115 protein-coding genes and 1 riboswitch (2 of these 116 running past the window's edge) are annotated in these 115,343 nt (G+C 44.5%); of the genes, 78 read left to right on the top strand and 37 right to left on the bottom strand.

Features of this window, described 5'->3' with window-relative positions; all coding sequences use genetic code 11:
* The 3 genes from dapA to SporoP37_RS17585 form a co-directional block, all read left to right on the top strand.
* On the top strand, positions 1 to 593 hold the 3' portion of the coding sequence (gene dapA, locus SporoP37_RS09285; protein WP_085430794.1) for a 4-hydroxy-tetrahydrodipicolinate synthase. Its footprint begins 337 nt before the window's first position; 593 of the gene's 930 nt are visible here — the last part of the coding sequence; its start codon lies off the left edge, out of view; the stop codon is at positions 591 to 593.
* Positions 574 to 2,064, top strand: a complete 1,491-nt coding sequence (locus SporoP37_RS09280; protein WP_081243396.1) for an aldehyde dehydrogenase family protein — start codon at positions 574 to 576, stop codon at positions 2,062 to 2,064. Before dapA ends, SporoP37_RS09280 begins: the two co-directional genes overlap by 20 nt.
* Positions 2,065 to 2,199: 135 nt before the next feature.
* Complete coding sequence (locus tag SporoP37_RS17585) at positions 2,200 to 2,325, top strand: hypothetical protein (protein ID WP_255414201.1); 126 nt, start codon at positions 2,200 to 2,202, stop codon at positions 2,323 to 2,325.
* A 408-nt stretch (positions 2,326 to 2,733) separates the two neighbouring features.
* Here the strand turns inward: SporoP37_RS17585 and SporoP37_RS09270 are convergent, their stop codons facing one another.
* Positions 2,734 to 3,270 (bottom strand): ECF transporter S component, encoded by a 537-nt coding sequence (locus SporoP37_RS09270; protein ID WP_085430793.1) that lies wholly within the window; start codon positions 3,268 to 3,270, stop codon positions 2,734 to 2,736.
* A gap of 629 nt (positions 3,271 to 3,899) precedes the next feature.
* Here SporoP37_RS09270 and SporoP37_RS09265 point away from each other — a divergent pair.
* Positions 3,900 to 4,769 (top strand): phytoene/squalene synthase family protein, encoded by an 870-nt coding sequence (locus tag SporoP37_RS09265; RefSeq protein ID WP_081244811.1) that lies wholly within the window; start codon positions 3,900 to 3,902, stop codon positions 4,767 to 4,769.
* 240 nt (positions 4,770 to 5,009) lie between these two features.
* Here SporoP37_RS09265 and SporoP37_RS09260 read toward each other — a convergent pair whose 3' ends face one another.
* Entirely contained in the window at positions 5,010 to 5,798 is a 789-nt protein-coding gene (locus tag SporoP37_RS09260; protein WP_085430792.1) for a tryptophan-rich sensory protein, read from the bottom strand.
* A 179-nt stretch (positions 5,799 to 5,977) separates the two neighbouring features.
* On the opposite strand from SporoP37_RS09260, the gene SporoP37_RS09255 reads away from it, so the two are divergent.
* Entirely contained in the window at positions 5,978 to 6,367 is a 390-nt protein-coding gene (locus SporoP37_RS09255) for a (deoxy)nucleoside triphosphate pyrophosphohydrolase (protein WP_081243392.1), read from the top strand.
* A gap of 28 nt (positions 6,368 to 6,395) precedes the next feature.
* Entirely contained in the window at positions 6,396 to 9,293 is a 2,898-nt protein-coding gene (locus tag SporoP37_RS09250) for a DEAD/DEAH box helicase (RefSeq protein ID WP_085430791.1), read from the top strand.
* A 32-nt stretch (positions 9,294 to 9,325) separates the two neighbouring features.
* Here SporoP37_RS09250 and SporoP37_RS09245 read toward each other — a convergent pair whose 3' ends face one another.
* Positions 9,326 to 11,113: a multicopper oxidase family protein gene (locus SporoP37_RS09245; protein WP_081243390.1), complete on the bottom strand. Its 1,788-nt coding sequence runs from the start codon at positions 11,111 to 11,113 to the stop codon at positions 9,326 to 9,328.
* A gap of 184 nt (positions 11,114 to 11,297) precedes the next feature.
* On the opposite strand from SporoP37_RS09245, the gene SporoP37_RS09240 reads away from it, so the two are divergent.
* The 3 genes from SporoP37_RS09240 (at position 11,298) to SporoP37_RS09230 (ending at position 14,637) form a co-directional block, all read left to right on the top strand.
* Positions 11,298 to 12,152 carry a YitT family protein gene (locus SporoP37_RS09240; RefSeq protein WP_231293224.1) on the top strand — a complete coding sequence of 285 codons (855 nt, stop codon included), beginning with the start codon at positions 11,298 to 11,300 and terminating at the stop codon, positions 12,150 to 12,152.
* A 281-nt stretch (positions 12,153 to 12,433) separates the two neighbouring features.
* On the top strand, positions 12,434 to 13,888 hold the full coding sequence (locus tag SporoP37_RS09235; RefSeq protein WP_085430789.1) for a protein adenylyltransferase SelO: 1,455 nt from the start codon (positions 12,434 to 12,436) through the stop codon (positions 13,886 to 13,888).
* Positions 13,889 to 14,220: 332 nt separating this feature from the next.
* Positions 14,221 to 14,637, top strand: coding sequence for a hypothetical protein (locus SporoP37_RS09230; protein ID WP_081243386.1), 417 nt, complete (start codon positions 14,221 to 14,223; stop codon positions 14,635 to 14,637).
* A gap of 200 nt (positions 14,638 to 14,837) precedes the next feature.
* Here the strand turns inward: SporoP37_RS09230 and SporoP37_RS09225 are convergent, their stop codons facing one another.
* The 4 genes from SporoP37_RS09225 to SporoP37_RS09210 all read right to left on the bottom strand — a co-directional run bounded on the left by SporoP37_RS09225 (position 14,838) and on the right by SporoP37_RS09210 (position 18,184).
* Positions 14,838 to 15,509 carry an ABC-2 transporter permease gene (locus SporoP37_RS09225; protein WP_081243385.1) on the bottom strand — a complete coding sequence of 224 codons (672 nt, stop codon included), beginning with the start codon at positions 15,507 to 15,509 and terminating at the stop codon, positions 14,838 to 14,840.
* Positions 15,506 to 16,366, bottom strand: a complete 861-nt coding sequence (locus SporoP37_RS09220; RefSeq protein WP_085430788.1) for an ABC transporter ATP-binding protein — start codon at positions 16,364 to 16,366, stop codon at positions 15,506 to 15,508. The genes SporoP37_RS09225 and SporoP37_RS09220 overlap by 4 nt, the downstream gene beginning before the upstream one ends.
* Before the next feature lie 5 nt (positions 16,367 to 16,371).
* Positions 16,372 to 16,743, bottom strand: a complete 372-nt coding sequence (locus SporoP37_RS09215) for a GntR family transcriptional regulator (protein WP_081243383.1) — start codon at positions 16,741 to 16,743, stop codon at positions 16,372 to 16,374.
* 112 nt (positions 16,744 to 16,855) lie between these two features.
* Positions 16,856 to 18,184, bottom strand: coding sequence for a TrkH family potassium uptake protein (locus tag SporoP37_RS09210; protein ID WP_085430787.1), 1,329 nt, complete (start codon positions 18,182 to 18,184; stop codon positions 16,856 to 16,858).
* Positions 18,185 to 18,379: 195 nt separating this feature from the next.
* On the opposite strand from SporoP37_RS09210, the gene SporoP37_RS09205 reads away from it, so the two are divergent.
* Entirely contained in the window at positions 18,380 to 18,607 is a 228-nt protein-coding gene (locus SporoP37_RS09205; RefSeq protein ID WP_085430786.1) for a group-specific protein, read from the top strand.
* 21 nt (positions 18,608 to 18,628) lie between these two features.
* On the opposite strand, the gene SporoP37_RS16935 is transcribed toward SporoP37_RS09205, so the two are convergent.
* Together SporoP37_RS16935 and SporoP37_RS09200 are read right to left on the bottom strand one after the other, a co-directional pair.
* The gene (locus tag SporoP37_RS16935) at positions 18,629 to 18,784 is read right to left on the bottom strand and encodes a hypothetical protein (protein WP_155961327.1); all 156 of its coding nucleotides are present in this window, start codon (positions 18,782 to 18,784) and stop codon (positions 18,629 to 18,631) included.
* A 75-nt stretch (positions 18,785 to 18,859) separates the two neighbouring features.
* A complete protein-coding gene (locus tag SporoP37_RS09200; protein ID WP_085430785.1) occupies positions 18,860 to 19,774 on the bottom strand; it encodes a patatin-like phospholipase family protein in 915 nt (304 codons plus the stop codon).
* A gap of 167 nt (positions 19,775 to 19,941) precedes the next feature.
* On the opposite strand from SporoP37_RS09200, the gene SporoP37_RS09195 reads away from it, so the two are divergent.
* Complete coding sequence (locus tag SporoP37_RS09195) at positions 19,942 to 20,289, top strand: DUF378 domain-containing protein (RefSeq protein WP_081243379.1); 348 nt, start codon at positions 19,942 to 19,944, stop codon at positions 20,287 to 20,289.
* Positions 20,290 to 20,396: 107 nt separating this feature from the next.
* Here SporoP37_RS09195 and pgeF read toward each other — a convergent pair whose 3' ends face one another.
* Both pgeF and SporoP37_RS09185 read right to left on the bottom strand, forming a co-directional pair.
* Positions 20,397 to 21,170 (bottom strand): peptidoglycan editing factor PgeF, encoded by a 774-nt coding sequence (pgeF, locus tag SporoP37_RS09190; RefSeq protein WP_081243378.1) that lies wholly within the window; start codon positions 21,168 to 21,170, stop codon positions 20,397 to 20,399.
* Entirely contained in the window at positions 21,167 to 22,300 is a 1,134-nt protein-coding gene (locus SporoP37_RS09185; RefSeq protein ID WP_085430784.1) for an amidohydrolase, read from the bottom strand. The genes pgeF and SporoP37_RS09185 overlap by 4 nt, the downstream gene beginning before the upstream one ends.
* A 188-nt stretch (positions 22,301 to 22,488) precedes the next feature.
* Between SporoP37_RS09185 and SporoP37_RS09180 the strand changes: the two genes are divergently transcribed.
* The 5 genes from SporoP37_RS09180 to SporoP37_RS09160 all read left to right on the top strand — a co-directional run bounded on the left by SporoP37_RS09180 (position 22,489) and on the right by SporoP37_RS09160 (position 29,369).
* The gene (locus SporoP37_RS09180) at positions 22,489 to 24,087 is read left to right on the top strand and encodes an ABC transporter substrate-binding protein (RefSeq protein ID WP_081244810.1); all 1,599 of its coding nucleotides are present in this window, start codon (positions 22,489 to 22,491) and stop codon (positions 24,085 to 24,087) included.
* Positions 24,088 to 24,349: 262 nt separating this feature from the next.
* On the top strand, positions 24,350 to 25,831 hold the full coding sequence (locus SporoP37_RS09175) for a BCCT family transporter (RefSeq protein ID WP_081243376.1): 1,482 nt from the start codon (positions 24,350 to 24,352) through the stop codon (positions 25,829 to 25,831).
* A gap of 207 nt (positions 25,832 to 26,038) precedes the next feature.
* Positions 26,039 to 27,595 carry an ABC-F family ATP-binding cassette domain-containing protein gene (locus SporoP37_RS09170; RefSeq protein ID WP_081243375.1) on the top strand — a complete coding sequence of 519 codons (1,557 nt, stop codon included), beginning with the start codon at positions 26,039 to 26,041 and terminating at the stop codon, positions 27,593 to 27,595.
* Positions 27,596 to 27,992: 397 nt separating this feature from the next.
* On the top strand, positions 27,993 to 28,688 hold the full coding sequence (locus tag SporoP37_RS09165; protein ID WP_085430783.1) for a CoA transferase subunit A: 696 nt from the start codon (positions 27,993 to 27,995) through the stop codon (positions 28,686 to 28,688).
* 15 nt (positions 28,689 to 28,703) lie between these two features.
* The gene (locus tag SporoP37_RS09160; RefSeq protein WP_081243373.1) at positions 28,704 to 29,369 is read left to right on the top strand and encodes a CoA transferase subunit B; all 666 of its coding nucleotides are present in this window, start codon (positions 28,704 to 28,706) and stop codon (positions 29,367 to 29,369) included.
* Positions 29,370 to 29,389: 20 nt separating this feature from the next.
* On the opposite strand, the gene SporoP37_RS09155 is transcribed toward SporoP37_RS09160, so the two are convergent.
* The 4 genes from SporoP37_RS09155 to SporoP37_RS09140 all read right to left on the bottom strand — a co-directional run bounded on the left by SporoP37_RS09155 (position 29,390) and on the right by SporoP37_RS09140 (position 33,237).
* On the bottom strand, positions 29,390 to 30,397 hold the full coding sequence (locus SporoP37_RS09155) for a FecCD family ABC transporter permease (RefSeq protein WP_085430782.1): 1,008 nt from the start codon (positions 30,395 to 30,397) through the stop codon (positions 29,390 to 29,392).
* Positions 30,394 to 31,404 (bottom strand): FecCD family ABC transporter permease, encoded by a 1,011-nt coding sequence (locus SporoP37_RS09150; protein WP_099662698.1) that lies wholly within the window; start codon positions 31,402 to 31,404, stop codon positions 30,394 to 30,396. Before SporoP37_RS09150 ends, SporoP37_RS09155 begins: the two co-directional genes overlap by 4 nt.
* 108 nt (positions 31,405 to 31,512) lie before the next feature.
* Positions 31,513 to 32,439 (bottom strand): iron-hydroxamate ABC transporter substrate-binding protein, encoded by a 927-nt coding sequence (locus tag SporoP37_RS09145; RefSeq protein WP_081243370.1) that lies wholly within the window; start codon positions 32,437 to 32,439, stop codon positions 31,513 to 31,515.
* A gap of 3 nt (positions 32,440 to 32,442) precedes the next feature.
* A complete protein-coding gene (locus SporoP37_RS09140) occupies positions 32,443 to 33,237 on the bottom strand; it encodes an ABC transporter ATP-binding protein (RefSeq protein WP_081243369.1) in 795 nt (264 codons plus the stop codon).
* A gap of 121 nt (positions 33,238 to 33,358) precedes the next feature.
* On the opposite strand from SporoP37_RS09140, the gene SporoP37_RS09135 reads away from it, so the two are divergent.
* The 10 genes from SporoP37_RS09135 to SporoP37_RS09090 all read left to right on the top strand — a co-directional run bounded on the left by SporoP37_RS09135 (position 33,359) and on the right by SporoP37_RS09090 (position 44,154).
* Positions 33,359 to 34,405: an NAD(P)/FAD-dependent oxidoreductase gene (locus tag SporoP37_RS09135; RefSeq protein ID WP_081243368.1), complete on the top strand. Its 1,047-nt coding sequence runs from the start codon at positions 33,359 to 33,361 to the stop codon at positions 34,403 to 34,405.
* 260 nt (positions 34,406 to 34,665) lie between these two features.
* Positions 34,666 to 35,316 carry a helix-turn-helix transcriptional regulator gene (locus tag SporoP37_RS09130; RefSeq protein ID WP_081243367.1) on the top strand — a complete coding sequence of 217 codons (651 nt, stop codon included), beginning with the start codon at positions 34,666 to 34,668 and terminating at the stop codon, positions 35,314 to 35,316.
* Positions 35,317 to 35,328: 12 nt separating this feature from the next.
* Positions 35,329 to 35,703 carry a Rid family detoxifying hydrolase gene (locus SporoP37_RS09125; protein WP_081243366.1) on the top strand — a complete coding sequence of 125 codons (375 nt, stop codon included), beginning with the start codon at positions 35,329 to 35,331 and terminating at the stop codon, positions 35,701 to 35,703.
* Between the two features lie 24 nt (positions 35,704 to 35,727).
* A complete protein-coding gene (locus SporoP37_RS09120) occupies positions 35,728 to 36,942 on the top strand; it encodes a threonine synthase (RefSeq protein WP_081243365.1) in 1,215 nt (404 codons plus the stop codon).
* A gap of 127 nt (positions 36,943 to 37,069) precedes the next feature.
* Positions 37,070 to 38,563 carry an APC family permease gene (locus SporoP37_RS09115; protein ID WP_081243364.1) on the top strand — a complete coding sequence of 498 codons (1,494 nt, stop codon included), beginning with the start codon at positions 37,070 to 37,072 and terminating at the stop codon, positions 38,561 to 38,563.
* Positions 38,564 to 38,587: 24 nt separating this feature from the next.
* On the top strand, positions 38,588 to 39,856 hold the full coding sequence (gene hisD / locus SporoP37_RS09110; protein WP_081243363.1) for a histidinol dehydrogenase: 1,269 nt from the start codon (positions 38,588 to 38,590) through the stop codon (positions 39,854 to 39,856).
* 27 nt (positions 39,857 to 39,883) lie between these two features.
* Positions 39,884 to 41,092, top strand: coding sequence for a DegT/DnrJ/EryC1/StrS family aminotransferase (locus SporoP37_RS09105; protein WP_085430780.1), 1,209 nt, complete (start codon positions 39,884 to 39,886; stop codon positions 41,090 to 41,092).
* A gap of 23 nt (positions 41,093 to 41,115) precedes the next feature.
* A complete protein-coding gene (locus tag SporoP37_RS09100; protein WP_081243361.1) occupies positions 41,116 to 42,141 on the top strand; it encodes a TRAP transporter substrate-binding protein in 1,026 nt (341 codons plus the stop codon).
* Positions 42,142 to 42,431: 290 nt separating this feature from the next.
* Positions 42,432 to 42,872, top strand: a complete 441-nt coding sequence (locus SporoP37_RS17745; RefSeq protein ID WP_081243360.1) for a TRAP transporter small permease — start codon at positions 42,432 to 42,434, stop codon at positions 42,870 to 42,872.
* Complete coding sequence (locus SporoP37_RS09090) at positions 42,862 to 44,154, top strand: TRAP transporter large permease (protein WP_081243359.1); 1,293 nt, start codon at positions 42,862 to 42,864, stop codon at positions 44,152 to 44,154. Before SporoP37_RS17745 ends, SporoP37_RS09090 begins: the two co-directional genes overlap by 11 nt.
* Positions 44,155 to 44,211: 57 nt before the next feature.
* Here SporoP37_RS09090 and SporoP37_RS09085 read toward each other — a convergent pair whose 3' ends face one another.
* Positions 44,212 to 44,547: a DUF5658 family protein gene (locus SporoP37_RS09085; protein WP_085430779.1), complete on the bottom strand. Its 336-nt coding sequence runs from the start codon at positions 44,545 to 44,547 to the stop codon at positions 44,212 to 44,214.
* A gap of 265 nt (positions 44,548 to 44,812) precedes the next feature.
* Here SporoP37_RS09085 and SporoP37_RS09080 point away from each other — a divergent pair, with 265 nt between their 5' ends.
* From SporoP37_RS09080 to SporoP37_RS09065, 4 genes are read left to right on the top strand one after another with little or no spacing between them, the layout of a single operon-like run.
* Positions 44,813 to 45,175 (top strand): GntR family transcriptional regulator, encoded by a 363-nt coding sequence (locus tag SporoP37_RS09080; RefSeq protein ID WP_231293342.1) that lies wholly within the window; start codon positions 44,813 to 44,815, stop codon positions 45,173 to 45,175.
* Positions 45,175 to 46,080 (top strand): ATP-binding cassette domain-containing protein, encoded by a 906-nt coding sequence (locus SporoP37_RS09075; RefSeq protein WP_231293222.1) that lies wholly within the window; start codon positions 45,175 to 45,177, stop codon positions 46,078 to 46,080. The genes SporoP37_RS09080 and SporoP37_RS09075 overlap by 1 nt, the downstream gene beginning before the upstream one ends.
* Entirely contained in the window at positions 46,055 to 46,804 is a 750-nt protein-coding gene (locus SporoP37_RS09070) for a hypothetical protein (protein ID WP_085430778.1), read from the top strand. Before SporoP37_RS09075 ends, SporoP37_RS09070 begins: the two co-directional genes overlap by 26 nt.
* Positions 46,801 to 47,511, top strand: coding sequence for a hypothetical protein (locus SporoP37_RS09065; RefSeq protein WP_085430777.1), 711 nt, complete (start codon positions 46,801 to 46,803; stop codon positions 47,509 to 47,511). The genes SporoP37_RS09070 and SporoP37_RS09065 overlap by 4 nt, the downstream gene beginning before the upstream one ends.
* Before the next feature lie 59 nt (positions 47,512 to 47,570).
* Here the strand turns inward: SporoP37_RS09065 and SporoP37_RS09060 are convergent, their stop codons facing one another.
* Entirely contained in the window at positions 47,571 to 48,422 is an 852-nt protein-coding gene (locus tag SporoP37_RS09060) for a dimethylarginine dimethylaminohydrolase family protein (RefSeq protein WP_231293221.1), read from the bottom strand.
* Positions 48,423 to 48,698: 276 nt separating this feature from the next.
* On the opposite strand from SporoP37_RS09060, the gene nhaC (SporoP37_RS09055) reads away from it, so the two are divergent.
* The 4 genes from nhaC (SporoP37_RS09055) to yghU all read left to right on the top strand — a co-directional run bounded on the left by nhaC (SporoP37_RS09055) (position 48,699) and on the right by yghU (position 52,093).
* Positions 48,699 to 50,147, top strand: coding sequence for a Na+/H+ antiporter NhaC (nhaC, locus tag SporoP37_RS09055; protein WP_085430776.1), 1,449 nt, complete (start codon positions 48,699 to 48,701; stop codon positions 50,145 to 50,147).
* A 215-nt stretch (positions 50,148 to 50,362) separates the two neighbouring features.
* Positions 50,363 to 50,563 (top strand): hypothetical protein, encoded by a 201-nt coding sequence (locus SporoP37_RS09050; protein WP_085430775.1) that lies wholly within the window; start codon positions 50,363 to 50,365, stop codon positions 50,561 to 50,563.
* Positions 50,564 to 50,703: 140 nt separating this feature from the next.
* Positions 50,704 to 51,096, top strand: coding sequence for a hypothetical protein (locus SporoP37_RS09045; RefSeq protein ID WP_085430774.1), 393 nt, complete (start codon positions 50,704 to 50,706; stop codon positions 51,094 to 51,096).
* Positions 51,097 to 51,304: 208 nt separating this feature from the next.
* Positions 51,305 to 52,093 carry a glutathione-dependent disulfide-bond oxidoreductase gene (gene yghU / locus SporoP37_RS09040; RefSeq protein WP_085430773.1) on the top strand — a complete coding sequence of 263 codons (789 nt, stop codon included), beginning with the start codon at positions 51,305 to 51,307 and terminating at the stop codon, positions 52,091 to 52,093.
* A gap of 524 nt (positions 52,094 to 52,617) precedes the next feature.
* Here the strand turns inward: yghU and SporoP37_RS09030 are convergent.
* Positions 52,618 to 53,883, bottom strand: a complete 1,266-nt coding sequence (locus SporoP37_RS09030) for an HTH domain-containing protein (protein WP_085430772.1) — start codon at positions 53,881 to 53,883, stop codon at positions 52,618 to 52,620.
* 86 nt (positions 53,884 to 53,969) lie between these two features.
* Between SporoP37_RS09030 and SporoP37_RS09025 the strand changes: the two genes are divergently transcribed.
* The 8 genes from SporoP37_RS09025 to SporoP37_RS08990 all read left to right on the top strand — a co-directional run bounded on the left by SporoP37_RS09025 (position 53,970) and on the right by SporoP37_RS08990 (position 61,133).
* Positions 53,970 to 55,082 carry a mandelate racemase/muconate lactonizing enzyme family protein gene (locus tag SporoP37_RS09025; RefSeq protein ID WP_081243346.1) on the top strand — a complete coding sequence of 371 codons (1,113 nt, stop codon included), beginning with the start codon at positions 53,970 to 53,972 and terminating at the stop codon, positions 55,080 to 55,082.
* Positions 55,079 to 55,735 carry an N-acetyltransferase gene (locus SporoP37_RS09020; RefSeq protein WP_081243345.1) on the top strand — a complete coding sequence of 219 codons (657 nt, stop codon included), beginning with the start codon at positions 55,079 to 55,081 and terminating at the stop codon, positions 55,733 to 55,735. The genes SporoP37_RS09025 and SporoP37_RS09020 overlap by 4 nt, the downstream gene beginning before the upstream one ends.
* Positions 55,736 to 55,875: 140 nt before the next feature.
* The gene (gene selD / locus SporoP37_RS09015) at positions 55,876 to 56,922 is read left to right on the top strand and encodes a selenide, water dikinase SelD (protein WP_081243344.1); all 1,047 of its coding nucleotides are present in this window, start codon (positions 55,876 to 55,878) and stop codon (positions 56,920 to 56,922) included.
* Between the two features lie 21 nt (positions 56,923 to 56,943).
* Entirely contained in the window at positions 56,944 to 57,972 is a 1,029-nt protein-coding gene (gene mnmH, locus SporoP37_RS09010) for a tRNA 2-selenouridine(34) synthase MnmH (protein ID WP_081243343.1), read from the top strand.
* A gap of 314 nt (positions 57,973 to 58,286) precedes the next feature.
* A complete protein-coding gene (locus tag SporoP37_RS09005) occupies positions 58,287 to 58,715 on the top strand; it encodes a YugN family protein (protein ID WP_081243342.1) in 429 nt (142 codons plus the stop codon).
* Positions 58,716 to 58,895: 180 nt separating this feature from the next.
* A complete protein-coding gene (locus SporoP37_RS09000; RefSeq protein WP_085430771.1) occupies positions 58,896 to 60,188 on the top strand; it encodes an MFS transporter in 1,293 nt (430 codons plus the stop codon).
* A 125-nt stretch (positions 60,189 to 60,313) separates the two neighbouring features.
* The gene (locus tag SporoP37_RS08995) at positions 60,314 to 60,568 is read left to right on the top strand and encodes a PepSY domain-containing protein (RefSeq protein WP_198160005.1); all 255 of its coding nucleotides are present in this window, start codon (positions 60,314 to 60,316) and stop codon (positions 60,566 to 60,568) included.
* An 85-nt stretch (positions 60,569 to 60,653) separates the two neighbouring features.
* Complete coding sequence (locus SporoP37_RS08990) at positions 60,654 to 61,133, top strand: GAF domain-containing protein (protein ID WP_085431742.1); 480 nt, start codon at positions 60,654 to 60,656, stop codon at positions 61,131 to 61,133.
* A gap of 78 nt (positions 61,134 to 61,211) precedes the next feature.
* On the opposite strand, the gene SporoP37_RS08985 is transcribed toward SporoP37_RS08990, so the two are convergent.
* Complete coding sequence (locus SporoP37_RS08985) at positions 61,212 to 62,534, bottom strand: sodium-dependent transporter (RefSeq protein WP_085430770.1); 1,323 nt, start codon at positions 62,532 to 62,534, stop codon at positions 61,212 to 61,214.
* A gap of 173 nt (positions 62,535 to 62,707) precedes the next feature.
* On the opposite strand from SporoP37_RS08985, the gene SporoP37_RS08980 reads away from it, so the two are divergent.
* Genes SporoP37_RS08980 through SporoP37_RS08970 form a run of 3 tightly spaced genes read left to right on the top strand, consistent with a single transcriptional unit; the run spans position 62,708 to position 64,711 of the window.
* Positions 62,708 to 63,160 carry a helix-turn-helix transcriptional regulator gene (locus SporoP37_RS08980; RefSeq protein WP_085430769.1) on the top strand — a complete coding sequence of 151 codons (453 nt, stop codon included), beginning with the start codon at positions 62,708 to 62,710 and terminating at the stop codon, positions 63,158 to 63,160.
* A 14-nt stretch (positions 63,161 to 63,174) separates the two neighbouring features.
* Complete coding sequence (locus SporoP37_RS08975) at positions 63,175 to 64,341, top strand: PstS family phosphate ABC transporter substrate-binding protein (protein ID WP_085430768.1); 1,167 nt, start codon at positions 63,175 to 63,177, stop codon at positions 64,339 to 64,341.
* Positions 64,342 to 64,345: 4 nt separating this feature from the next.
* Complete coding sequence (locus SporoP37_RS08970; RefSeq protein WP_085430767.1) at positions 64,346 to 64,711, top strand: hypothetical protein; 366 nt, start codon at positions 64,346 to 64,348, stop codon at positions 64,709 to 64,711.
* Positions 64,712 to 64,752: 41 nt separating this feature from the next.
* Here SporoP37_RS08970 and SporoP37_RS08965 read toward each other — a convergent pair whose 3' ends face one another.
* Both SporoP37_RS08965 and SporoP37_RS08960 read right to left on the bottom strand, forming a co-directional pair.
* Entirely contained in the window at positions 64,753 to 66,108 is a 1,356-nt protein-coding gene (locus tag SporoP37_RS08965) for an S-layer homology domain-containing protein (protein WP_085430766.1), read from the bottom strand.
* Positions 66,109 to 66,223: 115 nt separating this feature from the next.
* Positions 66,224 to 66,613 (bottom strand): OsmC family protein, encoded by a 390-nt coding sequence (locus SporoP37_RS08960; RefSeq protein ID WP_085430765.1) that lies wholly within the window; start codon positions 66,611 to 66,613, stop codon positions 66,224 to 66,226.
* Between the two features lie 130 nt (positions 66,614 to 66,743).
* Here SporoP37_RS08960 and SporoP37_RS08955 point away from each other — a divergent pair, with 130 nt between their 5' ends.
* From SporoP37_RS08955 to SporoP37_RS08860, 21 genes are all read left to right on the top strand, one after another.
* Positions 66,744 to 66,887: a YfhE family protein gene (locus SporoP37_RS08955; protein ID WP_085430764.1), complete on the top strand. Its 144-nt coding sequence runs from the start codon at positions 66,744 to 66,746 to the stop codon at positions 66,885 to 66,887.
* Between the two features lie 109 nt (positions 66,888 to 66,996).
* Positions 66,997 to 67,356 (top strand): alpha/beta hydrolase family protein, encoded by a 360-nt coding sequence (locus SporoP37_RS08950; protein ID WP_198160003.1) that lies wholly within the window; start codon positions 66,997 to 66,999, stop codon positions 67,354 to 67,356.
* Positions 67,357 to 67,433: 77 nt separating this feature from the next.
* Positions 67,434 to 68,864 (top strand): sensor histidine kinase, encoded by a 1,431-nt coding sequence (locus SporoP37_RS08945; protein WP_085430763.1) that lies wholly within the window; start codon positions 67,434 to 67,436, stop codon positions 68,862 to 68,864.
* A complete protein-coding gene (locus tag SporoP37_RS08940; protein WP_081243321.1) occupies positions 68,857 to 69,426 on the top strand; it encodes an ANTAR domain-containing response regulator in 570 nt (189 codons plus the stop codon). Before SporoP37_RS08945 ends, SporoP37_RS08940 begins: the two co-directional genes overlap by 8 nt.
* Positions 69,427 to 69,582: 156 nt before the next feature.
* Positions 69,583 to 70,845: an ethanolamine utilization protein EutH gene (gene eutH / locus SporoP37_RS08935; protein ID WP_085430762.1), complete on the top strand. Its 1,263-nt coding sequence runs from the start codon at positions 69,583 to 69,585 to the stop codon at positions 70,843 to 70,845.
* A 25-nt stretch (positions 70,846 to 70,870) separates the two neighbouring features.
* The gene (eutS, locus tag SporoP37_RS08930; protein ID WP_081243319.1) at positions 70,871 to 71,212 is read left to right on the top strand and encodes an ethanolamine utilization microcompartment protein EutS; all 342 of its coding nucleotides are present in this window, start codon (positions 70,871 to 70,873) and stop codon (positions 71,210 to 71,212) included.
* 12 nt (positions 71,213 to 71,224) lie between these two features.
* Entirely contained in the window at positions 71,225 to 71,722 is a 498-nt protein-coding gene (locus SporoP37_RS08925; RefSeq protein ID WP_081243318.1) for a EutP/PduV family microcompartment system protein, read from the top strand.
* A 159-nt stretch (positions 71,723 to 71,881) separates the two neighbouring features.
* Complete coding sequence (locus tag SporoP37_RS08920) at positions 71,882 to 73,351, top strand: ethanolamine ammonia-lyase reactivating factor EutA (protein WP_232329738.1); 1,470 nt, start codon at positions 71,882 to 71,884, stop codon at positions 73,349 to 73,351.
* 14 nt (positions 73,352 to 73,365) lie between these two features.
* A complete protein-coding gene (locus SporoP37_RS08915) occupies positions 73,366 to 74,730 on the top strand; it encodes an ethanolamine ammonia-lyase subunit EutB (protein WP_085430760.1) in 1,365 nt (454 codons plus the stop codon).
* A gap of 7 nt (positions 74,731 to 74,737) precedes the next feature.
* Positions 74,738 to 75,721, top strand: coding sequence for an ethanolamine ammonia-lyase subunit EutC (eutC, locus tag SporoP37_RS08910; RefSeq protein ID WP_369922163.1), 984 nt, complete (start codon positions 74,738 to 74,740; stop codon positions 75,719 to 75,721).
* Between the two features lie 16 nt (positions 75,722 to 75,737).
* Positions 75,738 to 76,382 (top strand): ethanolamine utilization microcompartment protein EutL, encoded by a 645-nt coding sequence (gene eutL, locus SporoP37_RS08905; protein ID WP_081243315.1) that lies wholly within the window; start codon positions 75,738 to 75,740, stop codon positions 76,380 to 76,382.
* A 73-nt stretch (positions 76,383 to 76,455) separates the two neighbouring features.
* Positions 76,456 to 77,925 (top strand): aldehyde dehydrogenase family protein, encoded by a 1,470-nt coding sequence (locus SporoP37_RS08900; RefSeq protein WP_231293341.1) that lies wholly within the window; start codon positions 76,456 to 76,458, stop codon positions 77,923 to 77,925.
* A gap of 23 nt (positions 77,926 to 77,948) precedes the next feature.
* Positions 77,949 to 78,233, top strand: a complete 285-nt coding sequence (locus SporoP37_RS08895; protein ID WP_081243313.1) for a BMC domain-containing protein — start codon at positions 77,949 to 77,951, stop codon at positions 78,231 to 78,233.
* A gap of 33 nt (positions 78,234 to 78,266) precedes the next feature.
* Positions 78,267 to 79,139 carry a phosphate propanoyltransferase gene (gene pduL / locus SporoP37_RS08890; RefSeq protein WP_081243312.1) on the top strand — a complete coding sequence of 291 codons (873 nt, stop codon included), beginning with the start codon at positions 78,267 to 78,269 and terminating at the stop codon, positions 79,137 to 79,139.
* Positions 79,140 to 79,154: 15 nt separating this feature from the next.
* Positions 79,155 to 79,460 carry a EutN/CcmL family microcompartment protein gene (locus SporoP37_RS08885; protein WP_081243311.1) on the top strand — a complete coding sequence of 102 codons (306 nt, stop codon included), beginning with the start codon at positions 79,155 to 79,157 and terminating at the stop codon, positions 79,458 to 79,460.
* The gene (locus SporoP37_RS08880) at positions 79,435 to 79,773 is read left to right on the top strand and encodes a BMC domain-containing protein (protein ID WP_081243310.1); all 339 of its coding nucleotides are present in this window, start codon (positions 79,435 to 79,437) and stop codon (positions 79,771 to 79,773) included. The genes SporoP37_RS08885 and SporoP37_RS08880 overlap by 26 nt, the downstream gene beginning before the upstream one ends.
* Positions 79,774 to 79,979: 206 nt before the next feature.
* The gene (gene mdh, locus SporoP37_RS08875) at positions 79,980 to 80,921 is read left to right on the top strand and encodes a malate dehydrogenase (RefSeq protein WP_085430758.1); all 942 of its coding nucleotides are present in this window, start codon (positions 79,980 to 79,982) and stop codon (positions 80,919 to 80,921) included.
* Positions 80,922 to 81,288: 367 nt separating this feature from the next.
* Positions 81,289 to 81,459, top strand: coding sequence for a hypothetical protein (locus SporoP37_RS16930; protein WP_155961324.1), 171 nt, complete (start codon positions 81,289 to 81,291; stop codon positions 81,457 to 81,459).
* A gap of 165 nt (positions 81,460 to 81,624) precedes the next feature.
* Positions 81,625 to 81,800, top strand: a riboswitch (cobalamin riboswitch).
* A 173-nt stretch (positions 81,801 to 81,973) separates the two neighbouring features.
* Positions 81,974 to 83,248, top strand: coding sequence for a ribonucleotide reductase N-terminal alpha domain-containing protein (locus tag SporoP37_RS08870; protein WP_085430757.1), 1,275 nt, complete (start codon positions 81,974 to 81,976; stop codon positions 83,246 to 83,248).
* A gap of 80 nt (positions 83,249 to 83,328) precedes the next feature.
* Complete coding sequence (locus SporoP37_RS08865; RefSeq protein ID WP_369922160.1) at positions 83,329 to 84,462, top strand: YibE/F family protein; 1,134 nt, start codon at positions 83,329 to 83,331, stop codon at positions 84,460 to 84,462.
* Entirely contained in the window at positions 84,459 to 85,232 is a 774-nt protein-coding gene (locus tag SporoP37_RS08860) for a YibE/F family protein (protein WP_081243307.1), read from the top strand. Before SporoP37_RS08865 ends, SporoP37_RS08860 begins: the two co-directional genes overlap by 4 nt.
* 152 nt (positions 85,233 to 85,384) lie before the next feature.
* Here the strand turns inward: SporoP37_RS08860 and guaC are convergent, their stop codons facing one another.
* From guaC to SporoP37_RS08830, 6 genes are all read right to left on the bottom strand, one after another.
* On the bottom strand, positions 85,385 to 86,368 hold the full coding sequence (gene guaC, locus SporoP37_RS08855; protein WP_085430756.1) for a GMP reductase: 984 nt from the start codon (positions 86,366 to 86,368) through the stop codon (positions 85,385 to 85,387).
* Between the two features lie 95 nt (positions 86,369 to 86,463).
* Positions 86,464 to 87,228 (bottom strand): ABC transporter permease subunit, encoded by a 765-nt coding sequence (locus tag SporoP37_RS08850; RefSeq protein WP_085430755.1) that lies wholly within the window; start codon positions 87,226 to 87,228, stop codon positions 86,464 to 86,466.
* Positions 87,225 to 88,121, bottom strand: a complete 897-nt coding sequence (locus tag SporoP37_RS08845; RefSeq protein WP_085430754.1) for an ABC transporter ATP-binding protein — start codon at positions 88,119 to 88,121, stop codon at positions 87,225 to 87,227. The genes SporoP37_RS08850 and SporoP37_RS08845 overlap by 4 nt, the downstream gene beginning before the upstream one ends.
* Complete coding sequence (locus SporoP37_RS08840; protein WP_099662697.1) at positions 88,105 to 88,332, bottom strand: PLDc N-terminal domain-containing protein; 228 nt, start codon at positions 88,330 to 88,332, stop codon at positions 88,105 to 88,107. The genes SporoP37_RS08845 and SporoP37_RS08840 overlap by 17 nt, the downstream gene beginning before the upstream one ends.
* Positions 88,333 to 88,533: 201 nt before the next feature.
* Complete coding sequence (locus SporoP37_RS08835; protein ID WP_081243303.1) at positions 88,534 to 89,130, bottom strand: N-acetyltransferase; 597 nt, start codon at positions 89,128 to 89,130, stop codon at positions 88,534 to 88,536.
* A gap of 408 nt (positions 89,131 to 89,538) precedes the next feature.
* A complete protein-coding gene (locus SporoP37_RS08830) occupies positions 89,539 to 90,150 on the bottom strand; it encodes a DUF421 domain-containing protein (protein WP_081243302.1) in 612 nt (203 codons plus the stop codon).
* A gap of 120 nt (positions 90,151 to 90,270) precedes the next feature.
* Here SporoP37_RS08830 and SporoP37_RS08825 point away from each other — a divergent pair, with 120 nt between their 5' ends.
* Positions 90,271 to 91,221, top strand: coding sequence for a hypothetical protein (locus tag SporoP37_RS08825; RefSeq protein ID WP_085430753.1), 951 nt, complete (start codon positions 90,271 to 90,273; stop codon positions 91,219 to 91,221).
* Between the two features lie 6 nt (positions 91,222 to 91,227).
* Here SporoP37_RS08825 and nhaC (SporoP37_RS08820) read toward each other — a convergent pair whose 3' ends face one another.
* On the bottom strand, positions 91,228 to 92,607 hold the full coding sequence (nhaC, locus tag SporoP37_RS08820; RefSeq protein WP_081243300.1) for a Na+/H+ antiporter NhaC: 1,380 nt from the start codon (positions 92,605 to 92,607) through the stop codon (positions 91,228 to 91,230).
* 526 nt (positions 92,608 to 93,133) lie between these two features.
* On the opposite strand from nhaC (SporoP37_RS08820), the gene SporoP37_RS08815 reads away from it, so the two are divergent.
* Positions 93,134 to 94,579, top strand: a complete 1,446-nt coding sequence (locus SporoP37_RS08815; protein WP_369821973.1) for a DASS family sodium-coupled anion symporter — start codon at positions 93,134 to 93,136, stop codon at positions 94,577 to 94,579.
* 105 nt (positions 94,580 to 94,684) lie between these two features.
* Here the strand turns inward: SporoP37_RS08815 and SporoP37_RS08810 are convergent, their stop codons facing one another.
* Positions 94,685 to 96,196: an APC family permease gene (locus SporoP37_RS08810; RefSeq protein WP_085430752.1), complete on the bottom strand. Its 1,512-nt coding sequence runs from the start codon at positions 96,194 to 96,196 to the stop codon at positions 94,685 to 94,687.
* 235 nt (positions 96,197 to 96,431) lie between these two features.
* Here SporoP37_RS08810 and SporoP37_RS08805 point away from each other — a divergent pair, with 235 nt between their 5' ends.
* Genes SporoP37_RS08805 through SporoP37_RS08795 form a run of 3 tightly spaced genes read left to right on the top strand, consistent with a single transcriptional unit; the run spans position 96,432 to position 98,690 of the window.
* Positions 96,432 to 97,253: an amino acid ABC transporter substrate-binding protein gene (locus SporoP37_RS08805; RefSeq protein WP_085430751.1), complete on the top strand. Its 822-nt coding sequence runs from the start codon at positions 96,432 to 96,434 to the stop codon at positions 97,251 to 97,253.
* Positions 97,243 to 97,959 (top strand): amino acid ABC transporter permease, encoded by a 717-nt coding sequence (locus SporoP37_RS08800; RefSeq protein WP_081243296.1) that lies wholly within the window; start codon positions 97,243 to 97,245, stop codon positions 97,957 to 97,959. Before SporoP37_RS08805 ends, SporoP37_RS08800 begins: the two co-directional genes overlap by 11 nt.
* Positions 97,956 to 98,690, top strand: a complete 735-nt coding sequence (locus SporoP37_RS08795) for an amino acid ABC transporter ATP-binding protein (protein ID WP_085430750.1) — start codon at positions 97,956 to 97,958, stop codon at positions 98,688 to 98,690. The genes SporoP37_RS08800 and SporoP37_RS08795 overlap by 4 nt, the downstream gene beginning before the upstream one ends.
* A gap of 52 nt (positions 98,691 to 98,742) precedes the next feature.
* Here the strand turns inward: SporoP37_RS08795 and SporoP37_RS08790 are convergent, their stop codons facing one another.
* A complete protein-coding gene (locus SporoP37_RS08790) occupies positions 98,743 to 99,057 on the bottom strand; it encodes an MGMT family protein (RefSeq protein WP_081243294.1) in 315 nt (104 codons plus the stop codon).
* Positions 99,058 to 99,177: 120 nt separating this feature from the next.
* Here SporoP37_RS08790 and kynU point away from each other — a divergent pair, with 120 nt between their 5' ends.
* The 4 genes from kynU to SporoP37_RS08770 all read left to right on the top strand — a co-directional run bounded on the left by kynU (position 99,178) and on the right by SporoP37_RS08770 (position 103,599).
* Positions 99,178 to 100,449: a kynureninase gene (gene kynU, locus SporoP37_RS08785; protein ID WP_085430749.1), complete on the top strand. Its 1,272-nt coding sequence runs from the start codon at positions 99,178 to 99,180 to the stop codon at positions 100,447 to 100,449.
* On the top strand, positions 100,446 to 101,078 hold the full coding sequence (gene kynB, locus SporoP37_RS08780; RefSeq protein ID WP_081243292.1) for an arylformamidase: 633 nt from the start codon (positions 100,446 to 100,448) through the stop codon (positions 101,076 to 101,078). The genes kynU and kynB overlap by 4 nt, the downstream gene beginning before the upstream one ends.
* Positions 101,075 to 101,893 carry a tryptophan 2,3-dioxygenase gene (kynA, locus tag SporoP37_RS08775; protein ID WP_085430748.1) on the top strand — a complete coding sequence of 273 codons (819 nt, stop codon included), beginning with the start codon at positions 101,075 to 101,077 and terminating at the stop codon, positions 101,891 to 101,893. Before kynB ends, kynA begins: the two co-directional genes overlap by 4 nt.
* 65 nt (positions 101,894 to 101,958) lie before the next feature.
* Positions 101,959 to 103,599 carry an S-layer homology domain-containing protein gene (locus SporoP37_RS08770; RefSeq protein WP_158233558.1) on the top strand — a complete coding sequence of 547 codons (1,641 nt, stop codon included), beginning with the start codon at positions 101,959 to 101,961 and terminating at the stop codon, positions 103,597 to 103,599.
* 37 nt (positions 103,600 to 103,636) lie between these two features.
* Here the strand turns inward: SporoP37_RS08770 and SporoP37_RS08765 are convergent, their stop codons facing one another.
* Positions 103,637 to 104,869, bottom strand: coding sequence for a dicarboxylate/amino acid:cation symporter (locus SporoP37_RS08765; protein WP_081243289.1), 1,233 nt, complete (start codon positions 104,867 to 104,869; stop codon positions 103,637 to 103,639).
* A gap of 183 nt (positions 104,870 to 105,052) precedes the next feature.
* Between SporoP37_RS08765 and SporoP37_RS08760 the strand changes: the two genes are divergently transcribed.
* Positions 105,053 to 105,472 (top strand): MarR family winged helix-turn-helix transcriptional regulator, encoded by a 420-nt coding sequence (locus SporoP37_RS08760; protein WP_085430746.1) that lies wholly within the window; start codon positions 105,053 to 105,055, stop codon positions 105,470 to 105,472.
* Between the two features lie 12 nt (positions 105,473 to 105,484).
* A complete protein-coding gene (locus SporoP37_RS08755) occupies positions 105,485 to 106,669 on the top strand; it encodes an MFS transporter (protein ID WP_085431738.1) in 1,185 nt (394 codons plus the stop codon).
* A 41-nt stretch (positions 106,670 to 106,710) separates the two neighbouring features.
* Here the strand turns inward: SporoP37_RS08755 and SporoP37_RS08750 are convergent, their stop codons facing one another.
* From SporoP37_RS08750 to SporoP37_RS08740, 3 genes are all read right to left on the bottom strand, one after another.
* On the bottom strand, positions 106,711 to 107,655 hold the full coding sequence (locus SporoP37_RS08750; protein ID WP_081243286.1) for a GGDEF domain-containing protein: 945 nt from the start codon (positions 107,653 to 107,655) through the stop codon (positions 106,711 to 106,713).
* Positions 107,656 to 107,658: 3 nt separating this feature from the next.
* The gene (locus SporoP37_RS08745) at positions 107,659 to 108,468 is read right to left on the bottom strand and encodes an alpha/beta fold hydrolase (protein ID WP_081243285.1); all 810 of its coding nucleotides are present in this window, start codon (positions 108,466 to 108,468) and stop codon (positions 107,659 to 107,661) included.
* Between the two features lie 126 nt (positions 108,469 to 108,594).
* Complete coding sequence (locus SporoP37_RS08740; RefSeq protein ID WP_081243284.1) at positions 108,595 to 109,785, bottom strand: coenzyme F420-0:L-glutamate ligase; 1,191 nt, start codon at positions 109,783 to 109,785, stop codon at positions 108,595 to 108,597.
* A 112-nt stretch (positions 109,786 to 109,897) separates the two neighbouring features.
* On the opposite strand from SporoP37_RS08740, the gene SporoP37_RS08735 reads away from it, so the two are divergent.
* Entirely contained in the window at positions 109,898 to 110,788 is an 891-nt protein-coding gene (locus tag SporoP37_RS08735) for a LysR family transcriptional regulator (protein WP_081243283.1), read from the top strand.
* 83 nt (positions 110,789 to 110,871) lie between these two features.
* Here the strand turns inward: SporoP37_RS08735 and SporoP37_RS08730 are convergent, their stop codons facing one another.
* The 3 genes from SporoP37_RS08730 to SporoP37_RS08720 form a co-directional block, all read right to left on the bottom strand.
* Positions 110,872 to 112,929: a catalase gene (locus SporoP37_RS08730; RefSeq protein ID WP_081243282.1), complete on the bottom strand. Its 2,058-nt coding sequence runs from the start codon at positions 112,927 to 112,929 to the stop codon at positions 110,872 to 110,874.
* Positions 112,930 to 112,999: 70 nt separating this feature from the next.
* Complete coding sequence (locus SporoP37_RS08725; RefSeq protein ID WP_231293217.1) at positions 113,000 to 114,676, bottom strand: ABC1 kinase family protein; 1,677 nt, start codon at positions 114,674 to 114,676, stop codon at positions 113,000 to 113,002.
* 107 nt (positions 114,677 to 114,783) lie between these two features.
* Positions 114,784 to 115,343: the 3' portion of a manganese catalase family protein gene (locus tag SporoP37_RS08720; protein WP_081243280.1), read on the bottom strand. Its footprint extends 10 nt past the window's final position; 560 of the gene's 570 nt are visible here — the last part of the coding sequence; its start codon lies off the right edge, out of view; the stop codon is at positions 114,784 to 114,786.

Genomic DNA, 115,343 nt, shown 5'->3' with positions numbered 1-115,343 from the left:
AAGAAGATGAAATCTACGAGCATTTCAAAGCAGTCGCTGAATCTGTAAAAATCCCGGTTATGATCTACAACAACCCATTCACGTCAGGTGTAGACATCAGCACAGAAACGATTCTGCGCGTAGGACGTGATGTGGAAAACATTACGCATATTAAAGAATCCAGCGGCGGAATCGGCAAAGCACGTGACATCGCACGTCAGGGGGAAGGGTTCCTGAAAGTATTCTGCGGTTCAGAGGACTTGGCGATTGAATCATTCCTGGTCGGCGCAACAGGGTGGATTTCTGTTTCAGGAAACATCGTGCCGGGCCATGTTATGAAATTGTATAATGCGTTGCAAGAAGGAAATATGGAAGAAGCGTGGAAGCTGTACGATGAACTATTGCCTCTGTGCGAGTTCTTGGAAGGTTCAGGAAAATATGTACAGATCGCAAAACGCGCAATGGAGCTTAAGGGCTGTGCAGGAGGACCTTGCCGTCTGCCGCGTCTGCCTTTGACCGAAGAAGAGGATCAGAAACTAAAAGAATTGATGGATGGACTCGGTGTACTGAAAACAAAATTGGAGGTAACATCTGATGCTGAAGTTAAATTATAATCTAAAACCTAAAGTGCAGGAATTTCTGCAAGATACAAAAGGTCTCTATATCAATGGCGAGTATGTAGAAGCGAAAAGCGGGAAAACGTTTAACGTAGTTGATCCGGCAACAGAAGAGGTCATCGCAACCGTCAGCGAAGCGCAGCCTGAAGATGTCGACGCTGCAGTGGAAGCTGCCCGTAAAGCATTCGATGAAGGTGAATGGACGAAGATGGATGCGGCGACACGTTCTCACTTGATCTATAAATTTGCGGACCTGCTTGACGAGAACCGCGAAGAACTGGCGCAGCTTGAAGCATTGGACAACGGTAAGCCTTACGAAGTGGCTCTGGCTGATGATGTGGACGGCACAGTACAGCACTTCCGTTACTACGCAGGATGGGCAACGAAGATTACTGGACAAACGGTTCAAGTGTCACCTGATTACCTTAACTATATCGTGCATGAGCCGGTAGGAGTGGTAGGCCAGGTAATCCCTTGGAACTTCCCGCTTGCGATGGCTGCATGGAAACTTGGGTCTGCACTTGCGGTTGGCTGTACAGTAGTCATTAAACCGGCAAGTGAAACGCCGCTGTCATTGCTGTATGCAGCGCGCCTGTTCAAAGAAGCCGGCTTCCCTGACGGCGTTGTTAACGTATTGCCGGGTGCCGGAAGCGTCGCGGGCAATGCTTTGATCACACACGAAAAAGTAGACAAGGTGGCATTCACAGGATCTACTGCAGTAGGCAAGCAAGTCATGAAATCTGCAGCGGATCAGATGAAAGGAATTACACTGGAGCTTGGCGGGAAATCACCGTCCATCGTATTGGAAGATGCCGACGTAGAAGAAGCAATTGAAGGCGTATTTGCAGGAACTATGTATAACCATGGACAAAACTGCAGTGCGTGTACACGTGCGTATATCCACCGAAGCCTGTACGATCAGTTTGTCGAAGCATTAGCTGATAAGGCAAAAGCGCTAAAAATCGGACCGGGAATGGATCCATCAACGGAGATGGGCCCGCTTGTATCTGCGAAGCAGCAGAAAACGGTATTGGATTATATTGCAAAAGGTAAAGAAGAAGGTGCGCGTCTTGTAGCTGGCGGTGAAAAAGGGCATGACAAAGGATTCTTTGTACAGCCGACAGTATTTGCGGATGTGGAAGATGATATGACAATTGCGCGAGAAGAAATTTTCGGCCCTGTCTTGTCTCTATTCGTCTTCGATACAGTAGAAGAAGCAATTCAGCGCGCTAACGACAGCGAGTATGGATTGGCTGCGAGCGTATGGACAGAAAATGTCAAAAAAGCGCATTATATCGCAAGCAAGTTACAGTCCGGTACTGTCTGGATCAACGACTTTGGCCTTGAGTGGGAAACTATGCCGTTCGGCGGTTATAAGCAATCCGGTATTGGCCGCGAAATGGGCGGAGAATACGGCTTGGCGAACTACACAGAAGTAAAAAGTGTATTTGTAAATATGAAGCAATAACATGCAGAACCTGTCCGGAAGATCAGCACGATCTTCCGGGCGGGTTATTTTTTGTGTTGCATGATTTGTTTTCATAAGTATGCCGTTTGTTGGTATATACTATAGGAAACAACTGCAGAAGGGGATTTGAGGAAGTTGGAGTTACTTGTAACGTTCGGGATTCTTGGAATCACAGTCCTATTATTTATGATCAATAAATTACGTACGGATTTGGTCGCCATTTTGGCATTGCTGGCATTATTGCGTCACCGGCTAACTTAATTGTCTCTCAGCTGCTCGTGGATCATGATTTTGAGAAGCTCAGCTTATTTCAGATATCACGGATAGGAATCATTGGCGTAATGGTGGGGTCATCTACCTTTGTTTCATACGAAATCAAATCGTGCCGAAAGGGATGCGGGCCGCGAAAGGCAAGGCATCTCATCCGCTTTTGCCAGTTCATCAGTAATACATGCAACCGCGGTGTTATTTGTGCCCATTGCGATGACGGCTGCGCTCAGTATTGACGTAAATAAGCATGCGTTTTTGATCGCAGTTGCAGTAGAGGGGCGGGTATGTCATTTGCAACGCCTGTGGCTTCCCTTGCAAACGCGCTGCTCATGACGGCAACCGTGCGTGAATAAAAATAAAACAACCCCTCTGCCAAATTGGCGCAGAGGGGGTAGCAGTTTATTTAAACATAGAAACTTTCTTCAGCATTGCGCAAACCGGAATGGCAATTGCGATTCCCACTGCACATTGGACCAAGTCTCCCGGAATGGAAGCGAGGGGAATAATTAAGCTGTGGTAAAGAATACTTTCTCCAATATAGTAGCCTGCAATGGTCAATGGAATAGAAACTAGCATTGCCAGCAGGTTGAACGTAAAGCTTGTTCCTTTGTGGCCATTCGACCAGGCAATTTTTCCGACGATGTAGCCTTGCAATCCGCGGGTTATGATGGTGATCGGAGCCCATAACGCCCAGCCGCTGACTAAATCGAACAAGCCCATGCCAACAGCCCCTGCAATCATACCTTTCTTAGGACCGAATAAAATAGATACGATAAATAACATGGAAGTGCCAAGGTGGATCAGTCCGCCATTTCCCAGCGGAAGCTTAATATTAAGTAAGAGCGTCGCAACGAACACGAGTGATGCAAGCATGGAAGTCAGTATTAAGTCGAACGTCTTTGTCCGTTGAGCCGTATATTGATGTGTATTTTGCATTGTCTAAACCTTCCTAACATTGTGGGATTTATATGTTTAGAATATAGCGAATCTGATACTTTAAAAAGAGTCAATATACGATAAAGTTTAGGGGTCAGATTATCTCCCATTCATCGCAGCGATTAAAAATTAACCCAGTATGCCCTTTATACTCAGATAAGAAGAAAATTAGCCCCTCAATATTATGAAAAACCCTCTGACTTCCTGCAAAATCAGAGGGTTTTCTGCATGGTTTTCGATACGCCATCGTCAGTATTATGAGATATGTACGATTAGACACGATAGCACTTCGCTGGAAGGTTTACTTTCTTCGTTTGAGGGGAATGTACTTCATTAGTATATCGATCAAGAAATTGTCATTGAAAATAGAACAGCAATAATAGATGTACAGCACGACGGCAAATTCATCATAGCTGAAGACGTTATGTGCGGTGCAGACCGCTTTTAGCCAAGAACTCACTTGCGGCTGCAGAGGATCGCGGCGGATTATGAAAGTGTGTATTTCGTCGGGAGCGAAGCATGTTTTTACAGAAGTACTGATCATTCTCCTTTCCACACGCATCGCGAAAGAAGAATTATTGCATAATGACAAAGTATTTAATTTTTGGCAACGTGAAAGGAGAATCTGTATGCAAAAAAATCAACAATCGACGATCGCTTCCGATTATACCTATTGCGAAGACATCATTAAAAATCATTCGAAAAATATATATTACGCACTGTCCAATCTGCCGAAAGACAAAGCGCAGGCGGTCTATGCCATTTACGCGTTTTGCCGCATTGCAGAAGATTGTGTGCTTAAAAATAGAACAAGCAGTTTACAATTTGCGGCCCTGGATCAGCTGGCAAATGAATTGGACCGTTTTGCAGCAGGTCAAGAAGCCGATCGTCCGCTATGGCGGGCTTTGCGTGAAGTATTCAATCGCTTTACTATGGATATACAGCCATTTTATGAACAGCTGACAGGACAGCGTATGAGTATCTATTTTAAAACACCGTCCAATCTCCGGTCTTTGGAAGTTTACAGTAAATACGCAGCGGGTTCTGTCGGGAAGATGATGCTGCCGATTATTGCGGGCAGCGCAACGTCCGATTTGAACGATGCGGCAGAAGATCTTGGAATCGCGATGCAATTGACGCATATTCTTCGTAATGTTGGAAAAGACTACCGCGAAAAGGGCCGCATTTATTTACCGAAAGAAGAGATGGAAAGGTACGGATACAGCGAGCTTTCCCTATCGGAAGGGCAGATTACGAAAAGCTTTGTGGAGATGTGGGAGCATTTGGCGCAGCATGCGGAGTTTCTGTACGACAACGTTGCTCAGCGTATAGGAGAAATTGATGAAGACAGCCGTTTTGCTGTTCTTTTATCAGTGCATGTTTGTCAGGGAATCTTGAACAGCGTGAGAAAAAGAGGGTATGATTGTATTAACCACAAGAATTATGTGTCAACAGTTGAAATTGCGAAGTTAGTTTCCGAAAGGGGCTATCAGTTATGACTTTGCTTTTGATATGACGCTCCCATTTCAAAGAAGATGCATATCGTCCGATGGTGATCCATGAACTTCAGGATGCGCATATCAAATTACGTACATATTCCTCGTTTAAAAAGGCTATTCAATTCATCACGATAAGTTTTTGTAGTAAGATGTATATAGTGGGTACTGTATGATAACACAGCCTGATAGATCGACCATTTGACGCAAAGGAACCGGAGGCTGCCGGGTTCTTTGCGCTTTTTATCGTTGACGCAGTTTTTTCACGGCTATAAATCCAATGGAGACTGCAATGAGAAGCAAGCAAATGATGACGGATGTGATAATAGCAGGATATTCCCCATTAAATCCATTTGCCGAAATGTGTTTCGAATAAATTCCGTAATATGCCCAAACAAGCACTAGAGCGTAGGCGATATCCTGTCTGCGGACAGCAGTGATGATTCCGATAGCGGCTCCTAAGAATACAATAATGATAGTCCACGTGACGTCAGATATACCAAAGCCTGACCAGTCAATCGAGACGAGAAATGCCGTGATATTTGCGATAGTTGCAATTGTGATCCATCCAAAGTAGATACTGAAAGGAAGTTTAATGAAAAACACTTCTCTGCTAGTGAGGGAAGCATTACTCGTAATGGCAGTGATTTTGATCAATGTCAGCAGCAGAAGTAACATAACGATAACGGAGAATAAAAGGTATTCATAATGCCACAGGAAAATCCAGGAAGCATTTAATACTGAAGAAATAATGAAGAAAATCCCCACTTGGCGCAGAAGTTCGGGATTCTTTCTCTTTTGGAACAGCCCCAGCTGATAGATCACGTGGCCTAGCAATAAGAGATAAATCAGGCTCCAAATAGAAAACGTAAATCCCGCAGGCGCAAATAAATTTCTGTACTTATCCGACAGTTCACCCGTTGTTTGGCCGTTAAGCGGCAGAATATTGGCTAATGTATTGGCAGTGATCATAATTGCGTAGGTGATGAAGATGGCTGCACGTAAAAATACAGAAGTTTTGTCTGACCTCATGTTTTCACCTCATTTATTAGTAGAGTGTATTGCGTTCATTAGGTAACTATTCCTGATTTACAGGCTGATGAAACATTTACCGTCGGCGGCACAAAATAGCAAGAAGCGTCATTCGTGCCATTGTAATTGGTGGTATAATGGATCCAAAATGGACAGGTAACAGAGTGGAGATGAAGTAAGTGAAGAAAATTGTACATGTTGTAGGAGCGGTAATTGAAAATAAGCAAGGTGAAGTTCTGGCTGCACTTCGCAGTCCTGTAATGACTTTGCCGAACTACTGGGAGTTCCCGGGCGGAAAAATAGAAGAAGGTGAAACGCGTCAGGAAGCACTTCAGCGGGAGATACAGGAAGAGCTTGGCTGCAGAATTCAAGTGGGGGAAGCTGTGGAAGATACGACATATGAGTATGAGAAGGTAATAGTCCGTTTAGAGACATTTATGGCGGCCATTGTCGAAGGTACGCCAGCAGCAGCAGAACATGCAGAATTGCGCTGGGTTGCAAGAGATCAGTTGGCTGCACTGGACTGGGCACCTGCTGATATCCCGGCAATTGAAAAGCTGACAAACTGATGGCATTAGAAAAAGGGGTGGCTGTTTATTGGGAAACTTTATTCGTCAACTGGAAGCTTCTTTGCAAAAAGGTTTTGTGAATAAGGAAACTAAACAGAGTGGAAGTTATAAACCGGAACTGCTGGTGAACAGTTCCCGAGAAAATAAAACGGTGCTGTCTTCCATACAGGACGAGCTTCGTCATTGCGAGGAATTTCTATTCTCTGTGGCATTTATCACGGAAAGTGGACTGGCTGCGCTAAAGTCTTTATTTTACGATCTGCATAAACGCGGCGTAACAGGCAGAATCATTACATCTACTTATTTGTATTTTAATCAGCCGAAAGTATTCCGCGAGCTTTTGAATATTCCCAATGTGCAGGTCCGGCTTACGGAAAAAGAGGGTTTTCATTCAAAAGGTTATATTTTCCGGCAGGGGGACCAGTACTCATTAATTGTGGGGAGTTCCAATTTGACAGCCCATGCGCTGCAAGTGAACTATGAATGGAATGTAAAGCTGACAACCCATCGCGATGGTGAAATCATCCATCACTTCAAAGATCAATTTGAAGAAGTATGGACAGATGCGAATATGCTGACCCATGAATGGATTTCCCATTATGAAGTTCTTTATCATCAGAATGCGGAGCGCGAAAGAGCTGTACAAGTCCGGGAGCATCCGTCTGCTTATCAAACGAATGCGATTGAAGAGGCTCTTGAAATTACGCCAAATAAGATGCAGCGAGCCGCGCTTGCTAACATTCAAGCGGTTCGAGACAACGGCGAGAACAAAGGATTGGTCATATCAGCAACAGGTACAGGGAAGACATATCTTTCTGCTTTCGATGTGCGGAAATTCGCACCGAAACGCATGCTGTTCATTGTCCACCGCGAACAAATTCTGAAGAAAGCCATGCAGGATTTCAAGCGTGTCCTAGGCGGGATTGACGAAGACTTCGGTCTGTATGTAGGCGCCAATCGCCAGACGGATAAAAAATATGTCTTTGCCAGTATTCAAACGTTATCTAAACCCGAAAATCTAAAGGACTTTGAACCGTCAGATTTTGACTATATTTTAATAGATGAAGTACATAAAGCAGGTGCTGCCAGCTATTTGCGTGTTATTGATTTTTTCACGCCGAAATTCCTTATGGGAATGACTGCCACGCCTGAGCGGACAGATGACTTTAATATATATGAGCTTTTCGACTACAATATCGCGTATGAAATCAGGCTTCAGGAAGCGCTTGAAGAAGACATGTTATGTCCATTCCATTACTTTGGAGTGTCTGACTTTGAATGGGATGGCGAGCTGGTTGGAGACCATACGCTTCTCTCAAAATTAGTAACCAATGAACGTGTTGACCATATTATCGACAAGCTTACCTACTATAGTCACGCTGGCGAAAAAGTGAGAGGCTTGATGTTTTGCAGCCGCAAAGAAGAAGCGCATGAATTATCAAAAGAGATGAATATACGCGGTTACAGAACAGCTGCTTTGACGGGCGATGATTCCTACGTTGAACGGATGCGAAGGGTCAGCCAGCTGGAAGACGGCGAACTCGATTACATTCTAACCGTAGATATTTTTAATGAAGGAATTGATATACCAAGCATTAACCAGGTCGTAATGCTGAGACAAACACAATCCAGCATCATTTTCATCCAACAGTTAGGGCGGGGGCTGCGTAAGGATCAAGATAAACCTTTCGTGACTGTCATAGACTTCATCGGCAACTATACAAATAACTACTTGATTCCCATCGCATTGTCCGGCGACCGGTCAATGAATAAAGATAATGTGCGCCGCAGCATGAAAGATACCAGTTATATTAAAGGAGTCTCAACGATCAATTTTGAGGAAGTCGCACAAAAACGTATTTTTTCAGCTATTAACAGCAGTAATCTGACATCCTTAAAAATTTTGAGAGATGCTTATCAGAATTTGAAGAACAAGGTGGGAAGAGTTCCGTACCTCTACGATTTCATCGAGCAGAACTCGATTGATCCGGTTGTCATTATAGATAAGCACAACAGTTATTTTAACTTCCTTCAGCGGATGAAGGAAGAAGACATTCCACTGATCTCCCCCTACGAGAATCAAGTGCTGACGATGTTTTCAATGGAACTGGTTAATGGCAAGCGGATACATGAAGTCGTATTGGCAGAGCTTCTGATTGCTAAAGGAAGCGTTCATCTGGATGAGTTTGTCAGCGAGCTGGAAACGGCAGGGTGCCAAGTGGATCCGGATACCATTGAGTCTGTTATGCGGGTTTATGATTTATCGTTTTTCACTCAAAATGCGCAGAAGAAATATGGAGGCCAAGCGATTATCACGCTGGATCAACATCAAGTCTTCACATTCAATGAAAAGATTCAGCAAAGTGTAAACAGCAATTCGTATGCACTTTTTCTGTTGACTGACGTGCTGCGCAGTGCGAAGGAGAAATCTAAAGCTTACGACTGTTCCAGTAAATTGACGCTGCATGCCAAGTATTCACGTAAAGATGTATGTAAGCTGTTGAATTGGAAAGCGGATGAAAGTTCGACTATGTACGGTTATAAAACGAAGCATGGGACTTGCCCGGTATTCGTTACGTATCATAAGCACGGCGAAGTAGAAGCGAGTGTGGATTACGGAGATGAATTCATAAGTCCGGAAGTATTTAAATGGTATACACGCAGTAACCGCACACTGCGGTCAAATGAAGTTCAAACGATTATCCAGTCAAAAGAAAAAGACATTGACATTCACTTGTTTGTGAAGAAGGATGATGACGAAGGTACAGACTTTTATTATTTAGGCAAAGGAATACCAGATCAACAAAGCGTGGCAGAAGACTGCATGTCGGATGATAAAGGCAAACGTCTGCCTGTCGTCCATATGAATATGATAATGGAACATCCGGTAGAAACTAAACTCTATGACTATTTGATAGAAGCATAAAACCCCCGCGAGTAAGATCTCGCGGGGTTCGTTCATTCACATTCGCATCGGTATGTCTCTGAACAAGGAGAACATGAAGGGCATCTTTTATCATTATTTTCCTCATGGGATGGAGGAGATGGCTTTCTTTTACGGCATGTGCAAGATTTTTTGCATGTACACTTGCCGCGGCAAGTACAGCCTTTCCTGCATTCACATTTCCGTTTTGCTTTGCGGCTTGTGCAAGTGCAAATGGTTTTGCATTCACACTTCCGGCCAACTACTTCAAATGAACGCATCATATCATGATCTTCATGCTCTAAAATATGACAATGGAGCATATAACGGCCAGTGAACGGGGCAAAGCGCATAATAACGCGAGTTACATACCCCGGCGGAGACTGGACTACATCTTTCCAGCCGCGTTCATTTTCAGCGGGCGGTTCAGCCGGTCCGGTGAATTCAAGTAAACCATTCGCCGTAAAGCCTTGGGCGTCAAACGGAATGCGGTCGAGAATTTGGAACTGTATGAGATGAATATGCAGCGGATGTGTGGCGCCTGCCGTATTGATGAATCGCCAAATCTCTGTATCATTCAGTTTAGGTTTGAAATCGATTCGTTCCATGAATCCTCTATTGCCGAGAAGGAACTTAAGACGGCCATACTCATCGATGTCCGCGTCCAACGTAATATCCCTTGTCACGGTAGCATCACATTCACGCAGTTTCGGTATTTTACTGAGTGTGGCCGGTACTTTGCTCGTATCAGGCCCTATCGATTCAATCACGCGGAACTGCATGATCTGTCCGTCCGTTTCTGGGTCAGGTACATTGCCTATCGGCGGCGGAAAATCAAATGGCGTGGCTGCCGTGTTTTCCATTACAATCGTATCGCCCGGATTCATTTTGGAGAAATCGACGACGACATCCATCCGCTCAGCAGGTCCAATCGTTAATTCATTCATAAATACCGGCTTTTCCATTAATCCGCCGTCTGAACCAATTTGAATAAATTTCGTGCCGTTAGATAAATGGATTCGATAAAAACGTTCATTAGAGGCATTTAATATGCGGAATCGATATTTACGCGGCTCTACTTCGAAATACGGCCAGACTTTACCGTTTACTGTGATGTTTTCAAACGCCTCGCCAGGCGTGACAGATGGATGCGGGAAAGTCAGTCCGGGCTGCACAGGACCAGGCCTGACGTTTGTTGTATCAGAATAGAAAAGAGAGCCGTCATCATTAAATCCGCGGTCTGCGATAATCAGCGGAACTTCATACGCGCCGGACGGAAGGTTTAATCTGCGCTCTTCCTCGTCTCGAATAATATACATTCCAACGAGTCCTGCGTAGACATTCAAACGTGTAATACCGACCGCATGATCATGATACCAAAGTGTGGCGGCCCGCTGATTATTATTATATTTATAGACCGGCGAATCAAATAAAGCTCCGACTGTATGATAATTATTTGTAAACCATGCTTCCGGGTGGCCATCGCTTTCAGGCTCTACTTCTGCACCGTGTAAATGCACGACAGTCCGAACGTCAGGCATATGCTCGCTTGAACCATGCAGCGTACGGTCGATTGGCAAGAAGTGTTTGTCGGGCAGCTCATTCTTCCATTTGATGTGCGCACATTCCCCGCTGTTGACACTGACCAAAGGTCCCGGAAACTGTCCTTCGTAGCCCCATATCTTCGTAGGGGGTAATTCGGAGTGGAAGCTATGTTCAAATTCCTTCATTCCGATTTCATAATAGGTGTAACACTTATGCCTCTCCATGGCTTTCAGGTATTGAGGAATAGGTAACGCATCCATAAATGGTGTTAACTTCAATTCATCGCGTCCTTCCGTTAATTTTTACCACCTGGACCAGTAGATGCATGAATCGGGGTAATTATGACCACAAATAAATTCTGAACCGCCATGCTTCTTAGAAATATCACAGATGACTATTTTTGCGTTATGATATAACATGACAATAGTGCTTTTAGAACATCGGGAGAGGAAGGTTTTACATGTGAAGACCTATACAGCAAAGAGAAAGCTATTAATCGAATACATATGGGTTATCGCCGGCTCGGTTCTGGTTGGACTGGCTTTTAATATATTTTTCCTTCCTGCAAGACTTGCTGCAGGCGGTGTATCAGGAATCAGTACGATTCTTTATGGACTGTATGGATTTGAACCAGCCTTTGTTCAGTGGCTCATCAATATTCCGATTTTTTTCATTGGATTGGTGCTTCTCGGTAAGGATTTTAGTCTGAAAACTTTGGTTGGTACATTTTTCGTGCCGCTTACGATCTGGCTGTCTGCAGACATTCCATCAACCATCGACAATCCGTTATTGGCCGCTATCTATGGAGGGATTATGCTGGGAGTCGGACTGGGTATAGTCTATCGGGGGAATGGGTCGACAGGCGGTCTTGCCACAGTCGCGCAGATCGTTAAGAAGTATACGGGTCTGTCGAGCGGCTATGCGCAAATGCTTGTGGACGGACTGGTCGTCATTGCTTCTGCTTTGGTCTTCAGCTTAGAATTAGCGCTGTTTGCGATGATGGCGATTTTTGTCACAAGTAAAGTGATCGACTTCGTTCAGCTCCAGACATCCCCTTCTAAGTTAGTATTGATTATTACAGATAATGAAGAACGTATTCAGACGATTATTAAAGAAGAAATTGACAGGGGATTGACCAAAGTGCGATCAGTCGGCGGGTTCTCCAATCAGGAGAAGACCATGATTTTATGTGTAGTAGAGCAGCCGGAAGCCATTTACTTAAAAAGAGTGCTGCAAGAGGAAGAGCCGCATTCATTTGTCGTGTTCCTGAATGCATCGGAAATTTTGGGAAGAGGATTTTCTCTGTCGAAAGTTTAATGAAAGGGCTATCCTCGATATTACATAAGAGTAATGTTTCGGATAGCTTTTTCAGGTTTATACTGACAGTAATGCCGTACATGTATGCCTTGCCGTAATGAACGGATAATTGGGGAGGTTGGTGAGATTTAAGAAATTCAAATGATTTTGTTGCCGATAGCTGTAATGCTACAATATATGAGTCTGGATATAAGAGGAAATCACTTGGAAAGAGCGATGGATTCTTTCGCCCTAATCTATTTTTTATAGCGTGAAAAATATGGAAGCGGAAAGAGGAACTTATGAAAAATAATCATTCGTTAGGATGGAATATAGAATGCAGTTTTCGCCAGTTGCCGGACGCATTTTACTCGATCGCAGAACCTAATACCGTCAGTGCGCCACAGCTTGTTATTTCCAATGACAGGCTGGCTGTTTCATTGGGACTTGACGCGTCGCTATTGCAGGCAGAAGATGCCGTGGAGATCTTTTCGGGAAATTCAAAAATAGAAGATATTGAACCGATTGCCCAAGCATATGCAGGTCATCAATTTGGTAATTTTACGATGCTGGGTGACGGGCGTGCGATGCTTCTCGGTGAGCAAGTGACACCACAGGGGCAACGGGTGGACATTCAGCTGAAAGGATCAGGGAGAACACCTTATTCGCGCGGCGGAGACGGACGTGCGGCGCTGGGGCCGATGCTGCGTGAGTATCTGATCAGTGAGGCGATGCATGGACTTGGTATTCCGACAACACGCAGTTTAGCTGTGACAGTGACGGGAGAGCCTGTCTACCGGGAGACCGTCTTGACCGGGGCCGTGCTGACCAGAGTCGCCTCGAGTCACTTGCGTGTCGGTACTTTTCAATTCGCTGCTGCAAGACAAGTAACAGAAGATTTGCAGGCGCTTGCGGACTACGCAATTACGCGCCATGTACCGGAAGCTGCTGATGCCCGGCAGCCCTATTTGTCATTGCTTGAGCACGTTATTAAACGCCAGGCTTCCTTGGTGGCCAAGTGGCAGCTTGCAGGTTTCATTCACGGTGTGATGAATACTGATAATATGACAATCAGCGGTGAGACGATTGACTACGGTCCGTGCGCATTCATGGATACGTATAACTCGCAAACCGTTTTCAGTTCCATTGATGTGCAGGGACGTTATTCATATCGCAATCAGCCGGGTATCGCGGAATGGAATCTGACCCGTTTTGCCGAAACACTCCTGCCTCTCCTTCATGAAGAGAAAGAGGAAGCGGTGAAGCTGGCTGAGAGCAGGCTGGCTGAATTCGCGAAGCTGTATGTCATGGAATGGATGGGCGGAATGCGGTCGAAACTGGGCTTGTTCAATGAAGAAGAGGGCGACGAAACACTTGTAACAGATTTGCTCTCGATCATGGAAAGTCAACAGATGGATTATACGAATACTTTTCGTTCATTAACGCTTGGACAGCAAGAAGCAATGTCTGATGACCCGGAGTTTATGAAGTGGAAAGAGCGATGGACAGCCAGACTGCAGCGTCAGCCTGAAGATTCGCAGGCGGCAGAAGCATTGATGAAACAGTATAATCCTTCAGTAATTCCTAGAAATCACCGGGTGGAAGAAGCGCTGCAGGCAGCGGAAGACGGAGATATGCGGTCTTTTGTAAAGCTGCTGAACGTCCTCGAAAATCCTTACGCATATACAGCAGAACAAGAAGAATATACAGCCCCGCCTTCTGACGGCAGTTCATATCAGACGTATTGTGGAACATAAAAAAAGGTCTTCTGCTGCAGTAAAGGCCAATACTTGGGGAGAAACGTTAAAAAGCATGATACATGGGGACGCAATTCGCAGATGAATTGCTGTCCCCATTTTCGTTGTATCAGTATGCTAGGCGACTATCAATAGTACACCGCCTAAAAAATCACGAGTCAGCCAGTTTCTTTCATTAGGACTCTAAAAATAATTGGAAACGCGGAAAGGCACAAGAAATTCTCAAGCTAAAATACATTATAAGTGAGCAGTTTACTTAATAGATAGGCGATGTAACGCAGCGAACTGCGGATTGTAATTTACTTAAATTAGAGAAGCCGGGGGATAGTACTATGAAAGTAAAAGTGAGCCTTAGTGTATTGGCGATATTATGCAGTATTATGGCGTTTGTATTTTATAATAAAATGATTGTTTATGAAGCAGGGATGGATCATGGTATTCAAGATACGCTAAGAGATAGTGCGCTCTTTTTTGAAAATGAAGAGTACGACTCAGATTATGCAGAGGCGTTATATACACTGTATGGACATGCGGAAATGCAGTATAACTATATGCGTATGACAACAGAATCTAAAATTTACACAGTAGCTCGTATTATGAAGAAGTTTGCTGATCCTGAATTATACGCGCAATTATCGGCTGAACAAAAGTCCAAGGCTGCACACTATTTACGACAGCTGGCCAATGATGAATCGGCCGATTTTGAAAAAGTTTTGCTGCCGTTTTTAAACGAGTTATCAGCCTTGTAGTCTGCCAATTGCGTTTTGAGAACTGAAATTTATCAACTGCCAAGAATGTCTTACGAATTCAACTGTTATTGTTCTGCAATGGAGTGCGATTAGAGAGTAAGTGAAAAGTTGTCACTTAGTTGACTGGAGTGTAAGGCGGCAACACCTGCATGAATGCATAGACACAAGCTATGCCCGCGGAAAGCGTCCGCCTTCAAACATCATACATGATCAAAATCGGTCTTGCGGATAATTCGTACCGATAACAGAATCGACAGCCATGTCACCAAGGCGCTGACGAGAAGGACGGAGAATGCAATAGTCCACTGATTGGCAGTAACAAGTTCTGCGGTCTGACGAAAGAATTGTTGTTCCGTTACCATTCGTGGATTTTCCATGATGTTCAGTATGATTCTGAACGACATCAGGCTCAGTAATGGCAAGATAATTGTCAAAGAAATCGCCAGTACGTAGCCCGCTTTGAATTGCAGGGGATAAAATAGAGAGATAATGATGAAAAAGCATCCCAGTGCGATAAGTAATTCAGGTACCGTCATCATCCGGGCAGGAAATGGCGCAAACGTAGCAAATAAGAAGATATAAACGAGCACCGCGGCTGCGGAAAGGCCGAACCATATGAAACCGGCCGCATACTTAGCCACGACGAATTGTTTTCTGGTGACCGGAAGGCTATTTAATAGTACTGACTCTTTCTCAAAAGCTTTGTTGCTCGTTGAAGTTGCTATGATGTAAGCGGTGAATACCAGCAGTAAGACATGGCGCACCGGCTGACCATCTGTAAAAAAGTTTGTAAAGATGACGAACCACAAGGCCGCTTGGAAATACGTACTCGCTTTTTGCGTATATAAATCTTTTCTGATTAAAGCATTCATTCGGATCCGCTCCTTCCTGTGTAGTACATAATATCTTCAAGTGTCGGTTCTTCAATAAGCAATTCTTGCAGGCGTTCTGCAGAAATCTCCTCGGTATCCGCCAAACAATCAAAGCCGACGTCTGTTGCACGTAATCCGATTACAGGTAAACCAGTCAGCAGACAGCGCTGATCTGCGGTGCCTTTTACTAAGACGTAGCGCTTTGTGAATTCCTCTTTCTCTCCCTGAAAAACAATTCGGCCGTCATGAATGAAAACAATGAAGTCTGCTATTTTCTCCAGATCGGTTGTGATGTGAGTCGAGAAGAAGATGGCTTTTTCCTCATTTTGTATGAGATCTTGCATCATATCGAGCAGTTCCCGCCGTACGATCGGATCCAGCCCGGCTGTGGGTTCATCCATAATAATAAAGTCAGGATGGTGGGAAAGAGCCATCGCCAGTGAAAACTTCATGCGCATTCCTTTCGACAGATGCTTTACACGTTTTGCGGTATTCAGCTGAAACTTCCGCAAATAGTAATAAAATAATTCATCATCCCAATCTGTATAAAAAGGAGCAATTATTCGTTTGTTTTTTTCAATAGTAAGATCCTCATAATAGAAATTTGCATCATAGACGAAACCGATGCGCTGCTTGATCTCCGCTGTATCATGTTCGTGGGACTCGCCGAAAACCCGTATATCTCCTTTTTCAAATCGAATCAAGTCCATCAGACAGCGAATCGTCGTCGTTTTTCCTGCGCCATTTGCCCCGATGAATCCGGTAATGAACCCTTTTTTAATGTCGAAGCTGAGATCATTCAATGCAAAACCCTTGAACTGCTTCGTCAGATTCCGTACTTCAGCTATATTTTCCATTCTCTTCACTCCTCGTATAGTAAAGTCAGCATATGAATGAGTTCTTCAAGGCCTACGTCAAATGCCCGTCCGTCTTCAATCACATTCACCAGCTGTTCCTCGATTTTCTTTAAACGTTCTTCTTTCAAAAGCTCGCGGTTCTGTGCGGCGACGAATGATCCTTTACCCGGAAATGTTTCAATCAGCCCATCCCGTTCTAGTTCTTCATATGCTTTTTTTGTTGTAATTACGCTGATTTGCAAGTCTTTCGCCAGTTTGCGTATAGATGGCAGCGCTTCTTTCTCTTTCAGTGCGCCTAGTAGAATTTGCTCTTTCAGCTGATTCTTAATTTGTAAATAAATCGGCTGGTTCGCTGAATTGGAGATGACAATATTCAATACATCACCTTCTTCCGTTATATACTGTATATGAACAGTATATACAGTGATAACAGTGAAGTCAACAATAAAAAAGCCTCCAGAATGATCTCTGGAAGCTTGCCGCTATCTATTAACCTGTCTGAACCTGGTCGTATGGATAACGATAGGATTCTTTTTTGTTATGAATGAGCAGGAAGAAGAGCGTCAGTGGACCGATACGGCCTAAAAACATTACGAAGCTGAGAATTACTTCACCGGCAGAACTTAGATTACCTGTAATACCTAAAGAAAGCCCCACTGTTCCAAACGCTGATACTGTTTCAAACAGCAAAGGAAAAATAGGCATTCTCTCGGTAATCGTCAGTAAAAATAAAGCGACAAAAACAACACCGGAACTGACTGCACCTATTGCCATGGAACGAAAAACAATCTCAGTTTTAATTGTTCGACGAAAAATATGCGGTTCTTTAATTCCCCTAAAATAGGCTAGAGTCGCTAATACTATAACCAGGAAAGTAGTTAATTTAATACCGGAGGCGGTGGACGCGCTGCCTCCTCCGATGAACATCAGGATAAGAGTAAGCAGAAGTGAAGGTTCTTCCATATCTCCGATAGCCACCATATTAAATCCCGCCGTACGCGGTGTTACGGCCTGAAAATAGGAAGTCCACAATTTTTCAATGAAATGTAAGCTGCCGATTGTTTTCTCATTATGGAACTCCAGGATCAGCAAGAAAAGCGCAGCAACGGTATTCACTGTCAATGTGCCGAAAACCATCATTTTCGTATGCAGCGACCAGTGCTGAACCGATCTCTTTTGGATGATATCCTTCACAACGATAAATCCAATTCCGCCAATAATAAATAATGAGGAAAGAATGAGGGTGACTGCCGGATTTCCTGCGAACGAAGTCAAGTTATCAGGAAATAGAGAAAAACCCGCATTATTGAAGGCGGAGACTGTATGGAAGATGCTGTAGTATAAACCATGTTTCCAGCCGAATTCAGGCACCCACACGATAGATAAAGTGATGAATGCGATGGCTTCAATTACAATGACAAACGTAAGAATCTCACCGACAAATCGTACAGTATCGCCGATAGACTGGTAACTGAATGTTTCCTGGATAAATATCCGATTTTTCATCCCGACTTTCCGCCCCAAAATGATGAGCACTGCAACGGCAAATGCCATTAATCCTACTCCGCCGACTTGAATCAGCAGCAATAATACAACTTTACCGAAAACTGTGAGTGTAGAAGCAATGTCAAACACGCTTAAACCTGTCACTGTCGTAGCCGAAGTGGCGGTAAATAGCGCATCTGTCCAGCTGATCGGCCGCTGTGTGGCGATAGGCAATTTCAAAAGCAATGTGCCGTTTATAATAGTGAACAAAAAGGACAATGCAATGAGAGCAGGGGGAGAAATGCTTTTTCTGCGTTTTGCACTAGTCGTCATGGTCTGCTCAACTCCCCGTCTGTCGAATGAAATACAGCTGCAGGTGCATATCTGGCATAAATTACATTTACAGAAAAGCAATAAAAGAAAACGTAGAGCAAAAAAGACTCGCAGCTCCTATTAATTAAGCAACAAGTCTTCATTTTAAAATTATTGAATATTGTGATATGGTGGTAGACAAAGGAGTGAATGTACATGAGCAAATGCCCAATTGATCACACGGTTCAGGATGTGGCGCAAAAGCTAACAGAGCAGCAGGCATTCATGCCCGAAGAACTGGTGAAAAGCTGTACGTCGTTTTTGGATAAGCCATTGGATCAAGAGACATTAAATGAGATTTTTCATCTGTTAAAAAAATATGACTTGGCAACGGGAGAGGAACGTGCAGAACGGGACTATAAAATGCTGCAATTATTTCGTTGAGGCCAAAATCTATATAGTAAGTCACTGTACGTCACTTTGTAACAGGGAGATCGCAGATTCAAGTAACTGAATATCTTGTAAGATAATCGTTTTGATATCGGCGGGTGCAGTTTGATACTCATCACTAAGCAGCTCAAGTTCTCTGATGAAGATAGAACTTTCATTTACATTATTCATAATTGCAGCCCTCCTTATAAGTCAATTTACCCGCCGTAACGTTGTTTTAAACTGCTTCAGATTCAAATATTTCATTTACATGACATTTTGCTTACTGGCTAACTTGAGGTTTACAGGCTGCCATGTTAACAGAAACTCTTTGGTGCGGCTGCGTCCAATAGACAATAACTCTTCCATTTGCTCTTCGTTTAGGTCAAATTGTGTGGCACTGTAATCTTCCACCGGAATGAAGACGACGTTGTTTTCATGCTGACGTGAGATGTATTTCTCATCATGTGCATTTTTCATTGTGGAAAATAATGCTTCAAATAATTGCAGCGCATTGTGAATGGAACGCCCCGGCACGTCTTTTTGATTTCGGCTTAACTTCAATCCGATGGTCGGCCGCTTTTTGGCCGATGCACCATCAAAAATCCACATAGGGAAATTACTGAGCACACCTCCATCTACAACGATTGTTCCGTTTGGTCCGTCGAGACGCACAGGCTCAAAGAAGTATGGAATACCGCAGCTCATTCTCAGCGCTTTCGCGATCGAAAACTTTTCAGGATTATAACCGTATTGCTCCAGATCATCAGGCAGCACCAGCATCTTGCCGTTCGTTAAATCAGATGCCACTAATTTCAGCGAACCTTCCGGAAGATCGCCAAATGAATAGCAGCCTTTACGGGCAAGCTTATCAAAAAACCAATTCTCCAATTCTTTTCCCTGATACAAACCCATTCTCCAATAAAGCGAGATCCATTTCATAAATGGAAACGGCAACAGCGTTTTTCTAGGATCCAGCAAGGACTGGAAATCTTCTTCAGCCAGCATGATTTCGATTTCATCGGCAGTATAGCCTGCAGCCAAGAAGCTCGCCAAAATTGCCCCCGCACTCGTTCCTGCTACGTTTTCAAATCGATAACCTTGATCATTCAGCTCCTGTACAGCACCGACCAGTGCAAAACCTTTTAATCCGCCGCCTGAAAAAACACCATTTATTCTCACTTCATCCCTGCTTTCGTAGATAATGTTCTTCTACTGTAGAGTCTGAAAGATAAAAATAGAACTGTCTTGTATGAAAATGTATGAAAAGTCTCTTTCAGTGAACTATAATAAAGAATCTATACAAAATCGTACTGGATTCAATCGTATATATTGAGGAGGTGTACAACATGAGCGTTTTAATGCGTATTGCGCTGACATTGGTCATTATTGGCGCGCTTAACTGGGGATTGATTGGATTTTTTAACTTTGATTTAGTTGCCAGTGTGTTTGGAGGCCAAACGACTATTCTTGCAAAGCTTGTCTATGCCATTGTGGGTCTGAGCGGCCTGGTAACGATTGGACTTCTATTTAAATCAAATGAGGAAATCGTAACGGATGTCGAAAGGGAAGTGGAGCCTAACGACCGTTTTGACCGGATTAGAAATGTGAACTACAACACAGAGTTCGGTGAAGAGCTTGATTTAAAAACAAAGCGCAGGAAAGTGGATCGGACACTGGAAGATCCTAAGGATTAATTGAGCAAAGGCTCAAGTAAATGCGCAGTCCGAGTCCGCAGTAGGACAGACAGTTCCTTTTCCAAAAATAAATTTGAAATGAGAAAACACAGTGAAGGATCATTCCTTCACTGTGTTTTTTTCGCGGATCTGCGGATAAAGCTGACATGACGGCCTGCTTGTCTGTCTTCACGATAAGAAAAGCCGTTAGGACTCTGGAAAGTGCAAGTACGGTCGATCGTAATGTGGGCTTCAGGAATTCCTGCCAGTTCACATTGTCTTTTTACTGCCAGCTGATTATCGATATGATACTTTTTGGTTGCTGAATTATAGAAAATGAATTCGTCTGCGTAGCCAAGCTTATGGAACTTCATACAGACATCTTCATCCACCTCGAACTTATCTTGACTGAGCGCAGCGCCAATCTGAACATGGACATGGCTCAGATCACAATGCTCCTCGTGCTGCAGGTGACGAAACAGATTCAACGTAATTTCCTTTACGGTCCCTTGCCATCCGGAATGAATTGCCCCAGTCAGCGTGCTGTGATCGCTGTAAAATAATACAGGCACACAGTCCGCCGTCAAACTGCACAAGACGAGGTTCGGCTCAAATGTATACAGTGCATCTGTATTGGGGATGGCGGTTTCCTGTTTCCATGCACCTTTACCGCGATCACTCTCTGTTACTTTGTGGAAGTTCGCGCTGTGTGTTTGATTGGCAAATACGAAATCCTGTACATCGCACTGTAAGAAATGTGCCAGCTGCCTTCGGTTGCTCATCACATCATCCGCAGATTGGCATGCGTGCAATGCGATGTTATGACATTCCGGTTCTCTGCGGTCTTTCATAGTCATACCCATCAGCAAATTGTCTTGATCTTTATAGATGATTGTTTTCATAGTTTTTGATCCGCATTCAGTAAAAGTTGTGTCAGGATTTTAGTCCCGTAAATTAGCGCGTCTGTGTTGAACGACATTTGCGGGTGATGCAGTCCCGGTTTCAAATCACAGCCCAGACCAATCATTGTTGCTGGAATATGCGGTGTCTTCCATGTATAAAAATGAAAGTCTTCCGCGCCTTGCGAGATGCAGGGGTTCTCTGCGTTTTCTTCTCCCAGCACGGAGGCTATGGCCTGCCGTGCCAGCCTGATGGCATCTGTATTTTCCGTCGCGGCAGGGGAGTAGCCTTCTTCCTTATAGGTGATCTTTGTCTCTGTCAGCGAAGCGGTATTTTGAATGATGTGGCGTGCTTTTTCAAGCAGAGCATCCATCGTGTCATTCGTCTCGGCCCGGACATCCAATGTAAAGCGGGCGCTTGCCGGAACCGAGTTGCTCGTTTCGCCTCCATGCAGTTCCGTCATTTTGATAGAGAATTTTTTATTACCCGTCAAACGGATCTGCATCAGAGCCTGAATGAGGAAACTTGCCGCTTCAATTGGATTATTTCCTTCTTCCGGTCTTGCTGCATGCGCAGGTGTTCCCGTGATCGTGCCTGTAATCGTTGCAGACGAGCCATGCAGAATTGCAGGAGCAGATTTCCCGAACGCAACTTCTGAATGAGGCCGGACATGAATACCGCCTAAGAACAATACATCCTCAAGAACACCTTCCTCCATCATTTGCAGTGCACCTTCCGCCAGTTCCTCTGCAGGCTGGAAAATAAAACGAATCGTATGGCGCAAGTTTGCCTCACTGTTTTTCAATGCCAGCGCAGTATATAACGCCATCGTGCTGTGTGCGTCATGTCCGCATGAATGATTGGCTTTCACTTCTCCGTCGATTTCCTGCACCAGTGCATCCATGTCCGCGCGCAATGCAATAACACCCTCCTTTTTTCCAGCCATTTCTGCAATGAATCCATAGTGGCCCTGATAGGCAGTGATGGTCAATCCGGCAGCTGAGAGTTTATCCTGCAAGTAGCGAGAAGTGTTCCGCTCCTGCCAACTGGGTTCAGCGATGGCGTGCAGCTCCTGATAGGTTTGCAGAATTTGGTCTTTATTCCGTTCAATATAGTGTATCGCATCATTCATGAAAGACTTCCCCCGTTTCCCAAAGTTGATTATTCTCAAAGTAAACCATATTAATTGGAAAACAGCAAAAGTGAAGAAGATTCCTTCAAAATTTATTGACTTTTCAAAACGTTTAATCGAGAATAGTTAAGTAGCAACTTAGACCATCAACGTAAGGAGGAAATGCAGTGAAGAAATTTGTAATTGTGATGAGCATGTTAGCAGGTTTACTCCTCTTAGGCGCATGTTCAAATGACAATGAAAAAGAGACGGGTGCGCCTAAGGAGGAAGGGAACAAAAAAGGTGGCTCGATGATCTATGCAAGAGGAGCGGATTCGGTAGGTTTGGACCCGATCAATATTACAGATGGAGAGTCTATCCGAGTCACTCATGCAATTTTTGAAACATTATTTGAATATGATAAAGATTTGCAGTTACAGCCGAAATTGGCGGAGTCCTATGAAACGAGTGAAGATGGTCTGACATGGACACTTTCACTGAAGACAGGTGTGAAATTTCATGACGGGACGGACTTTAATGCAGACGCAGTAGTATTCAACTTTGAGCGCTGGATGGATCCGGACAATGAATACCATATCGGTGATTTCCCGTACTATCCGTTTTTATACGGCGGATTTAAAGGGGAAGAGAATCATAAGATTGAACATGTGAAAGCAGTCGATGAACAAACAGTCGAGATTAAATTGAAAGAGAAGATTGCGCCGTTCGTCAGCTACTTGGCGATTCCCATGTTCGGCATAGCCAGTCCAGCGGCGATTGAACAATATAATGAGAGATTCTTTGAGAATCCTGTCGGTACAGGTCCATTTGTATTCGATAGTTGGACACGCAATGACAAAATTGTCGTCAAAGCAAATGAAAACTATTATATAGATAATCAGCCGATGCTCGATCAGATAATCTTCACCGTCGTTCCGGATAACTCTACCCGATTGAATGTGCTGTTGAGCGGGGAAGCGGATTTCATTGATGGAATGAATCCGGAAGATGCAAAAACAATTGAAGACAATGAAAATCTGGAACTGGTCAAACGCCCGAGTTTCAATGAAGGATTCATGGTCATGAATACACAGAAAAAACCGTTTGATGATGTGAAAGTCCGACAGGCAATCAATATGGCAATTGATAAACAATCGCTAGTGGACGGGTTTTACAGCGGTTTTGCAGATGTAGCCAAAAATCCGATCCCGCCTTCGCTGTGGGGCTATAATGACGAGATCGAGGATTATGCATTCGACGCGGAGGCTGCGAAAGAATTGCTGGCAGAGGCCGGGTATCCTGATGGCTTTGAGACCGAAATTTGGACGATGAATAATCCGCGTCCTTACTTGCCGCAGCCAATGAAAACAGCGGAAGCGATACAAGCAAACTTGCAGGAAATTGGAGTTAAAGCAAAAATCGTAACGTATGAATGGGCAACGTATTTGGAAAAGACCGGGGAAGGGCAGCATCCGATGGCATTGTTTGGATGGACGGGTGTTATGGCAGATCCGGACAATTTCCTGTACCCGAACCTAAGTAACACCAATATGAAGCCGCCTGCAAATAATCTGGCGTTTTACGACAACAAAGAATTTCAGAACCTCATCGAACAGGCGCGTGTGACATTTGAGGAAAATGAACGAATCGACCTCTACAAAAAAGCGCAGGAAGTATTCCATGAAGATGCTCCATGGGTACCGCTGGCTCACACAACGCCGCCTATCGGCTTTGCTGACTATGTAAAAGGTTTTGAACCGCATCCGATGGAAAATGATAATTATGCGGTTATGTATTTGGATAAGTAGAAACTAGCCGGCAGGGGGTAAAGCCGGCTATTCTTCTATCAGCATAAATAGCCAGTGTGCCAAAAGAGAGTACTTGAGAAGAATGCGTATTGATATTTTTTTATTAAAAAGTTATAGGAATGCAGGGAGGACTGTCGCAATGGGCTTTCCATTGTACCACGTTCTAATTTAATCAAATAACGATTTAAATTGGTTTGATTTCTGAGCACTTTTACAGTATAGTGTAAACTTGCTTGTGCAATTCAGGTCAAGAGGGGGAACTATGAAGAGAATATCAAAAGTCTTTTATATAACCATTGTTTTAATTGTTATAGCGGTAGGTTATGGAGTAATAAATCCAGTTCATTTTGAGAGTATCACGAATGCCGGAAAAGCGCTTGTGGCATCAACTTTCGGATGGTACTACATGTTACTTATGACTGCGCTGTTACTGATCAGTATTTTTATGATATTCAGCCCATACGGTAAAATCCGTTTAGGGAAAGATACAGACCGGCCGCAATTCGCTACAGTTACGTGGATTGCTATGCTATTCTCTGCAGGTATGGGGATTGGTTTGGTGTTCTATGGCGCTGCAGAACCATTATCTCACTATGCCGTACCGGCAACAGAAGACCCGCAAACGCCTGCTGCTTATAAAGAGGCCATGCGGAAAACATTTTTACACTACGGTCTTCACATCTGGTCGCTGTATGGAATGGTCGCATTGGCTCTGGCATACTTCCAGTTTAGAAAAGGCCAGCCCGGCTTGATTTCTGCAACGCTGCAGCCGATTTTTGGAGATAAAACGAAAGGTCCTTTGGGCACTATAATTGACGTACTAGCAGTTTTTGCAACCGCTTTCGGTGTGGCAACATCACTCGGCTTAGGTGCTGTTCAAATTAACGCAGGCTTGAACTACTTATTTGGTTTCTCGATAGGCATGCAATCACAAATTGTCATTGTAACAGTCGTGACGATACTGTTTATTGGATCAGCTTGGTCAGGGTTAAGTAGAGGAATTCGCTATTTGTCCAATACCAACTTGATTTTGGCGGTAGCTCTATTAGGTTTAGTACTTATCCTTGGACCTACATTGCTGATTATGAATATGTTCACTGATTCAGTGGGCGGCTATTTTACAAAACTTATCGATATGAGTATGGGTACAGCTCCGCTCAATGGTGAGAATCGCGGATGGTTAGATGGATGGACGATATTCTATTGGGCTTGGTGGATCTCTTGGTCACCATTCGTCAGTATGTTTATCGCCCGAGTTTCAAAAGGGCGCACAATTCGTGAATTTATGGCAGGTGTACTCCTTGTTCCTTCATTCTTCGCGTTCCTATGGTTCTCTACATTCGGTACAACAGCCATTGAAATGCAAAGTAATGGGACAGCAGATTTAGCTTCATTGAATATTGAAGTAGTTGCATTTGAGATGTTTAACTCAATGCCGTTTTCATTAGTTCTGTCATTGTTTGCGATTCTGCTTGTGACATCGTTCTTCATCACATCGGCTGACTCAGCAACATACGTGTTAGGTATGCAGTCAACATATGGTTCTTTGACGCCGCCGAACTCGGTGAAGGTGATATGGGGTATTATTGTGTCGACGATCGCATTGGTCCTGCTTTCTGCAGGCGGGCTTCTTGCATTGCAGAACACGATTATTATAGCGGCGCTGCCGTTCTCGTTTATCATCGTACTGATGCTGTTTGCATTGTTTAAGTCAATGAATGAAGAGTTAAGTAAAATGAAATAATAAAAAAGGACATGCGATTTTTACACGCATGTCCTTTTTTCATTGGCCATCCGTCATCTGCTGCAGGATTTATACCCACAACGCCTTGTCAGTTTGCTGAATAGAAATTACCGGCTGTTTTTTCATTTCGGAAGTAATTATATGTAGAGGATGGTAAAATAACATATACAGTTTTATTGAGATAACGGAAAAGGAATAGGTGTATACATGAGTTTATTAACAGTAAAAAATATTAGTCACGGTTTTGGTGACCGTGCAATTTTTGATGACGTTTCATTTCGTCTATTAGCAGGTGAACATATAGGATTAGTTGGTGCGAACGGGGAAGGTAAATCTACGTTTATGAATATCATAACGCATCAGCTGGAGCCCGATGCCGGAACTGTTACGTGGTCAAAACGTGTACGTGTCGGTTATTTGGATCAGCATGCGGTACTTAAGCAAGGGATGTCCATTCGTGATGTATTGCGTACGGCCTTTCAATATTTATACGATATGGAAACCGAAATGAATGAGCTCTTTGCGAAGATGGGTGAAGTGGAGCCGGATGAATTGGAAGGCCTGCTGGAAGAGACAGGACAAATACAAGATTCGCTGGAGCAAAGCGGGTTTTATATGATTGATGCAAAAGTGGAAGAAGTGGCAAATGGTCTCGGACTGAATGAGTTTGGACTGGACACAGACGTTAATGATCTGAGCGGCGGCCAGCGTACGAAAGTATTACTTGCAAAACTGCTGCTTGAAAAACCCGATATTTTATTGCTGGATGAGCCGACTAACTATTTGGACGTTGAACATATTGAATGGCTGCGCACGTATTTGCAGGAATATCCCGGTGCGTTTATATTAATCTCCCACGATATTCCGTTTTTGAACAGTGTCATTAACTTGATTTATCATATGGAAAACCAGCAAGTCAATCGTTATCCTGGCGACTACGATGAGTTTTTGCGTGTGCATGAAATGAAGAAGCAGCAAGTGGAAGCAGCGTACAAAAAGCAGCAGAAGGAAATATCCAACCTGAAGGACTTTGTAGCCCGTAATAAAGCAAATGCTGCGACGAGCCGAATGGCCATGTCCCGCCAGAAGAAGCTGGATAAGATGGATGTCATCGAATTGGATTCGGAAAAACCTAAACCGCATTTTGATTTTAAGACCGCAAGAACTCCCGGGAAATATTTATTCGAGACGACGGACTTGGTGATTGGTTATGAAGAACCGTTGTCCAAGCCGTTAAATCTTTCAATGGAACGGGGCCAAAAAATTGCGCTTGCCGGTGCGAATGGCATCGGGAAAACAACACTTCTGAAAAGTATTCTCGGGGAAATACCTGCACTTTCAGGTAAAGTTGAACAAGGCGAGCATTTGTCAATCGGCTACTTTGAGCAAGAAATCAAAACAGATACAGATCGCACATGTCTGGAAGAGATATGGAGTGAATTCCCGCACTTCGCACAATACGAAGTGCGTGCCGCATTGGCTCGTGTCGGATTAACAACGAAGCATATCGAGAGTAAGGTAAAAGTGTTAAGTGGGGGAGAGCGTGCGAAAGTACGTCTATGTAAACTAGTCAATCAAGAAACGAATTTGCTGGTACTGGATGAACCGACTAATCATTTGGATTATGATGCAAAAGAAGAACTGAAACGTGCATTGAAGGAATACAAGGGAAGCATATTGCTTATTTCACACGAACCGGATTTTTATGAAGGTGTTGTATCGACTGTATGGAACGGAGAGTCATGGACGACAAAAATGTTTTAAAAAGTTAATTTGTTCCACGTGAAACAAACGAATCCAGCTAGGCATCAGCCCGGCTGGGTTCGTTTTCTATTTGGCTTGCTATTTCTAAGCAGGAAAGAGTGTATGTTATATTCACTTTTCACTGATTCGTATAGTTTATGTGGCTCACTTTAAAAAATACAGTGTTAGTAAGACGGGCAGTAACATATACTCACAGGGGATGTTTCTGCCGCCGCTTTAGTTATTGTCTAATGATAGACTTTTTTCCAGCTTGCAATGTACGCCCGTTTCATTAGAAAGCGATAGAAAGTATAGAATAGCCGCAAGCCTGACTGTAAACGGAAGATTAAGTCTATTCATTTACTTATACAGCAGAAATACGTAAACTGGTAGTAACAAGTCGGAGGAGGGGAATGGTATGAGTAAACTGGTTCAATCATTTATGGAAGCGGTTTCAGACGTGAAAGACGGTGATACGATTATTGCAGGGGGATTCGGTTTATGCGGGATTCCGGAGAAATCTATTGAAGCGTTACGCGACAGCGGGGTGAAGGATTTGACTGTCGTCAGTAATAACTGCGGAACAGATCATGATGGACTCGGTATGCTGCTTGCCAATAAACAAATTAAAAAGATGATTTCCTCTTATGTGGGAGAGAACAAAATATTTGAAACACAATTTCTAAACGGGGAGCTGGAAGTGGAATTATGCCCTCAAGGAACGCTGGCTGAACGAATCAGGGCAGGCGGCGCAGGAATTCCCGGGTTCTATACGGCAACCGGCGTCGGAACACCTATTGCAGAAGGTAAAGAGACAAGAGACTTCAACGGAAAAACGTATTTATTAGAAGAAGGCATTATAGGGGACTTTGCACTTGTAAAGGCATGGAAAGCGGATACGTTCGGCAATTTGGTTTATCGCAAAACTGCCCGTAATTTTAACCCGCTAGCTGCAATGGCCGGTAAAATTACGATCGCGGAAGCAGAGGAAATCGTGGAAGCGGGAGAGCTGAGTCCGGAAGAAATTCATACACCCGGCATTTACGTGCAGCGATTGCTGCTTGGTAAAGATTATGAAAAACGTATTGAACGCTTAACGGTCAGAAAAGCGTAAAAAGGAGAGGTGACTATGAGTAATACTAGAGAGCTTATCGTCAATCGCGCTGTGCAGGAAATTAAAGACGGCATGAACGTCAATCTTGGCATCGGAATGCCGACACTTGTTGCGAACGTAATCCCTGAAGATATTCATGTGCTGCTGCAGTCTGAAAACGGTCTCCTTGGAATCGGTCCATATCCTGTGGAAGGTCAGGAAGACGCGGACCTGATTAACGCAGGGAAAGAAACTGTTACGACAGTACCAGGTTCATCGTTCTTTGACAGTGCTGAATCATTTGCGATGATCCGCGGAGGCCATATTGATCTGGCAATTTTGGGCGGAATGGAAGTATCCGAAAACGGGGACTTGGCGAACTGGATGATTCCAGGCAAGGTAGTCAAAGGCATGGGCGGTGCGATGGATCTGGTCGCAGGTGCCAAGCGTGTCGTCATCATCATGGATCATGTAAATAAGCATGGTAAATCAAAAGTGAAAAGGAGATGTTCTTTACCATTGACTGGTCAGCGTGTAGTGGACAGACTGATCACGGATTTGGCAGTATTCGATTTTACAGAAGAAGGCATGGTGCTAATTGAAACGTCGCCAGGTGTCACGCTGGAAGAAGTGAGAGACCGAACGGAAGCATCGTATACGGTATCTCCAGACTTTACGATAAAAAGGACCGGAACTCCCTAATCGGGGGGTTCCAGTCCTATTTATTTTTTCAGTAATAAGTAACAAAAATACGGCGCACCAATCAATGACACGATGACGCCTGCCGGAATCCCGTTCGGCTCCAATATATTACGGCCAATTGTATCCGCCAGCAATAACAGAAAACTGCCGAGCAGGATGGCGATAGGCAGGTTCAGCCGATGGCGCGGACCGATTAGAGATTTGGCGATGTGAGGCGCCATCAAACCGATGAATGCGATGCCGCCTGTAACAGATACAGCGGAAGCGGCCAAGGCGACTGCCGTCAGCAATAATATGGCTCTTTCGCGTTCAATCGACACACCGATTCCTGTCGCAACAGCTTCATTCAAACCGAGCATGTCAAGCCGGTGTGCCTTAAATAATGTGAAAGGAATCAAAATCAGCAGCCAAGGCAGCAATGCCCAAATATATAGCCAATCGTCCCCCCATATATTACCGGCCAGCCAACGGGCAATGAAATCGACTTTTTCATTATCTGCTGAAGAAACGAGGACAATCATGACACCGGAGAGTGCCATGGAAAAACCGATCCCGACCAGAACGAGCCGCATTGGCTGAAGTCCAGTTTTGCGATTGTATGCAAAGAGATAAATCAGGATGGATGTCGCGACGGCGCCGGCAAATCCGACCAGCGGTAACAATACAGAGAAAATTCCTGCGTCTATCGGGAAAAACAGAAAGAAAACGGCGATGGCAGCTCCGGCCCCTGAATTAATTCCGATGATTCCAGGGTCAGCCAGGTCGTTTCGTGTGATTCCCTGCAGAATAGCACCGGATAAAGCGAGTGCAGCACCTGCAAGTATGGTCAAAATAATGCGGGGGAGCCGGATGGAATACAGCACGAATTCTTCTTTGAACGTCCCTTGTCCAAGTAGCGCGGGAACTATCCTCTTCCATTCAAGTGATGCGTATCCAAGACCCATTGCGATCGTGCTTAACAGCAGGATTAATAAAACAAATACACCAATCAAGAAGCGTTGTTTTTTTCGTATATGCGGAAGAATCATGAGAATGCTCGGCCTCCTCTGCGTACGATTAAAAGAAAGAACGGCAGTCCAATAATTGCAACTAGCGCGGCAACAGGCGTTTCAAAAGGTGCCTGCAATGTCCGGCCCAGTATGTCTGCCAGCAGCATGAACGTTCCGCCGGCCGCAGCAGAGAACGGAATAATGAACCGATAGTCCGTCCCGACGATAGCACGAACAATATGAGGAATCATTAAACCGACGAATGCCAGATTCCCCGCAAGAGCCACAGCTGCCCCGGCCAGTAAAATAATAATGATAAATAGCATGACTTTTACTTTGAATGTGTTTTGTCCAAGCCCGATCGCCACTTCTTCATTCAAACTTAACAGAGTTAGCTGACGGGAGAGAAGAATTGCCATGAAAATACCTGCCAGAATCACAGGAGCGATGGTCTGAAGCTGAGTCCATGTTGTTCCGATCAAGCCACCTGCAGTCCACATCGAAGTATTTTTGGAAATCTTGAAATACAACCCAACGCCTTCTGCTATAGCAAATAAGAAGGTTGATACTGCGGCGCCGGCCAAAATCAGACGAATTGGAGAAAAACCGCCGCGCTTGGCGGAAGCAATCCCGAATACGAAAAGGGCGCCTGCGGCAGATCCGATAAAGCAGGCTGTCATGATACCAAAGTAATTAATAGACGGGATGAATGCCAGTGCAATTGCCAACGCCGCATTAGCCCCTGCAGTCAGTCCAAGTAAACCGGGATCGGCCAGTGGATTACGCGTCATGCCCTGCATGATTGCACCGGAAATGGCCAATGCAGCTCCGACCAGCACAGCACCGACTTCCCGGGGCATTCGAATTTCTTTCAGCAGCAGAGCATTTTTATCACTGCTGTCTGTAAACGACAGCCAAATATCATGCCAAGAAGTTTGGGCGGCACCCAGCTTCATCGAACAGACGAACACTATCAACAGAAGCAGTATACATGCCAGCAATTTACTGCCAAAAGAAAAAAGTTTTTTGTTTGGCTGTTCGGTCATATCGATCTGCTCCTTTCCTTTCATAAGAAAAGAGGCACTTCAGAAGTCGAAGGCCCCTTCACTTTATAGAGAACGCCATGCTGTAATGCATTCTCCTGACATCAGCGTTTACTTAGTTTCTAAAAAGTGCTCCTTGAAGAACTCTAATTGATAATCAAGTGTAAGCGGATCGTTAAAATAGAATTCCTCGCCATTTACTTCAAATACTTGATGGTTTTTCACAGCGGGGATGTTTTTGTATGTTTCTGTTTCCATGAAGGAATTATCTGCAGCATTAAATTTGCTCAAAATCATATAATCACCGGCAAACTCGGGCAGCACTTCGGTAGATAAAGCATAATAACCAGCTTCTAGCGCCATCTCTTTTACTTTCTCCGGCATGGCCAGTTTCATTTCCTGATATAGGATCTCCGTTCCTCTGCCCCAGTTATCGCCGTATACATATAACTGTTTGTCGAAATTTTCGACAACTGAAACGGTAGTGTCTTCACCAATTTTAGCTTTGATCTCTTCTCCGGCAGCCTGTGCACGTTGTTTAAAATCCTCTACCCATTTCGTTGCTTCTTCTTCTTTATTCAACAGCTTTCCAATCTCGATATGCTGCGTCAGATAATCGACTTTTCCGTAAGTAAACGTAACGGTTGGGGCAATTTCTTTTAATTTATCAATATTTTTAGCGGTATTGTATCCAATAATTAAATCCGGATCCAGTTCAATAATCTTTTCGATATTTTCATCCGACACTTCTTCTATTTCACCAAGAACAGAGTCAAAGCGCGGATTCATCTTTGACCATGAATCTACTCCGACTATATCCACATCGAGCGCCATAATATTTCCGGCAAAGCTTAATGCGATAACGCGCTTCGGGTCAGCCGGAACTTCTACCGGCCCGTCTTCAGATTCATAAGTAATCGTGCCGCTTGCTTCTTCTTTCGCGGGTGCTTCTTCTTTTGCAGGCTCATCCTGCTTATTGCCGCATGCTCCTAAAGCTACTATGAGCAGGAAAAGGACGGGCAGTAAAAATCTCTTCATCTGTTATTCGTCTCCTTTGAGTAAATCATATGTGATGCACAACGGTTTTCCCGTTCTTGGATCCATCCCAATTTCTGCGTCGATTCTAAATACTTTCCGCAAGATATCTGGCCGTATGACTTCTTCGCACATGCCGGCCTGTACAATTTCTCCGTCTTTCATCGCGATGATGAAATCGGCAAAACGTGCTGCCTGATTTAAGTCGTGAAGCACCATGATGATTGTGCGCTGCTGTTCGGCATTGAGTTTTTGCAGCAGCTCCAGTACTTCCAGCTGATGGGCCATATCCAGATAGGTGGTCGGCTCATCCAGGAAGATGATATCTGTTTCCTGAGCAAGTGCCATCGCAATCCAGACACGCTGACGCTGGCCGCCCGATAGTGCGTCGACTTGCCGATGTTTGAAATCAGCTGTATTGGTGACATCCAGCGCCCAATTAATCACATCCATATCGCGGGCAGTCAGACGGCCCATCGCATTTTGATAGGGGAACCTGCCGTAGGACACCAATTCTCCAACCGTTAATCCGCTGGCGGCCTCTTGCGTTTGGGGAAGGATTGCGAGTTTTTGTGCAAGCTGTTTTGTTTTTTGTTTTACGATAGTTCCGCCATCCAAAATAATCTCTCCAGATTGGTGAGGAATCAGGCGGGTAACAGCTTTTAGGAAAGTCGACTTGCCGCATCCATTCGCCCCGATGATCGCGGTTACTTTCTTGTCGGGTATTTTAACCGACAGTCCTTTCACAATCAGCCGGTCATCATATGAAACTTGAAGATTATCTGTATACAAGCGAACCATTTCCTGAACTCCAACCTTTCCTACTAAATAATCATTGATAATGATTATCAGTATCAGTACAATGAAAACTATAGATTGAAAGACTGCCGATGTCAATAACTTTTTAAAGGGAGAAGATGAAATGAAGCAAAATGAGCTACTGGATGTAACGATTATTGGCGGCGGACCTGCGGGGTTATATGCTGCATTTTATAGTGGATTGCGTGAAATGAAGGCAAAAATTATTGAATATCAGCCGCAGCTTGGCGGAAAGATTCATGTCTACCCAGAAAAAATGATATGGGACATAGGCGGCATTACACCGGCACCTGGAGCACAGATCATTGAACAGCTTGTGACGCAAGGACTCACATTTAATCCGGAGGTTGTGCTCAATGAAAAAATCGTAAAGATCGAAAAGACTTCGGACAATTATTTTGCCTTGCACGGCACTGCTGGAACGGTTCACTACAGCAAGACAGTCATTTTGGCTACAGGGACCGGCATATTAAATCCTCAGAAGATTGAAGTGGAAGGTGCAGAACGCTTTGAAGTGACAAATTTGAACTATACGGTAAAGTCATTGGGGAGATTTAAAGACAAGACTGTTCTAATTTCTGGCGGCGGCAACGCAGCAATCGACTGGGCGAATGAACTGCAGCCTATTGCAAAGAAAGTGTATCTTACCTATCGTAAAGACCAATTGAACGGTCACGAAGCGCAAGTTCGGCAATTGCTTGAGAGCGGTGTCGTCTGTCATTTCAATACGAATATTGTCCGGTTTATCGCATCTGACGATCACACGGCAATAGAAAAAGTGGAATTGCAGCACAACAAGGGTGGCACAGCAGCAATGATTGCTGTGGATGAAGTAATCATTAATCACGGATATGAGCGAGATACTTCGCTGATTGGCAATCAGCAGCTCGGCATGGAACTGACAGAGCATCAGCAAATTGCGGGATCCTGCACAAGTGCTACATCCGTAGAAGGTTTATATGCGGCGGGAGATGTACTGAGTCATGATGGCAAGCTGCATTTAATCGCGGGAGCTTTCCAAGATGCTGCAAATGCTGTGAACTGCGCCAAGACTTATATTGATCCGGAAGCGAATCAAAACGGTATGGTTTCATCCCATAATGAGCTGTTCAAAGAACGAAACCGTGAATTAGTGAAACAGCTGATATAATTAAAAAAATAACTGACCGACGAAATGTAAAATTGTCGGTCAGTTATTTTTTTTATGCAATATAAAAACTTTCAATCGGACCTGATGAGCGAAGAATACGAATGGAAAGCAATTTTGCAGTCAATTAAAGAATTTTTTGAGTTACAAAAATATTGTAAGTGTTAAAAAAGTGTTGCAATCTAAAAAATGTCTGGTAATATGAACTTAAGTTATTTGAATTGATTAATAATTTAAATAGCTACGGAAGAGGAGAGTTTACTATGAACAATGAAAGCGCTTTAGTTTTTGACCATGCGATTAGGACAGCAGATATTTTAGTAGAAATGTTTGGAGCGAAGTGTGAAGTCGCTGTACATGATTTTAGTAACCTGGAAAGTTCTTTAATTCATCTGGCGGGGACATTGACCGGGCGAAATATTGGTTCCCCAATAACAGATCTGGTTCTTGAACAGCTGCAGAAAAAAGTAGTAACAGATTATGCGAACTATAAAACAGTGTCTCAAAAAGGGTCGGTTATGAAATCTTCTACTGTCTTCTTAAAGAATCAAAAGAATGAAGTCATTGGGGCATTATGCATCAACTTTGATATAAGCGATATGATTCAGATGGAAGGCGCAATGAGAGACTTTATCACATTTCCGGAAGATGAAGAAAAGAAAGAAACCTTCTATACAGATGTGCATGAAGTCATTCAGTCGATGACACAGCAGGCGTTGGAGAAATATTATAAACCCCCTGCGTTACTGGAAACAGAAGAGAAAGTGGAAGTGGTGCGCGAGCTGGAATCCAAAGGGGCGTTTCTAATCAAAGGTGCCACTGAATATGCAGCGAGTGTTTTAGGTGTTTCTAAATTCACTATCTACAATTATCTGCAGAAGGTACGCACCGAACATAGTTTTAATTCTAAATAGGAGTTGATTTATTTGTTCAATAAAATTCACAGTGACCATGCACCTGCAGCAGTGGGGGCTTACTCACAGGCAGCAGAAAAAGAAAATATTGTCTATGTCTCAGGGCAGCTGCCAATTAATGCAGAAACAAATGAAATGAGTTCTTCGGTTGTAGAACAGGCGGAACAGTCTTTAAAAAATATTGAAGCCATTCTGAAAGCCGCGGATTTAACGTTAGAGAATGTAGTGAAAAACACAATTTTCATGACATCCCTTGAAAAAGCAGCAGAAGTTAATGAAGTATACGCGAAATTCTTTGGAGACAGCAAGCCTGCAAGAGCGATGGTAGGTGTAAAAGAACTGCCCAAAGGTGCTCAGATTGAAATAGAATCTATTGCAATTAGATAATATACATTATTAGGAGGAAATGAAATGACTTATAGTTATGTATCCCACTTACACTGCCCAAAATGTGAAAAGACGTATGACGTAGATGCAATTGTTCAACTGTGTGAATGCGGAGCACCTTTACTGGTGTCCTACAAGATGGATGAGCTGAAGAAGAATTTTACGAAAGAGAAGCTCGCAGACCGTAAACCGGATCTTTGGCGCTACCATGAATTGCTGCCGGTCAAAAATGAAGAGAATATTGTGACGCTGGGCGAAGGTATGACGCCAATGCTCCACTTGAAAAAAGCAGGAAAAGATATGGGCATTGCAAATCTTTACATGAAAGATGAAGGAATGATTCCATCCGGCTCATTTAAATCAAGAGGGGCGGCAGTAGGTGTTTCTAAAGCAAAGGAAGTAGGCGTTACAGAATTAGCGATGCCTACCAACGGAAACGCGGGTGCGGCTTGGTCATTATACAGCGCGCAGGCGGATATTACGGCAACTATTGTAATGCCGATCGATGCACCGGAAATTACACGTAAAGAATGTGTGGCGGCAGGCGCTGAGCTTTATCTCGTCAACGGTCTGATTGGTGATGCAGGGAAGATTGTAGGCCAGGCAGTACAAGATTATGACTTATTTGATGCATCTACATTGAAAGAGCCTTACCGTATTGAAGGCAAGAAAACAATGGGCCTTGAAATTGCAGAGCAGTTTGGCTGGAAGGTTCCTGATGTAATCCTTTATCCGACAGGCGGCGGTGTCGGCCTGATCGGTATTTATAAAGCACTTCGCGAATTGCAGGAGCTCGGCTGGATTCCGGAAGACAAAATGCCCCGACTTGTTGCGGTACAATCATCCGGCTGTGCCCCAATTGTGAAAGCATGGGAAGAAGGGAAAACACATGCTGAACCTTGGGAAAATGCTTCGACTGTCGCATTCGGTATTAACGTGGCAAAAGCGCTGGGTGACTTCCTGATTCTTGACGGCATTAAGCAGACAAATGGCTGTGCAGTAGCAATTGATGATGAAGAACTTCTGGAAGAATTAAAGCTGGTTGCATCCAGTGAAGGAGCATTTGTTTGTCCGGAAGGTGCAGCGGCATTTGCAGCTGCGAGAAAACTTCGCAAGGACGGCTGGATCAAAGAAAATGAAGAAGTGGTTGTATTGAATACAGGTGCGGGTATTAAGTATCCGGATACGATTACAGTTGATGTGCCAGTTCTGGAAAAAGACGAAAAAATTATTCGATAAACGAAGTAAATAGTACGCAATAAGTTCGATAATCAGCTCTATTGCGTACTATTTTACAACTTATGAAAGACCGTATGAAAGCGCTGTCAAGTCTTAAGGGAAAATCTGCAGCACGGGAGTGAGATAGATGGAGAAAAGGACAGAGTTATCTAAAGCTCTAAAACCACACTGGGTTGTCGCCATTGCATTTGGTTCTGCCATAGGCTGGGGAGCATTCGTACTGCCGACCGACTGGATGGCGGCAGCGGGACCAATAGGCGTGATATTAGGGATTTTAATTGGTGCCCTGTTGGTTATGGTCATCGCAGTCAGCTATGGATATATGGTAGAGAAGTTTCCTGTCTCTGGTGGCGAGTTCGTATTTACATATCTGGGATTCGGCAGAATTAATGCCTTTATATGTGGCTGGTTCGTTACATTATCATACGTAACCTCGGTCGCTTTGAACGCTTCAGCGATTATAGTGCTGTTTAAATTTTTGTATCCGCAAATCGTGGAAATCGGCTATATGTATACGATCGCAGGCTGGGACGTTTATGTCAGTCAAATTATCATAGCGGCAATCGCCCTAATTGTCTTTGGTATAGCGAATATTCGTGGTATTAGCCTGACAGGACGTATGCAATTCATTTTCAGTGCCATTCTGTTCAGCGGAGCAATGATTGTAGGGCTAGGTATGACGTTCCACCCTGATACGGCATTTTCCAACTTGCGCCCCGCATTCAATATGGAAATCGGCAGCTTATCTTCCATTTTGATAATTGTGGCAACAGCTCCGTTCTTATATTCAGGCTTCAATAATATTGCACAAGCATCTGAAGAGTTTAGTTTTTCTTCTAAGCGTGCATTTAAGTTAATGATTCTGGCGCTGGGTGCAGGCGGGCTTGTATACTCCATAATGGTTTACGCAACAGCAATGGCCACGCCTTGGCAAGGTTTAGTTGCAGGACAGCCTGTATGGGGTACCGGCGATGTAGTAAAAAGCTTATTCGGTAATGTAGGTATGACATTATTGACGGCAGCATTGTGTATGGGAATTTTCACGGGTATTAACGGGTTCCTCGTTTCTTCGAGCCGAATGCTTCTGGCGATGGGCCGCGCACGTATTTTACCGCAAGCCTTCACGAAGATTCATCCGAAGTACCATACACCTTATATAGGGATCATTACGGCGGTGGTCGTATGCTTTATCACCCCTTGGTTTGGTCGTCCTGCATTGCTGTGGATTGTAGATATGACAGCAACAGGCGTGGCAATCGCCTATCTGTATACTTGTGCTTCTGCTTACCGTTTCTTCGATTGGAAAGACAGTGCAGCGCGCAAGTTGACTTCATTGGCTGGTGCACTTATCAGTCTGGTATTCCTTGGTCTGTTGTTTATCCCAGGATCGCCTGCATTCCTGGCAATGCCTTCTCTGATCGCAATGGTTGTCTGGGTGCTGATCGGTGTAATATTTTACGCAATGTACGGCAAAAGATATAATGCGATTCCGAAAGAAGAGCTGGATGTATTCATTTTAGGAGATGAGCTCTCTAAGACGCTTACAAATGACAGCTTCCACCGGATGAAACAGGAAAATGAGCGTCTGGGTTTACAAAAATCAGTACAAAATAATATATAAAAGAGAATGATAGGAGTGGTTATGATGGCAGAATACCTAAAGAAAAGCTCACATAAATTAGAAGAGGATAACAGTGGCATTTCAGACATTGTAAAAGGCAGCCTGAAAGAAATCCGTGAAAGAGGAGAAGCGGCTGTTCGTGAACTGTCACGAAAGTTCGATAACTGGGATCCGCAAAGCTTCCTAGTTTCGCAGGAAGAGATTGAAAACGCTATCAAAAAGGTTCCTGAAACTGTGAAGATGGATACGCAATATTGTCAAAAGCAAGTACGAGCATTTGCAGAGGCCCAGTTGGCAAGTGTGTCTGAATTTGAAAAAGAAATACAGCCAGGTGTAATTCTTGGGCAGAAGCTAATTCCCATCTCCAATGTCGGCGCATATGTTCCGGGAGGACGTTATCCAATCGTTTCCTCCGTGCAAATGAGTGTGATTCCGCCTAAAGTTGCTGGAGTGGAGCGGGTGATTGCTTGTTCACCGACTACAAAGAACGGCGAGGGCATTCATCCGGGCGTCTTGTATGCGATGCATTTGGCAGGAGCGGATGAAATCTATTCACTGGGCGGCATTCAGGCAATTGGAACAATGGCATATGGAATGGAAGGTGTGAAGCCCGTCGATTTCATCGTGGGACCGGGGAATGCATTCGTAGCAGAAGCGAAGCGTCAAGTGTTTGGGAAAGTAGGAATTGATCAGATTGCAGGTCCAAGTGAGAACTTGATTATTGCAGATGAAACAGCTGATCCCGTTTTGATTGCCGCCGACGTATGGGGACAGTGCGAGCATGATTACCGTGCTGTGACAATTTTAATTACGACTTCCCGTAAACTGGCGGAGGATGTTCAGGAAGAAATGGAAAAGCAAATCGCCGTGTTAGATACAGCAGAAGTAGCTTCAGCATCTTGGGAGCAAAACGGCGAAATTATACTAGTGGCGGATAAAGAGGAAGCAGTGAAAGTTGCGGACGAATATGCTATTGAGCATGTACAAATCCAGACGGCAGACTTGGATTATTATTTGGAGAATCTGAAAAACTACGGCTCCTTGTTCTTGGGTGAAGAGACAACTGTTACTTACGGAGATAAAGGAATCGGCACGAATCATATTTTACCGACAGAACAGGCGGCGCGCTATACGGGCGGTCTCTGGGTAGGGAAGTTCCTGAAGACTGTCACATATCAGAAGTGTACACCTGAGGCGAGTAAGAAAATTGCCCCTATCATTGCAGGTCAGTGCCGTTATGAAGGTATGATCGGTCATGCGGTAACAGCGGAATTGCGTGAAAAAAAGTTCTAATGATGTAAGAAGTGAGGAGGGCACGGGATGAGTAAATTACCTGAAGGGGTACTGACTTTCGATAAAACATTCACACGCCAGGAACCAATTCCGGCTTCAGGCATAGAACGCGCGACAGAACTTATGCTGACAGGGAAGCTTCATCGCTATAACACTGAAGGAGATGAAGTTGCAGAAACCAGTATTCTGGAGGAAGAATTTGCAGCATATATCGGAACTGCCTATTGCGCTGCATTCAATTCATGCGGCAGTTCTATCTATGTTGCGCTAAAAAGTATAGGCGTTCAGCCCGGCGACAAGGTTTTATGTAATGCATTTACGTTGGCGCCTGTTCCGGGCGCCATCAAAAATGCAGAAGCGCAGCCGGTGTTTGTAGAGATAACAAAGGATTACGTAACAGATTTGGATGATCTTGAACAAAAAGCAAAAGACTCAGGCGCTAAATATTTTCTCTTATCTCATATGCGCGGTCATATAGCAGACATGGACCGCGTAGTAGAAATCTGCGAGCGTCATCATATTACACTGATTGAGGATTGTGCCCACACCATGGGTGCGAAGTGGAACGGTAGACATACCGGAACTTTCGGTGCGGCTGGATGTTTCTCGACTCAGACATACAAGCACCTCAATTCAGGCGAAGGCGGTTTGCTTGTTACCGATGACGAAGACGTCGCTGCGAAGGCTATTCTATATTCAGGTTCTTATATGCTGTATGAAAAACATACAGCCAGGCCCTCAATGGAAGTATTTGAACGTTATAAAAAGGTAATACCGAATTTTAGTTTGCGTATGTCCAATTTAGTGGCAGTTTTGATCCGTTCGCAGCTGCCTCAGCTTGATAAGCAATGCGAGCGCTGGAATGAACGCTATTATGCTATCGAAGAGATATTACGCGGTACGCCAAATATTTATATTCCGCTTCGTGATGAAAAAGAACAATTTGTCGCCTCTTCATTCCAGTTCACTTTGCTTAATGCCACGACAGCAAAAATGGAGCAATTTATTGCTGCGTGCGCCGAGCGGGGTGTTGAGATTAAATGGTTCGGCAACTTTGAACCCAAGGGATTCACTAGCCGCCACGAGAGCTGGCAGTACTTGTCGGGTGGCGGAAATCTGCCGAATACCGCAAAAGTGCTCGATTTCCTTTGCGACTTCCGGCTGCCCCTCACTTTCACAGTGGATGATTGCCGTCTGATTGCAAAAATTATTCGTGAAGTATGTAATGAAATCTAAAAAGAACAAAAGGGGTGTGCGGTATGGGCAGAAGGAATAAGTATATATTGTTTCTATTATTGGCTATGACAGTATCAATACTGGCTGCTTGCGGCAGTGACCAAGAAGGAGCAAAGAACGATCAAGTGGTTATGAAATTCACCCATGGAACGGGAACAGATGGAATTTGGCAGAAGACTGCCGAAAAGTTCTCTGATTTAGTGAGTGAGTATTCTGATGGAAAAGTGAAGGTCGAAATTTATCCCGGTGGTCAAATAGGCAGCGGAGAGAAATCAATGGAAGACATTCAAAATGGATTGATCGAAGCTACTTCCGAGTCTGTAAACAACTTGACCCCATTTGCACCGTCGCTTGGAATGTTTGATCTTCCTTATCTTTTTGAAAGCGGTGAGGAATATGAGCAAGTTGTGGATCAATTGGGCGATGAAATCAACGAGAGAGTTATTAATGAGTCCGGCTTGCGCGTTATTACATGGCTTGATAAAGGGATCCGTGCAGTAGGTACGATTGATAAAGAAATCAATACGATTGATGATCTTAAAGGGTCAAAAATCCGAGTTCCTAAAAATCCGATTCAGCTGGCCAGCTTTGAATCGTGGGGAGTTAATGCTACACCGATTGCATGGGATGAAACAATTACCTCTTTACAGCAAAGTGTAATCGATGGATTGGAATTGCCATATGACGACTTTGAAAGTACGAAGATTTACGAAAATATTAATTATATCTCAGACGTCGGCTATAAATATGATGTTGCTATGGTTGTCATAGGCGATGAATGGTTCCAAAGTCAGACCCCCGAGATTCAGGATGCGATTGTAAAGGCAGGCAATGAGACTACTGAATGGACGAGAGAAAATGTACAGGGCTTCCTTGATGAGAGCAAGGAAAAGATGAAAGATCATGTAACATTTACTGGACCGCCAAAAGATGAAGCACTTTGGAAAGAAAAAGCGATTGCAACTTGGCCGAAGCATTACGATAGAATCAAAGGCACAGAATTATTAACTGAGGTAATGGATATTGTAGGAAGAGATTTACCGAAGTAAGGGACGTAACATATATCCATTTATGCAGATATATGTCTGACTATTCAGTATACGGCAGTTGATGACAGTTATAATTATTATTCTATTATAACTGTCATTGTTTATTGCACGTTCAATATGTTCCAAGGTGTGTCAGAAAGATGTCTAAGAAGTGTATGACTTATATCCGAATAAAAGAATATTGATGGGCAGGTCCTATCAATTAGAAGGTAGGGATTATTATTAAGTCTAGAGTCTCTTGGTTTATCAAAAACTTTGAAGAAGTGTTTAGCGTCATATCGCTTTTGGTCATGATCATGAGTCTGCTGCTTCAAATATATTTTAGATATGTGGTAGGAAAGTCACTTCCTTGGACTGAAGAGTTATCCAGATTTGCGTTCTTGTATCTAGTATTTATGGTTATTAGTATTTCCGTTAAAAGACACTCGCACATTCGTGTCACAGTTCAGTTTAGAATGTTTCCTCCCGCAGCAGAGAAAGTTCTTTTAATAATAAGTGACTTCATTTGGTTTTTATTTAACTGTATAGTTATCTATACAGGATTTTACCTATTTATGGACATGGGTGCATCAAACAGAATGCAAATTTCGCCTGTACTGGGCTGGAACTTAAAATATGTTTATGTCATCTTGCCAATAGGTTTTCTTCTTATGAATATCAGAATGATACAAAACTACTATATAAGCTACATCGACAATAAAAAACAGAGGGGTAATGTGGATGTCAGTTGAATTAATCATTTGCCTAGTTTTGTTTGGCAGTTTATTGCTTGGTATTCCTATTTTTGCCTCGCTAGGAATAGCCTCTGTTGCCGCAATTATGGTATCGGGTATTTCATTTTCTATCATCCCTCTGGACTTACTGAAGATGGGATCTATGTTCCCGCTTCTTGCAATACCGGCTTTTATATTGGCAGGGGTTTTAATGGAAAAAGCGGATATGGCAGGACAAATCATTGAGACCATTCAAATCATTTTCGGCAGAATTACAGGCGGCCTTGGAATAATTACAATTGTGGCAAGTATGTTTTTTGCTTCGCTTATAGGTTCAGGACCTGCGACAGCTGCAGCAATGGGTGCCATCCTGATACCCGCAATGCACAAGGCTGGTTATGGAAAAGCCTATACGGCAGGTGTCTGTGCGGTAGGTGGAACAATGGGAATCCTTATTCCGCCAAGTAACCCTATGATTGTTTACGGCGTAATTGGTAATGTCTCGGTCACTTCTTTATTTATTGCGGGAATTATGCCGGGAATTATGCTTGGCTTGATGCTAATTGGTACCGCTTACATAATAGCCCGCAAAAAGGGTTACAAAGGTACCGGAGAACCTTTTAACATGAAACACTTCTTAAAGACTGCTTACAAAAATAAGTGGTCATTATTCGCCCCAATTGTTATTATCGGTGGAATATACGGAGGAATCTTTACGCCGGTAGAAGCTTCTGTGGTGGCTGTTTTATATGCCTTTTTAGTTGGATTCTTTGTCACAAAGAAATTGCGCAATAAAAAGCTTCTATGGGAAACGCTGGTGTTTACTGTTGAAACATCCGGTATGGTTTTAATCGTTGTGGCAGTTACACAGCTATTCGCACGTATACTGGTAATGCAGCAAGTCCCTCAGCGTCTTGCAGAGTGGAGTGTATCAGTCAGTGATAATCCTAAAATCATATTACTGATGATTGTCGGCTTCCTGATGATCTTAGGAATGTTTATCGAGGAATTAGCAACAATGGCTGCTGTCACACCTATTTTAGTGCCGCTGGCGAATCAAGTAGGGATTGACACGGTACATTTGGGTGTCGTCATGGTTATGACTAATGAAGTTGCTATGTTAACTCCGCCACTTGGTGTTGTGCTCTTTGTATTAATGAAGATGAGTAATTTAAGTTTGGGACAAGTAGCCAGGGCAGTGTTGCCATTCCTTCTTACACTGATTCTTGCCACTTTAATCGTCGTCTTCTTCGAAGATATTGCATTATTTTTACCTAGACTGATGGGGTATTCAGGCTAATCGAATAACGTAATCAAAAGGGCTGTCTTTGACGGTCCTTTTAATTTGTCTGGAAAATTAAATGGTAACAATAATCAGCCAAAAAATATGAAAGAACATTACCGCAATATAAAGAAACAAGGCGGTGGTCAGGGAGATGCGCACAATATTTCCTGAAAATCGGGCGGTTACTACAATATATAAAAGCAATAAAGGTAAGCCTAATTTAACTGCGTAGAACAATGGAATACTTTTTTCATATATATAGGAAACAAGCGGATTAGCTTCTTCGATATGCCCAAGCCGCAGCCCGTAGTCGGTGAACAGCGCATCTAATAAACAAAGGAAAGCTAAGAGAAAGCCCGCATTTAATAATCTGTTTTGCTGAATAGGAAAGTCCCGTACAGTATTCATTTCCATCCGCTCCTCACTTGCAGTGTAAATAGACAGGATGAGCAGGAAATGCGTGTTTTATTCATCAAAATGCAATATAGGATACTGTTTTTTCTCACGGGACAACTGCATACGTTGTTTATTGTAATATCTGCCCGATTATCAAAAGATGTATGGCACGGTGCCGCGCATCTTTTTTCGTTTGCATTATTTTCTAAATAAAGGTATAGTACATTACAACAGTAATGCACTAGGTATCCTAAAGGTGGTGGAGTTCTTGCTTGAGATGGATGGAGAAAAGCCGATTTATATACAAATTGCCGAGTGGCTGGAGAAGGAAATCATTGATGGCACATTGCAGGCAGATGACAAAGTTCACTCGCAATATCAGCTGGCAGAGCTATTCAATATCAATCCTGCAACTGCGGGGAAGGGGCTGACGATTTTGCTGGATGCTGAACTTATTTACAAAAAGCGGGGCCTCGGCACATTTGTCTCTGCTGATGCACGGGAAAAACTGCTGACGAAGCGCAAAGAAGGCACGTTACGCCGTCTTGTGCAGGAACTGCTTAATGAAGCTGCGTTACTTGGCGTGAAAGAGGAACAGCTTATTGAATTAATACAGGCGGAGCGAAAGGAGAGGTTATGATGTCGGCAATTACTTTAAAACACGTGACGAAAAGCTATCGTTCTGTCACAGTGCTGGATCAGTTAAATTTAGCAATCCGTGAGAATGTGATTACAGGATTGGCAGGGCGAAATGGTGCTGGGAAAACGACACTTATGAAGATGATTGCGGGATTCATAAAAGAATCCGGCGGTGAGCTGCGTGTGTTTGGCGAGCATCCTTTCAACAGTCTCAAGGTTTCCGCCAACATGATTTTTATTGACGATATGATGGGTTTTCCAGATGCGCTGACGCTGGGTGATTTACTCTTGGAATGTGATGGCTTCTATGAAAATTGGGATCAGGATCTGGCTGTGCGTCTGCTCGAATATTTCAAATTACCTCTGTCACTTAACCACCGCGTATTGTCGAAAGGAAAACGCAGTACGTTCAATGCGGTGGTGGGCATTGCTGCACGCTGTCCGCTGACAATGTTTGATGAGCCCATTACAGGAATGGATGCAGCCGCACGCAGGGATTTTTACAGAGCGCTGCTGAAAGATTATATTGCCTATCCCCGCACCATTCTGTTATCCAGTCACCATGTGGAAGAAATGGAAGATTTACTGGAGGATATGTTAGTGATTGACGGCAAGAGCATTGCTTTCCATGGTCCAATTACTGAACTGCAGGAAAAATTCCTGTCACTTCAAGCGCGGGAGAGTGTGCTGAAATCCCATGCGACCCGCTATGCTGTCATTCATCGGTCAAATGCGGGGCCGGTGACGGAATGGATTGTTGATCACGAGCACACGGAAGCAGAAGTGGAGGAGCTGAAGCAGGCAGGTATCCGCGTATCGTCGGTTTCTGCAAGCGAAGCATATTTGGCGATGACAGGCCAGGCGACAGGAGGAGTAGACGATGTTTTCAACGCAATGGAGCGTTAATGAACTGGCAAAACGTCAGTATGTATTTAAATTAAGTGCCAACGGGGCCGTATTTACGACACTGATTGTGCTGCAGATTATTGGAACTGTTTTCATAAGCGGTGCCAGTTCCACTTCCATGAGCGATTGGGGCGAGCCGATTTCGTTCAACTTTACGTCCATATCGAATGACGGGCAGGTTGGCCTGACGTTATTCTGGGCGCTTATCGTCGGATTTCTGCTGACTTCAGCTGCCCAGCGTAATGAATCCTTTTCATTCGTGACGAATCGCCTGACTTTTCAGCTTGCAAACTTCTATTTTATTTGTACTGCGGCATTATTTGGCGGCGTGACAACCGTACTGCTCGGGTCAGTTATGAAGATTGTTGCGCTGTTCGGGGACAATGTCATTATAGAAACGGCCGGTTTACTGTCATCACCGCTTGACTACTTTTCCCGTATTCTAGTAATGACTGCCTACACATTGCTGCTGCTGATGACCGGCTATTTGCTGGGAACGCTGATACAGTTCAGCAAGTTGTTTATTGCCTTATTTGGATTGGTCTGGTTTGTGTATATCACGTTTGGGTTCAGAGTGTCAGTTGGCGAAGGTGATAGTTTGCTGTACTTTTACTACGGAGAGACATCTATTCTATTGTTCATTTTGAAAGTCGCAGTGTCCGTTGCTGTCCTGTTCGGCATCAGCTTTTTTGTAACCAATCGCCTGGAGGTGAGAAATCCATGATGTTTTTTGGGATTTTGCTGCCTATGTTACTGCTGACCAGTCTAGTTTTAATTGTGGTATTTACGAAGAATATGAAACGTACGCGATTGAGAAAAACATTTCACCGCAATATCGTTGTCGGTTATCTTGCATTGCTGCTGATCGGGCTTGCCGTGGCGGAAGTTATGGAGCGTACGGTGGAACAGCATGCGCTGCCAAAAGTATTGCCGAATAACAGTGAATTTGACTTGTATACTGCCATTACAGAGGGAAAGCCGATTCCTGAACGGCTGGTTTTGGCTGAGCGGTCACATGAAGTACAGGATACACTGCTGGTATCGGCCTTCACCAGCGCTACTATCTTGATTGAACGCACACCGGGAAATGGCAATACCATTACAGAAACCGTCTACAGCCCTGAATTGATGGTAAGTATAGGAGATGAGACTGACGAGTATTACGACTTTGCAGAGCAGCTTGAAGTCGCATTGCCAATTTGGGAAAACGGTTCGATGTCTGTGCCTAAACAGCCCGCAAATCGTATCCAGTATACGTTTTATCACGATTCAGATATAGTAAATCAATTCACCGGAGAAAAAACGCATGGCTATTCTTCAGGATCCATGTCGGGAGCCATGATGATTCACTTGGCCGTACCCGAATCGATTACGCTGAATCTTCCTGAGACCGAAAACGAATACGGGGCCTATATAGAAGTGATTGAATAGAAAAAGACTGAAGTGTACTATGCCGCATGATTCACGGCATATAGCTTCAGTCTTTTAGATTATCCGCGCTCCACAGGCATCGAGCAGCATCTGAAGGAGCCGCCTGATTTGATGATTTCCGAAAAGTCGACTTCTATGACCTCAAACCCGTTTGCACGCAAATCTTTATTTACTTTTTTATTTTGCGGCAGGCTGAATACTTTCCCGTTGCCGATGGAAAGAACATTGGTGCCGAGCGAAAACTGCTCATCTTCTGCTACTTCAATCAGCTGATACGAATCGGCCAGCTGATGGAGTGTTTCCTGATCAAATGCTGCGGGAAAGATGAGTGCTTTTTCAGGAGAAAGGATATTGAAAACGCAGTCGAGATGAAGATAACGCCCGTCAAATGGTATACGTTTAAGCTTGTGATCAGGAAGCTTTTCTTCAAGCTTGCTGACTGCTTCTTCAGACGTGCGGCTGCTGATGCCGATATAGACGGTATCGCGGTCGACGATAATATCGCCGCCTTCCATTCGGTCCGAAGCTGACTGGTACGGAATATCCTGCGCAATGAGCCACTCTTTCAAGGTGATTTCTTCACCTTTTCGAATATTTGCTGCTAAATCAGCGACGAATACTTCATTGCCGATAGTGAAGCCGATATCCCGTGTGAAGACTTGTTCCGGGTATTTCTCTGAAGAGGGCAGTGTGATAACCTCTACCCCGTTTTCCTTCAATAGTTTTTCAAATTCCGCGTGCTGACTCATCGCACGGTCCTTATCGATATTTTCATCTTCATACTTTTTCTGTACTTCGTTAATGACTTCATCAATTGCCATGAATTCCGGCTGGCATAATATGACGCGACGCAGCGTATCGTATTCTGTTACGCATTTGATCGTATCTGATTTTTGGCTGTTGGCTGTCAATGGATAGTACGCCTCCCACTTCATGAAAGTATATATAGTATTCCCTTTGTGCGGTATTTGTAAACGCGATGAGCTGAACAGTTTGGCATGCTTAATGAAGAAGCAGTAAAAGCAAGAAAGAAAATTAGCTGTCATGAGTGTATGTATATCTAATTAAAATGAAAAAAAGTAAACGCTTACAAATTTATATTGACAAACAATTCGGTAAACGCTTACTATAGATTAAACGACTATATAACGACACGGGAGTATTATTCATAATGGATGGGGTGAACCATGATGGAGCAGAGAGAAAAAAGAGAGATAAGATTTTGGTGGGCGATTCTGCCGTTAGTATTGATGATACTGGTCATGGTTATAACAGTTGTAAAGCTTGAACAGGGGCCGCATATGCCGCTGATTGCAGGCACGGCCATTGCTTCGCTGGTTGCCTGGCGCCACGGTTTCTCCTGGAAAGAAATTGAGGAAATGATGTACAAAGGAATTCGTCTGGCCCTTCCTGCCGTGATTATCATTATGCTCGTCGGATTGGTTATCGGTTCCTGGATGGGCGGAGGAATTGTCGCAACGATGATTTTCTACGGATTAAAAATTATTACCCCTTCCTGGTTCTTGGTAGCGATTGCGCTGATTTGTGCAATTGTTTCACTGGCTATCGGCAGCTCATGGTCAACGATGGCAACGATTGGTGTAGCAGGCATGGGAATTGGATTAAGCATGGGCATTCCTGCCGGGATGGTGGCAGGCGCGGTTATTTCAGGTGCCTACTTCGGTGATAAAATGTCGCCTCTGTCAGACACAACCAACTTGGCGGCGGGACTGACAGGAACAGATTTATTTGATCATATAAAACATATGCTGTATACGACGATTCCTGGATTATTGATTGCGCTGGGTGTGTTTACATATCTCGGAAAGCGGTTTGGCTCGGGTGAGGCGGAGTTAACGTCAATTGCAAAGACATCCCAAGTCATGCAGGAAAGCTTCGTTATATCCCCTTGGTTATTGCTTGTTCCATTAGCCGTCATCATGATGGTCGCAATGAAGATCCCTGCTGTGCCGGCACTGATCATCGGGATTGTTCTAGGGTTTATATCACAAGTAACAATTCAGGCGGGTACATTTGCGGATGCGCTGGGTGCACTGCAAAGCGGTTATGCGATTGAGACAGGCAATCAGCTGGTCGATAAATTATTTAACGGCGGCGGCTTGGACAGCATGATGTACACAGTCTCCATGACCATTGTGGCTATGACGTTCGGCGGAATTCTGGAGTATTCAGGTATGCTGCGCGCGATTATGAATCAATTATTGAAAGTCGTGAAGTCCACATCGACGCTGATCATTTCAACAATCGGTGCGTGTGTCATGACAAACGCTACCTGTTCGGAGCAGTACGTGTCGATTGTGGTCCCATCGAGAATGTTCAGTAAGACATACAGAGATATGGGGCTGAAGTCCAAAAACCTGTCACGCGCCCTCGAGGATGGAGGAACGCTTACGTCTGTGTTTATCCCATGGAATACGTGCGGTGTGTTCATATTCGGAACACTTGGGGTCAGTGTCGTCGAATACGGACCTTACGCTATTTTGAATTTTGCCGTTCCGCTGCTTTCGATGATCTACGCATTGACCGGTTTCTCCATTGTGAAAATGACGCAGGAAGAGATTACCGAAATTAATGAGGAAGATGCGAAGCTGGAGGCGGAAGCTCTGCTTGAATAATATGTAAAAGCACCGTATGCAGCGGTGTTTTTTTATTTCCCTAAAATTCATTTGGGTATCTTTGGTATAATGCAAGTAAGATATGAAAAGAAGAAATGAAATTATTAACTGATGAATCCTAATTCTTTTAACGAGACAATTCTGGGAGTAGGATTTGCACCTGATCAACAATGGGAACATATTGAAATATTGCACGTAAGAGAGGGGATGAGTTCTTGAACAATAAAAATCCTTCAAAAACATATAAATGGCGAGATAAATATAGAGCATTTTTAACTGCAGCAGGTTGCCTGTATTGCCTGATTATCAACTGGGGACATAATTGGCTGCTTGTAGGATTCTTTACTTTAGGGGTACTTGTTTGTGAAACTATAGGAGTTTCTGATGTAAAGAAAATTAACAGCAATAAACAATAGAGCAAACGGCTGCAGTTGTGGAGTGTTTTTACATATTATCTGCATCCGTTTAATTCGTTGATTATTCAAATGTTTCGGCCAGCAGAATGAAACTATGTAAGTAATCATCCGTAAAACAGACTAAGAAAGGGGAGATTTGAATGAACAGTAAACATTTATTTTTAATGGGATCCATAGCACTGCCACTGACTTTCTTACTGGCTTACGATTTCTTCCCGAACTTTAACCAAACGTTGTACATACCAAAACCATTACTTATTGGACTTATGCTAGTGATTTTACTTGTAGGATTCTTTATTAATCGTATTCAAAAAAATGATTCCCCGAGGTCTAGTTTCTGGTGGCAAGTTGCAATTACTTCTTATCTCCTGATTTTACTTGTTGTGTTCACTTTATTTGGCGGCATTTCACAAGCAGGCATATCGTTATCTAGTCCTGTTATTTGGATTTTATTGGTCATTAGTATTTTTGAAATCTTAAAGGAGTACAAAAGTTTAAAAGTTAGTCTTTTATCGGGCACGATTGCTGCATAAATAATCGTGAGCATACCGCAATCGGGCCCTTTAACTGATGAAAACAACTTCTGAGGATTGATTTTAATGGAAATGCAAAAACTTAATGATTTCCTCAATAAGCTAGAGGAAAGAAAATCTTTTATAAGCCGATAAACTAAATATTAGGAATATTGTTGTACTGTAAGTATGATGGAGTTACTAAATAGATAGTAGGAGGAGTGTTCAGATGACAAAATATGAATTATCAAATGTGTGGAAATGGGAAGAAGAGAATTCAAATAGATGGGGGAATCGTCCGACAGCTGGTGAACGTTTTGAACAAAAACTGCCGGTCGGAGAGGCACCGTTCCAACTCTATTCACTAGGAACACCGAACGGAATTAAAGTGACGATTATGCTGGAAGAATTAAAAGAGCTGGATGTCGATGGTGCAGATTATGATTTGTATGAAATCAATATTGGAGCCGAGGAACAATTTGGTTCAGATTTCGTTAAGGTCAATCCTAATTCAAAGATCCCGGCCCTAGTCGATCAAAGTCAAAGTCCCTGTTTGGAAATTTTTGAATCAGGTTCGATTTTGCTATACTTGGCTGAGAAATTCAATAAACTGATCCCGGCAGATATTCATGGACGGACAGAAACCCTTAATTGGTTATTCTGGCAAATTGGAGCGGGTCCTTATGTCGGTGGAGGATTTGGTCACTTTTTTGCTTATGCGCCAGAGCCAATGAAATACCCAATTGATCGTTTTACAATGGAAACGAAACGTCAATTAGACTTACTAGATAAAATATTAGCTCAGCGTTCTTATATCACAGGCGACACTTATACTATTGCAGATATTGCGATATGGTCTTGGTACGGACAGTTAGCTTTAGGGAAATTGTATGAAGGCTCTTATGAATTTTTAAACATGGATGAATATACTCATCTCTTGGAATGGTCTCATCGCATTGCGAAACGACCAGGCGTTCAAAAAGGCCTTGCAGCAGAGTATCAGTCGCTTGGGGAGTAATTAAAAAAACAATGTATGGATGTTTTTCTTTTTTACAATAGAATTAAACCCTTATATAGACATAACAAATACAACGGAATTGTGGAGAGGTTCTATCTGCAAGGATTGAAGGCCCAGGTAAATGTAGGAAGTGAATTGTAACTCTTATCACTCTGACAGTTACGATTCCAGAAAAAAACTATATCGATTTGTTGCCGGATGAGTTTTACGGGGGTGTGTAAAAATGAAAGAAATAAAAGGATTGTATATTATTCTCTGTTCAATATTTTTGGTGAACCTAACAAATATCACATTGTTCAATGGTGATTGGAACGGGATAGCGATGTGGCTCAGCACAGGGTTATTTATAGCTGGCACTGCTTACTATTTACTGAGCAGAAATACAGTGACGAAAAAGAACTAGCAATTACAGCATCAGGAAAGAAAGCATTTCAACAGTGGTACCCAGACCGTCAACAGCCTCCCGATTCATCCGCGAATTGGGAGGCTGTTTTGTTTATTCAATGGAATGGATGATGAGTATTTCAAACCTTTCTTTTTCGGCGAGCGTAAAGATCCATTTTGTATAGTGCGCGCGGCCGTCCCTGTGAATAGGTCATTTCTTCTCCGACTGTATAAACGAATTGCTGATCCATTAATTTTTTTATTGTTCGTTCCGCAGTCCGCCTGGAAACCGCCAAATAGCCTGCCAGGTCATTGGCGGTGAATGGCTCAGATTGCCTGAACTGTTCAAACTGAATCAGCTTAGAAATAGCTGCGGGACTTAAAGTCGTCTGATCGCTGATTTTCAGAAGCTCAGGGTCATCCAGCTTCATTGCGACTGATGGTTTTGCAGACGGCAGGGGACCGTGCAATTTCTTGTGTTCGTCGAGCATGAAAATTCCTTCACTGCTTGCTTCTTTGCCAAGCTGAAGTGCACTTGCCGCATTATCACTTGCCTCTACTATGGTTTGTCCCAATCCGAAAGATAAGGAAGACGCAGGATAAAGTGATTCGCTGAACTGCTGGAATGCCTGTAAAGACAAAACGAATTCGACAGTGCCGAGCGTAGTGTAGAAGAAGAAACAGTTTCTCTCTGCCTTCCATTGAGCTTGCAGGTAGTTTGCCATTCTTTCTATCGCTTCGGGGGGGAGCTGCCCAGAATCATTTATTTGCAGTAAACCTACCGCGATTTTCGTTGATTGACTTCTGGCCAAGTCAGCCTGATGAGCCGCTAGTTCCATTGCACGTAAAATATTGCTGACAGGGTCAATCATGCGCAAGGAAGGAATTCCCGCGGCTTGCAATTGATCGTATACGGCATGCACACTGGTAACAGCCATCTTCGATTTACCGCTCCGGAAATGTTCCAGGTGGAAATTTACGACTTCCTGCAAATCACTGTTGGAACGCAGTTCATAGATGGCAGGTTTCTTGGCGGGTGCAAGACCGCCCAGATCTTGCAGAAGATGTTCCGCGTGGGTAATATTTTTTATATCCATAGAAATATCGTGAATACCCACGTTTTTCTCTGAAGCAAGGTATAATAAAGTAACAGCAATCGTATGTTCATTCTGCTGAAGGTACAATGAAGGAATAGAGATTGTCTGAAGAATTTGTTCAGACGCTTCATAAGGCAGGGAACCGGAGAACAAAATAGCATGACAAGGCTTCAGTTTCTCAAGTAAACGGGGTGCTTCAGAAGGCTTGTCATACTGATAATATTCAATGTGCAAGTCCTCGGGCAGTAAGATTGTTTTTGCCTGTCTGCAAAACTCTTGTGGGCCGACCAGTGCAATGGTAACCTTCATAGGAGATCTCCTCTTTTCATTAACGACTATTTAACGACAATCATACAGGACGAATGAAAAGCTGCCAATAAGAAAGGAAGAAAAAAATGAAAATCACTGAAATAGAAGTATTTGCGATTCGATTGCCATTAATTGAGCCGTTTGTCATCAGCTATGCATCTTATGATGACATGCCTTCCATCATTGTCAAAATAACGACCGATACGGGGCATATCGGTTACGGAGAAGCTGTAGCGGATGATCATGTTACAGGCGAAAGCTGGGAAGGCACATTCGCTGTCATCCGTCATACGCTCGCGCCCGTTTTACTTGGTCAAAATCCAAGCCGTTTCGGTAAAATTCACGAATTGATGGATCAGGCAATTTACGGTGTGCCCGCAGCGAAAGCAGCACTTGATATTGCTTGTTTTGACGCGGTGGGCAAAGCGTACGGTATTCCAGCCTATAACCTGCTCGGCGGCCGTTATCACGAGAAGTTTCCTATTACACATGTGCTGAGCATCGCTTCTCCTGAACATATGGCACAGGAAGCGGCAGACCGTGTCGCGGCAGGCTACGACTCATTGAAGATGAAGGTGGGCACGAATGCCGCAGAAGACGTCAAGAGAATTCAGGCAGTGCGTGAGCGGGTAGGAAAAGACGTCAAGATTCGCGTTGATGTCAATCAAGGATGGGTCAACAGCGCCGTCACATTGCAGGCTATGAAGCAACTGGAAAGCTGTGAGCTGGACTGGCTTGAGCAGCCTGTCAAAGCAGACGATATCGATGCGATGGTGGAAATCAAATCGAAAACTTCCACTCCGCTGATGGCGGATGAAGGATTGCGCGGCGTGCGTGAAATGCGTGAAATCATCGCAAAACGTGCAGCAGATAAAGTGAATATCAAACTTATGAAATGCGGCGGCATGTATCCTGCCATGAAGCTTGCCCATATGGCGGAAATGGCAGGTATCGAGTGCCAGGTCGGATCGATGGTTGAGTCATCTGTCGGGTCTGCGGCAGGTTTTCATGTGGCATTCTCGCAAAAAGTGATGACGAGCGTGGAACTGACAGGACCGTTGAAATTCAGTAAGGATATCGGGAATTTGCACTATGACGTGCCGTTCATTGAACTTAATGAAAAGCCGGGGCTCGGTGTGGATGTGGATGAACAAGTACTGGAAGAATTAACCGTGCGTAAAGAAAAGGTGACACGATGAAGCTGCAGGCGTCGCTGTCGTTCGTGACAGAAGATCAGCTGCCGGATGTTCTGGCGCTTCAGAAACGTGTCGTTGCGGAATTGGAACGTCCCGAGTTTCTGCAGCCGCTGACAGAGGAAGAGTTTTTGTATATTCTGCGCGGTCATGGTATGTTGGCTGGCGCATTCGTCGATGACCGCCTAATTGCGTTCCGGGCAATGCTTGACCCGGGAGAAGATGATGAACATCTCGGAATAGATGCTAGCGTGACGGATGAGGAATTATCCGCTGTCTTATACTCAGAAATTACAGGCGTACATCCTGATTTCAGAGGGCATGGACTGCAAACAGTGCTCGGGAAATGGCTGATGGACCATGTCGACAGCGATCAATACCGCTATATTTGCACAACGGTGGCCCCGTTTAACATACCGAGCTTAAAGGATAAATTTTCGCTCGGTTTACGGATTGCCGCGCTTAAAGTAAAGTACGGCAACAAACTGCGCTATATTTTATTCAGAGATCTGCAAAAGCCCTTCCAGACAGATCCTGCTGAGCAACAATGGGTTCAAATGAGTGATATAGAATCTCAGCAGCAATTACTGAAAGAAGGCTGGCGCGGTGAACAAATCGGGCAGCGTGACACTGACTGGTATGTGCTGTACGTCAAATAATAAGGAAATTCCCGTCGGACTGTGCTATTTGTGCACAGTCTCTTTTTACTGTAATCAGCTCATTCCAAGTGCCTTGCAACTATAGAAGGGGAACTCTGTGGTAAAATTAAGGTACTACAATTGAAAGGTTGATATCCTTAATGCGAAATACTTCTGTAAAACTCACATCTTTATCTTCAAAAGGAGGCTGCGGCTGTAAAATTGGACCGGCAGATCTCGCTGAAGTCTTACATACACTGCCGCCTGGTCTCGCGGATCCAAACTTACTTGTCGGATTGGATACGAGCGATGATGCGGGAGTTTATAAAATAAATGATACGACCGCCATTGTGCAAACGCTCGACTTTTTCACTCCTATTGTTAATGATCCCTATGATTTTGGACAGGTGGCGGCGGCAAATGCAATCAGCGATGTGTATGCAATGGGCGGGAAACCGATTACTGCACTGAACATCGTGGCATTTCCCATTCATACCCTTGACCGCAGCATCCTGACAGAAATTCTGCGCGGTGCAGGTGATAAATTAAAGGAAGCGGGCGCTGTTCTTGTCGGCGGTCATTCAATTGATGATCAGGAACCGAAATTCGGCATGCAAGTGACAGGAACCGTTCATCCCGATAAAATTCGTACGAATGCAGGGGCAAAACCAGGCGACCGGTTAATTTTGACAAAACCGATCGGCGTAGGCATCATGACGACTTCATTGAAAAATGGCTTATTAACGGAAGAGGAAGAAATTCACGTGACAAAAGTGATGACGACGCTTAATAAAACAGCAGCTGAAGTGATGGATGAGTATACAATTCATGCATCAACCGACGTAACGGGCTTCGGTTTGCTCGGCCATGCGTCTGAAATGGCGAAAGGGAGCAATGTCTGCCTGCGGATCGACAACGATAAAGTGCCTGTCTTACCACGCACAAGAGAGCTGGCAGAAGCAGGTTCTGTGCCAGGCGGAACAAAAAATAACTTTGCGCACATAGAAGATGTAGTGGAGTATCCCGAATCATTGGATCAAGCGGGAAGATGGATTTTATGTGATGCAGTAACATCAGGCGGATTGCTTGTCGCTGTTGCAGGAGAGGAAGCGGACCGTCTGCATGCACAATTGCGTGAAGCAGGAGTCGATGCCCATATAATTGGAGAAGTGACCGCTGAGCATAACGGCCGAATCATTGTGCAGTAAATCAAGGAGATGGGAAACGAAATGGTACGGGATATAACATTGAAAGACGCACTGGAATTACAGAAAAACCATTCACATACACTGGTTGATGTCCGCTCTCCTAAAGAGTTTGAAGAAGCCACTATTCCGGGCAGCATCAATATTCCGGTCTTTACAAATGAAGAGCGTGCGGAAGTAGGCACGCTCTATAAGCAAGCAGGCAAAGAAGCCGCAATGGATCGAGGTCTGGTCATCTTCTCCCGGAAACTGCCTGCATTCATTGAGGAATTCAGGAAAATCGAAACGCCGCTCACAGTATTTTGCTGGCGCGGCGGTATGCGGAGCAAGACGGCTATGACGGTACTGGAACTGATGGGAATTCGTTCGAGCCGAATCAGCGGGGGAATCCATACATATCGTCAATGGGTGATCGAGCGGCTGCAAGAACCCATCAAGCCTCAATTATTGGTTTTGAATGGCTATACAGGCAGCGGAAAGACAAAAGTTCTGCACAAACTGAGGGAGGACGGGTGTCCGGTCATTGACTTGGAAGGAATGGCGGGGCATCGCGGTTCGATTTTCGGACAGATTGGCGTCAAGCCGAATAATCAGAAGAAGTTTGAATTACTGCTGGCAGACAAATTAGTCCAATACGCGAATGAACCTTATGTATTTATTGAAGGTGAAAGCAAACGCATCGGTCAAGTGCACATGCCCCAGCTGCTGTTTGCGAAAAAAGAACAGAGTCCGCAATGGATTATCCGATTGCCTATCGAAGAGCGCGTAGAAGAAATTCTTTCCGAGTATGAACCGGAAAAACGTCCGGAACAGTTTTTGGAGGCATTTTCCCGAATCCGTAAACGAATCCATCAGCCTGTCGCGGTGCAAATACAGGATGATCTGGAAAACGGCCGTTTTGCTGAAGCAGTAGAGCAACTGCTGACACACTATTATGACCCGCAGTATAAACACTCTGTTGCACGTTTTGCGCAAGAAGACATCATCCAGGCGGCAACCGTACAGGAAGCATATGAGCAATGTCTCCAGCGGTATCGTGAGTTAATGAAATAAAAATGCAGACTGCCTAGTGAACCTAGGCGGTCTTTTCTTTTTGCTGGCGTGAAAGTAGTGTATTGAGCGCTTGAAGAGGGGGTATGAGCGGCTGTCTAGCTGTATAGAGCGCTTGGGCAGGATGTATGAGCGGTTATGAAGTGATATAGAGCGGTTTGCAAGAACTATGAGCGGTGATCAAGGATTATAGAGCGTTTGAAGAAGCCTTATTATCGCTGGATAGAAGTTTGCCAATTAACGAACGAGGGTATTCATAAAACTAACATCAGCCAGACAGCCAACAAGAAAAACTGACATAGAAAAGAGGAAATGCCATGATTGAACTAAAAACCAACCTGCCGGGAAAGAAGTCATTGTTCGGTGACGCCTGCAAGATCCTGGGAGAGCATGACATCCAAATGGGAGGAAACTGGGATTTCGACAGGGGAAACTTTGATTCCATCCTAAGTAAAGATGATCACGAAACAATTTACTTGCGTATACCTTTCCACGTAATAGACGGTATGCTCGATGAAGACAATGCCATGATAGAGTTTGATGTGCCTTTCGTTATCAAACACGTCATGAACATCGGATTGGACGATGAGGACAGTCCTGTTCTTGCAGCTGCAGGACTTGACCAGTTCCAGTCTCCGCAAGATAAAGACGCGCCAATCGTATACGATGAGAAGTGGGTGATTGACGGTGAAGAACGGATTGCGAAATTCTCCGACAATCCTATTTTTATTGCACCGTTAGTGTAAAAATATTTCTTTGCAATCCATAATGAGCAAATCCTGACCGCACGGATTTGCTCGTTTTCGTGTGCGGATAAATATCCGCATCCTGTGTAACTCGGTATGATAAGATAAACAAAGCGCGAAAACTCAATTAACTAAACTGCGGGTCGAATCCAACAGGGCGGGGAATGGGAGGAGGATTGCATGTCGGGACGGCATAATTATTCATACTATGCAACATCTAAAGAGGCACAAAAACGGCTGTATAAGCGGTCTTTACTTGTCGTAATCATCTCACAAATTTTCAGCGGCGCCGGACTTGCAGCGGGAATTACAGTCGGGGCGCTGTTAATTCAAGATATGACCGGCGATGCAAGCTTAGCCGGTATGCCAATTGCGTTATCTACATTCGGTTCAGCGTTCTCGGCCTATCTGGTAGGCAGGTTATCGCAGCGCTACGGACGCAGGCTTGGCCTGGGCGCGGGTTTTATAACGGGAGGCGCAGGGGCGTTTGGTGTCATTCTGGCAGTGATGACAGGAAGTTTGGCCATACTATTTGTTTTCCTGTTTATTTATGGGGCAGGGACATCATCCAACTTACAGGCCCGTTATGCCGGTACAGATCTGGCTGACGAAAAGCAGCGGGCTACAGCGGTCAGTGTCTCTCTCGTTTCAACTACAGTCGGTGCGGTGGCTGGGCCAAATCTCGTTTTGCCGATGGGGCATGTGGCGGACTTTCTTGGCATTCCTTCGCTGACCGGCGTGTTTTTACTTGCAGGCGCTGCTTATGTATTGGCAGGTTTGACTTTCTTATTATTTTTACGTCCGGATCCATTACTTGTTGCACGTGAAATTGAATTGCTTGAACAAACGAATCGGAAAGAGTCCAATGAAAAGCTCCAGGTTCATCAGCATTCAGCAAACAGGCTGGGGATTTGGGTCGGTGCTATCGTTTTAGTGCTGTCACACGGTGTTATGGTCGCTATTATGACGATGACGCCTATTCATATGCAGCAGCACGGTGCGGCACTGTCGGGTATTGGGCTGGTGATAGGTCTGCACATTGCAGGCATGTATTTACCGTCTATTTTCACCGGGGTTTTAGTGGATCGCATCGGACGTCCCGCCATGGTGGCTGCTTCCGGCGTGACGCTCGCCGTATCGGGTATTCTCGCGGCGTATGCAGCAGGGGGGTCTGTCTTTTGGATGTCTGCAGCACTCGTATTGCTGGGGATCGGCTGGAACTTTGGGCTAATCAGCGGTACAGCAATTGTTATCGATTCGACAGATGTGCTGACACGAGCGAAGATTCAGGGGAGTATTGACGTATTTGTCGCATTGGCAGGCACAGTCGGCGGATTGGCTTCAGGGCTTGTCGTGGCTATATCTGGTTTTGCGATGCTGAGCTTCCTCGGTACATATATTTCTTTACTGCTTATTCCGCTCATTATTTGGATGCGTTATAAGCAAAAGAACACATCTGCACAAGCAGTCTGACAAGAACGGATTATTTCCTCGGAAATAATCCGTTTTTCTTTCGTAAACGACACTTTTGTGTACAAGATACACCGCTTCATTGCTTTGCATAGACTGACAGCGAGAGAGAAAAGGGGGAGTGTATATTGAATCACTCATTTGAAGAGCAGAATAATGAGTGGGTGCATAATTGGCGGCATCCGCAATATCGCCGAATATCAATGGGGCAAGCAAATGAAATTGCGCTGCAAAGAGTACCGGGCGAAGTAGTGAAGTCTGAGCTGGAGTTTGACGATGGGATGCTGGTCTATGAAGTGGATATCCGTACAGCCGAAGGGCATAAGTATGAAGTGAAAGTTGACGCGGTGACAGGTAATGTAGTCAGAGTGAAGAGGGACTGACTACGCAAAGGAAGTCCGAATACTTCTCCTGTAAAAGATTTCTGTGTATGATGAAGAGAAACACACACAGAAAGCAGGGTATCATATGTTTACAGCTATTGAATATTCTAGTAATCCAACAAAAAAATATGAGCAGCTTGCTGCCCAGCTGGACGCGTTATTAACGGGCGAGCCGAACGTCATTGCGAATTTAAGCAATGCTTCAGCGGTACTGAATCAATTTTTCGACCGCATCAATTGGGTAGGCTTTTACTTGATGGATGGCGATGAATTAGTGCTTGGCCCATTTCAGGGCTTGCCGGCCTGTATCCGTATTCCAATCGGCAGAGGAGTGTGCGGAACGGTTGCACAGACAAAAGAAGGGCTTGTCGTAGCAGATGTCAACGCTTTCCCGGGCCATATCGCATGTGATGCGGCATCCCAATCAGAAATTGTCGTTCCGCTGATCAAAGACGGCGAAGTATTCGGTGTTCTCGATATCGACAGCCCTGAACTGGATCGTTTTACAGAAGATGATCTGGCGGGATTGACGCAAGTGGCAGAAGTACTTATGAAACATGTCTGAATTGAAGAATTGTCTGGAAGGGAAATCAATCCTTTTATGCATGTCAAAAAGCACGCCGGAGTGTTCCCGGCGTGCTTTTTACATTCCTAAAACCCAAGTGAAGAAAATGATGATAATCGCAATAGGTGCAAAATAGCGGACGATTACTTTCCATAATGAATGAAGAGCAGGATGCATCCGAAGCTCTTCCGCAGTATCTTCCTTTGTCAGTACAAAGCCTGCAAATAAGGAAACAGCCAGTGCACCGAGCGGCATCGCAATTCTGCTTGTTAGTAAATCGGCGAAATCAAAAATAGAGTTCCCGAAGATGCTTACATCCGACAGCAGACCAAACGACAGTGCACTCGGAATACCGACCAAAAAGATCAGCCCGCCAAAAACCCAAGATGCGCGCCTTCTTCTGTCATGCTTTTTCCGAATTCCTGTAGATACAACAATCTCCAGCATGGCAATCGCAGAAGTAAGTGTGGCAAACAGCATCAGGAAAAAGAAAATGATTAAAAAGACACTGCCGAACGGTATTTCATTGAAAATCGCCGGCAGGATAACGAAAATTAACCCTGGCCCCGCTTCAGGTGAGTGGCCCAGCGCAAACACTGCCGGGAATATGACAAGACCTGCTAAAATAGAAATTCCGATATTCAGCATGGATACGTTAAAAGCAGACTGGCCCAGCTTCTCCTCTCTTGAAAGGTAGGAAGCGTACGTCATCATTGCTGTCACACCGACACTGAGCGAGAAAAATGCCTGCCCTAATGCGACTAAGAAAGTAGTTCCGTTGAAATAACTCCAATCCGGGACAAACAGAAAACGAACACCTTCCATAGCTCCGTCCAATGTCAGCGAACGGATTGCCAGTACAATGAACGAAAGGAATAATAACGGCATAATCCAGCGGCTTGCCCGTTCGATGCCTCCCCGAATCCCGCTCTGCACGATGAAAATTGTTAATCCCATGAATAGGGCTTGGGCTACTAATACTTCCCAAGGATTTGTGATCGTCGCATTAAATAACTCTCCATAATCCAAGCCGCCCAGTTTGAATGTAAAAGCCCGTGCCAAATACGATAAAATCCACCCGCCGACGACACTGTAAAAAGATAGGATGATGAAAGAGGAAGCAAGCCCCATCCACCCGACCCATCCCCAATTCCGCCCGGCGGATAATTCCTTTAAAGAAGTAACCGCATCGGCATGTCCTCTTCTCCCAATGACAAACTCCGCCAATAGAATCGGCAATCCAATCAATAGAGTGCAAATGATAAATAACAGCACAAACACGCTGCCGCCGTTGGTTCCGGCCATATAAGGAAACTTCCAGATCGCACCTAAACCGATGGCACTGCCGGCAGCTGCTAAAATAAAACCTATCTTGGATGTCCATTGCTCACGCTGTTTCATAGTAGTCCTCGTTTCTTTTGTTAAATGACAAAGTCAGTAAATCTTATCATAATTTTGCGAAAGAATCGATAGCCAGCGGGTTAACAGATAGTTTTGAAAATTCATTTGCATTAGTATATCTGTTGGTGTAATATTACACCAATAGATATACTATGTAACTGTGAGGTGATTGCGTGAATCAACAGCAGCTAATAGAATTACTGTCGCTTAAGCTGCGGGTGATCCGTTTGGAAAAAGAGTATTCCCAGCAAAAGATGGCAGATGTACTCGGTCTGTCCAAAAAAACATTACTTCAGATAGAAAAGGGAAGGGCTCTTGCGAGTTGGACCGCTGTTATTGCAGTATGTGCATTATTTCGTGACAGTGAAGTGCTGCAGGCGTCTGTCGGGGGTGACCCGCTTGAAGTGCTGGAGACAATCGCACATAACGGTATTGACCGCCGGATGGATCAGTCGATGGGCGGAAAAGTATGGTGGCGGGAGCTGGAAGCAAAAGGGCGCTTCCGTCTGCAGCAAAACTTGATCAGTCAGCATTATCGTATTTTAGACGAAGAAAATTATCGCTGGTACAGCTCGTTTGATGAAGAAGAAGCACGCCGTCGTCTGGATGAGTTAAGCGAGAAATAAAAGGGGGAAAGTGTATGATTGCGTCTTGGGCATTTGCGGTGCTTTTATTGATAGGATTTCTGTTTTTCACAGCAATAGGTTTATTCTACTTGTTATTTATGGGTCTGATTCACTACATTCCATTGGTGATTGCCGGAGCTGTCTTGTTGTATATATGGATCGTTATGATGATGTTCCATTATTTCAGCACAAAACAGCGAAAACGTTGGTTTGGAATCATTGCAGGAGCTGTCGTTATTGGCACAGCAGTCTGGCCGGCAATGCAGCTATATAAAGACAGTATTTCCACAGTGGGTGCGGAAGTAGATGTGTACTATTATGAGCCGTTTGCGCTTGGCCGAGAATCAAAACTTGTCTCGCTGAAGGAAGAGGCGACATTACAGCTTGAAGATCATTTGCCGCGAATAGACGGTGCTACAGCGCTGTACCCGTTATATGCGGCATTCGTTCAAGCAGTCTATCCGGAAAAAGAATATAATCCATACGACAGCGAAGTAATGGTCAATACAACACCTGTTGCCTATGATAATTTGTTCAATGGCAAAGTCGATATGATTCTGGCTGCAGGACCTTCAGATGCTCAATTGAAAGTGGCGGAGGAGAAAGGCCTTGAATTGAAGCTGACGCCGGTCGGACGGGAAGCATTTGTTTTCTTTGTGAATCAGAAGAATCCGATAAACGGCCTGGAACTGAAACAAATTCAAGAGATATATGCAGGTGAAATTACAAATTGGGATGAAGTTGGGGGCAAAAATGAACCAATTCGTGCATTCCAGCGTCCCGCAGACAGCGGAAGTCAAACCGCATTAGAACGGCTAATGGGAGATATACCAATTATGGATGCTCCGAAAGAAAATGTGCCGGAAGGAATGGGCGGTATAATTTCAGAAGTCTCAAAGTATCGAAACTACAAAAATGCCATTGGCTATACATTCCGCTATTACTCAACGAAAATGGTCGGTAATGAAGAGATTAAGCTGCTTGCGATTGATGGGGTGAAGCCGACGAAGGAAACAATTCGCAGTGATGAATATCCAATTGCTTCAGAGTTTTATATTGTAACAGCGGGTACGGAAAATCCAAATGTCGAGAAGTTCATCGAGTGGATGATTTCACCGCAAGGGCAGGAGTTAGTGGAGAAAGTCGGTTATGTGCCAATAAAGAAGCAAATGGAGGAATAATATATTGACGATGCAACGCTTGAAAAAAGCATGGCTTATACTGACTCTGATGCCGGCACCGTTCTTATTTCATTTCTACGAGTATGGGCAGTACGTTAAGCGTGAAGAAGCTTCGTATCTACTGCTGGCATCTGTTTTATTTGTTATAGTGACCGGCGGTTTGTCGGGCTTGATCAAGCTTCGTTTTATCTTCCTGGCCAATCTGCTCACAGCGGTCATCTCTTTGCTATTAGCGAAGAACTTCATTTTTGACGACGGAGGATGGTTCAAACCGTTCGGCCGCGATATTGTCATTCTGCTCACTGCCTTTGTATTATTTATTGGGCAATTACTGATTCGCGCAGTTGCGAAGCTCTTGATAGACCGATAGAAAAACGGCATGCCTTTCAGTACAGGGGCATGCCGTTCTTGTTATTTCTTCAGTGTATGTCTCTTTCCAGTCTGGTCAGTTACAACGACCTGTGAAGCAGTAACTTCCAAGTCTTTCGCCAGGACGTTCGAGATCTTGCTTGTCTTTTTATCCAGCAGATTATACTTATAAACACCTGTTTTGTTGAAGTAGTACATGGAAGACAGATCGAAAGCCACGGACTTATTGTTTTGGCTTACTTGATTAGTTTTCGAAGTGGCTTCCACTTCGTCAAAAATCACACGTGCAGTAAAGTTCAATAATGTTTTTTTGTTTGTTCCATCCATGGCGATGGAATACAGAGTCAAAGGATCATCAATTGGCGTGTTTGGATCGAATTTAGAATCGAAAACACGGTCCTTATTCTTTTCCAGCGTATAGTAAATGCGGTCGTTCCAAATGAACATGTTGCGGAACTTTTGATCCATCGGAATGCTGCCGATCGTATAGCTCCAGTCATTTACATTGATTTTTACCAGACCATAGCCGGCAGGCATTTTGGTTCCTGGGTTAATCAAGTTCCAATACGGAATATACAGATCGTCGTTATACAGCACCATTTGATAACCCGGCATAAGCAGTTCGCGGTTTATGCCATTGTCGGGCATAGCCGCACTATCTAATATGGCTGAACGTGTTCCTGTTTTTTGATTCTCTTTAAATAATTTCGCAGAAGTTTTGTCTTTTGCGATGGTGTAAGAGAAGCCATTCTGTTCAATTTTCTTGCCTTTGACACTTACATATGAATGATAGTCTCCAAGCTTCATGGAATCATCCAGTGCACGCACTAAAAAAGCCGAAAATTGAGCACGTGTAACAGAGTCTGCCGGCATATATTTCCCTTCAGATCCGCCGGTGATTCCTTTTTTAGCGATACCGTTGATGTCAGGGAATGACCAGTGCGCAGGCGATACGTCAACAAATGTCGCCTGGTGATCGACAGGTATATTAAATGAACGGCGGATGATCGCGGCCATGTGGGCACGTGAAGTATCTTCACCTGGACGCATGAAGCCGTTGTCACCGCGCATGATTCCTTTTTCATTTACCGTGGCGAGAATCTGGTAATACGATGACTTTTTTGTAACATCTTTAAACTGGACAGTTGGATTTTTTACCAGTGGAATCTTTAGTGCTTTTACAAGCATAGAAGAGGCTTGGGCACGTGTAATCGGATCATTCGGCTTAAAGGTACCGTCCGGAAAGCCGCCAATAATATGACGGTCCGCTAAATACATAATTTCTTCCTTGGCCCAATGTTTATCTACATCGGAAAATGATGCGTCAGCCTGTACTCGAAAAGGCACAGCCGCAAAAATCAGCAGAGCAATTACTGCTCCGGCTAGTTTGTTTCTCATACGATGGACCTCCCTTAGTTTATATAATCAATTGTACATGAATAATTTGGAAATGAATAGAAATTGAGACAACAAAAAATCCGACAAAAAGCGTGTCCTGTCGGATTTTTCAGCATTATTTCGTAACAATCTCATACGTCTTTACTACGTCTATACAGCCGATCACGGATTGCAGCATCGAACAGTTCTTCTCTGTCAGTTCCATGACGCGGGGCATTTTATCTTCCGCAATAGTAGAACCGATGACTGTAAAGTGAAGGTGAATTTTCAAGATGCGGCTTGCATCGTCTTGCGAACGCACGACTTCCTTCACATCGACTGCGATATCATCTGCAGGCATACGCATCTTATCAAGAATCTTCCGCATTACACCGCCGCCGCATACTGCAATGGAAGCGACCATCAGCTGGTAGGGGCGGAATCCTTTTTCTTCGTCGGAGGAAATATGTAACTTTCCAAATTCTGTTTCAGTTTCAAAACCGTGTTCTGTCATGTGGAATTTCATATGATCAGCTCCTTTTGCAGTTAGTATACGTTATTTTCGAAATAATTCCAAAGATCGCTGACTGGCTTGGTATGTTTAACTTCGCCGGTTCGTGGAAGAATAAAAATAAGACGGAAAGGGGTGTTGAAACTTGAGTGAAAACAAACAGCCGCACAAAACACTGACTGATAAGAACAACGGCCTTTCATCAGCGCAGGAAGTATTGTATGCGAAAGATTATAAACGGGCAGATAAGGCGGCCGAGAACGAAAACAATGAAAAACCAAAAAACTGACAGCCGCTCCAAGCCCCAACAGATGAAATCCATCTGTTGGGGCTTTTCTCATGAATTCCTTCTGATGTGCCGGTTCCTTTAAAAGTGTAATGAGTGGAAAGATGTATTTTTGACCGGTGATTGGCTGGACTGGGTGGACAGACAGGAATTTGAGGAGATGCATATGGAGTCGAAGGATGGGTTAAGCTTGACGGGCTATTACTTGCCCGCTTTTCCTCTTCTTGATAATATGAGCCTGCTAACGGATGTAAAAGCAGGGTATTCATTGAAAGAAGCAGATGCGTTCGTGCCGACAGAGATGACGAAGGAACTCTATGCAATGACGAAGAGTGAAGCAGAGCTGTTTTTGGCTGACGGGGCTAATCATGGGGAAGCCTTCGTGATGGAAAAGTCCGCGTATAAGCAGAATGTAGAAAAATTCCTCACTGCACATCTATCGCATCCTGCACCGCTTAAACCTGTCAATTGACCTAATTGACCAACAGTTCTATACTGATTCTACATGGCCAGGAAAGCAGGATATTCACATAGTTAGGTTGTGATGTATTGGTAAAAGCAACGGTAGAGAAACTTTGTAAACAGTATACAGACCTGTCGGATCAAGACATAGAGATCTTGCAGGAGATGGCATTCAGCCTGCAGACCTATGCAGATTTGTCGGATTCATATATGTTTATTGACTGCAAATTAAAACCGAGTAACCAGGCAATTGTCGTGGCGGAAGCCTTTCCAACCGGCAGTACCCCGCTGTATAATAATTCAGTGGTAGGAAGAATTGTCTTCGAGTCGTTTGAGCCGGGTGTTTTCTATTCCTATCGAAACGGTAAAAAATCAATTATCCAGCAGGCAATGACACAAGAAGGAATCGTCGTGGGCCAAACTGTTGTGCCGATTAAAAATAGGCATCATCAAGTGATCGGGGTGCTGATTTCTGAAAAACAAGTGAAATCCCTGTTGCCGGCTAATGATGTAAAGACGTTTTCCATAGTAACGGAAACAGCGGAGGATCAAGTGACCAGTGCCGGATTAAGTGTAGTTTCGGATTTGTTAATGGAAATGCTGATTTTGACGGATTCAGACGACCGGCTAGTATATGCGAATCCCGCCGGCTTACAGCTTATTAGTGAAATGAGCGGACAAGACGATGTAATTAACCGGAATGTACTGGACATGCTGCCGTTTTTACAATCCGTTTATGAGCAGGAAGACGATGTATTTGTGTTTGAACTGACGACGCAAAAGAAAGACTTAACAGTGAAAAAAATAAGAATGCGTGAAAAAAATAAATCACAGGAGACATTACTTATTATTCAGGATAACACGGAGCTCCGAACAAAAGAGAAAGAGCTGATGATGAAATCTGTCGTCATAAAAGAAATTCATCACCGTGTAAAGAATAATCTGCAGACGGTTGCAAGCTTGATACGATTGCAGATGCGCAATAACATGCCTGTCGAAAGCCGGGCTGCATTTGAAGAAACGTTAAACAGGATATACAGTATTTCTTCTGTGTACGAAATTATCCTGAGGAAAGAACACGCGGATGATGATGATGTAAATATCATAAATTTGACCAGAAAAATATGCTCCACGATGGTGCTGAATGAATATAATTTGAAAGTGGACTTGATTATTGAGCCAAATGGCAATAAAATAATAACATCCTCTAAGAAAGCGGTTTCAATTGCGCTTATCATCAATGAGCTTATACAAAACTCCTTAAAACATGCATTTCAAGGCAAAGAATCTGGTATTATAGATGTAGAATTCATTGTAGATCAGGATTTTGTTGAACTTCACGTTTCCGACAACGGCGTTGGAATGAAGGATCCGCAAACTTCTCTTGGTACAGAAATCATCCATAATTTAGTGACCAATGACCTGAACGGCGAGTTTTTATATATACCGAGAGAAATTGGGACTCATGCCGTGATTAATTTTCCGGTAGGTGCGGAGGTGGAAATCTTTGATGAGTAAACGCATTTTGATAGCGGAAGATGAATCGATTATCCGCATGGACCTAAAAATGACTTTGCTCGACCACGGCTATGAAGTTGTGGGAGAAGCGGGTGACGGGGACCGGGCAATCGAACTGGCTTTCTTGCATAAGCCTGACTTGGTGTTGATGGATATCAAAATGCCGAAGATGAATGGTTTGAAAGCGAGCCGGATCATTGGAGAACAGCTTGATATACCGATTCTGATTATTACGGCTTACAGTCAAAAGGAATTTGTGGAAAAAGCACAGCAAGACAATGTTGTAGGCTACCTAGTCAAACCTATTTCAGAATCCAATTTAATTCCGGCAATCGAAGTGGCGCTCCATCAATCCGGTAAAGCAAAACGGCTGAAAGAAAGTGTTCAGCAGGCGAAGCAGGAAGTGGAAAAACGGAAGGTAATAGAGAGGGCAAAAGGCATATTGATGGATGCAGAGCATTTAACCGAGCAGCAAGCATTCAAACAGATGCGCGATATGAGTATGTCACGGCAAATGACAATGGTGTCGGTTGCCATGGAAATTATAGATTCGCACAAGTAAATAGATCTGAGCAAAGACGCTTAAAGAGCTTTATTCTTTAAGCGTCTTTTTGTCTTTTTTAGCGAATTTTGAATGAAACCGATCTAAAGGCGGTGGCTGATGGAATAGTACGCGGCAGTTAGTAACACAATACGATAGTATGAGGAGGAAAAGCAGATGGAAATGATCGGCACGGTAATTGTGTATATTATTATGGCCTGTGCAATTGCAGGGGCATTTGCTTCAATAAAAAACCCAGAAGAAGGTTTGGGTAAGGAATTCATGTCGGGACTGCATGCAGTGGGTCATATTTTCGTACCGGCAGCAGGAATCATGGCATCTATTCCATATTTAACTTGGTTTATCAGTAAATTTATCGGTCCTATTTTCAACTCAATTGGCGCAGATCCAGCAATTGCCGCCACAACAATTTTAGCTTCAGACATGGGCGGCTACCAGCTGGCGGAAGCGTTAAAGGTTTCGAATGAAGGCTGGATTATGGCATTAATCGTGGGCTTCATGTCGGGTGCGACTATAGTGTTTTCCATTCCGATGGGACTTGCTATGCTGGATAAGCGGGATCATAAGTATATGGCGCTTGGTATCATGTCGGGTGTATTGACGATACCGATTGGTGCATTTATTGCATCTGTTCTTGTCGTCTTGTTTAATACAGATGTGCGTGATGTAATCAGCACGACTGCTACATCCAATTATGAATTTGCGATAGGCTACTTACAGATTTTCATTAACCTGTTGCCGTTATTACTATTTGTTGTATTAATCGCAGTAGGACTGAAATTCGTTCCGCGTATTATGATTAATGGATTTATGATTTTCGGCCGCGTAATGGATGCTGCCATTAAACTTGTTCTGGTATTCTCCATCGTAGAAATATTCACAGGCATTTTCACAAAAATCTTTGGTGTCTGGGGCTTCGATCCGATTATGGCGGATAAAGCAGACCAATTCCGTGCGCTTGAAACAGCGGGGTATATCGGAATTATGCTTGCGGGTGCATTCCCGATGATTTATTTAATCCGAAAGTATATGGCGCGCCCTTTGGAAGCACTGGGACAAAAGATTGGTCTTTCACCTGAAGGCAGTGCCGGATTACTGGCGACAGTTGCAAATATTTTGGCGATGTTCTCCTTAGTGCGTTATATGAGACCAAAAGATAAAGTCATCAACATCGCGTTTGCTGTCTGTTCGGCATTCTTGCTCGGTGACCACTTATCATTCACCGCGAATTTCCAGCCGAATATTATTCTGCCCGTCATTCTCGGTAAATTCAGTGCCGGAGTGATTGCAATCATTATTGCGTACAAGCTTTCTGTTCCGACAGCACTGAAGTTAGAGAGACAAGATCGTGAAGCGGGAATTATACGTGAAGGTGAATATGAAGAAGATGCAGCGGAAGCACCCGTTGCGAAAGCATAAAAAGTAAAAGCAGGGAGTGTGTGTAATGAGCGAAGAAAAGAAACGGTTTATACAGGAATTTGTTCCCGGAAAACAACTTACTCTCAGTCATTTGATCGCTAATCCGGATCCGGATATGTTCCAGAAGTTAGGCATACAGGAGGCAGGTGCGCTTGGTATCCTGACTTGCACACCTAGTGAAACAGTTATTATTGCAGCGGACTTGGCGACAAAGGCGGCAAATGTCCGCATCGGATTCCTGGATCGTTTTACAGGAAGTCTGGTCATTGTCGGCACTGTATCTGAGGTCGAAATGGCGATGCTTGAGATCAACCGGTTTTTATCCGACAAGTTAGGCTATACGCCGTCAGCTATTACGAAATCATAAGGGGTGAAGATGATGCGAAACAAGGCGATGCTGATCGGTGCAGTAAGGGCCGGAAAATCCACATTAACAAATGCTTTGTTGGGCCGAAAAGTTGAAGCTTTCAAAACGCAGACGCTCAATTATTATGATTGGATTGTCGACACGCCGGGCGAGTACACAGAAAACCCGATGTTCTATAAAAATATTATGGCAACCGCACTTGAAGTGACGCACGTGCTTTATCTGCAGGATGCAACGAGCGAGAAACTCATTTTTCCGCCGGGGTTCAGCATGGGCATACCTAAATTGCCGATCGGCGTTGTCACAAAATGTGATCTGCCCGAAGCGAAATCGCAACGGGCACTCGACATGCTGAAAACAGTCATGAATGAAGGTCCGATTGTTATGGTGTCTTCTGTAACGGGACAGGGAATCGATCATCTGAGGGAATTGACGAAGATGAACAGCCTGACAGACATGCGGCAATATGTGATGGCTGCCGAAGATGAACACTTACTGTTTATCGGTTGATATTCTTTACAGGTATTCAAGAATTTGATATAGTGAAATTCATACAAGTAAATAAAAACGGCAAAGGCGCCTTTACATCCCGTGGAATACCATGGGTTTGTAAAGGTGCTTTTTTTATGTATAAAGCCGGGAATGCTGTCCGATGCTGACAGACATCGAGTGGTATCAGAAAGGGGTGTGGAAGTGAACAATTTCAATAGGCATGAAACCATTATCAGTGCAGGAATTGACATTGGCACGAGCACGACGAAACTGATTATCAGCCGATTCTCTCTGCGTAACGTGGCAGGTGCAACACATGTCCCGAGAATAGAAATTACGGATAAAGAAATACTATACAAAAGTCCGGTATTCCGTACGCCATTGCAAGACGCTGTGACTGTCGATGTGGCAGGCGTTCAGCAAATTATCCGCTCTGAATACGATAAAGCAGGAGTTCAGCCTTCACAGATTGAAACGGGTGCTGTCATTATTACTGGCGAAACCGCAACCAAACGCAATGCCAGTGAATTGCTGCACCAATTATCCGATGAAGCGGGTGATTTTCTGGTGGCAACAGCGGGTCCTGACCTGGAAGGCATCATTGCTGCAAAGGGCTCGGGAAGCTATGAAGCATCGGGCAAAAGCGGACAGGTGATTGCCAATATAGACATTGGCGGAGGAACAGCAAATATTGCAGTATTTAGGGATAAACAATTACTAGGAACGTGCACGATGCATATCGGCGGACGCTTAATCGAATTTGAACATGGAAAAGTCCGGACAATATCACCGCCGGTCGCCAGGCTGCTTGAAGAGCAGGGCTACACGTTACAAGCCGGTGATCCGCAAAACGCTGCAGCCGTGTCCTTTGTGACAACTTATATGGCAGAGGCGATGGCGCGTATGTTGAAAAAAGAAGTTCATGCACAGGATCAAGTGCTGTTGCTTGGACATGAGCCTAACTGGGCGCCTTCAGTAGATACGATCGTTTTTTCAGGCGGTATTTCTGAATGCATGTACCATCATGAATCAGACGAAGCCCAGGAAGCACAATACGATGACATCGGACTCCAGCTGGCGGAAGCCTTACTGAACAATGCATCCTTGCAGCAATTCACCTGGCAAGAGCCAGCGGAAACCGTGCGTGCGACTGTATTAGGGGCAGGAACACAAACTACTGAAATAAGCGGAGCTACCATCCAGGTTGCGCCGCATGAATTGCCGTTAAAGAATATCCCGATTTATCAATACGACTTTAAAGAAAATCTGGAGACAGGGTTATCTCATTTTGAAGACGCTGTAGAGCAGGCCGTCGCGTTATACGACTCCGCGAAGGAAGGACAAAACTTCGCCCTTTATTTGTCCAATCTGCCTTATCTCGGATTTCGTGATGTTCAAAAACTCGCAAAAGCCATTGTCCAGATTATGGATCAGCGGCCGAGGCCCGAACAGCCAATTATTTTAGTGATCCAGTCAGATCATGCCAAAGTGATTGGCCAGACATTGGCAGCGTTACAAGTGAAACAAAGCATTATTTGTATAGATCAAATCAATGTGGAAACAGGCGATTACATCGATATCGGCAACGCACTCACTTCGGGCGTCGTACCGGTCGTTGTGAAAACCCTAACATTCCACACAACGTAAAGGAGGTCTCGTACGTGAATTTATCCACTACACTAGGCGGCGAACGATATGTGTTCCAGGACCTGAAAGAAGTGCTTGCAAAAGCGAATGAAGAGAAATCCGGTGATCGCCTCGCAGGAATTGCAGCGGAAACCGTACAAGAGCGAATTGCCGCTAAAACAGTTGTCAGCGAGCTGCTCGTCAGCGACATACGTAATAATCCGTTACTCCCGATTGAAAGTGATGAAGTTTCACGCATCATTGAAAATGACATTAATGAAAAGGTCTACGGCGAGATTCGGAACTGGAGTATCGCAGAACTTCGCGAATACATTTTGAGCAATGAAGTAGGAGACCGCGAATTGAAGCGCTTAAGCCGCGGGTTAACTTCTGAAGTTATTGCAGCTGTTACAAAACTGATGTCCAATTTGGACTTGGTGCATGCAGCGAATAAAATTGAAATCTTATCTACGTGCAATATTACTATCGGTCAAAAGGGAACCATGTCTTCCCGCTTACAGCCGAACCATCCGACTGATAATATTGACGGCATCATAACATCCTTGAAAGAAGGCTTGTCCTACGGTATCGGTGATGCAGTAATCGGCGTCAATCCGGTGGACGATTCTGTAGAAAGCGTAAAGCGTGTCTTGAATGCAACGAAAGAATTTATCAACGATTGGGAAATCCCGACACAAAACTGTGTCCTGGCACATGTTACGACACAGATGAAAGCGATTGAGCAGGGTGCACCTGCCGATATGATTTTCCAGAGTATCGCAGGAACAGAGAAAGCGAATCGTTCATTCGGAATTTCAGCAGAGCTAATCGCTGAAGCGAAAGATCTATCATTGAAACAAGGCACAGGCACGGGTCCTCAAACATTGTATTTTGAAACAGGACAAGGATCTGAATTATCGGCTGAAGCGCATTTCGGTGTGGATCAGGTGACGATGGAAGCACGTAACTACGGATTCGCCCGGCATTACGATCCGTACATCGTCAACACGGTAGTTGGATTCATTGGCCCTGAGTATTTGTATAACAGCAAACAGGTTATCCGCGCGGGGCTTGAAGATCACTTTATGGGTAAACTTCACGGTCTGCCAATGGGAGTGGACATTTGTTATACGAACCATATCAAAGCGGACCAGAACGATATAGAAGATTTAAGTATTCTGCTCTCTGCAGCAGGTGTAAACTTCATCATCGCAGCACCGATGGGCGATGACGTCATGCTGAATTATCAGTCCATGAGCTACCACGACATAGCGACGGTTCTGCGGACGACGGGTAAAACCCCGGCGCCTGAATACTTAAAATGGCTTGAAAAGATGGGAATTTACGAAAACGGCATGCTAAGCAAGCGCGCCGGCGATCTCACACTATTCAACCGATAGGAGGTGGATGAACTTGAATGAAGAATTGATTCAGCAAATCACAAAAATGGTCGTGGAAAAACTGGAAGCTGCCAATAGCGGCCAAGCTGTACAGCGTCCCGCCAATGAACAAAAAGTCGAGCTGTTTTCTCAGCAGCCAGTTGGAAAGTCAGAAGCGGAAACTGCAGAAACATCGCCTGACGGAGCTGTAACATTCCACAGTACGACGAAAAACCAGAAGCGAAATATTGCCACAGTGAAGCCAAAGCCAACGACAGCCTTTGGTAAACCTAAAACTGAACCCGAAGAAGACAAACTGGCGGAATACCGCAAGAAGACACCGGCCCGAGTAGGTGTCGGCCGTGCTGGTTCCCGCCCGAAAACAAAAACTTGGCTGCAGTTCCGACTGGATCATGCAGCAGCAGTAGATGCAGTGTATGGTGAAGTACCCGATAACCTGCTTGACCAGCTGGGACTTTTCCAAGTGCAGTCCCAAGTGGCGGATAAAGAGGAATATATTCGTCGTCCGGACCTTGGCAGAAAACTGTCAGATGAAGGGAAATCATTGATACAGGAGCGCTGTAAAAAGTCTCCGGTAGTTCAGATCGTCGCATCAAACGGTCTGAGTGCGAAAGCGATTGAAGAAAACCTGGAAGATGTTTATTTATCGCTCGAGCAATCACTCACTAACTTGAATATCGAAATGGGTACGACATTTTACGTGGATAAAGGACGAGTCGCTGTGATGGATGATATCGGTGAGATATTGCAGCCAGATGTCGTAGTCATGCTGATTGGCGAACGTCCAGGCCTAGTTTCCGCAGAATCACTGAGCGCATATATGTGCTACAAGCCGAGACACGGAACGATTGAAGCGGATCGTATGGTGATTTCCAATATTCATAAAGGTGGCATTCCGCCTGTTGAAGCGGGCGCGTATCTTGGGACAATTATCCAGAAGATCTTAAAATATGAAGCCAGCGGTGTATCGCTAGTTCAAAAAGAAGGCTGAGGAAGGAGGAAGGCAAATGAAAATTCATGCAGAAATATTATCGATGCAAGTCATCCCAAACGTCAGTCCGGAACTGGCTGAGAAATTCCAGCTGAAACCCTATCAGCGCAGTCTTGGATTAGTCACGACAACAATTGACGATATCGGTTACACGGCAATTGACGCAGCCACAAAACACAGTGATGTGGAAGTAGTGTATGCGAAAAGTTTTTATGCAGGTTCCGGTCATGCTTCGGGCCCGCTGTCGGGTGAATTTATAGGAATAATTGCTGGCCCGTCCCCGGAAGAAGTGAAAAGCGGTCTCGATTCCATCCGCATTACGGTGGAACATGAAGCGTATTTTGAAGCGATTAACGGCAATCCGGACCATGTGCTCTATGCGCATGCGATCTCGAGCTGCGGCAGTTACTTAGCTGAAATGGCAAATATACCGGTTGGGCAGTCCATTGCTTATTTAATTGCTCCGCCGATGGAAGCGATGATCGGATTGGATGCGGCATTAAAAGCTGCAGACGTTACACTGTGTGAGCTCTATGCGCCTCCTTCCGAAACGAACTTCGGCGGCGGTCTGCTGACAGGCAGTCAATCGTCTTGTCAGGCAGCGGCCGATGCATTCCGGGAAGCCGTACAGAACATGGCGGATCATCCGTTAAGCTATTGATAGATAGGCATGCAGAAAGGAGTGTTTTGATTTGGTTCAATTAGTTGATAATGATTTACTGGCTTTGCAGCAAATGCGCTTAGCCGTACAAACCGCAAAAGAAGCACAAGAGAAATTCATGGGCTACACCCAGCAGCAGGTCGACAAAATTGTCAAAGCCGTGGCAGACGCTGCATTTGAACAATCAGGCCGCCTCGCACAATTAGCAGTAGAAGAAACGGGCATGGGAGTAGCAGCCCATAAGAAGATCAAGAACGAAGTCGGCTCCCGTGATGTGTATGAAAGCATCAAAGACTTGAAGACAGTCGGTATCGTCAAAGAAGATCATTTGAATAAAGTCGTGGAAATCGCTGCACCATTTGGGGTTGTAGCTGCAATCATCCCGACAACGAATCCAACATCTACGGCGTTCTTTAAGACATTGATTTCACTTAAGACACGTAACGCAGTTGTTGTGAGCCCTCACCCGTATGCAGTGAAATGTACACAGGAGGCGCTGAAAGTTTGTGATGAAGCAGCAGTAGCGGCAGGCGCTCCTGAAGGTCTGATCCAATGTCTGACACTGGCATCTATGGAAGCAACACAGCAGCTGATGTCTCATAAAGACATCAATCTGATCATTGCAACAGGCGGCGGCGCGCTCGTGAAAGCCGCATACAGCTCCGGAAAACCCGCATACGGTGTCGGCCCAGGTAATGTGCCGGTCTATATTGAACGGTCAGCAAAAATTGAAAAAGCAGTAAAAGATATCGTTGACAGTAAATCATTCGATTACGGCACAATCTGTGCAACAGAACAGGCAATTGTTGTCGATAAACACGTAGCAGATCTCGTCACGCGTGAACTGAAGAAAAACGGCGCTTATATTTTATCGGATGAGGAAAAGAAAGTGATGGAAGGTGTCATTTCACCGGTGCCGGGCAAAGTGAACCCGAAAGTAGTCGGGAAGAGCCCGCAATTCATCGCGAAAATGGCCGGTATTTCCTTACCGGAAGGCACACGCCTGATTATAGGCATGGAAACTAAAGTTGGCAAAGACGTTCCATTTTCATTGGAAAAGCTGTCGCCAATCTTCGCGATGTATATCGTGGACGGTGTGAAGCATGCGAAGGAAGTATGCCTTGACTTGCTGAACCTTGGCGGACGCGGACACAGCCTGGCGCTTCACACGGAAATCGATGCAGTGGCACGTGAATTTGCGATGGAAATGCCAGTATCACGTATTTTGGTTAACACGATGTCATCCATTGGGGCGGTTGGAGGAACGACCGGCTTGATGCCGTCGCTCACATTAGGCTGCGGAACATTCGGCGGCAATATTACATCCGATAATGTTACGGCGAAACACTTGCTGAACATTAAGCGAATGGCATACGGCACGAAAGAAGTGCAGCTGCCAAAGCATTCAGAGCCTGCAGAAAGCTCCAATGATCAGCTTGTATCCAATGTGATGAACAGCGTTTCATCCGCAGCAAACAGCAATATCGATCCGGCATTAGTTCAGAACTTAGTCAGTGAAATTGTTAAACAACTTACAAAATAAACCACTATTAGGAGGAAACAATTATGAACAGAGAAGGTACAGCATTAGGAATGGTAGAAACTAAAGGATTAATCGGTGCAGTTGAAGCGGCAGACGCAATGGTGAAAGCAGCAAGCGTAAACTTAGTAGGTAAAGTACATGTCGGCGGCGGAATCGTAACAGTTATGGTACGCGGCGATGTAGGCGCAGTAAAGGCAGCAACAGACGCAGGTGCGGCATCTGCACAGCGTGTGGGCGAATTGCTATCTGTTCACGTCATCCCAAGACCGCATAACGAACTAGAAATGATCTTGCCAAAAAGCGAATAATATCTGCGTACACAATAGAAAGGCGTGAACGATATGAATCAGCAATTGATTGAACAGATTGTCGGAGAAATTCTCGGACAACTTGGGAAGAATCCCGTTCAATTGCCGGAACGCGCGGTACCCATTGGAGTTTCCGCTCGTCACGTACATTTACAGCCTGAACATGTGGAAGTATTATTTGGCGCAGGGTATGAATTGACACAGCGGTCCGAGCTTTCACAGCCGGGCCAATTCGCCGCCAATGAAACGGTGATGATTGCAGGACCTAAAAGCAATATTGAACGTGTGCGTATTTTAGGGCCTGTCCGAAAAGCGACTCAAGTTGAGGTCAGCTTTACGGATGCGATGAAGCTCGGCGTCAAGCCTCCACTTCGGGAATCCGGCAATATCGAAGGATCGGCACCGGTAACATTGATCGGTCCAAAAGGCAGTGTGCATATCGAACAAGGCCTGATTATCGCCCAGTCCCACATCCATATGGCGCCTGCAGATGCTGCGCGCTTTGGCGTTGCGGACGGGGAGTACGTCACAGTGGAATATGACGGAGTCCGCCCTATTTCATTCCGTAATGTCCGCATTCGGGTGAACGAACGCTATCGTCTCGAAATGCATATCGATACCGATGAAGCGAATGCAGGTTTCATTACACAAGGGTCGATTGGCCGCTTGGTAAAAGCCGGCGATGCAAAAGAAGCAGTGGCTGTGCACAATGTGCAGGAAACGGTGAAATCGCCTGCTCCAGCTAGCGTTCCGAAAGCGTATGAATTTAAGAAAAAGCTATTGTCAACTGAAGACTTATCATCGATTTCCGAACAAGAAATCGTTGTCGATAAAGGCACGATCGTCACAGCATTGGCAAGAGATACAGCAAGGGAACTCGGTAAGACGATAACCATCAGAAAGTAGAAAAGGTGATTAATCATGCGGATGGGAAGAGTGATTGGTAATGTGTGGGCAACCCGCAAAGAAGACGGACTGGCAGGCCTTAAGCTATTGATTGTCCAGCCGATTGATGCACACGGCAATAATATTCAGACACATATGGTCGCGGCGGATCGGATCGGGGCAGGAATTGGTGATGAGGTGCTCATAACGAGCGGCGGTTCTTCACGTTTCATATTACCGAAAGAAAACCCGATTCCAATTGATGCGGTCATTATCGGTATTATCGATTCAACCGAAGTAAAGAGAGGTGATATACATGAGTCAAGCGATCGGAATGATTGAAACCAAAGGGCTGATAGGATCCATTGAAGCAGCGGATGCTATGGTGAAGGCGTCAAACGTAGAAGTAGTCTCACAGGAGATGGTTGACGGCGGAATCGTTACAGTCATCGTTCAGGGTGATGTCGGTGCGGTTCAGGCAGCAGTTGATGCCGGCCGCGATGCAGCGGCGCGTGTAGGTGAATTGCTGGGTGCGCACGTAATTCCGCGGCCCGATGATTCAGTATATGGCATGGTGAAACCGCCTGAGCCCGCTGTTCCGGAAATTCCAAAAGTGAAAAAACCGGCAGAAGTGAAAACAAAGAAAAAAGACTGAAGTGTGTGCAGCTTATGAGCGCTTATGCGGCCTAATTGCGCGGATGCTGGCTGTTTATGAGCGGCTGCTTACGCATAAGAGCGGCTGCACAAGAATTATGATCGGATATTTGAGTTTATGAGCGCTAGGCTGGAATGTATGAGCGCAAATGATTATCTGTCCTGTCATATTGCTTCATCATGAATTTTTAGAAGGGAGTAGTTTCCATGGCTTTCAAACGACATAAGATTGCGGTCATCGGCGCTGGCCATACAGGTTCAACTGTGGCATTGATGGCGGCGCAGAAAGAACTGGGCGACATCGTCCTGGTTGATATTCCGGACCTCTCCAATCCGACTAAAGGAAAAGCGCTGGATCTTCTTCAGACAAGTCCTGTACAGCAATTCAATTCCCGCATAACAGGAACATCGAATTATGAGGATATTGAGGGAGCGGCAATGGTCATCATTACTGCAGGTGTAGCGCGTAAACCAGGCATGAGCCGTGATGATCTCGTGACGACGAATGCGAAAATTATGCGTTCCGTTTCAGAACAGGTGAAACGCTATGCGCCGGACAGTACGGTGCTGATATTGAGTAACCCTGTAGATGCGATGACGTATGTATGCTATAAAACAACGGGATTCCCGAAAAACCGTGTGATTGGACAATCCGGTGTACTTGATACAGCACGCTTCAATACGTTTGTATCGGAAGAACTGAATATATCTGTAGAAGATATTTCAGGATTCGTACTGGGCGGGCACGGAGATGACATGGTTCCGCTTGTGCGTTATTCATATGCTGGCGGTATTCCGTTAGATAAAATTATTGCAGCGGACCGGCTTGAAGCAATTGTGGAACGGACTCGAAAAGGCGGCGGTGAAATTGTTTCCCTTCTCGGAAACGGAAGTGCCTATTATGCACCCGCAGCAGCCTTGGTTGAAATGGCAGAAGCGATTATTAAAGACAAGAAACGCATTCTTCCGTCCATTGCCTACTTAGAAGGCGAATATGGCTATTCCGATATTTATTTAGGCGTTCCGACTGTTTTGGGAGGCAATGGCATTGAAAGCGTGATTGAACTTCCATTAACAAAGGAAGAGCAGACTGCGCTTGATCAGTCAGCAGACTCTGTAAGAGCAGTCATCGAAATTTGTGAAAAGTAAATTCTCTGCGAACTTTTGATCTCTCTAAGTCGAAATGAAGACTTAGGGGGATGTTTTTATATACTAAGCTAAGCGCTGCAAGTGTACGCGCTGCGCTTAGAAAATTAATGTAACTTATTAAAAATTGATAATAAATAAAACTTTTGCAATTTACACACATGCATAAACGTGGTATAATTGACAGAATACAGTGAGATGCAAAATGAGAAATACGGTATATGCAGCAGGAAATATAAGACAAGTAGTATTCTTTAACTCTAAATGTAAGCGCTATCATTTGGTCTGGAAGTAAAAAGAGAAGAAATAGTACTTTTATTTACCTGCATGCATATACTAAGAAAAACATAAAAACCAGGAGGTAATCGTTATGAAAAACAACACGTATCAGAACAATTCAGCATTGCCGGAGCAAAATGAGACATTCTACTTAATTACAGGATACTCTGAGAATGGCTTTATCCACGGAATCACATGGGAAGAAGCTTATACCCAGGGATTGGCGGAGTGCGGCTGTCTATGCGAACAACAACAAATGTAACTACTGAAGAATACTCGACACAGGGTGCCTGGCAATAAACAATTGTGGTTTTCATCACAGTGGTTTTTGCTCAGGCACTCTGTTACGTTATATACATAGTTCAATCATGAACAAAGCCTACCACTCTCTCTGCTATCCGTGGTAAAATGAGAACAGTCAATTCAATAAATTTGCACGATGCGCCGGTACCTATCAAGGTATAAAAGGGAATTCGTAAATCGAAGCTGTCCCCGCAACTGTACACACGGACGACTGCCAAAAGAAGCCACTATGGAGACATGGGAAGGCTTGGCGGAAGGATGAAGTGAAGCCAGGAGACCTGCCCCGCATCGTCAAAGCGACACTTTCTTCGGGGGTTGAGAGGTGGAGGCAAAAGGGTCTCTGACATCCATGGGTGTTTCATGGACTGCTATAGAGCTGCCTGTTTTTGTTTCCGCATTCATAAACTTTGCAATCATACTGCCGAAGATGCAGGATGATTGTTTTTTTGTTATGCAGGAAAGGAGACAGCTACATGAGAGCGATTGAACAAACTATTGAGCATACACAGCATTATACACTGCTTGATGTCTTGTATAAACAAGCAGAACAGCAGCGGGGAAGACCAGTGTATCAGGGGTTTCATCGGATAGTACGGGGACTGTTGCAGGAAGGTTTATACGGACAATGGATTCACAGCTATTCAGTCAGTGAGATTAAATGGCTCGGTCTTCAGATCAAGGCAGAACGTGATCAATTATTATCCGCAGTCCAGATTCGTCAGTATATGAATGAATTTATCACTTCCAATTACTATGACCAGCGTGTAGGATTGCCGCAAGAGCGCCTGATGCTCATTGCTATGGCTGCTATGCAGAATGAAACAGCACATCGGCTGCAAAAGGTAAAGGAAGCGTATTGGGTGCTCAGTAGTGGCTATCTCACGCTGCCGGCTGAGATTATGTCGTTTTTCGGAAAAAACTTTCATCAGCAGCATCTCGCAAGGAAGCCGTATTCGGTGGATGTAACGGATAGCAGGGTGCCTTCATTTTTGGCCAGTAAAGTGAAAGAAAAGCATATACACATTCCTGACTATTTCATGGAACAAGTGCAAGCATGCGGCTCATGGATTGTTTATGACAGGGAACTGATGCAGCGGGTATTTGGATGCGCCCATCTCGATCCAAACAGCGCAAAGTTTCATCAGGCAACAAAGCGCTCTTCGCCTGCATATAAAAAGGTTTCTGCCATTGGACTGATGAAACAACTGCTGGCCAGTGAAAATATCATCTTACATTTTGATTGGGCAGGGCGACCTGAAATGGAAGGGCTCAGCTCATATATCCAGCTGCCGATACTGATGCAAAGTGCTGATTTGGCGCGTGTTTCTTCTGCACTTGTCCGTTTATTGAATGGCATAGAACGCGTATCGGGGCATCATCTGCAAATTGAAATAGCAGGGTGGGAAACGGCGATAAGAAATCAAGGCCTCGATATATATTCAAATGCTGCTCTGCTTTTTATAGATGAAATATCTGAAGAGTTAAATGGCTATCTGAAGAATGCTTCCCGTCAAAGCGGATTGCCATTGCCCTTGCGCAAAGCTTCTGCTGTTCTGAATCAGTCGGCAGCAGCTGCAACTTTGCTGGAGCAGAGGAAGATGATCGACCGGGTCAGGGCGGAGCAGCGGCATACGGATCAGGGCGGCTCGGTGACTTTGCAAAAGTCTGCTGTTATAGAAACGGCAGAGCTGCTGCAGCTGCTAATGAAAGCGTGGAAAGATGGCATACCTGAAGTGCAGATTATCTGAATCTCCTCTGTTGTAGTGAAAACTGAAGTGGCGTAAGATAATACTATGTATGATGCCAAAGTGTGCTGGGAGGATTTCGCTTGAAAATACTTATTCAACTAACTAGAAACATGACAGCTGTTAGGTGGGTCATGATTTCCGTCCTGACACTTTGTTTTATCTCATCACTTCTGTTTGTCAGCAACAACCATTCGTTTTATGATCGCCCCATTGCTGAAGTGATCAACACAAAAGTAGTGGAGTCATCTGACGTCACAGATATGCACGGCAATAAAGACAAGCTGTTTACCCAGCAAATTATAGCTGTGATGAAAAATGGCAACCAAAAGAATCAAGAAATCCATTTAACTAATCAGTATTCATTTTCAGGGGCATATGACCAGCAATACCATGCAGGGAATGAGTTGTTCGTTTCCATTGACTCAGCTGCAGAAGGTAAGCTTGCAGGAAGCATTACGGATGTAAAACGTGACAAGTATGTAGTCGTCGTAGCCTGGATCTTTATTTTTACCTTACTGATCGTAGGGCATAAGCAGGGGCTGCTGGCGATTGTCAGTTTTATCATCAATGTCCTCTTGCTGTCATTTGCTTTGGACATTTATGTGAAATATTATGATGTCAGTTTGTTAGTAGTCTGTGGCATCTGTATTGTGTTATTCACTGCCATTTCGCTCATATTGGTCAGCGGCCGTACTGAAAAAACATATGCGGCAATTGCAGCCACGCTGATTGCGACAGCGGCCTCTTTGTCCATTACGGCCATTGTGATATGGATAACTTCGGGAAATGGCTTGCGTTATGAAGAAATGCAGTTTTTGACCAGGCCTTATCATACAATTTTCATGGCAGGGCTGTTTATCGGTTCATTGGGCGCTATTATGGATGTGGCGATTACAATGTCGTCGTCCATGTTCGCGCTGTATGAAAGAGACCGTTCAATCTCTGTCAAAGATCTAAGGGCTTCTGGAATAGACATTGGCAAGGATATTATGGGCACGATCACGAGCATTCTGTTCTTCGCCTACATCAGCGGTTCGATTCCGATGCTGATTTTATACTTGAAAAATGCATCACCGGTCGGGTTTACGCTTTCGATGAATCTGTCGCTTGAATTAGCCCGCGCTTTGGCCGGCGGCATCGGAATTGTTCTGACCATTCCAATCGGTCTGTACACCGCAATCTTCTTTATTGAGCGAAAGAGGGCGAGAGTATGAATGTATTAGTGTGGCTCGCGGTCATTTTACTCGTTTTGATGGTGTGGGTTGGAGGTAAAAGCGGGGCCAGGTCATTCTTTTCATTGTTTTTAAATTTTGGCGTGGTCTTCTTCACAATGTTTTTCATGCTGGATGCAAACGCCAATCCAATTCTGATCACATTTATTGCGAGCATAGTTATTGGCTGCATCAGTTTGTTTTATATCAATGAAGTAAACAGTAAAACCATGATTGCTTTCATTTCGACGATGATTACTATTAGCATTCTGTTATTCTTCATCGTAATTGTTTCGCAAAAGCTGATGATTCAAGGGTTCGGTGAAGAGGAGGAAGAGGCGATTGCAGGGTTATCTCTGTATATCGGCGTGGACTTTGTAAAAATTGGCGCGTCCGTCATTATCATGAGTACGATTGGGGCCATCATGGATGTGGCTATTTCCATCGCTTCTTCGATGCATGAAATCTTTAAGCGCTCCCCGGCTCTAACTAAAAGAGAGTTGTTTGCATCGGGTGTCGGAATCGGCCGGGATATTTTAGGAACTGATACGAATACATTGTTCTTTGCATTTTTCGGGGGCTACCTTGCACTGCTCATCTGGTTTAAGGATCTTAAATACTCCATTGGCGATATCGTGAATTCGAAAATATTCAGCTCCGAAATGATTTTGATACTCTGTGCAGGGATGGGAATTGCCTTGGTGATTCCGATCGCTTCCTGGATCAGCGCATATTTTTTAGTGCGAACGAGAGAGAAAATGAAGAAGATGTAACGCGGGAGGGGCATAAATCTGCCTCTCTTTTTTTCGGGCAACTTCAGACGTTGTGGGATTACACGTCATACGCCTGTTACTCTACAAATAGCCATAGCTGCATCCGTAATGAAAAGCCGGCCAGAGATGCATCTCTGGCCGGCTATGTGCAGTTAAAACACTTTATCTCCATTGAAAATTGAATTCTTTACGATAACATAATCCACATTACGGATAGACTGCAATGTTTTGCCCCCTGAGTAGGAAATGGCGGACTGCAGATCCTGCTCCATTTCAATTAATGTATCTTTTAACGGGCCTTTGTATTCTACGAACATTTTCTTGCCTTCTACGTTTTTCTTTTCTCCCTTTTGGAACTCAGACGCAGAACCGAAGTATTCTTTAAACAACCGGCCGTCCTGCTCTACAGTCTGTCCGGGAGACTCCTCATGACCAGCAAATAACGAGCCGACCATCACCATGCTTGCGCCGAAACGCACTGATTTTGCGATGTCGCCATGCGTACGGATTCCGCCGTCGGCAATAATCGGTTTGGAAGCGGCTTTTGCACATAAACGCACAGCTGCCAGCTGCCAGCCGCCTGTGCCGAACCCTGTTTTGATTTTCGTAATACAAACTTTACCTGGACCGATGCCAACCTTTGTTGCGTCGGCTCCGGCATTTTCCAATTCTCGCACAGCTTCTGGTGTACCGACATTGCCGGCGATCACAAAGCTCATCGGCAGGTGCTTTTTAATATGCTCAATCATCCGAATGACTTGATTGGAATGTCCATGCGCAATGTCGATCGTAATGAATTCAGGAACCAATGCATCAATAGCAAGCTGTTCGATGAATCCATATTCCTCTTCTTTAACGCCGACACTGATAGAAGCAATCAAGCCGCGAGCATGCATATCTTTGATAAAGTCTGTGCGTGTTTCCGGGTTAAACCGGTGCATTATATAGAAATAGCCTTCTTCTGCTAATTGAATCGCAATTTTTTCATCGATAATCGTCTGCATATTAGCAGGGACGACAGGTAAACGGAACGTATGACCGCCTAACATAACGGATGTATCACATTCGGAGCGGCTCTCCACCACACATTTTGCCGGGACTAGCTGTATATCTTCGTAGTCAAATACTGTTTCCATTAGTATCACCTCTATAAGCGAATGTTTTCATTTAAATATATTATAACGTTCGTGCTTTTGTAATTTACATGATTTTTTATCCATTGTCAACGCTTTCAAATCAATTTTCGTTTGAAATAGGATGCAGTCAGCAGAACCAATGAAATCGCAGTAAGTATTGTTAAAGTATAAGGAACCCATAATTCAATGGGCGTAAGCTCGCCAGTCAGCAAATGTGGAGAGGCCTTCAATAGTTCCAGCGGATTCCAAGATGAAGATGCCGGAAATATCGCTGCGATGAATAATGAAATGACCGCAATTAATGCAACGAGGGTTCCGCCGTACGAAGCGGCAAACAGCGTATTTCCCCATAATGTCACTGCAAGTATGAATATGCCGAATACATAGAGGCAGCTGGCCGCAAACAGCAGATGATGCAGCTGGCTTTGATCCCAGTAATAAGCGGTATACGCATAAGTGATGCTGAATGAAAGTGCGATGGCCCATGTCCAATAACAAAGTGCCATGAAGAACTTTGCCGTAATTACGGTGCTGCGGTGTAAACCTTTCGTCAGCAAAATGACTAACGTTCCTTTTTCCAGTTCCTTCGACATCATCGTACTGAACAGTAAAACAAACACAATCAATCCCATTTGCGGTACGTTTTTATAGAACTGCAGCCACGAGTCAAGGGCGGTCGGATCAGGTAAATCGACCACTGTCCCTTCAGGCATGAGCTTTTCCATCATGACCGGAGTAATTTTCGCGGTAAAAGGATTCAGGACACCAAGAATGGAAAATACGACGGTCACGAGCAAAAGCTTATACGTTTTCACGCTTTCAACCCATTCCTTTTTAAGAAAACCGATCCACTGTCTCATGTGAGCACCTCCAGAACGAGCTGCTCGAGTAAACGGGTTTGAGGCTGCATCGACTGTATGAGAATTTGCTGTGCAGTCAGTTTCTGCATGAACAGCAGACGGGCATTGTCGTCGGGCAAGTTCACCGCCAGCCGGCCATCTGTGACAGTCATTTCAAAAGGCAGATGCTGAAGACGTTCCATTGCTTCCGCTGCGGGGATGGTAAATGTAAAAAGGAACCGGCCTTCGTTTTGCTGTTTCAGATTGGCGAGTTCATCCTGGAAAATAATACGCCCTTCATGCAGCATGGCCACGTGATCACAAATTTGTTCGGCATCCGATACGATATGCGTGGAGAAAAAGACTGTCGTTTCTGCCTTTGCCTGTTGCAGTATGGAGAGAATTTGCGCGCGTCCCGCGGGATCCAGAGCGGAAGTAGGCTCATCACAAATAAGCAATTTGGGACGATTTAATAAAGCCTGCGCGATGCCCAAGCGCTGTTTCATCCCTCTGGAGTACGTGCTGATCGGTGAATTGGTGCCCTCCAGACCTACCAGCTGCAATAGTTCACGAATACGTGTTTGTTTTTCGTCTTTCGGTATACCGGTAATCACCGCACATAGTTCTAAATATTGCGATGCGCTGTAAAAAGGATAAAACTCCGGCACGTCCGGCAAATAACCAACATGGCGATTGGATTTGGTTTCGCCGAATATCACGGGCTCCCCTGCAATTGTGATGGTTCCTGCATTCAATGGGATTAATCCGAGCATACATTTCATCAGCGTCGTCTTGCCTGCACCGTTCGCTCCTACAAAACCAAAGACTGAGTGCTCAGGAATATCAAGATGAATATCCCGCAGCACTTCGTGATCTACGAAACGTTTCGTGAGACCATTAATTTGAACGACCATTGTGATCCCCTCTCCCAAAAACAAAATAGATTAATGGACCGATAAATTGAATCAATAAGACAAGTAACAGCCACATCACTTGATTGCCGAACCGGTACTGCGGATGGCGAATAACGTGTACCGCTGAGAAGATTGCCAGTCCGACTTGCAAAATGATGAGCGGAATTAAAAACGGCAAGTATTCGATCAGTAACTCCATATCTGAATTCATGTGCTGTCCTCCAATTCAAAAGGTTGATTTCATTGAATGAACACATGCTGGCGTTGGAATGTATTCACTCATTTCGTACTATGATAAGTGTATGGGGAATGGGTTATGTATGCAATCGGCAAAAAAATATTTTTTATTACATGTGGCGGGGCATGAAAAAATAACAGCAAAAAAGCCGGCCTATAAAAGACCGGCATCCTGTCAGACACTCACTTTTGTGAATGGTTCTAAGATATTCTGTTTTGGTTCTGCTTGGTATTGCAGAACTTTTTCAGTTGGATCATATGAATCTCCATAGAAATCTTGGTCTTTGTAGGTGTGAATTTCTTCGTAGGTTGTTTTCATCGCGTTGAATACTTCTTGTTCATCCGCTTTTGAAGACTGCGGGGGTGCCCAGTATAGAATTTCGAGGATTGTTTGTTCTCCAGTTGCTAATGAACGGCGGTTATAGCCGATTTTCTGTGCATGCGAGAACTCTTCTCGCGCATAGAATTTCAATCGTTTTTCAGTATCCGGTTCCGATTCATCAACTGGTTCAACTTCCAGTAGGATCGGTTTGTTTTTGGTTTTCAACGAATCCAGCAGTTTTTTTCCTAATCCTTCACCGCGTGCTGCTGAAGATACGAAAAGATAGTCTACGAAAACAAAATCATCCGTTTCCACGTACATCAAAACGTGCTTCGGTCCTTCTTCCTTGTAGTAGACATTGCCTTTATCAGTTAATAATGTCTCCATATGTTCTCGTGACTTCATCTCTTCGATTGGAAAATACTCTTTCAATTTGTTGTACCAATGCATGTGTTACATTCTCCTCCATAGGTAATGATTGTACCCGGAGCTTTTTGTTTGGGGATCAAACTGACTGAGGAAAAAAGAGGTCAGAAAAAAATCCTCATAACCCAGTATACTCTTTTCCACAGAAAAATAAACCCATATTATAAAATAAATTTAATTTTTTTATTACGATGAGTGAAGCGGCCGGCGGATAAATATTCGCCGGCTGCTTTTCAGGAGTCACTATCTGCGTGACTTAACGGTTGAATATGCTTGTTTTTTCTTCTTTTCATTCATAATGGTTTTTATGACAGGATATAACACTGTTCCCCATTTTATTAATGTTTTTATAAATCTAATCATATGTTTTTCTTCCTCCCGGTTTTAGAGTTGTTAGTATTAACTTCCCCTGTTGACCCGTTTCTTAAACTTTTATTCTAAAGAAGGGGGCGCAGGCACGGGATGTTCAATTTCAGTAAAAAGAGTGGATTGTTTCGTAATGGAAGGGGGAGATTCAAACGATACGTCAAGTCCTAGCTGTTTGCTCATTTCCTGTAATGTCAGCTGAAGCCGTTCGACGTCTTCTTTTGTCGCATATTGCTTACGGTCGGCCAATATATATCCCAGTTGTCCGCTCATTTCGATAGTGGCCCATTTGACATCGTCTATTCGTTCAATGCCGTTTTGCCGTAAGTGCATCTCCAATTCATCTACAGTTAAGCGCAACTTTTTCATAGTATTGACTTTTAAAACACCGCTTTCAATTACTACTTTTGACCTTCCCCGCAATAAGCCTTCAAAAAAGTTCCACTTTAACGCCAGCACTTCAAATACGAAAAGTGTCAGCACTAAAATTAAAGCAAGCAGCAGTGTCTCCCATAGGTTTTTATTGGCTATCGGCTGAATGAGCAATGTTCCTACAGCAATCATCAGCACTGTCTGACCGACCGTCATCTGTGAAATAGATTTACGTCCTGAAATATGTAAAAGGACAATACCTGCTACGATAATAAGCACCACTTTCCAGATCGAATCATAATCCATAGTAGTCACGTCCTTCCATGCATTTTCATATAGCATGGAGCGAACTGTATGTATTATGTATGAAAATAATGAATCCTTAGTCAAAGGATTATCGTAAATGAACAAAAGGAGTGAGGAGACATGCGCCAAGATATTCTGGAACGACAACATAGTTTACAAGAAAAGCGTGTAAAACAGCGCCGTTTGAAGAAACGTCTGGAACAAACAAGCCACAGACTGACGGCGATGAAACAGGAGCGCGATCGGCTTCATCGCCAATTAACGAAAGAGCAGCAAGATGTTGTGAAGCTCGGCAAGTTTTCATTTGCGAAGATGATCAGCGAATGGAAGGGAACTTGGGATGAAAAAATGTTAAAGGAGATTGAAGAAGCAGCAGAAGCGGAGCTGAAGTTTAATGAGGCTGAAAAGCATGTGATTGATTTGGAAAGGGAAGCGGATCAGCTGCGAAAGCAACTGAAGGATCCCAGCTATACGCACATTCACGAGGATTGGGAAGATTTCCTTAAAGAAAAAGAAGGGTGGATTCGCTTGAATGACTCGGTGTCCAATCAGACACTGCAGAAAATAGCGGATGACCGTGTGCGTGTGTATTCGATGCTGCGTGAAATTGATGAAGCATTAGAAGCCGGAAAAAAGGCTGAACATGCATTGGCAGGCGCTATGAAAAAACTGGATTCAGCAGAGGGGATGTCAATGTGGGATACGTTTCTCGGCGGCGGACTGTTTGTTTCAGCACTGAAATACTCGGAAATTAACAGTTCTGATGACCTCGTCCATCAAGCGCAGCGTGCTTTGCGCCATTATGAGACAGAACTCATGGACGTTCAGGATGCCGCAACGGAATCATTCCAGATAAATAAAAACGATATCTTTACATTTACCGATGTGTTTTTTGATAATATTTTTTCTGATTGGATGGTCCACACACGTATTACGGACGCAAAAAAGAAGCTGCACGCCGTCATGCAAGATGTCCGTCGTATACAGGACCAGCTTGAAAGAAAGCGTGCCGCTTCCAAAGAGGAAATCCGGCGGCTTGATCAGCAGCAGGAAGATATTATTATGTCCTGACACTATTTAAATCCGTGTCAGAGTCTTTCCTAAATACCCGAACAATACCGTCAGAATCGGGCTCAATAAACAAAAGAATGCAAACGGCAAATACGCAATTGTCGGGACGTCGAGTACAGAAGTGATGAAAATCCCCGCCACACTCCACGGTACGAGGGGGTTGATCACGGTGCCCGCGTCTTCCATTACCCGGCTTAAGTTTTTATTGGCCAGGCCGACTTTTTCATAGCTTGACTGAAACGCCTGTCCGGTCAATAGAATGGATAAATACTGCTCGCCAATCAATACGTTGATGCCGATTGCGGTGAGTGCGGAAGTCAAAATGACTGAAGAAACTTTCCGCAGTGCACTCTCAATTTTTGCGAGCAGGCACTGCACAATTCCTAACGTGAATAGCATGCCGCCCATACTGAGTGCAAGCAAGACAAGTGAAATTGTGAACATCATACCTTCCATACCGTCGCTGCGTGACAGTAACGCATCCACAACTTCCACGCCTGTCGAACCTTCGTAGCCGCTGAATAAAATAGCTAACACTTCGGACACGCCATAAAACGTGTGAATGTAGGCGATGATAATGGCCGACAGCGCGCTGACAGCTAATGTCAAAATGGCCGGTACTTTAACGAAAGTTAATATAATAAGCACAGCCACGGGAATGAGCGTATACCAATGAATCAAATTCGTACCCAGCAGCGCCTCGCTATATTTCTCAATCGTCGCAAAGTCTCCCGATGTAACGTCAGGGGACAATACGCCAAATAAGAGAAGTGAGATCAGGAATGCGGGAAAGGTCGTCCAGCCCATATTGCGAATATGTTCAAATAAATCTACGCCGACAATAGAAGACGCCATGTTCGTCGTATCCGAAAGGGGAGACATCTTGTCGCCAAAAAATGCACCCGATACGATTGCGCCAGCCGCAATAGGAAGCGAAAGTTCCAGTATGGAAGCCATGCTGATGAACGCAACACCGATTGTAGCGACCGTTGTCAGAGAACTGCCGACTGATAGGCCGATAATTGCTGTGACGATGAATACAATCGCATAAAAGTAGGCCGGAGTTATGATCTGAAGGCCGCCGTAAATCAATGTAGGAATCGTCCCGCCCATCATCCAGCTGCTGACGAGCACGCCGATGAAGAAGAACAGAAACACTGCGCTCATGCCGGCACTTGCCCCGTCAACCAGTCCTCTCTCTAAATCCTTATACGAGATTCTCTTCCATAAACCATAACCAAACAACAACAAAATAGCGAATAAAATCGGCACATGCGGAACAGAATCAAATTTGACGATGCTGACACTGATCATTGCCACTATAAGCACTGTCAGAATAACAGACGCCTTAACTGTCGGGGTATGGATCGCCTTAATAGGAAACATGCTAATGACCTCCTGTAAATGTAGAAAAACTCCTGTCATCCCCTTAAAGGACGAAGGAGTTCTTCGCTCTGTTTCTTTTCTGCTGCGAATGAAAGCATAGAGATGATGCTTCATTATGTATTTTATAGAAATTTATATATGGAGTTACCGATTCGAATTTTATCACGTCAGGCTGATAAGTCAATAGACGAATCGGCTGATTACTTGTAAACGTCATGACAATATTCAGTTTATGTCAAGGTGCAAAATCGTCCGGAAGAATATAAAACGAAATAATGGGCAAAGTAAGACGCCGCAAGTGCAATACTTTCTGCAACTGACTTTTTGCAATCGGATGGGCCTGAAGTGGTGTGTGGTGCATCGCAGCAGTAAAAAAGTCATTAGTTTTACTCGGCAGATTCAACGTAAGAAGTTATTCGTAATGCAGTTAGGGTAATAATAAGTGGTAGCTATATATAGAAAGGAATGAGAGCTTGTGACGACAACAGCAGAAGCAGCTCCGCAGCCAGAGCAGCAGAAACGCAATTTGAAAGGGTTATGGATTATCCTGGCATTCGCTGTACTTATAACGATTGTGCTGCTTCCTAACCCGGCAGACTTACCGGTCGTCGGACAGCGGGCTTTGGCAATCCTGGCATTTGCAGTCATCCTCTGGGTAACCGAAGCTGTACCGTACCCAGTAAGTGCCGCTATGATCCTCGGACTGGCCGCACTGTTACTCGGACTTGCGCCAAATATGGAGAACACGTCAGAAATGCTGGGTACGAAAAATGCATTACGAATGGCATTGGCCGGATTCTCCAGCCCGGCTGTCGCGCTTGTGGCAGCAGCATTATTTCTGGCAACCGCCATGCAGACGACCAATCTGCATAAACGGCTGGCACTGTATATTTTATCGAAAGTCGGCGTCAAGACAAGTGCCATTATTTTTGGCGCCATTGTCGTGTCGATTGTCCTGGCATTCTTCGTGCCGAGTGCTACCGCACGTGCCGGCGCCGTTGTGCCGATCCTGCTCGGAATGGTTGCAGCATTCGGCCTGCCGACAAACAGCCGGCTGGGTGCATTGCTCGTTATCACCGCTGTTCAGTCAGTTTCTATTTGGAACGTCGGAATTAAAACGGGTGCAGCACAAAACATGGTCGCCCTCGGTTTTATTGAGAAAGAATTCGGCGTATCAGTTGCCTGGAGTTCATGGTTTTTGTATGCTGCTCCGTGGTCCATCCTGATGTCAATCGTTCTCTTTTTCGTTATGAAAGCAGTCATTAAACCCGAAACAAAAGTAGTTGAAGGCGGTAAGGAATTAATCCAGAAGCAGTTGCAGGAATTGGGGAAAATAAAAGCATCTGAACTCCGTCTCATTGTGGTCGCAGTTGCTTTGCTGTTCCTGTGGGCGACAGAAGAGAAGTTGCATCCCTTTGACACTACGACCGTTACAATTGTGGCCATAGCGATTCTTCTGACACCTAAAATTGGTGTATTCGATTGGAAAACCGTTCAGCAAATGATTCCATGGGGTACAATCCTTGTCTTTGCGGTAGGTATTTCATTAGGAACTATTTTGCTTGATACGACAGGTGCGCAGTGGCTGTCAGATAAAGTATTCGGCGCGATGGGCTTGAATACTATGCCGCTTCTTGCAACAATTGCTTTACTCTCACTCTTTAACATCCTGATCCATCTGGGATTTGCCAGTGCGACGAGTCTGTCATCTGCACTGATTCCGATATTTATTGCACTGGCCACCACGATTTCGCTTGATGTCAATGAAGTCGGATTTGTCCTGATTCAGCAATTTGTTATCAGTTTCGGATTTTTATTGCCGGTCAGCGCCCCGCAAAACATGCTGGCATATGGAACCGGTGCTTTCACCGTAAAGGATTTCTTGAAGACAGGAGTGCCGCTGACAATTATCGGATACTTGCTGATTCTGTTATTCAGTGCGACATACTGGAAATGGATCGGACTTCTGTAAGTGTAAACTAAAGAGGAAGCTGCAATAGATGCAGTGACTATACCGCTGATAAAGAAAGAACCGCCGCCGGAAGTGGGATTTCCGGGCGGCGGTTCTTTTATTTTCCTACGGTCGGGTAGCCCCGGGAATAGGCAGGTGATCAGCCTCTGTATCAGCAGCTGACTCTGTTACTTCAGATTCAATAGTTTTACCTAACACATAATACTCGGTTTCTTCCTGCGTCAGACTGTTATACCGTTTGCGGATGACTGTATAGAAAATTACGCCCACGAATGCCCAGCTGAACAACAGAATGTAAGAAGGTGTGGTCAATGCTGCGGGGGAGTTTGGTACAAGCAGCAGTGCCAGAAACACCCCGCTTGCCGCTATGCCAAGCAAAGCCAAAAGCTTTTTCAGCGGTGCAATCTCACGGCCAGCTTTTTCTTTGCCCCAGGCCAGTACTTTATACGCTGCCAGGCAAGTGAAGAAGTAAGCTACGGATACACCTGTTGAAGACATATCAACAATCCATGTCAGGGCCTGCCTGCCGAACCATGGCGTCGGCAATGTGATAATGGCCACGAACCAGATCCCCCATTTTGGCGTCTGATTCTCCGTCATTGCGCGGAAGAAATTAGGCAATGCACGTGCGCGCGCCATAGAAAATAACAGACGGCTTGATGACATGAAAAAGCCATTTAACCCTGTGAAGATTCCCATAACAATAGCCACTGCCATGACGGCCAGCCCGCCGATTCCTAAAGCTGAACGGACAACTTCGCCAGTAGCCCATAATTCACCGTTGCCGATGTCTGCAAATGAAGGGAATGTCCAGCTCGTCAGTCCAATCATGATGGCGTAGATAAGGAATGAAGTGAATAAAGAAGCCACGATCAGCATCGTTGCTTTTCGCGGAGAAAAGTTGAATTCCTCTGCAGCCTGCGGAACATTATCAAATCCAACGTATGCCCAGGGTGCAATTGCCAACACTACAAGTATAGAAGTAATAATTGACTGATTCCCTTTAAATAACGGCTGCAAATTTACCAGCGGCTGATCGGCTGCACTGAATGTAAAGATACCGAGCACGATAACGCCGGTAACCAGCAAGACGCTGAAATAAAATTGAATTTGCCCTGAGATACTCGTTCCAGTCGTATTGATAAAGGCGAACAGTAGAATGATTAGACTGGCAATGATGACTTCAGGCATGTATACATCCCAGCCGGCGACGGTGTACAGAAACCCTTTTTTCATAAAGCCTGGCGCTAAAAATTTCAATAATAAAGTCAGTGCGGATGCATTCAGTGCGACGATCGAAATATAGCCTAGCGATAAAAACCATCCGCATATAAATGCCCACATCTTACCTGCCGCGACGAATGCGTATGTAAATCCGCCTCCTGAGACGGGAAATTTTTTGATCATCACGCCGTAGCTGGAAGCGATGATCATCATAATCAGAGCCCCTATCCCTAAGCCGATGACCGCGCCGAGAGGCCCCGAACTCTGTATCCAATCGCCCGGCAGTATGAACGCTCCCCAGCCAACTGAAGAGCCCAGAGCAATGGCAAACACCCATGATGGTTTTAACGTTTTACTGAGTTTCCTTCGTGCATTATCCGATTCTTGATCCATATGATCCAACCCCTAAGTTATTAGTATAGCGAATGTATGCCCTCTTTTTATTAAATTAAACGTATAAAACTGAGGGGACAAGACGCGGATCTATTCAAATCGAAAGCTTTTCATTCCGTCTGTAAATTCTGTATAGTATAATAAAGCATAACGCAAGTTTTACATGTTGACAGAGTCTGCTCAATCTTTTATGATTCTATTCACAAATACTTATAAGAATAGTGGGGTTTTAGAAATGAAGAAGGTACTTCTGCCATTGATCATTGTATTATTAGCTGCTGCATTGGCTGCATGTGGCGGTAAAGAAGAAAGTAAGAACGACAACTCCACCGAAAAACCGGCCGAGAAGGATGGTCTGTTAGAAGAAGTACTCGCAAACGGTGTACTTAATGTAGGAACAGAAGGAACGTATGCACCTTTCTCTTTTCACGACGAATCAGGAAAGCTGACAGGATATGACGTGGAGGTCACACAAGAAGTGGCGAAGCGTCTGGGGTTGGAAGCGAAGTTTTTTGAAACGCAATGGGATGCAATTTTTGCAGGGCTTGATTCAAAACGTTTTGATATGATTGCGAATCAGGTCGGCATTAACGAAGAGCGTGAAGCGAAATATGAATTCTCTGAGCCATATACGCGTTCAAACTCTGTGTTGGTAATCCGTGCTGACGATGACATTGCTTTTGACGGCATGGAAGGCAAGAAAGCTGCACAGACATTGACTAGTAACTATGGTGAGCTCGCAAAAGAAAACGGAGCTGAAATCATTAAAATTGACGGATTTAATCAAGGCGTTGACCTCGTTATTTCTAAGCGGGTGGACGGCACTTATAATGATAAGCTTTCTGCACTCGATTATTTGAAGCAGAAACCGGATGCACCGATTAAAATTGTGGAAGAGGAAGAACTCTCTGAAGAAAATCAATCCGAAAGTGCATTTTTATTCAGACAAGGCAACGAAGATTTAGTGGAAGAAGTAAATAAAGCGTTGGATGCGATGCGTGAAGACGGCACATTGAAGAAGATCTCCGAAAAATGGTTCGGCGAAGATGTATCTTAATACAATTGCGATAAGTCCCGAACGGATTCAGAGATTCCTGGAAATCGCATCAACATCCATCGGGCCATTGATGGAAGGGGCCATCAAGTATACGATTCCTCTGGCGGTCATTTCATTTATTATAGGGCTGATCATTGCGATCTTTACTGCCCTGGCGAGAATTTCTTCCAATAAATTTTTGCAGGCCGCAGCGCGTGTGTATGTATCCATCATTCGCGGGACACCGCTGCTTGTCCAATTATTCATCATATTCTATGGTTTGCCGACAATCGGTATTACCCTGGACCCGTTCCCGTCAGCTATCATAGGATTTTCATTAAATGTCGGGGCCTATGCTTCTGAGATCATTCGTGCAGCGATTCTATCCATTCCGAAAGGACAGTGGGAGGCGGCTTATTCTATCGGCATGAACTATTCCCAGGCATTGAGGAGAGTCGTTTTACCGCAGGCTGCACGGGTATCTGTGCCGCCGCTTTCAAACTCCTTCATCGGATTAGTCAAAGATACATCTTTGGCAGCAACGATTTTGGTGGCGGAGGCGTTCAGGCGTGCGCAGGAAATTGCCTCGATGAACTATGAGTATTTATTCGTCTATATAACAGCTGCTTTAGTTTATTGGGTCATTTGTTTCATCTTATCGATTATCCAGGGCAGAATCGAAAAACGCCTGGATCGTTTTGTCGGTAAGTCGGGAGGGTTATCATGATTTCGATACGCGGACTTAAAAAATCGTTTGGATCACTAGAGGTAATTAAGAGTGTGGACCTGGAAATCGAACAGGGAAAAGTGGTTGTCATCATTGGTCCTTCCGGTTCGGGTAAATCCACTTTGCTGCGCTGTCTGAACGTACTGGAAACACCTGACGGCGGTGTGATATCGATAGACGGTCAAGAACTGGACTTCAGCTCACCTGTCTCCAAGAAAGCGATTGGCGCATTTCGCAGACTGACCGGGATGGTATTTCAGAGTTATAATTTGTTCCCGCATCTCACTGCCGCGGGCAATGTGACGGAAGGGCTGACAACAGTCAAAGGAGTATCGCATAAAGAAGCATTAAAGAAAGCAGAGAAGCTGCTGGAGAAAGTCGGGCTGGCCGCTCACAAGGATAAGTATCCATTCCAGCTTTCCGGCGGTCAGCAACAGCGTGTGGCAATTGCCCGTGCACTTGCGATGGACCCGAAAGTCATGCTGTTTGATGAACCGACATCGGCCCTTGATCCTGAACTTGTTAACGAAGTGCTGCGTGTCATGAAAGATTTGGCGCAAGAAGGCATGACGATGGCAGTTGTAACGCATGAAATGAAGTTTGCGCGGGAAGTGGCGGATGAAGTGATTTTTATTGATGACGGTGTCATCATCGAACGAGGAGCACCTGCGCAAATTTTCACCAATCCACAGCATGAACGAACTAAAAAGTTTTTGAGTTTATTGCAGTAAATACGAATTTGAAAAACGCTTGGCATCCAATAAGCCAAGCGTTTTTTGCCGTTTATTCAGGGTGCCAGCGATAGATGTCGAGTGCAATGCGGCCGTTTGCGTTGAATTGAACGCCTTCCGCCAGCAGCCTTTCCCGCTGTGTGTTTCCTTTCTCTTCTGCATTTTCAGGAGTGGAGATGCCGCCTTGTGCATTGATGATACGGTGCCACGGCAAATTATATTTGGCGCTCATGGAGTGCAGCACACGGACAACTTGTCTCGCACCGCGCGGATTTCCTGCTTCCGCTGCCACTTGCCCATAGGTCATGACATAACCGGGAGGGATTTGCTGGATGATTGCCACAGCACGTTCAGTGAATGTTTCCAAAGTAAAACTCCTCCTTTTACTAAAGCGTAGCACAGAATATATTTGAAGTCACACGATGGTCAAGTTCAAATTATATACCTATATGGTATTATTTACATACAGACAGAAAGGGGAATGTATATGTGCTCCAATACACTTGAGTATGCGAAAACACTTGATCAGCAGGATCTGCTGGCATCATACCGGGAGGAATTTTATTTGCCCGAAGAGAAAATGTATATGGACGGGAATTCACTCGGTTTGCTGTCAAAGCGCGCGGAACAAACAGTAATTGAACTGCTGAATTCATGGAAAACACTTGGAGTCGACGGCTGGACTGAAGGGGAACATCCATGGTTTTACATGGCGGAACAACTGGGTGCACGAATGGCGCCGTTAGTCGGAGGGAACGTGTCTGAGGTTATCGCAACGGGATCTACGACAACAAATTTGCATCAGCTCGTTTCTACTTTTTACCGTCCGGCAGGGAACCGTACAAAAATACTGGCAGATGAATTGAATTTTCCGTCCGATATTTACGCGCTGCAAAGTCAGATCCGACTGCAAGGTCTTGATCCTGACGAACAATTGATTCGTGTGGAAAGTGAAGACGGGCTGACACTTGACGAAGAGCGGATTATGGAAGCAATGTCAGAGGATATTGCGCTTATCGTGCTGTCGTCTGTACTCTATCGCAGCGGCCAGATACTTGATATGGAAGCGCTTACGATTGCTGCGAGAGAGAAAGGAATTCCAATAGGTTTCGACTTATCCCATTCCATCGGCTCTATACCCCATGCACTTCATGACTGGGGGACAGACTTTGCTTTTTGGTGTACGTATAAACATTTAAACGGAGGCCCGGGGTCGGTCGGCGGTCTGTTTATCAATGAACGTCATTTCGGAACGGACGCAGGTCTTGCGGGGTGGTTTGGTTCGGACAAAGCGAAGCAGTTTGATATGGATCACACGATGACGGCGGCTGCAGATGCAGGGGCATATCAGATCGGAACACCGCATATATTGAGCCTGGCTCCGCTCGTCGGTTCATTGGAAATGTTCGAGGAAATCGGGATGGAGAAAATCCGGGAGAAGTCTTACGCGCTGACGGGCTTTATGCTGACATGTATGGATGAAGTGCTCAATGAATTCTCATTTTCGATCGGAAGCCCGACAGATTCGACCCGAGGCGGGCATCTGTTATTGCAGCATAAAGAAGCAGCAAGGATTTGTAAAGCGCTTAAAGCCCATGGAGTCATTCCCGACTTCCGCGCACCCGACGGTATTCGGCTGGCGCCGGTCGCACTGTACAATTCGTTTGAAGATGTATGGCGGGCGGCAGAAATTCTCAGGATGATCATGCAAGAAGAGTTGTATATGCAATTTCCAAATGAACGCGGGGTGGTCGCATGACGAATGACTGGATGGATATAACGCAGCCATTGAATCAGCACATTGCCGAGTGGCCGGGGGATACGCCGTTTTCGTATGAAGTGGCTATCTCGAAAAAACAATCGGGCTCAGTCAATATTGGCAAATTAACGATGAGTACGCATATTGGTACGCACACCGATGCACCATTTCATTATGATGACGAAGGACTCAAGATTTTGGAATTGCCGGTAGAGCTATATATCGGCAAAGCATGCCTAGTGGATGTAACAGGCGTGGAGCGTGTGATGAGAGCGGACTTAGAGGCAGTCGATTTTGGCGGTGCTGAAAGAATTTTATTGAAAACAGGCAGTCATCCGGCACCTTCTCAGTTCCCTGAACAGTTCACAGTAATCGGAGAGGATGTAGGTCCGTTATTGAAAGAGCGCGGCGTTCGGCTGATTGGCGTGGATACACCTTCTGTGGATGCGGAGGACAGTAAAGAACTGCCCGGACATCATTCCCTGTATCGCAACGGAGTGATGATTATCGAGAATTTGGTTCTGCATTCGCTGGAGTCCGGATTGTATGAGCTGATCGCATTACCTTTAGCGCTGGAAGAAGCGGATGGCAGTCCTGTACGGGCTGTCGTCAGGAGGTGGGAGTCATGAAAGAGAAGGGCATTCATACGGATTTCCGGGAGTCGATGACATATGGTGAATATCTGCATTTAGATAGCATATTATCGAGCCAGAGGCGTTTATCCGGCCACCACGATGAAATGCTGTTTATTATTATTCATCAGGTAAGCGAACTATGGATGAAACTGATTTTGCATGAGCTGGAGACTGCGATCGAATTAATACAGCAAGATGAATTACCGGAAGCATTCAAAATGCTGGCGCGTGTATCGAAAGTTCAATCACAGATTATCCAGGCATGGGATGTTCTGGCTACACTGACGCCTGCTGAGTATATGGAATTCCGCGACAGTCTTGGCCGGGCATCTGGTTTTCAGTCCTATCAGAACCGTTTGATAGAATTTGCTTTAGGTTATAAACAGCCGCAGATCATTCAGATATACGAAAAGGAACCAGAATTGTCAGCCCGATTGGCGAAAGCATACAAGGCGCCCGGAATCTATGACGTTTCGATTCGGGCGCTCCAGCGCGCGGGTTTCACGATTAATCCAAAGGTTCTTGCACGCGACTTTTCCACTGCGTATGCAGGTGATCCAAGTGTGGCGGCAGCCTGGCTGGAAGTCTACCGTGATGTCGACGGGTACTGGGATCTGTACCAGCTGGCTGAAAAATTGGTGGATATCGAAGACAGCCATCAGCAGTGGCGTTTCAGACATATGAAAACTGTGGAAAGAATTATTGGTTTCAAGCAGGGAACAGGCGGGTCTTCGGGTGTGCATTATTTGAAATCTGTGCTTGATCACCGCTTCTTCCCCGAGCTATGGGATGTGCGTACTAAAATTTGACAGACTAGCAAGCTGGAGTTTATGATTAAATTTACAATAATCAGAAAAGAAGGGTGGCATGTATGATGACGAAAAAACTGATTGGTTATGCAGTGATGGCATTTGCTTTAGTCCTGCAGCTTGCAGTAACGCCATTGCAGCCCGCAGCAGCGGAACCGGAAAAAGCACCAACGTGGATTTCTCCCATTAATTATTTAGCACTTGGGGACTCGCTGGCGGCTGGAACTACGCCTACGAATGGACTGGGTAAAAGCTATACAGACTTTTTAGCGGAACAACTGGCTGAACAGGAAGTACTTCAAACGAGCAATAAAGGATTCTCGTACCCGGGCTATAAAACAGATAACATACTGAAAGATTTCGAGGAGAACGTCACGAAGCCTGTAGTCGGTATAGGTCATCAAGATGAAATGGCCACTCTTCATCAATCGGTAAAAGAAGCTGATCTTATTACCTTAACTATCGGGGCGAATGATGTCTTGCCAAACATTACGTTTGACGACAGCGGCGCACCGCAATTCAATCCGCAGGAACTGCAGGCAAGCATGATGAAAACGGGGATGAACACGCAGAAGATTTTGGCGAAAATCTATGCATTGAATCCCGACGTAAAAGTATATGTCATGGGGTACTATAATCCGTTTCCATATGTAAAGCCCCAGCATCAGCCGCTGGTAAATCAGCTCGTGCTGACACTGAATGATACGATCAAAAAAGGATTGACAGGAACTTCAGCGGTTTTTGTAGAGACGGCAAAGCAAATTGCAGAAAATCCGCAAGTATATATTCCTAATCCCAAAAACATCCACTTAAGTGAGGCCGGCTATCAAGTGGTCGCTGATCTGTTCCATAAATCTTTAGTGGAGAATTATCCATGGTTTGCGAAAGATGCTCTTACTGTAACAGAGAAGGATGCTGCAACGGTGGAATTGAATTGGCAGCCTGTAATTGACACAGGGATGATCACGACGTATCGAGTATACAGCGGAGATAAAATGGTCGGCGAAGTCATGGGACCTGTATTAACGTATGAAATAACAGATCTCCAGCCGAATAAGGAGTATCAGTTTTCTATACAAGCCGTTGATCAGAACGGCAAAAAAAGTATGCAGCATTTGAATGCGTCATATACGCTTAACGCAGTGCCTGCTGAACCGGCAGAACTGTTTACAGATATTCATGATCACTGGGCAAAAGAAGTTATTGAAGCCGCCGCGATGAAAGGAATCGTCAGCGGATACGCAGACGGCACTTTCCGTCCGGACAAATCATTAACACGTGCACAAGCCACATCAATCATTGTTCGTGCCTTGGATTTAAAACCTAAAAGTACAAAATGGTCGTTTAATGATCTCGCAGATTATGCGGACAGTACAAAGAAAGACATTCAAGCGGCATATGATCACGGCTTAGTGAGCGGTGTAAACGGTCATTTCATGCCGAACAAACCAATTACACGAGCACAATTGGCGCTGGTGCTGAGCCGCTCGTATGAGGCAGCAACCGGAAAACCATTTACGCCGACAGCTGAGGCGCCGTTTACAGATATTAAGAAGTTTTCGAAAGATACACAGTGGGCTATTGCAGGTCTTTACCAGATGAACATTGCAGCAGGCGACCAAGGCAAGTTTATGCCAAACTCTCCGACAACGCGTGCACATGCTGCAAAGATGATTGTTCACTCCATGCAGGCCATTGCTCAATAATAAATAAAAAAGCCAAACTCCGGAGTTTGGCTTTTTGTTATGCAAATTTTTTTCTTGGATGTTTTTTATCTACGACAGCGGCCCCGACGATATCTCCCATCACATTAGAAGCCGTACCTGCCATCCCGATTAATGCATCCACTCCTGCAATCAATGCCACAATCTCGAGCGGAAGGCCGAACATTGTCAGCACGGCGGATAATGTAACCAGCCCTGCCGCAGGAACACCCGCCGTACCGATAGAGAGTAATGTCCCGATCGCAATGATGACGATGAAATCGGCCGCGGAAAGATTCAGGTTTGTGATGTTTGCGGCGAAAACCAGTGAAATACCCATCCGCAGAGCACCGCCGTCAGAATTGAAGACCGCACCGAGCGGTAAAGCGAAGTTCGCTGTATTCTCAGAGACACCCGCTTTTTTGGCAGATTCAATCGCGATCGGCAGAGTGGCAATACTGCTGGAAGTGAAAAAGGCCGTAGTGTAGGCATCTTTCGTATTGCGATAGAAAGGCAGGACGGGATTGCCAAACAGTTTCAGGAAACCGCTGTACACGAACAGCCAAAGTATCAATACCCCCAGATAGAATACCCCCACGAATGACAGCAATCCGAGGAATGTGTCCCATCCCTGCTCACCGAAAGCAGTCGCACTGATTGCGAAAATACCGATTGGTGCATACAACAATACACCATCCAAAATTTTATAAAACATTGTATTCAATGCGTTGAAGAAACGGTCAAGTAAATTTCCCATCTCCACAAGTTTAGTTTCTTTAGAGAATTTCATTGAAGAAATGGCCATGCCGATAATAACTGCAACGAATAAAATTGCCATCAAATCACCGGCTGTAAAAGCTTCAAATATATTCTTAGGCACAATCTGCAATAAGATTTCCGAAAATCCCGGTGCATGGGGAGGTTCCACGACTGCGTCCGTCGGCAGTGTTAAATGTCTCCCTGGTTTCAGCCACAGTGCCAATGAAAGGCCTATCAATACGGCTGCGGCAGTTGTTGCGGCATAATACAGAAGTAATTTGCCCCCCATTTTTCCGAGCTGAGCCAGATTCATTTGGTTAACCGCCAAAACGACAGTCAAGAAAATGACAGGGATGGCGACCAGGCTTAGTAAATTTAGTAATAATGTGCCGAATGGCTTAAGGAAAGCAGTATACTCATTAAAGAAGATGCCGAGTAACGTTCCGGCAATAAATCCAATCGTGATTTTAGCAACAAACGGCGTGCTCTTATATTTATTCCAAATAGGGTCCACTCTCCCGTTAATTTTCTGATTATATCAGCAGGATATCGTGATGCAGCGCTATTATTTCATCATATCATATGCTGAAAAATAAGTTGTATATCTGCTCATCGTATTACTTTACTTTCTGTTGGATGCGTAATACAATTAGAAACGAAATTAGTTAACCTTACTAACCAATTAGAGGTGTAGAAAATGAAACCATCACAGCAGTTTTTTACGGGGTACTTTCACTATTATCGTCCTGTGCTGAATCGATTGAATACATTACTTGCTCCGTATCAATTATTCCACTCACAATGGGGAATACTAAAATTATTATGGCTTGAAGGGGAGATGACATCAGCTGAAATCGCTGCCCGCAGGCAAATTGAAAAGCCGAGTGTAACTAAAGTTATCCAGCGTTTATTGGAAATGGATTTAGTCAGTATTCGTCCGGGCATCGACCGAAGAGAAAAATGGATTGGCGTAACGGATCGCGGACAACGTGTAGTGGCAGCTGTTATGTCTGACCTGGAACTATTTTATGAAGAATTACTTGAAGGTGCTGCACCTGAAGATATAGAAGCGGGGCTCCGAATTTTGGAGATAGCTAATAAAAATTTACATAAATAAGTGAGTGATAAAATGGAAAATAAAAAAATTTGGACAAAAGACTTTATTGTTATATCAGTCATCAACTTCTTTTTGATGCTAGTCATGTACCTGCTCATCGTCACCATCGCACCTTTTGCGGCGGAAGAGTATGGCGTATCCACCAGTGTTGCGGGACTTGTATCGGGTATATTCATTATCGGAACCCTCATTGCACGTCTAGCAATCGGCGGGTTCATTGAAAAAGTCGGCAGCAGGAAAATTTTACTGATCGGGCTGACAGTCACTGTTTTAGCGTCAGTCTTTTACTTTGGCGCTGTAAACTTGCCGCTTTTGATGGCTAACAGATTCTTTCACGGCATCGGACTCGGGATATCTTCTACCGCGACAGGCACGATGGTGGCGCAAATGCTGCCGCCTTCACGCCGCGGGGAAGGGATTGGTTATTTTAGTTTAAGTTCAGTCCTGGCGACCGCAATCGGTCCATTTCTCGGGATCTACCTCAGTCAGCATTATGAATTTACTGTGTTATTTATGTTTTGTCTGGCTCTTAGCGTATGCTGTGCAGCAATGTACTTCTTTGTTGAAAAAGCGCCTGAAGTTACGCCTAAGAAAAATGTGCGCCAGACAGAAGAAAAGCGCAAGAGTCATGATTTATTAGAAAAACGTGCATTACCGATCGCATTTATCACCCTATTGGCTGCAATGGCTTATTCAGGTGTATTGTCGTTTATTTCATTTTACGCAGATGAAATCAATTTGGTAAGTGCCGCCAGTTTCTTCTTTTTAGTGTATGCAATTGCCGTATTGCTTTCCAGACCGTATACAGGACGCCTGTTGGATATCAAAGGCAATAACTTTGTCGTCTATCCCTCGTTATTGCTGTTTGCAGGGGGTCTGCTGCTGCTGAGCAGTGCACACGCAGGATGGATGTTACTTCTTTCCGGCGCTGTTCTTGGACTTGGTTTCGGTAATTTTCAGTCCTGCGCACAAGCCATTGCTTTGCAAGGTGTGAAACCTGAGCGTCTCGGTGTAGCGACATCTACTTTTTTCATATTTTTGGATTTCGGATTCGGTTTTGGACCTTATGTACTAGGTTTACTCGTGCCGGTCATCGGTTACCAGCAATTATATGTGGTCTTAATGTTCGTTGTACTCGCTGCACTTGCCCTGTATATGCTATTTGGGCGTAAGCGGCAAAAGCCGGCAGCTAACTGAATGATTGATTCATAAAAGACACTGCGCCTTCGCAGTGTCTTTTATATACAGGTCAATTGGTTTCTGCCATTACGTTTCGAAGTATACAGAGCAGTGTCAGCACGGACAAAAATATGGCCGGCCTGATCGCCGTCCTGAAACTCCGTGATGCCCATGCTGACAGTGACCGGAACACTAATCCACTCAGATTCTTCTAAGTGCAGGCGGAGCTTTTCAGCTTTTCTGCAGTTTCTAACATGATCAGGGTCATCAAAGATGACGGCAAATTCTTCACCGCCCACACGTGCTGTTATATTTGGCGCATCAATCTGCTCTTCCAATTTTCGGGCAAGTTCTTTTAATACTTCATCGCCGGTTTGATGCCCATACGTATCGTTTACTTTTTTGAAATGATCGATATCAAAAAGCAGCAAGGAAAACGTACGCGGCTTGAATAGTTCAGCACGGCCGATCACCGTATCCAGATTTCTGTGGAAAGCACGCCGGTTATAGAGTCCTGTCAATTCATCGCGTGTTGCTAATTCTTCAAGTTCACTGTTCAGATCCAGTAATTGCCGCTGTTTATGTTCTACTTCCTGCAATAGTGTGAGCAGTTTATTATACGCTTTGTCTGTCTGCTGCTGAATTTGCTCAGCTTCTTTTTTAGATTTCATCAGTTGATTCTCATACTCATCCCGTACTTTGATTTGAACAATGATGCCTTCATATTGCCCGTTGCGTTTATTGACGTTCATCAGGACAGGAAGCGCGCGATTTTGAACTTTGAAATTCAGATACATTTCGCTGACTTGATTATGCACGGCTATGGAAGGCACAAAATACGTTTGAAAGTAGATTCTTGAAGGGACTGTCAGAACGTCATGCATATGCCGCGGCATCTCCTCTATATGCAATATATCCCGCATAGTCTTATTCATTTCGGTGAATTCCCAGTCACTCGTTAAGACAAAATACCCGCAGGGCAATAAGTTCAACCGTTCATCCATCGTTTATGCGCTCCCGTCTTCAATAAACCGCTTAATATCTCGAATGGTTTCTTCTGGATGACTGATGTGAGGGTTATGGCCTTTCGCCTGCATAACGACTAATTCACTGTTTGGAATGCGCTGCTGGATGTATTCTCCGACTTCGAGCGGAACAATTGAATCTTCGGTGGGCTGCAAAATAAGTGTTCTCACCGTGACTTTGGACAGCTCTTCACGAACATCAGACATGAATGTAGCTTCTGCAAAGCGGCGCGCAATTCCAGGGTTATTTGTATATAGCATGGATTCGAATTCTGCAGAGAGATGTGGCCGATCTTCGTTTTTCATGGCGATTGGGGCTAAGTATTTTGTGAATTCCTTGTAGTTCATCTCCATCATATCAAGCAGCTCATCTATATCCTCGCGTTCAAAGCCGCCATAATAATCAGGCTCATTTAAATAATGCGGAGACGGGCCGATCATTATCAGTTTGCTCATCAGATCAGGTCTTTCAATAGATGCCAATACGCCGATCATTCCGCTGACAGAGTGGCCAACATATAAAATATCTTTCAAGTTCAGCGCGTCACATATTTCAATTACATCTTGTGCATAGCCGCTCAAAGTTTCGTACCGTTCCGCCGTATAAGCCGACTTGTCACTCTGACCGGATCCAACATAATCAAATGTTATGACGCGGTACTGTTTTTCAAAAGCAGGTATCAGGCGATTCCATACGGTTTGATCACAGCCGAAACCATGCGCAAAAACTATTGTTTCTTGTCCTGTACCTGTTATTCGTACAGCGTTTCTTTTTATAATATCCAGTGTCATAGAATCAAGTCCTTTCCGGCTGTAATTTCTAATTTATTATCATTGTAGCATAGAAAATGAGAAGGCTAATACGACAAATAGAAGAAATAAAAAAGCACCTGTGAGAATTCTCACAGGTGCTTTGGATTAATTTGTGTAATTATCAAAATAACCTTGAATGAAGACAATCGGTGTGCCTTTGTCTCCGCTGCCGGAAGTCAGGTCGGATAATGAACCGATTAAATCTGTCAGCTTCCGTGGAGTAGTTCCTTGCGAAGCCATGGATCCCATTAAATCCGTGTCTTTCTTCTCGATAAATTCGGTCACTGCTTTTTTCAACTCTTCTCCACGCAATTCAGAAAAATCATTGTCTGCCAAATACTTTAATTTAATTTCATTCGGAATACCGTCAAGTCCGTCTGTGTAAGCAGGGGAGACGACTGGATCCGCCAGCTCCCAAATCTTGCCGACCGGATCTTTAAACGCGCCATCTCCGTAAACCATCACTTCGATGTGCTTGCCTGTTTCCTCTTTCAGCATTCTCTGAATGTTGTCAACGACAGGCTGGCAGCTGTGAGGGAACAGTTTGATGCTGTCTTCCTGTGCTTTGTTTGCACCCAGTAAACCGAATTGGTCATTATACCCGCTGCCGTCAATGGATGTGGCCAGAATATCATCAAGGCTGTAAACTTTTTCAGCGCCGTTCGCTTTTAGAATCCGCTTCGATCTGAAACGTGAATGGATATCGCATGTCAGCACAGTTTTTGTATAGTCCAAAATAGTTTTTGCATTGTTGGAGAAAATGACTTCATGCTCAATGCCAAACTCATCCATCAATGATTTATAGTATTCGATATAGTCAACACCTGTAAACGGGTGTTTGTTGTCGCCAAAATGTTCACGGAATTCAGCTTCAGTCAATACGTCTGTCCAAGGATTGACTCCCTTTTCGTCCAAACGATCCATTTCGACCAAGTGGTTACCGACCTCGTCGGATGGGTAACTGAGCATTAACACAATTTTCTTCGCGCCTTTTGCAATCCCGCGCAAACAGTTTCCAAAACGGTTACGGCTGAGAATAGGGAAGATGACGCCGATTGTATCGTCACCAAATTTTGCTTTGATATCTTTCGCAATATCATCGATCGTTGCATAGTTTCCTTGTGCACGCGCTACAATTGATTCCGTAATTGATACGATATCTTTATCTTGAAATGTAATATTTTCAACTTTAGCAGCCTCTAATACACTGTCCACAACAATCTGTTCAATGTTGTCGCCTTCATTAATAATCGGACAACGCAATCCTCTGACAACCGTTCCTACAACTCTACTCAAAACAATCGCTCCTTAGTGAAAATCATTTTGATCACTCTTCTTTGTATTATAACGTGCATCTATGGTATAAGTGAAATTAATATACTTAATAGGGGATATAAGGGGCGGTTATATGTCGATTAATCTGGAATGGTATAAAGTGTTCCGTAAAGTCGTGCAAAATGAAAGCTTCTCGAAGGCGGCACGCAGCTTGTTTATGACACAGCCCGCCGTCAGTCAGATCATTTCTCAGCTTGAGCGTGAACTGGATACACGGCTGTTTAACCGCACATCCAAAGGTGTCACATTGACCGATGAAGGGTCACTGTTATATGAGTATGTTAATTCATCTTTGAATTTAATCGAAGCGGGCAATGAAAAATTGCGTGAATTAAAAAACCTGTCGTCAGGAGAGCTGAAAATTGGCGTAGGGGATACGATCTCCCGTTATTATCTATTGCCGTATCTGGAGGAATTTCACACCAACTTTCCGAGCATTCGATTCAAAATCATTAATGGAACGACGGTGGAACTGATTGCGGCGCTGAAATCAGGCGAAGTGGATATTGCAGTTTGCAACTTTCCGATTGAGGATGATTCGCTGGAGAAACGGGCTTATTTTGATGTGCAAGATACGTTTGTTTATGGTGATCGATTTAAGAAACTATTTCTAAGACCTGTGCCGCTGCAGGAGCTTTCGAGGCTGCCGTTAATTCTGCTCGAGTCTAAGTCCAACTCGCGCATGTTTGTAGAAGATTACCTTCTGACACAAGGTGTAAAGATTCATCCGGAGTTTGAGCTGGGCTCACATGAGCTGTTACTGGAGTTTGCACAGATTAATTTGGGGATTGCATGTGTAGTGCGGGAGTTTTCAGCAGACTATCTGGAAAGCGGAAAACTGCAGGAAGTGAAGTTTTTAGAGCCGATACCTAAACGCAGCATCGGTGTTTGTTTCTTAAAAGGCGTATCATTGTCCCCGGCGGCTTCCAAGTTTATCGGGATATTGGAGAAGAATCCACTATAGAGCTGACTGTGGCTCTACAAATGCGCTTTTACAAAAAAATACTGCCCGGGAAGCAATCGGCTTCCCGGACAGTATTTTTGTGATTATACATAAATATTGCGATCCCAGAAGCGGTGATGTGCAACGGCTTCTGCCCATTGAGCGCCTTCGCCTGAAACCGTCAAGTCCATCAGAATACCAGGACCCGGCTGTACTTTCGTCTGGTCAAGCAAGTTTTTCGCCGCAGGAGCAGAGCCAATCGGTTTGAAGTGCATATACGCTTCATTGACAAAGTCTGCGACATCCATCTCAAACTTTTTCTGTTGCTCTGCTTGTCCGCCTACAACATATAGCGCATCGTACAAAACGGAGTGAACAGTTAACAGCGTCTCATCCACGTCCACTGTCGCACCATTTTTGCCGGTCAGTTTGCCGAACTTTTCGCTGACAATATCGATGGACATGCCTGCGTCCAGTGAAGCTTTCAAAAATGGTTCAAGCACTTCGTCATCGAATTGGTCTGCAATCAATACAGCCACTTTGCGTGTATCCGGCAGTTTTGCCTTGTTCTCCTGACTGAGTGCTGGAGAAGACTTGGATACATCCGTTTGCTTCACGCCTTGTGGGGCATCCACACCTACTGCATCTGCAATTTGCGCCGCCATATCCTGATCTACATTCGCAAACATATCGACGACTTGCTTTCTGACATTCATGTCTTTTACTTTTCCCACTTCAAAACTGAATGCCGCGATAATATGTTGTTTTTCTGGATCAGACATACTGTTCCAGAATAAGCGTGCCTGAGAGAAGTGGTCTTTAAATGAATCACTTCGCGCCTGTACTTTGCGTCCTTCTACTTTTTCCTGATAATGCACATAGCCGCCGTCTTCCGGAGAAGCAGTATCCGGCTTGTTATTGGCCAGAGAGTTTTTATGGTAGGCGGTTTGTCCGACATTGATGGTTTGTCTTCCGTAACCGTCGCGCTGGTTATTGTGAAATGGACAGACAGGGCGGTTGATCGGCAGCTCATGGAAGTTGGGTCCGCCAAGACGAATGAGCTGCGTATCTGTATACGAGAATAATCGGCCCTGTAATAAAGGGTCATTTGTGAAATCAATCCCCGGTACTACACTGCCGGGATGGAAAGCAACTTGCTCCGTTTCCGCGAAGACGTTGTCCACGTTCCGGTTTAGTGTCATCTTTCCGATAATTTTAACCGGCACGTCTTCTTCGGGCCATATTTTCGTTGGATCAAGAATATCAAAGTCAAATTTGAATTCGTCTTTCTCTTCAAGGAGCTGCACGCCAAGCTCGAATTCCACGAAATCGCCATTTTCAATTGATTCCCATAGATCGCGGCGGTGAAAATCGGGATCCTTGCCGTTGATTTTCTGTGCCTCGTCCCAAACTAAAGAGTGTACGCCAAGTTTCGGCTTCCAGTGGAATTTCACAAAGTGCGCTTCCCCTTGTTCATTAACGAAACGATACGTATGCACACCGAATCCTTCCATCATCCGCAGACTGCGCGGAATGGCACGGTCGGACATTTGCCACATAACCATATGTGCGGACTCCTGGTTATTTGCAACAAAGTCCCAGAACGTGTCATGTGCAGAAGCGGCCTGCGGCATTTCATTATGCGGCTCAGGTTTCACCGCATGCACTAGGTCAGGAAATTTGATTGCATCCTGAATGAAAAACACCGGCATATTATTTCCGACTAAATCATAATTTCCTTCCTGTGTATAAAACTTTACCGCAAAGCCGCGGACGTCGCGTACTGCTTCTGCAGAACCTCTGCTGCCCGCCACGGTAGAGAAGCGTGTGAAGACAGGAGTTTTTTGGCCGGGCTCCTGTAAAAAGCCTGCTTTTGTATATTTCTTCATCGACTCGTATAGCTCGAATTCTCCGTGAGCGGCATACCCTCGCGCGTGCACTACCCGCTCCGGAATCCGTTCATGGTCAAAATGCGTCATTTTTTCACGGAAATGAAAGTCTTCTATTAATGTTGGTCCGCGTGTCCCTGCTTTTAGAGAATGTTCATCTTCTGAAATTTTTAATCCTTGGTTAGTTGTCATTGTATGCTCGCTGTCACGTGCACGAAATGTTTCCAGTTGCTTATTCTTACTATTTTCATTTACTTGGCTGTCATTGTTCATGTAAAATCCTCCTATCAAAAAAATAGTAGTCTGTCTGTTTATTCCCGAATTGTGCAGGAATAAACAGCAACTATATTCTGCCGGAGCGGATTATCGAAAACAGCAAGTAAACAAACATCAGCGCTGCAATGACTGAGCCGACTTCGATAAGCGGCAGTTTCAGGAATAGTGCGGTCTGTCCTGCAATCGCGGAGCCTATAATGAGCCCGACCATTAAAATGCTGAATGCCAGTAAGACAATACTTAATGACAGACGATTGGCGATCTTATCGAGTCGGCGGAATATGATGCTGGTCTCTTTTAGCCCTACGTCTAATTCTACTTTCCCTTTTTGTACAGTTCTGATTGCTTTTTTGACGTCATTTGGCAGTTCTGCAATGATTTCTGCATTTTTCACGAAAGTATGCCAGCCATTTTCCAGCAGATAACGCGGGTCGAACTGTCTCAGCACCAACTTTTTACTGTACGGCTCAATTGCTTTCATTATACTGAAGGAGGGATCCAGCTTGCCAAGCACACCTTCCAATGTAAGTATCACTTTGGAGAGAATGGCAACTTCATTCGGTAATCGTATTTGGTGGCGATAAGCAATAGAGAAAATCTCCATAAACACATCGCCCAGTTTTAAATCATGCAGCGACGTTTCGTAATATTTTCGCTGAATGACTTGCAAGTCGCGATATAGGGCGTCAGTACCCGTATCTTCGTGCAGAATGTCCATAGCAGAGAATACATCAATCAGCCGTGTGATATTTCCTTTTTTCAGAGCTATCAACAGTGAAACGAAGTGATATGTCATTTCTTTGCTGAGCTGGCCTACCATACCGAAATCCAAATAATAAATGGTATTGCCCGGTGCAATGAAAATATTGCCGGGATGCGGATCACCATGGAAAAAGCCGTATTCCATTACTTGCGAAAGCATAGACTCCGCGATTCGTTCTGCAATGATATTTCTGTCGTACCCTTCGTCGTCGAGCCGGCTAATATTACTGACTTTAATGCCGGTAACTAATTCGGTTGTGAGCACAGTTCGGGTAGTGTATTCATCGTATACGAGCGGTACTTGAATATCAGGGTTTTTTATGAATTGACGGGAAATTCGTTCTGCATTACGGGCTTCGAGCTGGTAGTCCAGTTCCTCTCGCAGAGAATGAGAGAATTCATAAATTAGCTCTTTTAGATGATAAGCTTTTGCCCACTCCATATTTTTCTCTAAAAACCCGGCTAAATCATGCAGTATTGCCAAGTCAGTATTTACTTGTCTTTGAATATTAGGGCGCTGAATTTTGACGGCGACTAATTCACCGCCGGGCAGCCGTGCAGTATGCACTTGCCCAATGGATGCAGAGGCAAGCGGTTCTTTATCGAATTCCATGAATAATTCATCTATTGGAGCACCTAATTGATACTCGATGATTTCCTGTACTACTTCGTATGGAAAAGATTCCACGTGGTCCTGCAATTTCTCAAGTTCTGCTGCAATTTCCTCAGGCACTAAATCCCGCCGTCCGCTGGCAATTTGCCCGAGTTTGATGAATGTCGGGCCGAGCTGTTCCAGCGCGATTCGTAATTTCCTGCCCACATGATATAAGTTCAGATCCATTTGCTCATCTGCAGAAGAAAATTTCCTGTCTGTCAGTCCGAGCCGAAATAAGATATGGCTGAATCCATTCTTCAAAAAGACATTGATAATCTCTTGAAATCGCTGTGCATTCTTCATTCTTCGTTTCAGCAAAAAGAACACCTCCGTTTACATCCTTTCTACAAAAGATACCATTAAATATCCGCGGGTAAACACTAAAAGGGTCTCCGCTCTCTCTGATGAAAAGAGAAGGGGAGACCCTTTACTATTTAGAAGAATTTTTTCCTGTCACGTTCTTCTTTCAGAACTTCGACCGCTTCGCGGAAGCGCAGTGAATGTACGTTTTCTCTTTCTCTCAGAAACTTAAGTGAATCATTAATCCAGGCATCGTCAGATATATCGATAATCCATTGATAGGTGGCACGTGCCTTTTCTTCCGCTGCTATATCTTCATACAAATCGGCTATTGGGTCTCCTTTGGCCTGCAGGTATGTGGTAGTGAACGGTACGCCGCCAGCATTTTCATAAAACAATGCGTGACCGTGATTGACGTAATGCGCACCGAATCCGGCTTCTTCAAGCTGTTCAGGTGTCGCATCTTTCGTTAATTTGTAAATCATGGTGGCGAGCATTTCTAAATGGGAAAACTCTTCGGTCGCAATATCATTCAGCACACCGATAACCTTATCAGGAACGGTATACCGCTGATTCATATAGCGCAAGGCTGCAGCCAGCTCTCCATCCGCACCGCCGTACTGCTCTGAAATATACTTTGCAAGTTTTGGGTTACATTCTTTTACTTCTACCGGATACAATAACTTTTTCTCAT

This window comes from Sporosarcina sp. P37 (assembly GCF_002109365.1).
Taxonomy (GTDB): Bacteria; Bacillota; Bacilli; order Bacillales_A; family Planococcaceae; genus Sporosarcina.
This window is presented reverse-complemented; position numbering and strand designations above follow the sequence as displayed.

What these genes read in the sequence shown, in the direction of transcription:
- SporoP37_RS09280 (WP_081243396.1), top strand. Translation starts at nt 574, where the DNA reads ATGCTGAAGTTAAATTATAATCTAAAACCTAAAGTGCAGGAATTTCTG.
- SporoP37_RS09270 (WP_085430793.1), bottom strand. Translation starts at nt 3,270, where the DNA reads ATGCAAAATACACATCAATATACGGCTCAACGGACAAAGACGTTCGAC.
- SporoP37_RS09265 (WP_081244811.1), top strand. Translation starts at nt 3,900, where the DNA reads ATGCAAAAAAATCAACAATCGACGATCGCTTCCGATTATACCTATTGC.
- SporoP37_RS09260 (WP_085430792.1), bottom strand. Translation starts at nt 5,798, where the DNA reads ATGAGGTCAGACAAAACTTCTGTATTTTTACGTGCAGCCATCTTCATC.
- SporoP37_RS09235 (WP_085430789.1), top strand. Translation starts at nt 12,434, where the DNA reads ATGAAAAATAATCATTCGTTAGGATGGAATATAGAATGCAGTTTTCGC.
- SporoP37_RS09230 (WP_081243386.1), top strand. Translation starts at nt 14,221, where the DNA reads ATGAAAGTAAAAGTGAGCCTTAGTGTATTGGCGATATTATGCAGTATT.
- SporoP37_RS09225 (WP_081243385.1), bottom strand. Translation starts at nt 15,509, where the DNA reads ATGAATGCTTTAATCAGAAAAGATTTATATACGCAAAAAGCGAGTACG.
- SporoP37_RS09220 (WP_085430788.1), bottom strand. Translation starts at nt 16,366, where the DNA reads ATGGAAAATATAGCTGAAGTACGGAATCTGACGAAGCAGTTCAAGGGT.
- SporoP37_RS09210 (WP_085430787.1), bottom strand. Translation starts at nt 18,184, where the DNA reads ATGACGACTAGTGCAAAACGCAGAAAAAGCATTTCTCCCCCTGCTCTC.
- SporoP37_RS09205 (WP_085430786.1), top strand. Translation starts at nt 18,380, where the DNA reads ATGAGCAAATGCCCAATTGATCACACGGTTCAGGATGTGGCGCAAAAG.
- SporoP37_RS16935 (WP_155961327.1), bottom strand. Translation starts at nt 18,784, where the DNA reads ATGAATAATGTAAATGAAAGTTCTATCTTCATCAGAGAACTTGAGCTG.
- SporoP37_RS09195 (WP_081243379.1), top strand. Translation starts at nt 19,942, where the DNA reads ATGAGCGTTTTAATGCGTATTGCGCTGACATTGGTCATTATTGGCGCG.
- pgeF (WP_081243378.1), bottom strand. Translation starts at nt 21,170, where the DNA reads ATGAAAACAATCATCTATAAAGATCAAGACAATTTGCTGATGGGTATG.
- SporoP37_RS09185 (WP_085430784.1), bottom strand. Translation starts at nt 22,300, where the DNA reads ATGAATGATGCGATACACTATATTGAACGGAATAAAGACCAAATTCTG.
- SporoP37_RS09180 (WP_081244810.1), top strand. Translation starts at nt 22,489, where the DNA reads ATGAGCATGTTAGCAGGTTTACTCCTCTTAGGCGCATGTTCAAATGAC.
- SporoP37_RS09175 (WP_081243376.1), top strand. Translation starts at nt 24,350, where the DNA reads ATGAAGAGAATATCAAAAGTCTTTTATATAACCATTGTTTTAATTGTT.
- SporoP37_RS09170 (WP_081243375.1), top strand. Translation starts at nt 26,039, where the DNA reads ATGAGTTTATTAACAGTAAAAAATATTAGTCACGGTTTTGGTGACCGT.
- SporoP37_RS09165 (WP_085430783.1), top strand. Translation starts at nt 27,993, where the DNA reads ATGAGTAAACTGGTTCAATCATTTATGGAAGCGGTTTCAGACGTGAAA.
- SporoP37_RS09160 (WP_081243373.1), top strand. Translation starts at nt 28,704, where the DNA reads ATGAGTAATACTAGAGAGCTTATCGTCAATCGCGCTGTGCAGGAAATT.
- SporoP37_RS09155 (WP_085430782.1), bottom strand. Translation starts at nt 30,397, where the DNA reads ATGATTCTTCCGCATATACGAAAAAAACAACGCTTCTTGATTGGTGTA.
- SporoP37_RS09150 (WP_099662698.1), bottom strand. Translation starts at nt 31,404, where the DNA reads ATGACCGAACAGCCAAACAAAAAACTTTTTTCTTTTGGCAGTAAATTG.
- SporoP37_RS09145 (WP_081243370.1), bottom strand. Translation starts at nt 32,439, where the DNA reads ATGAAGAGATTTTTACTGCCCGTCCTTTTCCTGCTCATAGTAGCTTTA.
- SporoP37_RS09140 (WP_081243369.1), bottom strand. Translation starts at nt 33,237, where the DNA reads ATGGTTCGCTTGTATACAGATAATCTTCAAGTTTCATATGATGACCGG.
- SporoP37_RS09135 (WP_081243368.1), top strand. Translation starts at nt 33,359, where the DNA reads ATGAAGCAAAATGAGCTACTGGATGTAACGATTATTGGCGGCGGACCT.
- SporoP37_RS09130 (WP_081243367.1), top strand. Translation starts at nt 34,666, where the DNA reads ATGAACAATGAAAGCGCTTTAGTTTTTGACCATGCGATTAGGACAGCA.
- SporoP37_RS09120 (WP_081243365.1), top strand. Translation starts at nt 35,728, where the DNA reads ATGACTTATAGTTATGTATCCCACTTACACTGCCCAAAATGTGAAAAG.
- SporoP37_RS09115 (WP_081243364.1), top strand. Translation starts at nt 37,070, where the DNA reads ATGGAGAAAAGGACAGAGTTATCTAAAGCTCTAAAACCACACTGGGTT.
- hisD (WP_081243363.1), top strand. Translation starts at nt 38,588, where the DNA reads ATGGCAGAATACCTAAAGAAAAGCTCACATAAATTAGAAGAGGATAAC.
- SporoP37_RS09105 (WP_085430780.1), top strand. Translation starts at nt 39,884, where the DNA reads ATGAGTAAATTACCTGAAGGGGTACTGACTTTCGATAAAACATTCACA.
- SporoP37_RS09100 (WP_081243361.1), top strand. Translation starts at nt 41,116, where the DNA reads ATGGGCAGAAGGAATAAGTATATATTGTTTCTATTATTGGCTATGACA.
- SporoP37_RS17745 (WP_081243360.1), top strand. Translation starts at nt 42,432, where the DNA reads ATGATCATGAGTCTGCTGCTTCAAATATATTTTAGATATGTGGTAGGA.
- SporoP37_RS09090 (WP_081243359.1), top strand. Translation starts at nt 42,862, where the DNA reads ATGTCAGTTGAATTAATCATTTGCCTAGTTTTGTTTGGCAGTTTATTG.
- SporoP37_RS09085 (WP_085430779.1), bottom strand. Translation starts at nt 44,547, where the DNA reads ATGAATACTGTACGGGACTTTCCTATTCAGCAAAACAGATTATTAAAT.
- SporoP37_RS09080 (WP_231293342.1), top strand. Translation starts at nt 44,813, where the DNA reads ATGGATGGAGAAAAGCCGATTTATATACAAATTGCCGAGTGGCTGGAG.
- SporoP37_RS09075 (WP_231293222.1), top strand. Translation starts at nt 45,175, where the DNA reads ATGTCGGCAATTACTTTAAAACACGTGACGAAAAGCTATCGTTCTGTC.
- SporoP37_RS09070 (WP_085430778.1), top strand. Translation starts at nt 46,055, where the DNA reads ATGTTTTCAACGCAATGGAGCGTTAATGAACTGGCAAAACGTCAGTAT.
- SporoP37_RS09065 (WP_085430777.1), top strand. Translation starts at nt 46,801, where the DNA reads ATGATGTTTTTTGGGATTTTGCTGCCTATGTTACTGCTGACCAGTCTA.
- nhaC (WP_085430776.1), top strand. Translation starts at nt 48,699, where the DNA reads ATGATGGAGCAGAGAGAAAAAAGAGAGATAAGATTTTGGTGGGCGATT.
- SporoP37_RS09045 (WP_085430774.1), top strand. Translation starts at nt 50,704, where the DNA reads ATGAACAGTAAACATTTATTTTTAATGGGATCCATAGCACTGCCACTG.
- yghU (WP_085430773.1), top strand. Translation starts at nt 51,305, where the DNA reads ATGACAAAATATGAATTATCAAATGTGTGGAAATGGGAAGAAGAGAAT.
- SporoP37_RS09030 (WP_085430772.1), bottom strand. Translation starts at nt 53,883, where the DNA reads ATGAAGGTTACCATTGCACTGGTCGGCCCACAAGAGTTTTGCAGACAG.
- SporoP37_RS09025 (WP_081243346.1), top strand. Translation starts at nt 53,970, where the DNA reads ATGAAAATCACTGAAATAGAAGTATTTGCGATTCGATTGCCATTAATT.
- SporoP37_RS09020 (WP_081243345.1), top strand. Translation starts at nt 55,079, where the DNA reads ATGAAGCTGCAGGCGTCGCTGTCGTTCGTGACAGAAGATCAGCTGCCG.
- selD (WP_081243344.1), top strand. Translation starts at nt 55,876, where the DNA reads ATGCGAAATACTTCTGTAAAACTCACATCTTTATCTTCAAAAGGAGGC.
- mnmH (WP_081243343.1), top strand. Translation starts at nt 56,944, where the DNA reads ATGGTACGGGATATAACATTGAAAGACGCACTGGAATTACAGAAAAAC.
- SporoP37_RS09005 (WP_081243342.1), top strand. Translation starts at nt 58,287, where the DNA reads ATGATTGAACTAAAAACCAACCTGCCGGGAAAGAAGTCATTGTTCGGT.
- SporoP37_RS09000 (WP_085430771.1), top strand. Translation starts at nt 58,896, where the DNA reads ATGTCGGGACGGCATAATTATTCATACTATGCAACATCTAAAGAGGCA.
- SporoP37_RS08990 (WP_085431742.1), top strand. Translation starts at nt 60,654, where the DNA reads ATGTTTACAGCTATTGAATATTCTAGTAATCCAACAAAAAAATATGAG.
- SporoP37_RS08985 (WP_085430770.1), bottom strand. Translation starts at nt 62,534, where the DNA reads ATGAAACAGCGTGAGCAATGGACATCCAAGATAGGTTTTATTTTAGCA.
- SporoP37_RS08975 (WP_085430768.1), top strand. Translation starts at nt 63,175, where the DNA reads ATGATTGCGTCTTGGGCATTTGCGGTGCTTTTATTGATAGGATTTCTG.
- SporoP37_RS08965 (WP_085430766.1), bottom strand. Translation starts at nt 66,108, where the DNA reads ATGAGAAACAAACTAGCCGGAGCAGTAATTGCTCTGCTGATTTTTGCG.
- SporoP37_RS08960 (WP_085430765.1), bottom strand. Translation starts at nt 66,613, where the DNA reads ATGAAATTCCACATGACAGAACACGGTTTTGAAACTGAAACAGAATTT.
- SporoP37_RS08940 (WP_081243321.1), top strand. Translation starts at nt 68,857, where the DNA reads ATGAGTAAACGCATTTTGATAGCGGAAGATGAATCGATTATCCGCATG.
- eutH (WP_085430762.1), top strand. Translation starts at nt 69,583, where the DNA reads ATGGAAATGATCGGCACGGTAATTGTGTATATTATTATGGCCTGTGCA.
- eutS (WP_081243319.1), top strand. Translation starts at nt 70,871, where the DNA reads ATGAGCGAAGAAAAGAAACGGTTTATACAGGAATTTGTTCCCGGAAAA.
- SporoP37_RS08925 (WP_081243318.1), top strand. Translation starts at nt 71,225, where the DNA reads ATGCGAAACAAGGCGATGCTGATCGGTGCAGTAAGGGCCGGAAAATCC.
- eutC (WP_369922163.1), top strand. Translation starts at nt 74,738, where the DNA reads ATGAACTTGAATGAAGAATTGATTCAGCAAATCACAAAAATGGTCGTG.
- eutL (WP_081243315.1), top strand. Translation starts at nt 75,738, where the DNA reads ATGAAAATTCATGCAGAAATATTATCGATGCAAGTCATCCCAAACGTC.
- SporoP37_RS08900 (WP_231293341.1), top strand. Translation starts at nt 76,456, where the DNA reads ATGCGCTTAGCCGTACAAACCGCAAAAGAAGCACAAGAGAAATTCATG.
- SporoP37_RS08895 (WP_081243313.1), top strand. Translation starts at nt 77,949, where the DNA reads ATGAACAGAGAAGGTACAGCATTAGGAATGGTAGAAACTAAAGGATTA.
- pduL (WP_081243312.1), top strand. Translation starts at nt 78,267, where the DNA reads ATGAATCAGCAATTGATTGAACAGATTGTCGGAGAAATTCTCGGACAA.
- SporoP37_RS08885 (WP_081243311.1), top strand. Translation starts at nt 79,155, where the DNA reads ATGCGGATGGGAAGAGTGATTGGTAATGTGTGGGCAACCCGCAAAGAA.
- SporoP37_RS08880 (WP_081243310.1), top strand. Translation starts at nt 79,435, where the DNA reads ATGAGTCAAGCGATCGGAATGATTGAAACCAAAGGGCTGATAGGATCC.
- mdh (WP_085430758.1), top strand. Translation starts at nt 79,980, where the DNA reads ATGGCTTTCAAACGACATAAGATTGCGGTCATCGGCGCTGGCCATACA.
- SporoP37_RS16930 (WP_155961324.1), top strand. Translation starts at nt 81,289, where the DNA reads ATGAAAAACAACACGTATCAGAACAATTCAGCATTGCCGGAGCAAAAT.
- SporoP37_RS08870 (WP_085430757.1), top strand. Translation starts at nt 81,974, where the DNA reads ATGAGAGCGATTGAACAAACTATTGAGCATACACAGCATTATACACTG.
- SporoP37_RS08860 (WP_081243307.1), top strand. Translation starts at nt 84,459, where the DNA reads ATGAATGTATTAGTGTGGCTCGCGGTCATTTTACTCGTTTTGATGGTG.
- guaC (WP_085430756.1), bottom strand. Translation starts at nt 86,368, where the DNA reads ATGGAAACAGTATTTGACTACGAAGATATACAGCTAGTCCCGGCAAAA.
- SporoP37_RS08850 (WP_085430755.1), bottom strand. Translation starts at nt 87,228, where the DNA reads ATGAGACAGTGGATCGGTTTTCTTAAAAAGGAATGGGTTGAAAGCGTG.
- SporoP37_RS08845 (WP_085430754.1), bottom strand. Translation starts at nt 88,121, where the DNA reads ATGGTCGTTCAAATTAATGGTCTCACGAAACGTTTCGTAGATCACGAA.
- SporoP37_RS08840 (WP_099662697.1), bottom strand. Translation starts at nt 88,332, where the DNA reads ATGAATTCAGATATGGAGTTACTGATCGAATACTTGCCGTTTTTAATT.
- SporoP37_RS08835 (WP_081243303.1), bottom strand. Translation starts at nt 89,130, where the DNA reads ATGCATTGGTACAACAAATTGAAAGAGTATTTTCCAATCGAAGAGATG.
- SporoP37_RS08830 (WP_081243302.1), bottom strand. Translation starts at nt 90,150, where the DNA reads ATGGATTATGATTCGATCTGGAAAGTGGTGCTTATTATCGTAGCAGGT.
- SporoP37_RS08825 (WP_085430753.1), top strand. Translation starts at nt 90,271, where the DNA reads ATGCGCCAAGATATTCTGGAACGACAACATAGTTTACAAGAAAAGCGT.
- nhaC (WP_081243300.1), bottom strand. Translation starts at nt 92,607, where the DNA reads ATGTTTCCTATTAAGGCGATCCATACCCCGACAGTTAAGGCGTCTGTT.
- SporoP37_RS08810 (WP_085430752.1), bottom strand. Translation starts at nt 96,196, where the DNA reads ATGGATCAAGAATCGGATAATGCACGAAGGAAACTCAGTAAAACGTTA.
- SporoP37_RS08805 (WP_085430751.1), top strand. Translation starts at nt 96,432, where the DNA reads ATGAAGAAGGTACTTCTGCCATTGATCATTGTATTATTAGCTGCTGCA.
- SporoP37_RS08800 (WP_081243296.1), top strand. Translation starts at nt 97,243, where the DNA reads ATGTATCTTAATACAATTGCGATAAGTCCCGAACGGATTCAGAGATTC.
- SporoP37_RS08795 (WP_085430750.1), top strand. Translation starts at nt 97,956, where the DNA reads ATGATTTCGATACGCGGACTTAAAAAATCGTTTGGATCACTAGAGGTA.
- kynU (WP_085430749.1), top strand. Translation starts at nt 99,178, where the DNA reads ATGTGCTCCAATACACTTGAGTATGCGAAAACACTTGATCAGCAGGAT.
- kynB (WP_081243292.1), top strand. Translation starts at nt 100,446, where the DNA reads ATGACGAATGACTGGATGGATATAACGCAGCCATTGAATCAGCACATT.
- kynA (WP_085430748.1), top strand. Translation starts at nt 101,075, where the DNA reads ATGAAAGAGAAGGGCATTCATACGGATTTCCGGGAGTCGATGACATAT.
- SporoP37_RS08770 (WP_158233558.1), top strand. Translation starts at nt 101,959, where the DNA reads ATGACGAAAAAACTGATTGGTTATGCAGTGATGGCATTTGCTTTAGTC.
- SporoP37_RS08760 (WP_085430746.1), top strand. Translation starts at nt 105,053, where the DNA reads ATGAAACCATCACAGCAGTTTTTTACGGGGTACTTTCACTATTATCGT.
- SporoP37_RS08755 (WP_085431738.1), top strand. Translation starts at nt 105,485, where the DNA reads ATGGAAAATAAAAAAATTTGGACAAAAGACTTTATTGTTATATCAGTC.
- SporoP37_RS08750 (WP_081243286.1), bottom strand. Translation starts at nt 107,655, where the DNA reads ATGGATGAACGGTTGAACTTATTGCCCTGCGGGTATTTTGTCTTAACG.
- SporoP37_RS08745 (WP_081243285.1), bottom strand. Translation starts at nt 108,468, where the DNA reads ATGACACTGGATATTATAAAAAGAAACGCTGTACGAATAACAGGTACA.
- SporoP37_RS08735 (WP_081243283.1), top strand. Translation starts at nt 109,898, where the DNA reads ATGTCGATTAATCTGGAATGGTATAAAGTGTTCCGTAAAGTCGTGCAA.
- SporoP37_RS08730 (WP_081243282.1), bottom strand. Translation starts at nt 112,929, where the DNA reads ATGAACAATGACAGCCAAGTAAATGAAAATAGTAAGAATAAGCAACTG.